This window comes from Algoriphagus machipongonensis (assembly GCF_000166275.1).
Lineage (GTDB): Bacteria > Bacteroidota > Bacteroidia > Cytophagales > Cyclobacteriaceae > Algoriphagus > Algoriphagus machipongonensis.
Map to the genome: position 1 here is coordinate 4,380,172 of NZ_CM001023.1, position 115,343 is coordinate 4,495,514.

106 protein-coding genes and 4 tRNA genes (2 of these 110 only partly in view) are annotated in these 115,343 nt (G+C 39.6%); 35 read left to right on the forward strand and 75 right to left on the reverse strand.

The window, feature by feature from the left end; all coding sequences use genetic code 11:
- Window positions 1-947 carry the 3' portion of a mechanosensitive ion channel family protein gene (locus ALPR1_RS18495; protein WP_040303903.1) on the forward strand. It extends 715 nt beyond the left edge of the window, so only the last 947 of its 1,662 coding nucleotides appear in the window; its start codon lies beyond the left edge, outside the window; it ends in the stop codon at window positions 945-947.
- Between the two features lie 13 nt (window positions 948-960).
- Here ALPR1_RS18495 and ALPR1_RS18500 read toward each other — a convergent pair whose 3' ends face one another.
- The 4 genes from ALPR1_RS18500 to ALPR1_RS18515 are packed head-to-tail and all read right to left on the reverse strand — an operon-like array spanning window position 961 to window position 7,190.
- The gene (locus ALPR1_RS18500; protein ID WP_008202977.1) at window positions 961-2,574 is read right to left on the reverse strand and encodes a hypothetical protein; all 1,614 of its coding nucleotides are present in this window, start codon (window positions 2,572-2,574) and stop codon (window positions 961-963) included.
- 1 nt (window position 2,575) lies between these two features.
- On the reverse strand, window positions 2,576-3,733 hold the full coding sequence (locus ALPR1_RS18505; protein WP_008202979.1) for a DUF4249 domain-containing protein: 1,158 nt from the start codon (window positions 3,731-3,733) through the stop codon (window positions 2,576-2,578).
- On the reverse strand, window positions 3,733-6,471 hold the full coding sequence (locus ALPR1_RS18510; RefSeq protein ID WP_008202980.1) for a TonB-dependent receptor: 2,739 nt from the start codon (window positions 6,469-6,471) through the stop codon (window positions 3,733-3,735). The genes ALPR1_RS18505 and ALPR1_RS18510 overlap by 1 nt, the downstream gene beginning before the upstream one ends.
- Window positions 6,468-7,190, reverse strand: coding sequence for a hypothetical protein (locus ALPR1_RS18515; protein ID WP_008202981.1), 723 nt, complete (start codon window positions 7,188-7,190; stop codon window positions 6,468-6,470). Before ALPR1_RS18515 ends, ALPR1_RS18510 begins: the two co-directional genes overlap by 4 nt.
- 108 nt (window positions 7,191-7,298) lie before the next feature.
- Here ALPR1_RS18515 and ALPR1_RS18520 point away from each other — a divergent pair, with 108 nt between their 5' ends.
- Entirely contained in the window at window positions 7,299-8,210 is a 912-nt protein-coding gene (locus tag ALPR1_RS18520; protein ID WP_008202982.1) for a sugar phosphate isomerase/epimerase family protein, read from the forward strand.
- On the opposite strand, the gene cysM is transcribed toward ALPR1_RS18520, so the two are convergent.
- From cysM to ALPR1_RS18785, 54 genes are all read right to left on the reverse strand, one after another.
- Complete coding sequence (gene cysM / locus ALPR1_RS18525) at window positions 8,207-9,085, reverse strand: cysteine synthase CysM (RefSeq protein ID WP_008202983.1); 879 nt, start codon at window positions 9,083-9,085, stop codon at window positions 8,207-8,209. The genes ALPR1_RS18520 and cysM overlap by 4 nt on opposite strands.
- The gene (gene epsC, locus ALPR1_RS18530; RefSeq protein ID WP_008202984.1) at window positions 9,072-9,917 is read right to left on the reverse strand and encodes a serine O-acetyltransferase EpsC; all 846 of its coding nucleotides are present in this window, start codon (window positions 9,915-9,917) and stop codon (window positions 9,072-9,074) included. Before epsC ends, cysM begins: the two co-directional genes overlap by 14 nt.
- Before the next feature lie 21 nt (window positions 9,918-9,938).
- Entirely contained in the window at window positions 9,939-10,484 is a 546-nt protein-coding gene (locus ALPR1_RS18535; protein ID WP_008202986.1) for a hypothetical protein, read from the reverse strand.
- On the reverse strand, window positions 10,465-10,752 hold the full coding sequence (locus ALPR1_RS18540; RefSeq protein ID WP_008202987.1) for a septum formation initiator family protein: 288 nt from the start codon (window positions 10,750-10,752) through the stop codon (window positions 10,465-10,467). Before ALPR1_RS18540 ends, ALPR1_RS18535 begins: the two co-directional genes overlap by 20 nt.
- Before the next feature lie 95 nt (window positions 10,753-10,847).
- Window positions 10,848-12,125 (reverse strand): phosphopyruvate hydratase, encoded by a 1,278-nt coding sequence (eno, locus tag ALPR1_RS18545; RefSeq protein WP_008202988.1) that lies wholly within the window; start codon window positions 12,123-12,125, stop codon window positions 10,848-10,850.
- A gap of 20 nt (window positions 12,126-12,145) precedes the next feature.
- A complete protein-coding gene (gene carA, locus ALPR1_RS18550; protein WP_008202990.1) occupies window positions 12,146-13,243 on the reverse strand; it encodes a glutamine-hydrolyzing carbamoyl-phosphate synthase small subunit in 1,098 nt (365 codons plus the stop codon).
- A gap of 117 nt (window positions 13,244-13,360) precedes the next feature.
- Entirely contained in the window at window positions 13,361-13,906 is a 546-nt protein-coding gene (gene rplQ, locus ALPR1_RS18555) for a 50S ribosomal protein L17 (protein WP_008202992.1), read from the reverse strand.
- A gap of 6 nt (window positions 13,907-13,912) precedes the next feature.
- Window positions 13,913-14,902, reverse strand: a complete 990-nt coding sequence (locus ALPR1_RS18560; protein WP_008202994.1) for a DNA-directed RNA polymerase subunit alpha — start codon at window positions 14,900-14,902, stop codon at window positions 13,913-13,915.
- Window positions 14,903-14,940: 38 nt separating this feature from the next.
- Window positions 14,941-15,546, reverse strand: coding sequence for a 30S ribosomal protein S4 (rpsD, locus tag ALPR1_RS18565; protein ID WP_008202995.1), 606 nt, complete (start codon window positions 15,544-15,546; stop codon window positions 14,941-14,943).
- Window positions 15,547-15,564: 18 nt separating this feature from the next.
- The gene (gene rpsK / locus ALPR1_RS18570; RefSeq protein WP_008202996.1) at window positions 15,565-15,963 is read right to left on the reverse strand and encodes a 30S ribosomal protein S11; all 399 of its coding nucleotides are present in this window, start codon (window positions 15,961-15,963) and stop codon (window positions 15,565-15,567) included.
- A 15-nt stretch (window positions 15,964-15,978) separates the two neighbouring features.
- Window positions 15,979-16,356, reverse strand: a complete 378-nt coding sequence (gene rpsM / locus ALPR1_RS18575; RefSeq protein WP_008202997.1) for a 30S ribosomal protein S13 — start codon at window positions 16,354-16,356, stop codon at window positions 15,979-15,981.
- A gap of 4 nt (window positions 16,357-16,360) precedes the next feature.
- Window positions 16,361-16,477 carry a 50S ribosomal protein L36 gene (gene rpmJ / locus ALPR1_RS20600; protein WP_008202998.1) on the reverse strand — a complete coding sequence of 39 codons (117 nt, stop codon included), beginning with the start codon at window positions 16,475-16,477 and terminating at the stop codon, window positions 16,361-16,363.
- 6 nt (window positions 16,478-16,483) lie between these two features.
- A complete protein-coding gene (infA, locus tag ALPR1_RS18580; RefSeq protein WP_008202999.1) occupies window positions 16,484-16,702 on the reverse strand; it encodes a translation initiation factor IF-1 in 219 nt (72 codons plus the stop codon).
- 1 nt (window position 16,703) lies between these two features.
- Window positions 16,704-17,477, reverse strand: a complete 774-nt coding sequence (gene map, locus ALPR1_RS18585; protein WP_008203000.1) for a type I methionyl aminopeptidase — start codon at window positions 17,475-17,477, stop codon at window positions 16,704-16,706.
- Window position 17,478: 1 nt separating this feature from the next.
- Entirely contained in the window at window positions 17,479-18,801 is a 1,323-nt protein-coding gene (gene secY / locus ALPR1_RS18590; RefSeq protein ID WP_008203002.1) for a preprotein translocase subunit SecY, read from the reverse strand.
- Between the two features lie 4 nt (window positions 18,802-18,805).
- Window positions 18,806-19,252 carry a 50S ribosomal protein L15 gene (gene rplO / locus ALPR1_RS18595; protein ID WP_008203004.1) on the reverse strand — a complete coding sequence of 149 codons (447 nt, stop codon included), beginning with the start codon at window positions 19,250-19,252 and terminating at the stop codon, window positions 18,806-18,808.
- Window positions 19,253-19,254: 2 nt separating this feature from the next.
- Window positions 19,255-19,434 carry a 50S ribosomal protein L30 gene (gene rpmD, locus ALPR1_RS18600; RefSeq protein WP_008203006.1) on the reverse strand — a complete coding sequence of 60 codons (180 nt, stop codon included), beginning with the start codon at window positions 19,432-19,434 and terminating at the stop codon, window positions 19,255-19,257.
- Window positions 19,435-19,439: 5 nt separating this feature from the next.
- On the reverse strand, window positions 19,440-19,958 hold the full coding sequence (gene rpsE, locus ALPR1_RS18605) for a 30S ribosomal protein S5 (RefSeq protein WP_008203008.1): 519 nt from the start codon (window positions 19,956-19,958) through the stop codon (window positions 19,440-19,442).
- 6 nt (window positions 19,959-19,964) lie between these two features.
- On the reverse strand, window positions 19,965-20,315 hold the full coding sequence (gene rplR / locus ALPR1_RS18610; protein WP_008203009.1) for a 50S ribosomal protein L18: 351 nt from the start codon (window positions 20,313-20,315) through the stop codon (window positions 19,965-19,967).
- A 6-nt stretch (window positions 20,316-20,321) separates the two neighbouring features.
- A complete protein-coding gene (rplF, locus tag ALPR1_RS18615) occupies window positions 20,322-20,879 on the reverse strand; it encodes a 50S ribosomal protein L6 (RefSeq protein WP_008203010.1) in 558 nt (185 codons plus the stop codon).
- A gap of 9 nt (window positions 20,880-20,888) precedes the next feature.
- On the reverse strand, window positions 20,889-21,284 hold the full coding sequence (gene rpsH, locus ALPR1_RS18620) for a 30S ribosomal protein S8 (RefSeq protein WP_008203011.1): 396 nt from the start codon (window positions 21,282-21,284) through the stop codon (window positions 20,889-20,891).
- Between the two features lie 82 nt (window positions 21,285-21,366).
- Entirely contained in the window at window positions 21,367-21,636 is a 270-nt protein-coding gene (gene rpsN, locus ALPR1_RS18625) for a 30S ribosomal protein S14 (RefSeq protein ID WP_008203013.1), read from the reverse strand.
- A gap of 2 nt (window positions 21,637-21,638) precedes the next feature.
- Entirely contained in the window at window positions 21,639-22,199 is a 561-nt protein-coding gene (gene rplE / locus ALPR1_RS18630; RefSeq protein WP_008203014.1) for a 50S ribosomal protein L5, read from the reverse strand.
- Window positions 22,192-22,536, reverse strand: a complete 345-nt coding sequence (rplX, locus tag ALPR1_RS18635) for a 50S ribosomal protein L24 (RefSeq protein ID WP_008203016.1) — start codon at window positions 22,534-22,536, stop codon at window positions 22,192-22,194. Before rplX ends, rplE begins: the two co-directional genes overlap by 8 nt.
- Window positions 22,537-22,538: 2 nt before the next feature.
- Entirely contained in the window at window positions 22,539-22,907 is a 369-nt protein-coding gene (gene rplN, locus ALPR1_RS18640; protein ID WP_008203017.1) for a 50S ribosomal protein L14, read from the reverse strand.
- 2 nt (window positions 22,908-22,909) lie between these two features.
- On the reverse strand, window positions 22,910-23,173 hold the full coding sequence (rpsQ, locus tag ALPR1_RS18645; protein ID WP_008203019.1) for a 30S ribosomal protein S17: 264 nt from the start codon (window positions 23,171-23,173) through the stop codon (window positions 22,910-22,912).
- A 19-nt stretch (window positions 23,174-23,192) separates the two neighbouring features.
- Window positions 23,193-23,375, reverse strand: a complete 183-nt coding sequence (rpmC, locus tag ALPR1_RS18650; protein ID WP_008203020.1) for a 50S ribosomal protein L29 — start codon at window positions 23,373-23,375, stop codon at window positions 23,193-23,195.
- A gap of 8 nt (window positions 23,376-23,383) precedes the next feature.
- Complete coding sequence (gene rplP, locus ALPR1_RS18655; RefSeq protein ID WP_008203023.1) at window positions 23,384-23,803, reverse strand: 50S ribosomal protein L16; 420 nt, start codon at window positions 23,801-23,803, stop codon at window positions 23,384-23,386.
- A 24-nt stretch (window positions 23,804-23,827) separates the two neighbouring features.
- Entirely contained in the window at window positions 23,828-24,559 is a 732-nt protein-coding gene (gene rpsC, locus ALPR1_RS18660; RefSeq protein WP_008203024.1) for a 30S ribosomal protein S3, read from the reverse strand.
- Window positions 24,560-24,568: 9 nt separating this feature from the next.
- Window positions 24,569-24,961 (reverse strand): 50S ribosomal protein L22, encoded by a 393-nt coding sequence (rplV, locus tag ALPR1_RS18665; protein ID WP_008203026.1) that lies wholly within the window; start codon window positions 24,959-24,961, stop codon window positions 24,569-24,571.
- Window positions 24,962-24,963: 2 nt separating this feature from the next.
- On the reverse strand, window positions 24,964-25,242 hold the full coding sequence (gene rpsS, locus ALPR1_RS18670) for a 30S ribosomal protein S19 (RefSeq protein ID WP_008203028.1): 279 nt from the start codon (window positions 25,240-25,242) through the stop codon (window positions 24,964-24,966).
- 2 nt (window positions 25,243-25,244) lie between these two features.
- A complete protein-coding gene (gene rplB, locus ALPR1_RS18675; RefSeq protein ID WP_008203029.1) occupies window positions 25,245-26,069 on the reverse strand; it encodes a 50S ribosomal protein L2 in 825 nt (274 codons plus the stop codon).
- Window positions 26,070-26,082: 13 nt separating this feature from the next.
- Window positions 26,083-26,370: a 50S ribosomal protein L23 gene (rplW, locus tag ALPR1_RS18680; protein WP_008203030.1), complete on the reverse strand. Its 288-nt coding sequence runs from the start codon at window positions 26,368-26,370 to the stop codon at window positions 26,083-26,085.
- A 4-nt stretch (window positions 26,371-26,374) separates the two neighbouring features.
- Window positions 26,375-27,004, reverse strand: a complete 630-nt coding sequence (rplD, locus tag ALPR1_RS18685; protein ID WP_008203032.1) for a 50S ribosomal protein L4 — start codon at window positions 27,002-27,004, stop codon at window positions 26,375-26,377.
- A gap of 4 nt (window positions 27,005-27,008) precedes the next feature.
- Entirely contained in the window at window positions 27,009-27,641 is a 633-nt protein-coding gene (gene rplC, locus ALPR1_RS18690) for a 50S ribosomal protein L3 (protein ID WP_008203033.1), read from the reverse strand.
- Window positions 27,642-27,878: 237 nt separating this feature from the next.
- On the reverse strand, window positions 27,879-28,184 hold the full coding sequence (gene rpsJ, locus ALPR1_RS18695) for a 30S ribosomal protein S10 (protein ID WP_008203035.1): 306 nt from the start codon (window positions 28,182-28,184) through the stop codon (window positions 27,879-27,881).
- Window positions 28,185-28,195: 11 nt separating this feature from the next.
- Window positions 28,196-30,316, reverse strand: coding sequence for an elongation factor G (gene fusA / locus ALPR1_RS18700; RefSeq protein WP_008203036.1), 2,121 nt, complete (start codon window positions 30,314-30,316; stop codon window positions 28,196-28,198).
- A 5-nt stretch (window positions 30,317-30,321) separates the two neighbouring features.
- Window positions 30,322-30,789, reverse strand: coding sequence for a 30S ribosomal protein S7 (gene rpsG, locus ALPR1_RS18705; protein ID WP_008203037.1), 468 nt, complete (start codon window positions 30,787-30,789; stop codon window positions 30,322-30,324).
- Between the two features lie 22 nt (window positions 30,790-30,811).
- Window positions 30,812-31,195, reverse strand: coding sequence for a 30S ribosomal protein S12 (gene rpsL / locus ALPR1_RS18710; protein ID WP_008203038.1), 384 nt, complete (start codon window positions 31,193-31,195; stop codon window positions 30,812-30,814).
- Between the two features lie 98 nt (window positions 31,196-31,293).
- Complete coding sequence (locus ALPR1_RS18715) at window positions 31,294-31,614, reverse strand: DUF3467 domain-containing protein (protein ID WP_008203039.1); 321 nt, start codon at window positions 31,612-31,614, stop codon at window positions 31,294-31,296.
- A gap of 63 nt (window positions 31,615-31,677) precedes the next feature.
- A complete protein-coding gene (gene rpoC, locus ALPR1_RS18720; protein ID WP_008203040.1) occupies window positions 31,678-35,991 on the reverse strand; it encodes a DNA-directed RNA polymerase subunit beta' in 4,314 nt (1,437 codons plus the stop codon).
- Window positions 35,992-36,041: 50 nt separating this feature from the next.
- On the reverse strand, window positions 36,042-39,917 hold the full coding sequence (gene rpoB / locus ALPR1_RS18725) for a DNA-directed RNA polymerase subunit beta (protein ID WP_040303015.1): 3,876 nt from the start codon (window positions 39,915-39,917) through the stop codon (window positions 36,042-36,044).
- 156 nt (window positions 39,918-40,073) lie between these two features.
- Complete coding sequence (gene rplL / locus ALPR1_RS18730; protein ID WP_008203042.1) at window positions 40,074-40,457, reverse strand: 50S ribosomal protein L7/L12; 384 nt, start codon at window positions 40,455-40,457, stop codon at window positions 40,074-40,076.
- Window positions 40,458-40,503: 46 nt separating this feature from the next.
- Window positions 40,504-41,046: a 50S ribosomal protein L10 gene (rplJ, locus tag ALPR1_RS18735; RefSeq protein WP_008203043.1), complete on the reverse strand. Its 543-nt coding sequence runs from the start codon at window positions 41,044-41,046 to the stop codon at window positions 40,504-40,506.
- Between the two features lie 2 nt (window positions 41,047-41,048).
- Window positions 41,049-41,747 carry a 50S ribosomal protein L1 gene (rplA, locus tag ALPR1_RS18740; RefSeq protein ID WP_008203045.1) on the reverse strand — a complete coding sequence of 233 codons (699 nt, stop codon included), beginning with the start codon at window positions 41,745-41,747 and terminating at the stop codon, window positions 41,049-41,051.
- A gap of 10 nt (window positions 41,748-41,757) precedes the next feature.
- Window positions 41,758-42,201, reverse strand: coding sequence for a 50S ribosomal protein L11 (gene rplK / locus ALPR1_RS18745; RefSeq protein ID WP_008203047.1), 444 nt, complete (start codon window positions 42,199-42,201; stop codon window positions 41,758-41,760).
- A gap of 3 nt (window positions 42,202-42,204) precedes the next feature.
- Complete coding sequence (gene nusG / locus ALPR1_RS18750) at window positions 42,205-42,762, reverse strand: transcription termination/antitermination protein NusG (protein ID WP_008203050.1); 558 nt, start codon at window positions 42,760-42,762, stop codon at window positions 42,205-42,207.
- A gap of 18 nt (window positions 42,763-42,780) precedes the next feature.
- Window positions 42,781-42,969 carry a preprotein translocase subunit SecE gene (secE, locus tag ALPR1_RS18755; RefSeq protein WP_008203051.1) on the reverse strand — a complete coding sequence of 63 codons (189 nt, stop codon included), beginning with the start codon at window positions 42,967-42,969 and terminating at the stop codon, window positions 42,781-42,783.
- A gap of 14 nt (window positions 42,970-42,983) precedes the next feature.
- A tRNA-Trp gene (locus ALPR1_RS18760) sits at window positions 42,984-43,057 on the reverse strand.
- 112 nt (window positions 43,058-43,169) lie between these two features.
- Window positions 43,170-44,357, reverse strand: a complete 1,188-nt coding sequence (tuf, locus tag ALPR1_RS18765) for an elongation factor Tu (protein WP_008203052.1) — start codon at window positions 44,355-44,357, stop codon at window positions 43,170-43,172.
- 59 nt (window positions 44,358-44,416) lie between these two features.
- A tRNA-Thr gene (locus ALPR1_RS18770) sits at window positions 44,417-44,488 on the reverse strand.
- A gap of 36 nt (window positions 44,489-44,524) precedes the next feature.
- Window positions 44,525-44,597 (reverse strand) — tRNA-Gly (locus ALPR1_RS18775).
- Window positions 44,598-44,665: 68 nt separating this feature from the next.
- Window positions 44,666-44,748 (reverse strand) — tRNA-Tyr (locus ALPR1_RS18780).
- A 152-nt stretch (window positions 44,749-44,900) separates the two neighbouring features.
- Window positions 44,901-47,546, reverse strand: coding sequence for a M1 family metallopeptidase (locus ALPR1_RS18785; RefSeq protein WP_153231839.1), 2,646 nt, complete (start codon window positions 47,544-47,546; stop codon window positions 44,901-44,903).
- A gap of 67 nt (window positions 47,547-47,613) precedes the next feature.
- On the opposite strand from ALPR1_RS18785, the gene ALPR1_RS18790 reads away from it, so the two are divergent.
- From ALPR1_RS18790 to frr, 3 genes are all read left to right on the forward strand, one after another.
- Window positions 47,614-48,108 (forward strand): acetyl-CoA carboxylase biotin carboxyl carrier protein subunit, encoded by a 495-nt coding sequence (locus tag ALPR1_RS18790; protein WP_008203054.1) that lies wholly within the window; start codon window positions 47,614-47,616, stop codon window positions 48,106-48,108.
- 132 nt (window positions 48,109-48,240) lie between these two features.
- Complete coding sequence (pyrH, locus tag ALPR1_RS18795) at window positions 48,241-48,951, forward strand: UMP kinase (RefSeq protein ID WP_008203055.1); 711 nt, start codon at window positions 48,241-48,243, stop codon at window positions 48,949-48,951.
- Window positions 48,952-48,961: 10 nt separating this feature from the next.
- The gene (gene frr, locus ALPR1_RS18800; protein WP_008203056.1) at window positions 48,962-49,522 is read left to right on the forward strand and encodes a ribosome recycling factor; all 561 of its coding nucleotides are present in this window, start codon (window positions 48,962-48,964) and stop codon (window positions 49,520-49,522) included.
- Between the two features lie 96 nt (window positions 49,523-49,618).
- On the opposite strand, the gene ALPR1_RS18805 is transcribed toward frr, so the two are convergent.
- The 5 genes from ALPR1_RS18805 to ALPR1_RS18825 all read right to left on the reverse strand — a co-directional run bounded on the left by ALPR1_RS18805 (window position 49,619) and on the right by ALPR1_RS18825 (window position 61,473).
- Window positions 49,619-52,270: a DUF5686 and carboxypeptidase regulatory-like domain-containing protein gene (locus tag ALPR1_RS18805; RefSeq protein ID WP_008203057.1), complete on the reverse strand. Its 2,652-nt coding sequence runs from the start codon at window positions 52,268-52,270 to the stop codon at window positions 49,619-49,621.
- Between the two features lie 376 nt (window positions 52,271-52,646).
- Window positions 52,647-55,967, reverse strand: a complete 3,321-nt coding sequence (locus tag ALPR1_RS18810) for an FG-GAP-like repeat-containing protein (RefSeq protein WP_008203058.1) — start codon at window positions 55,965-55,967, stop codon at window positions 52,647-52,649.
- Window positions 55,968-56,069: 102 nt separating this feature from the next.
- Window positions 56,070-56,687 carry a hypothetical protein gene (locus tag ALPR1_RS18815; protein ID WP_202795640.1) on the reverse strand — a complete coding sequence of 206 codons (618 nt, stop codon included), beginning with the start codon at window positions 56,685-56,687 and terminating at the stop codon, window positions 56,070-56,072.
- Between the two features lie 166 nt (window positions 56,688-56,853).
- Window positions 56,854-58,488, reverse strand: a complete 1,635-nt coding sequence (locus tag ALPR1_RS18820) for a RagB/SusD family nutrient uptake outer membrane protein (RefSeq protein ID WP_008203061.1) — start codon at window positions 58,486-58,488, stop codon at window positions 56,854-56,856.
- An 18-nt stretch (window positions 58,489-58,506) separates the two neighbouring features.
- Window positions 58,507-61,473 (reverse strand): SusC/RagA family TonB-linked outer membrane protein, encoded by a 2,967-nt coding sequence (locus ALPR1_RS18825; protein ID WP_008203062.1) that lies wholly within the window; start codon window positions 61,471-61,473, stop codon window positions 58,507-58,509.
- A 920-nt stretch (window positions 61,474-62,393) separates the two neighbouring features.
- Here ALPR1_RS18825 and ALPR1_RS18830 point away from each other — a divergent pair.
- The 5 genes from ALPR1_RS18830 to ALPR1_RS18850 all read left to right on the forward strand — a co-directional run bounded on the left by ALPR1_RS18830 (window position 62,394) and on the right by ALPR1_RS18850 (window position 73,585).
- Entirely contained in the window at window positions 62,394-65,684 is a 3,291-nt protein-coding gene (locus ALPR1_RS18830) for a VCBS repeat-containing protein (RefSeq protein ID WP_008203063.1), read from the forward strand.
- A gap of 151 nt (window positions 65,685-65,835) precedes the next feature.
- Complete coding sequence (locus ALPR1_RS18835; RefSeq protein ID WP_153231840.1) at window positions 65,836-66,222, forward strand: hypothetical protein; 387 nt, start codon at window positions 65,836-65,838, stop codon at window positions 66,220-66,222.
- Between the two features lie 9 nt (window positions 66,223-66,231).
- Window positions 66,232-69,534 carry a VCBS repeat-containing protein gene (locus ALPR1_RS18840; protein ID WP_008203067.1) on the forward strand — a complete coding sequence of 1,101 codons (3,303 nt, stop codon included), beginning with the start codon at window positions 66,232-66,234 and terminating at the stop codon, window positions 69,532-69,534.
- 333 nt (window positions 69,535-69,867) lie between these two features.
- Window positions 69,868-71,211: a vanadium-dependent haloperoxidase gene (locus ALPR1_RS18845; protein WP_040303906.1), complete on the forward strand. Its 1,344-nt coding sequence runs from the start codon at window positions 69,868-69,870 to the stop codon at window positions 71,209-71,211.
- A 199-nt stretch (window positions 71,212-71,410) separates the two neighbouring features.
- The gene (locus ALPR1_RS18850; RefSeq protein WP_040303907.1) at window positions 71,411-73,585 is read left to right on the forward strand and encodes a bifunctional alpha,alpha-trehalose-phosphate synthase (UDP-forming)/trehalose-phosphatase; all 2,175 of its coding nucleotides are present in this window, start codon (window positions 71,411-71,413) and stop codon (window positions 73,583-73,585) included.
- 40 nt (window positions 73,586-73,625) lie between these two features.
- On the opposite strand, the gene ALPR1_RS18855 is transcribed toward ALPR1_RS18850, so the two are convergent.
- The 7 genes from ALPR1_RS18855 to ALPR1_RS18885 all read right to left on the reverse strand — a co-directional run bounded on the left by ALPR1_RS18855 (window position 73,626) and on the right by ALPR1_RS18885 (window position 80,170).
- Window positions 73,626-74,525, reverse strand: a complete 900-nt coding sequence (locus tag ALPR1_RS18855) for an N-acetylmuramoyl-L-alanine amidase (RefSeq protein WP_008203072.1) — start codon at window positions 74,523-74,525, stop codon at window positions 73,626-73,628.
- 183 nt (window positions 74,526-74,708) lie between these two features.
- Window positions 74,709-76,490 carry a glycoside hydrolase family 15 protein gene (locus tag ALPR1_RS18860; RefSeq protein ID WP_008203074.1) on the reverse strand — a complete coding sequence of 594 codons (1,782 nt, stop codon included), beginning with the start codon at window positions 76,488-76,490 and terminating at the stop codon, window positions 74,709-74,711.
- 305 nt (window positions 76,491-76,795) lie between these two features.
- Window positions 76,796-77,932, reverse strand: a complete 1,137-nt coding sequence (locus ALPR1_RS18865) for a 6-bladed beta-propeller (protein ID WP_008203076.1) — start codon at window positions 77,930-77,932, stop codon at window positions 76,796-76,798.
- A gap of 210 nt (window positions 77,933-78,142) precedes the next feature.
- Window positions 78,143-78,709 (reverse strand): nicotinate (nicotinamide) nucleotide adenylyltransferase, encoded by a 567-nt coding sequence (gene nadD / locus ALPR1_RS18870; protein WP_008203078.1) that lies wholly within the window; start codon window positions 78,707-78,709, stop codon window positions 78,143-78,145.
- Window positions 78,706-79,284, reverse strand: coding sequence for a guanylate kinase (gene gmk, locus ALPR1_RS18875; RefSeq protein WP_008203080.1), 579 nt, complete (start codon window positions 79,282-79,284; stop codon window positions 78,706-78,708). Before gmk ends, nadD begins: the two co-directional genes overlap by 4 nt.
- Before the next feature lie 3 nt (window positions 79,285-79,287).
- Window positions 79,288-79,557 (reverse strand): hypothetical protein, encoded by a 270-nt coding sequence (locus ALPR1_RS18880; protein WP_008203082.1) that lies wholly within the window; start codon window positions 79,555-79,557, stop codon window positions 79,288-79,290.
- A gap of 13 nt (window positions 79,558-79,570) precedes the next feature.
- Window positions 79,571-80,170: a sigma-70 family RNA polymerase sigma factor gene (locus ALPR1_RS18885; RefSeq protein ID WP_008203083.1), complete on the reverse strand. Its 600-nt coding sequence runs from the start codon at window positions 80,168-80,170 to the stop codon at window positions 79,571-79,573.
- A 117-nt stretch (window positions 80,171-80,287) separates the two neighbouring features.
- Between ALPR1_RS18885 and ALPR1_RS18890 the strand changes: the two genes are divergently transcribed.
- From ALPR1_RS18890 to ALPR1_RS18955, 14 genes are all read left to right on the forward strand, one after another.
- A complete protein-coding gene (locus ALPR1_RS18890; protein WP_040303021.1) occupies window positions 80,288-81,124 on the forward strand; it encodes a lysophospholipid acyltransferase family protein in 837 nt (278 codons plus the stop codon).
- Window positions 81,125-81,351: 227 nt separating this feature from the next.
- Window positions 81,352-83,610 (forward strand): ATP-dependent helicase, encoded by a 2,259-nt coding sequence (locus tag ALPR1_RS18895; RefSeq protein ID WP_008203087.1) that lies wholly within the window; start codon window positions 81,352-81,354, stop codon window positions 83,608-83,610.
- Window positions 83,611-83,676: 66 nt separating this feature from the next.
- Window positions 83,677-84,333 carry a DUF4290 domain-containing protein gene (locus ALPR1_RS18900; protein ID WP_040303909.1) on the forward strand — a complete coding sequence of 219 codons (657 nt, stop codon included), beginning with the start codon at window positions 83,677-83,679 and terminating at the stop codon, window positions 84,331-84,333.
- The gene (gene murA / locus ALPR1_RS18905) at window positions 84,333-85,640 is read left to right on the forward strand and encodes a UDP-N-acetylglucosamine 1-carboxyvinyltransferase (protein WP_008203092.1); all 1,308 of its coding nucleotides are present in this window, start codon (window positions 84,333-84,335) and stop codon (window positions 85,638-85,640) included. Before ALPR1_RS18900 ends, murA begins: the two co-directional genes overlap by 1 nt.
- Before the next feature lie 49 nt (window positions 85,641-85,689).
- Window positions 85,690-86,664 (forward strand): glycosyltransferase family 61 protein, encoded by a 975-nt coding sequence (locus ALPR1_RS18910; RefSeq protein WP_008203095.1) that lies wholly within the window; start codon window positions 85,690-85,692, stop codon window positions 86,662-86,664.
- A gap of 77 nt (window positions 86,665-86,741) precedes the next feature.
- Complete coding sequence (locus ALPR1_RS18915; protein WP_008203096.1) at window positions 86,742-88,460, forward strand: IlvD/Edd family dehydratase; 1,719 nt, start codon at window positions 86,742-86,744, stop codon at window positions 88,458-88,460.
- A 25-nt stretch (window positions 88,461-88,485) separates the two neighbouring features.
- Window positions 88,486-89,247 (forward strand): SDR family NAD(P)-dependent oxidoreductase, encoded by a 762-nt coding sequence (locus ALPR1_RS18920; protein WP_008203097.1) that lies wholly within the window; start codon window positions 88,486-88,488, stop codon window positions 89,245-89,247.
- 764 nt (window positions 89,248-90,011) lie between these two features.
- Window positions 90,012-90,653, forward strand: coding sequence for a hypothetical protein (locus ALPR1_RS18925; protein ID WP_008203098.1), 642 nt, complete (start codon window positions 90,012-90,014; stop codon window positions 90,651-90,653).
- 452 nt (window positions 90,654-91,105) lie between these two features.
- Window positions 91,106-93,001 carry an ATP-dependent nuclease gene (locus tag ALPR1_RS18930; RefSeq protein ID WP_008203099.1) on the forward strand — a complete coding sequence of 632 codons (1,896 nt, stop codon included), beginning with the start codon at window positions 91,106-91,108 and terminating at the stop codon, window positions 92,999-93,001.
- Between the two features lie 2 nt (window positions 93,002-93,003).
- On the forward strand, window positions 93,004-94,134 hold the full coding sequence (locus ALPR1_RS18935; RefSeq protein ID WP_050776414.1) for an ATP-dependent helicase: 1,131 nt from the start codon (window positions 93,004-93,006) through the stop codon (window positions 94,132-94,134).
- Window positions 94,101-94,724: a P-loop NTPase family protein gene (locus ALPR1_RS18940; RefSeq protein WP_040303023.1), complete on the forward strand. Its 624-nt coding sequence runs from the start codon at window positions 94,101-94,103 to the stop codon at window positions 94,722-94,724. Before ALPR1_RS18935 ends, ALPR1_RS18940 begins: the two co-directional genes overlap by 34 nt.
- A gap of 172 nt (window positions 94,725-94,896) precedes the next feature.
- The gene (locus ALPR1_RS18945) at window positions 94,897-95,508 is read left to right on the forward strand and encodes a hypothetical protein (RefSeq protein WP_008203100.1); all 612 of its coding nucleotides are present in this window, start codon (window positions 94,897-94,899) and stop codon (window positions 95,506-95,508) included.
- Window positions 95,509-96,241: 733 nt separating this feature from the next.
- Window positions 96,242-96,655 carry a MoaF-related domain-containing protein gene (locus tag ALPR1_RS18950; protein ID WP_008203101.1) on the forward strand — a complete coding sequence of 138 codons (414 nt, stop codon included), beginning with the start codon at window positions 96,242-96,244 and terminating at the stop codon, window positions 96,653-96,655.
- A 240-nt stretch (window positions 96,656-96,895) separates the two neighbouring features.
- Window positions 96,896-97,789, forward strand: coding sequence for a Nif3-like dinuclear metal center hexameric protein (locus ALPR1_RS18955; RefSeq protein WP_040303026.1), 894 nt, complete (start codon window positions 96,896-96,898; stop codon window positions 97,787-97,789).
- Between the two features lie 1,470 nt (window positions 97,790-99,259).
- Here the strand turns inward: ALPR1_RS18955 and ALPR1_RS18960 are convergent.
- Together ALPR1_RS18960 and ALPR1_RS18965 are read right to left on the reverse strand one after the other, a co-directional pair.
- Window positions 99,260-99,853: a gluconate 2-dehydrogenase subunit 3 family protein gene (locus ALPR1_RS18960; protein WP_008203103.1), complete on the reverse strand. Its 594-nt coding sequence runs from the start codon at window positions 99,851-99,853 to the stop codon at window positions 99,260-99,262.
- 3 nt (window positions 99,854-99,856) lie between these two features.
- Window positions 99,857-101,563, reverse strand: coding sequence for a GMC oxidoreductase (locus tag ALPR1_RS18965; protein ID WP_008203105.1), 1,707 nt, complete (start codon window positions 101,561-101,563; stop codon window positions 99,857-99,859).
- Between the two features lie 146 nt (window positions 101,564-101,709).
- Here ALPR1_RS18965 and ALPR1_RS18970 point away from each other — a divergent pair, with 146 nt between their 5' ends.
- The 4 genes from ALPR1_RS18970 to ALPR1_RS18985 all read left to right on the forward strand — a co-directional run bounded on the left by ALPR1_RS18970 (window position 101,710) and on the right by ALPR1_RS18985 (window position 105,908).
- Complete coding sequence (locus tag ALPR1_RS18970) at window positions 101,710-102,165, forward strand: DinB family protein (RefSeq protein ID WP_008203106.1); 456 nt, start codon at window positions 101,710-101,712, stop codon at window positions 102,163-102,165.
- 72 nt (window positions 102,166-102,237) lie between these two features.
- Window positions 102,238-103,524 (forward strand): M20/M25/M40 family metallo-hydrolase, encoded by a 1,287-nt coding sequence (locus tag ALPR1_RS18975; protein ID WP_008203107.1) that lies wholly within the window; start codon window positions 102,238-102,240, stop codon window positions 103,522-103,524.
- 15 nt (window positions 103,525-103,539) lie between these two features.
- Window positions 103,540-104,334: a glycoside hydrolase family 25 protein gene (locus ALPR1_RS18980; RefSeq protein WP_008203108.1), complete on the forward strand. Its 795-nt coding sequence runs from the start codon at window positions 103,540-103,542 to the stop codon at window positions 104,332-104,334.
- A gap of 71 nt (window positions 104,335-104,405) precedes the next feature.
- Window positions 104,406-105,908: a sulfatase family protein gene (locus ALPR1_RS18985; RefSeq protein WP_008203109.1), complete on the forward strand. Its 1,503-nt coding sequence runs from the start codon at window positions 104,406-104,408 to the stop codon at window positions 105,906-105,908.
- Window position 105,909: 1 nt separating this feature from the next.
- Here the strand turns inward: ALPR1_RS18985 and ALPR1_RS18990 are convergent, their stop codons facing one another.
- Window positions 105,910-107,556 (reverse strand): sulfatase family protein, encoded by a 1,647-nt coding sequence (locus tag ALPR1_RS18990; RefSeq protein WP_008203110.1) that lies wholly within the window; start codon window positions 107,554-107,556, stop codon window positions 105,910-105,912.
- 110 nt (window positions 107,557-107,666) lie between these two features.
- On the opposite strand from ALPR1_RS18990, the gene ALPR1_RS18995 reads away from it, so the two are divergent.
- The 5 genes from ALPR1_RS18995 to ALPR1_RS19015 all read left to right on the forward strand — a co-directional run bounded on the left by ALPR1_RS18995 (window position 107,667) and on the right by ALPR1_RS19015 (window position 112,511).
- Window positions 107,667-108,626 carry a Na/Pi cotransporter family protein gene (locus ALPR1_RS18995; protein ID WP_008203111.1) on the forward strand — a complete coding sequence of 320 codons (960 nt, stop codon included), beginning with the start codon at window positions 107,667-107,669 and terminating at the stop codon, window positions 108,624-108,626.
- 136 nt (window positions 108,627-108,762) lie between these two features.
- Entirely contained in the window at window positions 108,763-110,277 is a 1,515-nt protein-coding gene (locus ALPR1_RS19000; protein WP_008203114.1) for a Gfo/Idh/MocA family protein, read from the forward strand.
- Window positions 110,278-110,320: 43 nt separating this feature from the next.
- Entirely contained in the window at window positions 110,321-111,268 is a 948-nt protein-coding gene (locus ALPR1_RS19005) for a sugar phosphate isomerase/epimerase family protein (RefSeq protein WP_008203117.1), read from the forward strand.
- A 59-nt stretch (window positions 111,269-111,327) separates the two neighbouring features.
- A complete protein-coding gene (locus ALPR1_RS19010) occupies window positions 111,328-111,690 on the forward strand; it encodes a VOC family protein (protein ID WP_008203118.1) in 363 nt (120 codons plus the stop codon).
- Window positions 111,691-111,866: 176 nt separating this feature from the next.
- Window positions 111,867-112,511 carry an NAD(P)-dependent oxidoreductase gene (locus tag ALPR1_RS19015; protein WP_008203119.1) on the forward strand — a complete coding sequence of 215 codons (645 nt, stop codon included), beginning with the start codon at window positions 111,867-111,869 and terminating at the stop codon, window positions 112,509-112,511.
- A 41-nt stretch (window positions 112,512-112,552) separates the two neighbouring features.
- On the opposite strand, the gene ALPR1_RS19020 is transcribed toward ALPR1_RS19015, so the two are convergent.
- Complete coding sequence (locus tag ALPR1_RS19020; protein WP_008203120.1) at window positions 112,553-113,707, reverse strand: DUF4221 domain-containing protein; 1,155 nt, start codon at window positions 113,705-113,707, stop codon at window positions 112,553-112,555.
- A gap of 56 nt (window positions 113,708-113,763) precedes the next feature.
- Here ALPR1_RS19020 and ALPR1_RS19025 point away from each other — a divergent pair, with 56 nt between their 5' ends.
- Together ALPR1_RS19025 and ALPR1_RS19030 are read left to right on the forward strand one after the other, a co-directional pair.
- Entirely contained in the window at window positions 113,764-114,153 is a 390-nt protein-coding gene (locus ALPR1_RS19025; protein WP_008203122.1) for a VOC family protein, read from the forward strand.
- A gap of 72 nt (window positions 114,154-114,225) precedes the next feature.
- The gene (locus ALPR1_RS19030) at window positions 114,226-114,465 is read left to right on the forward strand and encodes a VF530 family protein (protein WP_008203124.1); all 240 of its coding nucleotides are present in this window, start codon (window positions 114,226-114,228) and stop codon (window positions 114,463-114,465) included.
- A gap of 64 nt (window positions 114,466-114,529) precedes the next feature.
- Here the strand turns inward: ALPR1_RS19030 and dnaN are convergent, their stop codons facing one another.
- Window positions 114,530-115,343 carry the 3' portion of a DNA polymerase III subunit beta gene (dnaN, locus tag ALPR1_RS19035; protein WP_008203126.1) on the reverse strand. It continues 311 nt past the right edge of the window, so only the last 814 of its 1,125 coding nucleotides appear in the window; its start codon lies beyond the right edge, outside the window; the stop codon is at window positions 114,530-114,532.

Sequence of the window (115,343 nt, forward strand, 5' to 3'; positions counted from 1 at the left end):
TATTGGCACTTTTCCTTCCGGTATTACAGCTTCCAACCGAAATTTGGGCTTGGATTATTGTGATCATTAATACGCTTAAACCATTCTTGATCACGGTTATCTTTTATAAGATCGTAGATATCATTACTGCCTATTTCTCATCACTAGCGGAGCGTACAGAGTCTACTTTGGATGACCAACTTGTCCCTTTAGTACGCAAAACGCTCAAAGCTTTTGTGGTGGTCATTGGTACACTATTTATCCTAAAGGAAGGCTTAGATCTCGATATCATACCCTTCCTAACAGGTCTTTCTATCGGTGGTGTGGCTGTGGCTTTGGCTGCTCAGGATACGATCAAAAACTTCTTTGGCTCTATCATGATTTTCTTGGATAGACCATTTCAAGTGGGTGACTGGATTACTTCTGGCGATTTGGATGGAACAGTAGAAGAAGTGGGTTTCAGATCTACAAGGGTAAGGACTTTTCGGAATTCTGTCATGTATATCCCTAATGGCAAAGTCGCAGACGCAACCATTGACAATCATGGTTTAAGGTATTACAGAAGGTTTTACTCTACTCTTACCATTACTTATGATACACCACCAGACTTGGTGGATGAATTTGTAAATGGGTTACGTGAAATTGTACTTTCGCATCCAAAAACAAGAAAGGACGTCTTTCACGTGTACTTCAACAACCTTTCTTCTTACAGTTTGGATATCATGTTTTACATCTTTTTTGAAGTTCCAACTTGGCCAGAAGAGTTAAAATGTAGACATGAAATCTTAATTCAGATCATGAAACTTGCGGATTCTCTTGAAGTGAGATTTGCCTTTCCTACACAGACCGTTCACATGGAGACTTTTCCAGAAAAAAAGAGCCTTTCTCCTGAGTATGACCCTGACATGAAAATTTATCAGGCAAAACTGAGTGAATACTTAAAAACTGAACTCAAGAAAAAGGATTAGCCATGTTGAGCAATTAATTGACTTCAACGATGCTTTGGTAAATCTGACCATTGGACTTGATGGAAACTTGATAAAAGCCGGCTAAATCAGGAATCTTCAAAGAGATTTTGGAAGGAATTTCTTGATCTTTTTGAGTTACAGACCAATACAGAACTGTTCTCCAGTCCATGATTTTATCTGTTGATTTCGGGCCATCAAACAATTCCTCTGAAGATTCAATTGTAGGCAGGATGCCCTGATAATCCAAGTAAATTCCATTAGAGGGAATAGGGTAGCCTCCAAAATCGTTATTGTAGGAAGAGAAGCTAATCACTCCCGAAAGTTCTTCTTCATTGAGGTAAAATTGCCTTGTTAGTATTTCCAGGGATTTAAACTCTTTTGGGTCAAATTTCGCCAGTTGATCTGAGTCAAAAACAGGCATAGCATCAACCAACATCAATGGGTTCTCATCAAAGGCATATGTTCTAAGAGAATTGATTACTCTAAATTCTTTTTTCTTCTGAATAGTTTTGACAGAAACCTCAGGCACATACTCTTTGATCACAGTCTCCACATTTTCAAATCTTGTATAATCATCCAACTGGTAAGCAATATCCTCCACAAATCCAGTTACAACGGGGAGATTATTTGCTTCAAATGATTGGACAAAGTACCCCTCCACTTGTCCTCCTTTAAGTAATTCTTGCAAGAAAGGCTGATCTTCAGGACTGATTTTTAATTCAGGAATAATGAAATCAGATTGAAATTGGGTTACAGGTGCTGGGGAGACAATATAAAAATCCAAAAGACTTTTATTTCCATCTGATTGTGCCACCATATAATTCCAATTGCGGATACCACCCGCATCTATAAATATCCTTCCATTGGCATCTGGTCTATCTGTGAATAGAGCAGATTTTTCTCCATGAACTGACAAATAGTAAAGTTGGGTCGTGTCTATTTCCGAATTTTCAATTTCGGCTTCAATAATATGCCCAAAAAGCTCAGGCACCACATCTCTACTTTCTAAGGACTCATAAATTTCAGAGGAGTGGATAATGTCTTGATCCTCAAGGAAAGGATTCCAAAAACCAACTTTCACCTCTTCCACAGATCCTTGATCAGAAAGATCGATTGTCAAATTTTCACCCTTGGCTAATTGTCTGCTGGATAAAGTAAATACCGAAGAACTTGGTGTCTCACCTTTATCAATCACTTGCCTTTCCGGAACTACTTCCGGTGGAACCTGCCTGTTAAAAACTGTCACAAATTGCTGAACAAGGCCAGTTTCCAAATTTTGATAAGGACTGATCCTGGTAAAAACCCTCAATAAATAATTATCAGAAGGTAAGTTGTCCGGAATCAAAAGGTAGTTAAATGCCTCTCCTACTTGTAATGGCATCTTTGCTAAAGCAACAGATTCATTATCCCGATTGAGCAATTCAGCATATAGAACCTTGGATTGAACTGGGATTTCATTTTGTACAACCGTAGCCTTTATCCAAATTTTTTCACCTCCAAAAAAAATGGATTTGGGTATAGAGAAATTTATTTCTTCTGATTCCTCCAAGTTTATCTGAGAAAAGCCTCTTCCAGAAACAACAGTAATCAGAAGTAATAGCAGCAGGATATTTTTTTGAATTCTCATCTTAATCTTCCCAATAATCAGGTGCTACATTTGATCCTCTCAACGTACAATCTGTACAGCGTACCTCGGCTTTTTGAAAACCAATAGGGTCAAAGCAGGTATCACAAAAAATCGGTACTGCTGGAGTGTAAAAGCCCGAATTAAAAGCTGACTCATAGTCTTCAATAAATACGGTATCAGGTTCTACTAAACAGCCAAAATAATCATCAACAGGAGCCTTTGGCCAAGGAATTACATCTCGGACTTCTATAAAAAGCCTTTGCTGCCTAACAGTACCCAAGCTTAAATATCCTACAACAGGTGCACTTGGGTCTTGATCATTTTTGAAATTCCCCCCGATATTAGAAGGTAGAGGGCTAAAAATAGAGCCTAAATCATCTGTGTTTTTTCTCATCACTTCCCAAAATTCCGAAGCCCTTTGGTCCAATGCTTTTTGAGAAATCAGGATGCTATATTTTACAGTTATTCTTTCATCCCCTGTAGGTATCTGTTTAATGGACTGCCTAAAAACAAATTGATCTTCAAACCTCGAGGAGGTTTCCAATATCAAGTCTGAACTCAACTCCTCTCTATAACATAAATCCGTTCTATTCTCATCATTTGCCAAAACAACTGTCCTCAGGTCTGGGTCATACCGATAAGCTGTGGGGATTCTGGGTCTAAATGCATAGGTCTCTTCATAGGTCCATAAAAAATCATCCGCATTTTCATCTCCCTTTGTAGTTAAATAAACCTCAACTCCTTGTTCATTTCGCTCATAACCTACATCAATGATTTCTGGAGTTATAATTGGTTTAATGGGATCTGAAGTATAGCTTACCCCATCATCCATTAAGATCCTGAGTCGATAAAGTTCATTCTCTGGGATATCATAAGCAAACTCGAAATTACCTTGCCCCAAAGCCGTCAGGGGATATTGTTGTCCCCCTTCAGATTCTAAAAAGACATTTGCCGAAGGATAGATGGGTGTAAATCCATCCTCCTGAGTTATGTTTCTAGTATAACTTAAACTCATGATACTCGGTATTCCCTCTGTATCCAAATATCCTTCCACCACTAAAACCTTTAAATCCGAAGGTTCAATTTCCGCATTATAAGGCTCCCTACAAGAGCCCAAGACTATAAGTAAAACAGAAAAATATAGAGCTATTTTTCTCATTAGAATCGGAAATTATAGGTTATAAATGGGATGGGTTTTGCAAAGATAGAAAGCTGATATCCCCTCAACTTTCCATCCTCCGGAACATAGTACACAGAATAGGGATTGCTTCGCCCTAAAATGTTATACACACCAAAAGACCATGAAGCATGTGCCGGTTTATCAACTTTATGGCTTCCCTCTAAGTTGACGGAAAAGTCCATTCTAAAATAATCCGGTATCCTATAGGCATTTCTATCAGAGAAATAAACCCTTTCGGAGCCAGCATAATCAAACTTTGAAATAGGTAATGTAATCGGCCTACCTGTACTGTAGTTCAAATTAAATGAGGTGTTTACTCTTTTGCTCAACTCATAATTGGCAACCACCACCAAGTGATGTGGTTGGTCAAAATTGCTGGAATAAAACTCCCCGTCGTTAATTTTTTCTATACTCGGTTCATCAGAGGTTTTCATAAATGATCTCGAGTAAGTGTAGGCAATAGAGCCTTTTAAGGCTCCTGTGTTTTTCTTTAGCAATAATTCAACACCATAGGCCTTACCCACTGAATTCAAAACATCTTGTTCAATATTTTCATTTAAAACTATCTGGGCTCCAGATCGGTAATCCAGTAAGTTGTTCATATACTTATAATAAACCTCTGTTGAGAATTCTAGCTGATTTTTAGCCATATTTCTATAATATCCAAGGGAAGCTTGCCCGCCAGTTTGCGGTTTGATATAGGTATCACTGAGTTTCCACGAATCTGTTGGAGCAATTGAGGAGGAATTAGATAACAAATGGATGTTTTGCCTCATGGTATTAAAGCCAAATTTCAGAGACGATTGATTGTTTAGCGTATACCTTCCAGAAACTCTAAATTCCGGGCCATGGTAGGTCTGTACAGATTCTCCCTTCCCATAACTCCTTTCACCAGTTACATTGCTTTCAGTAATGGGTTCCCCAGGCACATACTCCTTAACGTTTAATGGCCCCAACAATCGATAAAACATGTACCTTCCTCCATAGCTAAAAGAGAGGTTTTCATTGACAGTGAATTCATCTCCGATAAAAATAGATATCTCTTGAGCATTTTCTTCTTGGAGCTCCTGATCAATCACTATAGATTCTGGACCATAGGGACGATTAGTACCTGGATTTAAGGAATACTGGATCCCGTGTACTCCAAACTTAAGGATGTGATTTTCACTTTTTCTATACTCGAAATCAGCCCTAATAAAAAGTTGATTGACGTCAAAACCAAAATCAAAGGAGTTTAGTGGGTTGTCCTGCCCAATAATCCCAAATTCGTAACTATCCTGTCCAACTGTCAGCTTTCCCTCCAGTGCATCATTAAAATAATGTTGCCAAGCCAGAGAAAGGTTTAAGTTTTGGTAGGAATAAGAAGTATCAGGGTCAAATCGAAATTTGTCCCTACTGAAATAACTCGTTAATTCGATGGTATTATTATCATTGATCTCATGTTGAATGTTTGCATTGATATCATAAAATGATATTGCACTTCCATTCAAATCTGCCTCATCATCCAATAGCTTTAAAGCCCAATCCGAGTAGGTTGACCTACCTCCTATAGCAAAAGTGGTTTTTTCGCCAATAGGTCCTTCAAAACCTAACCTACTGGTTAATATCCCTATTCCCCCACTACCTCCAAACTTTTCTTTTGAACCAAACTTGGGATCTACTTTTAATACGGAAGAGAGTCTTCCTCCATAGTTAACCGGAACAGAGCCTTTATACAATTCAACTCCGGAAATGATGTCAGCATTGAAAGCAGAGAAAAAGCCAAAGGCATGTGTGGGGTTAAACACGGTTGAATTTCCGTAAAGTATCAAGTTTTGATCAGCAGCTCCCCCTCTTACATTAAAGCCCGTTGTAGCTTCCCCTACGGTGTTGACGCCTGGCATGGTGAGAATACCGCGAAGTACATCCACCTCTCCCATTACAGCTGGTAGCCTCTTCACATCAGCTACACTGATAGATTGAACTCCCATGTCCAATTTATTAATATGAGATAATGCCCCAGAACTAACGACTACCTCATCTAGAGAAAGTACGTTTTCTTCAATACTCATATTAAGTACCCCGTCCCCTTTAAGGTCAATTTGCCTTTGCTCTTGGAACCCTCCGATATTTTGAATCCAAATGGTATGTCTACCTTTTGGTAGTGTCAATCGATATTTTCCTTCCTTATTTGTAACTACCTGTGTATAGTTAACTTTTTCTAAAACCACAGCTCCATTCATCGGATTCCCCGATTCAACACTAGTCACTACGCCACTTAAAACCGCCGTTGGTGATTCTGGATTTTCATTTGCCTTACCAATGATAAACCTCTTATTCTTATCAAATGCTCCTAGTGTATCATTAGCATTTGATTGAACTTCCTGCCTTTCTTGGACCATAAAATAGTCGGCAGGAAAATCCACATATATTTTACTACCCTTTGAAATCCAAATTCTCTTCGAATTATCAATAGAGTAAGTAAGCCCAGTATTAGACAATATTTCTCTTAGAAGAGCCCCAATATCAGAATCATTGGCTTGAAGATTCACTTGGATTTCCTCTACATCAGAGTTTTTATAGTAAAGTTTAAAAGGAGTTTCTGACTCTATTTTCTCGGCAAACCTTTCAAAGGACATACCTAAAAAAGTACCTGAAATTTTTTGGGAATTGGTGTTTTGAGCTTGAGCAAAAGAAAAACAGCAAATAAAACTGACAAGAAGTAAAACCTTTCTCATTCAAAAAATCCTTTAAATTCCTCTTGTTTATTTTCTCTAAACCTAGCTAATTCTAAAATGTATTTTTCTTTCTCTAAGGCAAAATATAAGCCCTTATCCTTTAGGTGTTTTTTTATTTCCTTTTTATTCAACCCTAAACTCTTAATGGCCTGCTTCTTCTTTCTTATCACCTCAAAATCTCCATCAAACCAATAAAAGTATTCTTTATCCTCATTAAAGACATGGGTGTATTTCCCAACTTCTTTGACAGGATCAAGCGTTTTATAATGTTTTATCAGCACTTTTATCTCCCCATCTTTGATTACTTGATAGAAACCATTTTCATGATGGACATAAGAATCTTCTCTCTCGAATCTCCTAAAAATATAGCCTCCTTCTAATTGAAACTCTTCTACCTTTTCAGGCTTAATCAAGATTTTTTGTCGGTAAACTGGATGAAATGTTACCAGTTCATCTAAATGCTCATCGTACAATAGCTGTACTCCAGTATATTGGATTTCATTAATGGAAAGTTTACCCTCGTCAAAAGTCCTGACTTGAAAATACGGGTTGCCTTCATAGTTTACAGGAGCCTCCCCATATTGTCCTCCGGTAATCAGTTCCTGAAAGTAGGGTAATTGATCTTTATATAAAGAAAGAAATGATTGATTCTGAGCTGAAATTTGGGCAGCCCACATAAAAATCAAGACAAATGGAATAAAAAACTTTACTTTTAACATAAGATCAATACGATATTATCGCAATTGTATTGGATTTGGCAAACAATGTAATAAACGGTAATTTATTTATTTAGACGGACTAATTTTAAATTTATTCATAATCCCAAAATGAAAAGACGAAATATATTAAAATCTCTTGCACTTGCACCTGCAGCATTAGCTGTATCACCCACATTCGCAAAAGCCTCAGAACTAAAGAATGTAAAATATAAGTATAGTTTAAACACTAGCACAATTCGTGGACAAAAATTAAGTCTTAGCGAAATAATTGAAACTTCCTCTAAAGCAGGGTATGATGGTCTTGAAATATGGATTTCAGAAATAGAAACTTACCTAGGGTCTGGAAAAAGCCTATCCTCCCTAAAGACTGTCTTAAGTGACGCTAAACAAACACCGTTCAATGCGATAGGCTTTGCCCCGTGGATGGCTCAAGACCCACAGAAATCAAAACAAGGCTTTGCTCAGATGGAGAAAGAAATGGGAATGCTGGCAGATATTGGCTGTACAAGGATTGCTGCTCCTGCAATAGGTGCTGAGGGTGAAATCAATGTTCAGGAATCCGCAGAGAAATATTCTCAGTTGATTGATTTGGGAAAAAAAATAGGAGTTATGCCTCAGCTGGAATTTTGGGGAGCTTTTGGACCTTTCCATAATTTAAGTCAATGCCTTTCGGTAGCTGTAGCTGCCAATAATCCAGACACTAAAATTTTACCAGATGTATATCACTTATTTAGAGGGGGATCGGGTTTTAATGCGCTAAAACTTTTAAGCAGTGATGCATTTGATATTATCCATGTCAATGATGTTCCTTCAGGAATTGCTGTTGAAGATCTTCAAGACAAAGATAGAGTCTATCCTGGGGACGGAATTGCACCTTACGATGTGATAACTGAGACTTTGGGTGGTATGTCTGGAACTAAAATTCTATCCTTAGAACTTTTCAACCCAACGTATTACCAACAAGACGCTTTAGAAGTTGCCAAAACAGGACTGAAGAAGACAAAAGAAATGTTTCTCTAGGCAAAGAGATCGGAACTCAAATAGCGGTCTCCCCTATCACAAGTAATGCAAACAATTACCCCTTCTTCTAGGGTTTGGGAAAGTTTGATGGCTGCATGAAGTGCTCCACCACTGCTCATACCAGCAAGTATTCCTTCTTCTTTAGCCATCCTCCTGGTCATCTCTGTCGCCTCTTCCTGGCTGACATCAATTACCTGATCTACTCTGGAAGCATCGAAGATTGCAGGTAAAAATTCAGGCGACCATCTCCTAATACCTGGAATGCTAGATCCATCTGTCGGTTGTGTTCCTACAATTTGAATAGATGGATTTTGCTCTTTGAGATACATGGAAACTCCCATGATCGTTCCAGTGGTACCCATGGCTGAGACAAAATGAGTTACTTCACCTTGGGTGTCATTCCAGATTTCTGGACCTGTCGTTTTATAGTGTGCTAGAAAGTTGTCGTCATTACCAAATTGATTAAGCATGAAGTAACCTTCTTCTTTTTGCATTTTTTCAGCAAGTGTCCTAGAATATTCAATCGTTTTGGAAGCAGGGGTCAAAATCACGTTGGCTCCATAAGCTTCCATTGACAAAACTCGCTCTTTGGTAGAATTATCAGGCATAATCAGTGTCATATCCAGTCCCATCACTTTAGCAATCATAGCTAATGCAATCCCGGTATTGCCACTGGTGGCTTCAACAAGCTTATCTCCTTTTTTGATATCTCCCCTTTCCAAAGCCGATTTGATCATATTATATGCCGCACGATCCTTAACGCTGCCACCAGGGTTTTGACCTTCCAGCTTACAATAGATTTTTACTTTCGGATTGACCGGGATGTTCTCAAGTTCGATTAATGGAGTATTTCCTACTAATTCAAATAGCTTCATCATTGTCATTTTTGAAGACATACATATCTGTGACTTCGCTGCCAGAATGGTACATCTGAGTCTGATAATAGACCTTACTTCCGGAAGGAACACTTTTAGTTAGCCAAACATTCCCACCTACAGTGCTGTTTTCCCCAATCACTGTTTTTCCACCCAGAATTGTTGCTCCTGAGTAAATCACCACATGATCTTCAATGGTAGGATGTCGTTTGATATCAGCATCTTCTTTATTGACACTTAATGCCCCTAAAGTAACCCCCTGATAAATTTTTACATGGTTTCCGATCACTGTGGTCTCTCCAATCACTACACCTGTCCCATGATCTATGCAGAAATGCTGCCCTATTTTTGCACCGGGATGGATCTCAATTCCAGTTTTACTGTGTGCCAACTCTGAAATCATTCTTGGAATTAATGAAATTCCCAAACTATGAAGTGAGTGTGCTATACGATAGGCTGAAATCGCATAGAATCCCGGATAACTTCGAAGTATTTCATTTCTGGATTTTGCTGCTGGATCTCCCTCGTATATAGCATCTACATCCTGTTGTATCCATGTATAGACTTTCTCTAAACCCTCAAAAAAAGATTTAGCCAGCGCCTCTCCGTCTCCTTTATGCAAGTGGACATTTCTTTTCAACACATCTGAAAGGGTATGCTGAAGTTTATTGATTTTATCCTCAATTTCTGATTTCTCCTTGATTTTACTCAAAGCATGTTCAGGAAAAAGCAGACCTAAAAGCTCCTCAAAAAACCCATGGATAACTTTGGGTGAAGGGCAATCCGAACAATCTAAATGTGCCTGATGGATTTTATTAATAAAAGAATTCATGAATTGGGATTTAGTGCACTATTAAAGTACAAAACCAACCCTGATCACATAAGGTTCAGCGTAGGGTGACCTTAAATTATCATGCAGGACATTATATAGAAATGTGAAGTTAGCTCCTCCTCTAGGACCAAAAGGAGCAAAATAACCTCCTCCTAGAAATAGTGAGTTAGCCCATATTCTTTCAAATTCATCAGTGAGGAGATTATAATTGTCAAAATTGAGTCGCTCGTACTCACCATGAACAAAGATATTTGGAAGTACATTGTATCGGGTAAAGATCCTCCCCCCATAAGATGAGCTCTCTCCTCCATAGTATCGCTTATCATTGAAATACTGATAGGTTATTCCCAGTCCTGAAGAAAGCTTTGGAGTGATCATAACCCCTACCAAAGGGGAAATATCTAATAAAGTCACTGTACCAAACTGCATCCCAAAGTTTCCTCCGAAATACAATCTATCTTTAAAGGGTATAGAATCAGAGTAAATCTCTCGCTGTGCATTTGCAGCGAAATGCATTGAAAAAACCAATAAGAATACGAGTAGAATTTTATTTTTTAACGATAACATAGAGATCTTCAGTCTTCTTCTTCATGAGATACTTTTCACGTGCAAACTTCTCTAAAAGTTCAGGATTACTCATTAACTCCTCTCTTTCTTCCTTAATTTCCTCTTTTCTCTCCTGATAAAATTCCTTTTGATCTGAAAGCTCACTTAGCTTGCTACTTAACCTAAACTGGTTCACTACATTATTAGAATCTATAAAAACCATCCAAAAGACAAAGAATAAGGTCCCGAGTACATAAAAATTTTTGGTGTATTTAAGATATTTGCTCATGGGAGATTGGATGAAAATTCTATTGACAAGGTACAAAAATGATGCAAAAAAAAAGCAGCCTTAAAAGGCTGCTTTCAAAATAAGGTGAGATCGTCTTATTTCTGAGGGAAATAAGCTGTCTCAGCAAGTAGTTCTTCAATTCTAAGTAATTGATTGTACTTCGCCATTCTATCTGATCTGGAAGCTGAACCGGTCTTGATTTGACCGCAATTACAAGCTACTGCAAGATCTGCAATAGTGGAATCTTCAGTTTCTCCTGATCTATGAGACATAACAGCAGTAAAACCTGCCTTATGTGCCAAATCAATTGCATCTAAAGTTTCAGTCAATGTACCTATCTGGTTCACTTTGATCAAGATTGAGTTTGCAGACTTCTCTTCGATACCACGCTTCAAGAATTTCACGTTGGTCACAAAAAGATCATCTCCTACTAATTGTACTTTGTCTCCTATTTTAGCAGTCAACATCGCCCAACCTTCCCAATCTTCTTCACCACAACCATCTTCGATAGAGTCGATAGGATATTTTTCTGTCAGCTCAGCCAAGTAATCAACTTGCTCTGCTCTAGATCTAGCTTTTCCAGTTTCACCTTCAAACTTAGCATAGTTGTAAACGCCATCTTCGAAGAACTCAGAAGAAGCACAGTCTAATGCGATGGTAATATCCTTACCCGCAGTATAACCAGCTTTCTTGATTGCATCTAAAATACACTCCAATGCTTCTTCAGTTCCGCCAGAGAAGTTAGGTGCAAATCCACCCTCATCACCTACTGCAGTACTAAGGCCTTTGTCGTGAAGAATTTTCTTAAGGTTATGGAAAATTTCTGCGCCCATTCTCATCGCTTCAGAGAATGTTGGAGCACCAACTGGACGGATCATAAACTCTTGGAATGCAATTGGAGCATCTGAGTGAGATCCACCGTTGATGATATTCATCATTGGAACAGGAAGTGTTTTTGCGTTTACTCCACCTACGTATCTGAAAAGTGGAATACCCAAATCATCTGCAGCAGCTTTGGCTACAGCAAGAGATACACCAAGGATAGCATTCGCTCCTAGTTTAGATTTAGTTTCAGTTCCATCAAGATTGATCATCAAGTTATCAATCCCTCTTTGATCAAATACTGATTCACCGATCAATTCTGATTGAATTACTTCATTTACATTCTCTACTGCTTTCAAAACACCCTTTCCAAGGTATTTGCTTTTGTCTCCATCTCTCAATTCTACTGCCTCGTTAACACCTGTAGAAGCACCGCTTGGTACTGCTGCACGGCCAAAAGCACCAGAATCAGTAAGTACATCTACTTCAATAGTAGGGTTACCTCTGGAATCTAAAATTTGTCTTGCATGAACTGCTTGTATCAATGTCATAGTATAAAAGGTTATTGAGATTAATTTTTATTGATTAAAGAAATGAAATCGTCAAAAAGGTAACGAGAATCATGAGGCCCTGGTGAGGACTCTGGGTGATACTGAACTGAAAACGCAGGCTTATTTTTCAATTTAATACCTGCTACGGTATTATCATTCAAATGAACGTGAGTGATCTCCACATTTTCATTGCTTTCCGAATCTTCTCTGGAAATATTAAAACCATGATTTTGGGAAGTGATCTCACTTTTCCCTGTTTTCAAGTTTTTAATAGGATGGTTCAATCCTCTGTGTCCGTGGTGCATTTTATAAGTAGAGATGCCACAAGACTCAGCTAAGATCTGATGACCAAGACAGATTCCGAAAACAGGCTTTCCTGTTTCTAGAATTTCTTTGGTAGTCTCTACAGCATATTCCATTACAGCAGGATCACCAGGACCATTAGACAGGAAATAAGCTTGTGGTGCCCATGCTTCCATTTCAGCAAGTTTGGTCTTGGCTGGAAAAACTTTACAGTAAACGCCTCTGCTTGCTAGATTTCTCAAGATGTTTTTCTTGATACCGAAATCAAGACAAGCTACTTTAATACTAGAGTTTTCATCTCCTTCGAAGTAAGGCTCTTGAGTACAAACTTTCGATGAGAGCTCTAGGCCATCCATGTTAGGCACTTTATCCAATTCAGCTTTTAAGCCATCTAGATTCTCCTCGTATTCAGAACTAATGATAGCATTCATTGCTCCCTTAGACCTCAGGTGTCTCACGAGTTTTCGTGTATCTACATCTGCGATACCGGTAATTTTGTGAGATACCAGATAATCTTGCAAGGAACCAGATGCATCAATTCTGGAATAAATATCGGAGAAATTATTTACCACTATTCCTGCTACTGTAGGAGCATCTGATTCCACTTCGGAATCAATCACACCATAATTTCCAATATGTGGTGTAGTGGTTACAACAATTTGTCCCGTGTAGGATGGGTCGGTATAAATTTCCTGATATCCGGTCATACCGGTATTAAAGCAAATTTCACCACCGTTAGTACCGGGATTTCCAATAAGTGTGCCATGGAACTTTGTTCCATCGGCTAAGAGTAAAGTCGCTTTTTGTCTAATCATTTTCTAGAAAGTTGCCCAAAGTTAAAGATTTATTGGGAAGGAAGATAAATGGAATGGGTATAAAAAAAGGATTGAACAAAAGTCCAATCCTTTTTAATATCTAAGTCAACAATCAACTTATTTTTTTTCTTCAGTTTCACCTTCAGATGAATCAGCAGAAGCTTCTGGAGCTTTTGGCTCTTCAGTTTTAGCTTCAGGCGTGCTTTCTGCTTTTGTTTCAGCAGCAGCTTCATCTTTTTTGCCAGAACTTCTTCTAGATCTTCTAGTAGTTTTCTTAGTTGGCTTCGCATCTTTCAACATCAATTCGTTGAAATCTACTAACTCAATGATACACATCTCGGCATTATCACCTAGACGGAATCCAGTTTTGATGATACGAGTGTATCCTCCTGGACGTGTACCTACTTTTGCAATAACTTCTCCGAAAAGAGCGATGATAGCTTCTTTATTTTTCAGGTAAGAGAATGCAATTCTTCTGTTATGAGTAGTATCTTCTTTTGCTCTGGAAACCAATGGCTCCACATATTTCTTCAATTCTTTAGCCTTGGCAAGCGTAGTTGTAATACGCTTGTGAAGAATCAGGGAAGTGGCCATGTTGGAAAGCATAGCCTTCCTATGAGCGGCTTTCCTACCAAGGTGGTTAAATTTCTTACCGTGTCTCATCGTTATTTATTCTTCATCAAGTTTATACTTAGAAATATCCATCCCGAAGGTCAGACCTTTCTCTTGGATAAGCTGCTCCAGCTCGGCAAGGGATTTCTTACCAAAGTTTCTGAATTTCATCATGTCAGAAATTTCAAGTTTGGCAAGGTCACCAAGAGTTTTTACATCAGCAGCTTTAAGACAGTTGAATGCACGAACAGAAAGATCTAGATCGCTCAAAGATGTCTTAAGAAGCTTTCTCATATGCAAGAACTCCTCATCGATTGGTTCTGGCTCAGCGATTCCAGTGGAATCAAGGACCATTGTTTGATCAGAGAACAACATGAAGTGTTGGATCAGGATTTTAGCAGACTCCTGAAGTGCTTTCTCCGGGTGGATTGAGCCATCAGTAGATACTTCCAAGATCAACTTTTCAAAGTCAGTCTTCTGTTCAACACGGGTATTCTCAACGCTATACTTTACATTTTTGATTGGTGTAAAGATGGCATCGATGGCGATTTGCCCGAACACCTGTTCTTTTGGTTTGGATTCTTCAGCTGGTAAATAGCCTCTTCCTTTTTCGACAGTAATCTCAATCTCAAAGTTTTTAGACTCGTCGATATGACAAATCACCAAATCTGGGTTTAAGATTTCGAATGAAGAAGTGAACTTAGCAATGTCTCCAGCAGTGAACACAGACTGATTTTTGATCTCTACAGTGATTTTTCCGTCAAATGCTTCATGCACTTTCTTGAATCTCACTTGCTTCAGATTCAAAATAATATCGGTCACATCTTCAACAACACCTTCGATGGTAGAAAACTCATGCAACACTCCAGGTATCTTAATGGATGTGATGGCATAACCTTCCAACGAAGAAAGCAAAATTCTCCTTAAGGCGTTACCGATAGTAACTCCATAGCCTTTTTCTAGTGGTTTGAAAGTAAACAAGCCATGGAAGTCATCGGCTTTTTCCATTACCACTTTTTCGGGCATTTGAAATGCTAGTATGGACATATATCTTGTTCTTTTTTTAAAAGCTGAAAATAGTAAAATTACTTAGAGTAAAGTTCGACAATGAGTTGTTCCTTGACATTCTCTGGAATATCATCTCTGGAAGGTACACTGACGAATTTGCCGGACAAAGAAGCGCCATCCCACTCTAACCAGGAATATTTATTAGCACCTCTACCAGCCAAACTATTGGTAATCGCTTCTAAAGATTTAGATCTCTCTCTAACAGAAACAATATCACCAGGCTTCAAAGAATAGGAAGGAATATTTACCAATTCACCATTTACAAGGATATGCTTGTGCGAAACTAGTTGTCTAGCACCTCTTCTTGTAGGAGAAATTCCCATTCTGTATACGGTATTATCCAATCTAGCTTCAAGAAGCTGAAGAAGGTTTTCACCGGTAATTCCAGATTTTCTGGAAGCAATATCAAACATCTTTGCAAATTGTCTTTCCAAGATACCGTAGATGTATTTTGCTTTTTGCTTTTCAGCAAGCTGAATAGCATATTCAGACTGCTTCTTTCTTCTACCTCTTCCGTGTTGTCCTGGAGGGTAGTTTTTCTTTTGAAGCGCCTTGCTATGCCCTTCGATAGGCTCGCCAAACTTTCTGGCGATCTTTGCTTTAGGACCTGTATATCTAGCCATTCTTTTACTAATTTAAAATTAAACTCTTCTACGCTTAGGAGGACGACAACCGTTGTGTGGCATTGGAGTTACGTCTGTAATAGTCGTAACATCTAATCCTACGTTTTGCAACGTTCTGATCGCTGATTCACGACCAGACCCTGGACCTTTTACAAATACTTCGATTTTTCTCAAACCTAAGTCGTATGCTACTTGTCCGCAGTTTTGCGCCGCCATTTGTGCAGCGTAAGGAGTATTTTTCTTTGAACCTCTGAAACCCATTTTACCGGCAGAAGCCCAAGATATAACTTGACCTGCATTATTGGTAATAGAGATGATGATATTGTTGAAGGATGCTCTAATGTGAGCTTGACCTACAGCTTCTACCTTAACAACTCTTTTCTTACCTTTTGCTTTATCGTTTCTTTTCTGAGCCATAATCTAAATCAGGTTTTATTTAGTTGCTTTTTTCTTGTTAGCAACTGTCTTTCTCTTACCCTTCCTTGTTCTGGCGTTGTTCTTGGTATGCTGACCACGAACTGGAAGTCCTTTTCTGTGTCTCAAACCTCTATAGCAACCAATGTCCATTAGTCGCTTAATGTTCAATTGGATCTCTGATTTCAAAACACCTTCTGTTCTGAATTCTTCGGCAATAATGTTACGGATAGCAGTTGACTCATCGTCATCCCACTCACCTGCTTTTTTGTCGAAGGAGATACCGGCCTTGCTCAGGATCGCCTTGGCGGAGCTTCTTCCAATTCCGAAGATATAGGTAAGCCCGATCTCGCCTCGCTTATTGTCTGGTATGTCTACACCTGCAATTCTAGCCATAATCTTAACCTTGTCTTTGTTTAAACTTAGGATTCTTCTTGTTGATGATATAAAGCTTTCCTTTTCTACGGATTAGCTTACAATCAACACTTCTTTTCTTAATAGATGCCTTTACTTTCATATCAGTTTATTTATAACGATATACAATTCTACCTTTTGATAAATCATAGGGTGACAACTCTAACTTCACACGATCTCCAGGAAGAATCTTGATGTAATTCATTCTCATCTTTCCTGATATATGCGCGATCAACTGATGTCCATTTTCTAGTTCCACTTTAAACATCGCATTAGATAATGCTTCGATGATGGTACCGTCTTGTTCGATAGATGTCTGTTTAGCCATATTAGAATTTAAAATTCTCTTCTATGTATTTATGGGTCGTCAAAACCTCTGTTTTATCTTCAAATATTGCCACTGTATGCTCATAATGGGCAGATGGTTTCCGATCTGCAGTGCGGATCGTCCAGCCATCTCTCTCTTGTACAATATTTCGTGTACCTAGATTTACCATCGGCTCAATTGCAATCACCATTCCAGATTTCAACTGGGGGCCACTACCTTTTTTACCGTAATTAGGAACTTCTGGAGCTTCGTGAAGATTTCGTCCTAAACCGTGTCCTACTAATTCGCGGACAACTGTATAGCCTTTCGCTTCAACAAATTTTTGAATGGTGTTACCCACATCTCCAATTCTATTCCCAAAAACAGCCTTTTCAATTCCCAGATAAAGTGAATCTTTAGTGGCTTTAAGTAAATCTATGACAGAAGGGGAAACCTCACCAATGGGGTATGTATAAGCGGAATCGCTATGAAAACCTTGGTGAAAGACTCCACAATCTATTGAGATTATATCGCCATCTTTCAATTCATATTCGCTGGGAAAACCATGAACAACTACTTCGTTCACAGATATGCAGAGTGAAGCAGGGAATCCGTTGTATCCTTTAAAGGAAGGAACGCCGTCATGATCCCTAATAAACTCTTCAGCAATTTTATCTAAGAAAGAGGTCTTTACCCCTTCCTTGACATACTTCGCTACTTCCCCGTGGGCTCTACCAAGTATATCGGCACTTTCTTTTATTATTTGAACTTCTTCTGAAGTCTTATAATGAATCATATTAAGCTACTTGGTAATTAGAAGGGTTATTCTTCATATTACCACTTTTCATCATGCCTTCATAATGACGCATTAACAAGTAACTTTCAATTTGTCTCAAGGTATCCAAGATAACTCCTACCATAATCAATAGTGAAGTTCCTCCATAGAATTGAGCAAATTCTCCACCCACTCCTGCAATGATTGCAAAAGCCGGCATAACCGCTACTAATGCTAGAAGGATAGACCCAGGCAAGGTGATTTTAGAGATGATACCATCAATAAATTCAGATGTTGGGGCTCCAGGTTTAATGCCAGGAACGAATCCTCCATTTCTCTTCATGTCTTCAGCTATCTGCTCAGGGTTAACTGTAATAGCAGTGTAGAAGAACGTGAAAATGATAATTAAGACTGCGAACAGCAAATTATACTGCCATGAAGTAAAATCACTGAACGTGCTACCAATGTAGTTTGCTATATCACTTTCCTGAGCCCAGATCTGTGCGATCATGGCTGGCAAGAACATCAATGATTGTGCAAAGATAATAGGCATTACTCCAGAGGCATTCACTTTAATAGGAATATATTGTCTCTGGCCACCATATACTTTGCCACCTACTACTTGTTTGGCATACTGAACAGGGATTCTTCTTGTAGCTTCTGTCAGAGCAATAACTCCAACAACCACAAAGAACAATACAACTGCTTCAATAATCAAAAGCAACATTCCGGAGGTTCCTTTCTCCAATCCTTCAGCAATAATTGCCCCTGGAAATCTGGAGATGATACCGATCATGATCAACATAGAGATACCGTTACCGATTCCCTTCTCAGTGATCTTCTCACCCAACCACATACAAAACATGGTTCCGGCAGAAAGTAACACCAATGAACTAAACATGAAAAGGGTGGTATCAATCATCACAGCGCCTGTTGGTAAAATAGTAGCACTTACGTAGCCAATACCTTGAGCGATGGTAATAAGGATAGTTAATACTCTAGTGATCTGGTTGATTCTCTTTCTTCCAGACTCACCCTCCTTCTGCATTTTTTGAAAATATGGTACTCCGACAGTCAATAACTGCAACACAATGGAAGCAGAAATATATGGCATGATGCCTAATCCAAAAATGGAAGCATTACTAAATGCTCCACCTAGGAATGTATCTATCAATCCAAAGATGCCCTCAGCAGCTCCCTCACCTAACAAAGATGGGTCAACACCTGGAAGAACAACGTAAGAACCTAATCTGAAGATAATTAGGAACCCGATGGTATTCAGGATCCTAACTCTCAGATCTTCGATAGAGAAAATATTCTTAACCGTCGAAATAAACTTTTTCATTTAATTAAATCTTGTTTACAGACCCACCGTTCTTCTCGATTGCCTCTGTAGCAGAAGCTGAGAATTGATGTGCGGTAACGTCCAATTTGGCTTTCAATTCACCCCCACCAAGGATTTTAATTTTATCATTCTTAGAAGCTACTCCGTGAGACACCAAAGTGTCCAAGTTTACAGCCTCTAAGTTATAAGACTCGGCAAGAGCTTGCAAGGTATCCAAATTTACTGGTTTGAACTCAACTCTATTCAAGCTTTTGAAGCCAAATTTAGGAACTCTTCTCTGAAGTGGCATCTGACCACCTTCAAATCCAAGCTTAGTTTTATAACCAGATCTAGATTTAGCACCTTTATGACCTCTTGTAGAAGTTCCACCTCGTCCAGAACCTTGTCCACGACCGATTCTTTTACGATTTTTGGTAGAACCTTCTGCTGGTTTTAATGTATGCAGTTTCATAATTAAGCTTCCTCCACTTTTACAAGGTGACTAACTTTATTAACCATTCCAGCTACTGATGGAGTATTTTCCAATTCCACAGACTTGCTGATTTTTCCTAGTCCTAAAGCAATTATTGTAGCCTTTTGATCCTTAGGGCGTTTGATAATGCTTCTAGTTTGTGTGATTTTGATCTTTCCCATGATAATTATCCGTTAAAGACTTTAGACATTTTCACACCTCTTTGCTGAGAAACGGCAATCGCATCTCTTAAGTGAGTCAAAGCATCAATTGTCGCTTTAACCACATTGTGAGGGTTAGATGATCCTTTGGACTTTGCCAATACGTCAGTAACGCCGGCACTTTCCAAAACAGCACGCATAGCACCACCGGCGATAACACCTGTACCTGCAGCAGCTGGCTTGATCAATACAAAACCACCACCATATTTACCTATTTGCTCATGAGGGATGGTACCTTTCAAAACTGGTACTTTTACCAAGTTTTTCTTAGCATCTTCGATGCCTTTGGTGATAGCATCAGTTACTTCGTTGGCTTTACCCAAACCGTAACCAACTACACCAGCTCCATCACCCACAACAACAATTGCTGAAAAAGAGAATCTTCTACCACCTTTTACCACTTTGGCAACACGGTTTATAGAAACTACTTTTTCCTTAAGTTCTGTATCTGTAGCCCTGATAGGCTTTTTTCTAGTTTGAGACATAGTTGATTAAAATTTAAGGCCTCCTTCTCTAGCACCATCTGCTAAAGCTTTCACTTTACCATGGTACAAGTAACCGTTTCTATCGAATACTACTTCGCTAACACCGTTTGCGACAGCTTTTTCAGCAAGTTTTTTACCTACTTCTGCAGCTATTGAAACGTTTGTGTTTTTCTTAGCTCCCAATTCTTTGGAAGAAGCATATGCCAATGTCTGACCTTTAAGGTCATCCACAAGTTGAGCATACATACCAGTATTACTTTTGAATACTGACAAACGTGGTCTGGAATCCGTACCAGAAATCTTTTTTCTGATACCCTGCTTGATTCTAAGTCTTCTGGAATTCTTGTTAAATGCCATAACCTATTATTTTTTACCGGCAGTTTTACCAGCCTTACGTCTAATTTGTTCACCCACGAAGCGTACACCTTTACCTTTGTAAGGTTCAACCTTACGAAGACCTTTGATTTTGGCAGCTACTTGTCCGATCAATTCTTTATCAATAGACTCCAAAGTAATGATCGGGTTTTTACCTTTAGGAGTTTCTGTCTTCACAGCCACATCTGCTGGCAAAGCGAAGAAGATATTGTGAGAATAACCAAGAGAAAGTTCTAACACTTGACCTTGATTTGCAGCCTTATAACCTACACCCACAAGCTCAAGTTCTTTTTTGTACCCTTCAGATACTCCGATCACCATATTGTTGATCAAAGATCTGTAAAGTCCGTGCATAGACTTGTGTCTTTTGGAATCCGTAGGTCTGGAAACAACTACATCATTGTCTTCCACTTTTACCTCAATATCAGGATTCACATCCTGAGTGAGCGTACCTTTTGGACCTTTAACAGTGACCAGCCCGTGAGCTGACACGTCTACAGTAACACCGCCAGGTAGATTTATTGGTTTTTTACCTATTCTAGACATGATAGTAAATTAATATACGTAGCAAAGTACTTCGCCTCCAACGCCTTCGACGCGGGCTTCTTTGTCTGTCATTACACCTTTAGAGGTAGAAATTACGGCGATACCTAAGCCGTTGATAACACGTGGAAGAGAATCATGCTTTACATACTTTCTCAAACCTGGTGTACTTACTCTCTTTAGGTTTACAATTGCGTTTTGCTTAGTAGAAGGGTTATACTTCAAGGCAATCTTGATAGTTCCCTGTGGACCATTCTCCTCGAATTTATAATTCTGGATATATCCTTTGTCAAACAAAACTTTAGTAATCTCCTTCTTAATATTAGAAGCAGGTATCTCTACGATTCGGTGAGACGCTTTAATCGCGTTTCTCAACCTAGTCAGATAATCAGCTATTGGATCAGTCATGATATTTTATAAGTCTAGCTCACCCTATTTGGGCGTGCAAAGTTACGAATTGATTTTTAGAATAAAAACTACTGTCGTTTTTTTACCAGCTGGACTTAGTCACTCCAGGAATTTTGCCTGAAGAGGCCATTTCCCTGAAGGTTACCCTGTTGATACCGAATTTTCTCATGTAGCCTTTTGGACGACCAGTTAGCTTACATCTATTATGAAGTCTTACTGGTGAAGCGTTCTTTGGCAATTTGTCAAGTGCTTCGTAATCGCCAGCCGCTTTTAGCTCAGCTCTTTTCTTAGCATACTTGGCTACCAGACGTTCTCTTTTTCTCTCACGAGCTTTGATGGACTCTTTTGCCATGACTATTCTTCTTTATTTTTGTTAACGAACGGCATTCCGAAAGCCTTCAATAACGCGAAGCTTTCCTCATCTGTATTAGCGGAAGTTACGAAGGTAATATCCATACCAGAGATTCTGTTCACCTTTTCGATGCTGATCTCAGGGAAGATAATTTGCTCCTCTACACCTAAAGTGTAGTTACCTCTTCCGTCAAATCCTTTGTCAGAGATTCCTTTGAAGTCACGTACACGAGGTAGTGCTACAGTCATCAATCTGTCTAGGAATTCATACATTTTCTGACCTCTCAAAGTAACTTTAGCTCCGATAGGCATGCCTTCTCTTAGCTTAAAGTTAGATACAGAAGTCTTAGCTTTAGTAGATACTGCTCTCTGACCAGTGATCAAAGATAGTTCTTCTACTCCTTGATCTACCAATTTCTTATCTGCTACAGCAGCACCGATTCCTTTGTTAAGAACAATCTTAGAAAGTTTTGGCACTTGCATTACAGAAGAATATTGGAACTTCTCCTTCAACGCAGGAACGATATCGTCTACGTATTTTTGTTTGATTCTTGGATTAGCCATTGATCACCTCCCCAGTTTTCTTAGAGTATCTCACTAGTTTTCCATTTTCACCTGCCTTGCGACCAATTCTGGTGGCTTCACCAGTCTTAGGATCTACAAGCATCAAGTTACTGATGTGCAAAGCAGCTTCTTTCTTTTCGATTCCACCTTGTGGTTTAGCTGCAGTAGGCTTAACGTGCTTGGTAATCATATTGATTCCTTCTACGAAAGCTCTTCTTTTAGCTATATCTACTGAAAGCACTTTGCCTGTTTTGCCTTTGTCATCACCAGAGATTACCTTGACAGTATCACCAGTTTTGATATGCAGCTTAGGCTGCTTATTGAATTTTCTCTCCATGATTACAATACTTCAGGGGCTAAAGAAACGATTTTCATAAACTGCTTCTCTCTCAACTCTCTGGCAACAGGGCCGAAGATACGAGTGCCTCTTGGCTCATCGTTGTTGTTTAACAATACAGCAGCGTTGTCCTCAAATCGGATATAAGAACCGTCTTTTCTTCTCACTTCTTTTCTGGTACGCACGATTACCGCTCTGGAAACGGTACCTTTTTTCATGTTGCTGGAAGATAGGGCTGACTTTACAGTCACGACTACTTTGTCACCAATAGAAGCATAACGCTTCTTGGTTCCTCCCAATACACGGATCACCAATACTTCTTTAGCACCGGAGTTGTCCGCCACGCTTAGTCTGGATTCTTGTTGTATCATGATTATTTAGCCCTTTCGATAATTTCAACTACTCTCCAACGTTTGTTCTTACTCAGCGGACGAGTTTCACTGATTTTCACGAGGTCACCTGGGTTACACTCGTTTTTCTCGTCATGAGCCATAAATTTGGTTGTTTTGGCAACAAATTTACCGTACATGGCATGCTTCATGCGACGCTCAACTGCAACGGTAACGGATTTCTCCATTTTGTTACTTACCACTTTACCAATTCTTTCTTTACGAAGATTTCTCTCAATCGTAGCCATTTTCTTTTCTGTTAGCTAGTTATTTGGCAGCCAATGCAGTCTTCAATCTTGCGATCAGACGCTTGGTCTCGCGGATTCTATTTGGATTCTCTATAGGAGAAATCGTGTGAGCAAACTTAAGTTTGGTCAGATTCTCCTTTTCAGCGATAATTCGCTCAGCGATTTCACTTGATGAAAGTGATTGGATCTCAGTATTTTTCATAGTTCTTCCTATTCTACGTAATCTCTACGTACTACAAACTTAGTGCTTACTGGAAGCTTCTGCTGCGCTAATCTTAGCGCCTCTTGAGCTAATTCCTTGCTCACACCTGTTGCTTCAAAAAGGATCGTTCCTGGCTTGATAACAGCTACCCAGTATTCTGGTGCACCTTTACCTTTACCCATACGAACCTCAGCTGGCTTCTTAGTGATAGGTTTGTCTGGGAAAATTCTAATCCAAACCTGTCCTTCTCTTTTCATCGCTCTCGTCATTGCAATACGAGCTGCCTCGATTTGGCGAGAGGTGATCCATCCTGCTTCCAGGGACTTGATGCCAAAGTTTCCGAAAGAAAGCGTATGCCCTCTTTGCGCGATGCCTTTGACACGGCCCTTTTGCATTTTCCTATATTTAGTTCTTTTTGGCTGTAACATGAGTTCTCACTTAGTCGGTGAAAATTAGTTATTTCTTTTTCTACGTCTTGGACCGTCGTTTCTCTTAGGACCTGAATGACGACCACCTTTGGTATCGTTTCCAGCTCCTTGATTCGGCGAAAGGTCTCTTTTACCGTACACTTCTCCTTTGAAGATCCATACTTTGATTCCGATAATTCCGTACACAGTGCGTGCTTCAGAAAGTGCGTAATCAATGTCAGCTCTCATAGTATGAAGAGGAATTCTTCCTTCTTTGTACATTTCGGATCTTGCCATTTCGGCTCCACCCAGACGTCCAGAAAGTTTGATTTTAATTCCTTCCGCTCCCACTCTCATGGATGCAGCAATGGCTTGTTTCATTGCTCTTCTGAAAGAAATTCTAGCTTGTAGCTGCTGAGCGATAGATTCACCTACCAACTTGGCGTCCAATTCAGGTCGCTTGATCTCAAAGATATTAATCTGAATATCTTTGCTGGTTAGTTTCTTAAGTTCTTCTTTCAGCTTGTCTACTTCGGCTCCACCTTTACCAATTACAACACCCGGTCTGGCAGTATGAATGGTAAGAGTGATTCTCTTAAGCGTACGCTCAATGATCACCTTAGCAATCCCACCTTTAGGAATTCTGGCAAGGACGTACTTACGGATTTTTTGATCTTCGTATAGTTTTTCAGCGAAGTCTTTCCCACCATACCAGTTGGAATCCCAGCCTTTGACTACACCAAGTCTAAATCCTATTGGGTTGATCTTTTGTCCCATAGTCTGTTCTTAATTTGCCTTTTCGTTAACTTCTACTTCATCAGCGGTAACTTCTTCAGTAAGGAATGTATCCACTACTAGAGTTACATGATTTGATCTTTTACGGATTCTGTGGCCTCTACCCTGAGGTGCTGGTCTCAATCTTTTAAGAGATCTTCCTTCGTCAACCATGATGGTTTTGATATAAAGATCCGCCTCTTCAAGTTTAGCGTCAGGATTTTTAGCCTGCCAGTTGGCAACAGCAGAAAGCAGTAATTTCTCTAATCTTAGAGCTCCGTGATTCGGAGTATACTTTAAAATGCTAAGTGCATTCCCTACTCTCTTGCCTCTGACAAGGTCAGCCACAAGGCGCATCTTACGCGGAGAAGTAGGAACGTTATTTAATCTTGCGATAGCTTCCATGATTATCTCTTTCCTTTATCTTTTTTGGCAATGTGGCCTCTGAAATTTCTGGTTGGAGCAAACTCACCCAATTTATGACCGACCATATTGTCTGTTACAAACACAGGGATAAATTTGTTACCGTTATGCACAGCGAATGTATGTCCTACAAAATCTGGAGAAATCATAGATCTTCTTGACCAAGTCTTGATGACAGATTTCTTTCCGGATTCGTTCATCACATCTACTTTCTTCAGTAAGTGATGCTCGATATAAGGACCTTTTTTTAATGAACGTGCCATAATTATTTAGATCTTTTGGTAATGATGAACTTGTTTGAATACTTTTTGGAAGATCTAGTCTTCTTACCTTTAGCCAATAGACCTTTTCTAGATCTAGGGTGACCACCGGAAGAACGACCTTCACCACCACCCATTGGGTGATCCACTGGGTTCATCGCAACACCTCTTGTACGAGGTCTTACACCTAACCATCTTTTACGACCAGCTTTTCCTAATACTACGTTCATGTGATCTCCATTGGAAACAGTTCCAACAGTAGCCATACAAACTCCTAGTACAAGTCTCATTTCACCTGAAGGAAGTTTCACTGTCACGTATTTTCCCTCACGGGCTACGATCTGTGCATATCCTCCAGCACTTCTGGCCATTACTCCACCTTTACCTGGCTTCAATTCAACATTGTGTACAATGGTACCCAATGGAATGTTTGCCAATGGCATAGCGTTACCTAATTCTGGAGCAACTTGCTCACCGGAAATCACTGTTTGACCCACTTCCAAACCTTCCGGGGCGATAATGTAGGCTTTAGCTCCGTCTGCGTAGTAAAGTAGGGCAAGACGTGCCGTTCTGTTTGGATCGTATTCGATAGCCTTAACGGTTGCCGGTACACCAAACTTTGTTCTTTTGAAGTCTACTATTCTTAGTCTTCTCTTATGACCACCACCGATATATCGAGCGGTCATTTTGCCTTCATTATTTCTTCCGCCTGATTTCTTCAAAGGAGCAAGAAGAGACTTTTCTGGTTTTGACTTTGTAATCTCGTCAAAAGCAGGAGCCACTCTGAATCTTGTCCCTGGAGTAACAGGCTTCAATTTTTTAATTGCCATGATATTGATTCAATTAAATTTCTCCGTAAAAATCAATTACCTGTCCGTCAGCTACTTCTACAATTGCTTTCTTGAAAGCGTTTGTGAAACCTGACACCACTTTGGTTTTGGTGTATCGAGTCTTATGCTTTGCTGCATATCTCATGGTTCTAACTGAAACCACATCTACACCGTATGTCTTCTCTACTGCTTGTTTGATTTCTGGTTTTTTCGCAGTTTTCTCCACGATAAATCCATAAACTCCTTTTTCGTTCATGGCAGAAACCTTCTCAGTAATTAAAGGCTGCTTTAGAATATCCATTGTCTTATTTCGCTAAAATGGTTTCCAACATACTTACAGAACCTTCACAAATCACTAAGTGATCAGCATTAAGAACTTGGTAAGTATTTACATCATTTACAGTCACTACTTTTGACTTTGGTAGGTTTCTGCTAGACAAGTAAACATTCTTGTTCTCCTCAGGGATCACTACTAATGTCTTTTTGTCAGCTAATGACAACCCGTTCAATAAAGCCAAGTAGCTTTTGGTTTTTGGAGCCTCAAAAGAAAGGTTTTCCAATACCGATAGGCTATTATCTTTCACTTTGTAAGAAAGTGCAGACTTTCTAGCCAACTGCTTCAACTTTTTATTCAACTTGAAAGAATAGTTTCTTGGGCTTGGACCGAATACACGACCACCACCTCTGAAAATTGGAGACTTGATAGATCCAGCTCGGGCACTACCAGTACCTTTTTGCTTTTTGATCTTCTTAGTCGATCCAGCTATTTCGTTTCTTTCTTTTGACTTATGAGTACCTTGTCTTTGATTCGCCAAGTACTGCTTAACATCCAAATAGATCGCGTGATCATTTGGTTCGATTCCGAAGATTTCTTCAGAAAGGCTTACCTTTCTTCCAGTATCTTCTCCTTTATGATTAATTACTGCTAATTCCATGGACTTATTTCTCTAGAATTACGAAAGAATTTTTAGGACCTGGCACTGAACCAGAAACCAACAGCAGGTTTTGCTCAGGATAGATCTTCAACACTTTTAGGTTGATCACCTTCACTCTGTCACCGCCAGTTCTCCCCGCCATACGCATTCCTTTGAATACTCTTGATGGCCAAGAACAAGCACCAATGGAACCTGGGTGTCTTTGTCTGTTATGCTGACCGTGAGTGGAACCACCCACACCTGCAAATCCATGACGCTTTACCACACCTTGGAAACCTTTACCTTTTGAAGTTCCGATCGCATCGACGAAGTCACCTTCGACAAATACTTCAGAAGACTTCACAGTAGCCCCTAGATCTACCTGGCCTTCAAACTCGACCCGGAATTCTCTGAACTCAACAACTTTCTGCTTTGGCGTAGTACCGGCCTTTTTAAAGTGACCGATCAATGGCTTGGGCGTATTTTTCTCTTTACGCTCGCCATATGCCAATTGCACTGCGTTGTACCCGTCTGTTTCAACGTTTTTTACTTGCGTCACTACGCAAGGACCAGCTTCTATTAGCGTGCATGCGACATTACGTCCATCGGCACTAAAAATGCTAGTCATTCCTACTTTTTTACCTATAATACCAGACATCTATAATAAGATAATTTGATAATTCACAAGCGCTTATGCGCGAGAGCCCTTTTAAAGGACTGCAAAGTTACTGAAATAAAATTCCGTAACAAATGCCAACTCGTATATTTTCAAACATTTAGCAAGATTTTAAAATCTTCAAATGGATGAAAGCACTCTTGAAATATGAAAATGTGGAGATAGAAAAAGACCTGCACCGAAAGTGCAGGTCTTTTTATTTAAATATAGTATAGCAGATCAAACTTTGATTTCTACATCAACTCCGCTAGGAAGCTCGATTTTCATCAAGGCATCCACAGTCTTTGAGCTGTTGGAGTAGATATCAACCAATCTTTTGTATGTACAAAGTTGGTATTGATCTCTTGCTTTTTTACTTACGTGTGGAGATTTCAATACTGTGAATTTCTCCTTCTTAGTAGGCAATGGGATTGGTCCCACTACTACTGCACCAGTGGCTTTTACGGCCTTTACGATTTTCTCTGATGACTTATCCACCAGGCTGTGATCGTATGATTTTAGTTTTATTCTGATTTTCTGATTCATCGCAATATTGATTAGTCTTTCTGACCTTTTACTTCAGCAATTACGCCTTCCGCTATGTTATTTGGTACAGCCTCGTAATGAGAGAATGTCAATGAAGCTGTTGCTCTACCAGATGAAATAGTTCTAAGGTCAGTAATATAACCGAACAACTCTGATAATGGTACAGACGCTTTGATTACGGAGGAAGTACCTTTAGTATCCATTCCTTTCATCAAACCTCTTCTTCTGTTCAAGTCTCCAGTAATTGGTCCTGTATACTCGTCAGGTGCAACTACATCTACAGACATGATTGGCTCAAGTAATTGTGGCTTACACTTCTTAGCCGCTTCTTTGAAACCAAGTCTAGCTGCCAATTCAAATGATAATGCATCAGAATCGACATCGTGGAAGGAACCGTGGAACAATCTTACTTTCATCGCTTCGATTGGGTATCCTGCCAATGGACCATTTTTCATTGCCTCAGCAAATCCCTTCTGGATAGATGGAATAAATTCTTTTGGAATCACACCACCTACAATACCGTTGACAAAATCAAGTCCTGGCTTCACTTCACCAGTCTCTTCATCTGCATCTTTCGGTCCGATTTCGAATACGATATCTGCAAATTTACCTTTACCACCAGTTTGCTTCTTATAAACTTCTTTGTGTTCAACAGAACCAAATAATGCTTCTTTATATGCAACCTGAGGAGCACCTTGAGTGATCTCTACTTTGAACTCTCTTTTCAAACGGTCGATGATGATATCTAAGTGAAGCTCACCCATACCTCTCAAGATAGTCTGACCAGTTTCGTGATCAGTGTTAACTTGTAGTGTAGGATCTTCTTCTACTAGTTTAGCGATCGCCATTCCTAGCTTATCAACATCTGCTTGAGTTTTAGGCTCAATAGCATAACCAATTACAGGCTCAGGGAAGATCATGGACTCAAGAACTACCTTGCGATTTTCAGCACAAAGTGTATCTCCTGTCTTAATATCTTTGAAACCAACCACAGCACCGATATCACCAGCTCTTAAAGCTTCGATTTGATTCTGCTTATTGGCGTGCATTTGGAAAACACGTGAAATACGCTCCTTATTTCCAGATCGGCTATTGTATACATAAGAACCAGAGTTTAGAACTCCAGAATATGCTCTTACGAAACACAATCTACCAACAAATGGGTCAGTTGCGATTTTAAATGCAAGACCAGCAAATGGCTCGTCCTCATTTGGAGAGATTCTTACTTCAGCATCTTCATCTTCCAACTCGTGGGCAATGATATCATCCTTATCCAATGGAGAAGGAAGTAATTCCATCACCAAGTCAAGCATGGTCTGAACACCTTTGTTTTTGAAAGAAGATCCACAAACCATAGGAACAATTTTCATGTCAATGGTTGCTTTTCTTAAAGCTGAAAGAATTTCTTCTTCAGTAATTGAATCTGGATCATCAAAGAATTTCTCCATCAATGACTCATCATAGTCAGCTACTGCTTCAAGTAAATGCTCTCTCCACTGAGCTACTTCCTCTTCCATATCTTCAGGAATTGGAACCTCAGAGAAAGTCATTCCGAAATCTTCCTCATTCCATACGATTGCTCTGTTATTGATCAGATCAACAACCCCACGGAATCTGTCTTCAGCTCCGATAGGAAGTTGCAATGGTACCGCATAGCTACCAAGCATTTCCTTCACCTGCTTACAAACCTCAAGGAAGTTAGCTCCAGCACGGTCCATTTTGTTAACGAATCCGATACGAGCTACTTTATAATTATCAGCTAATCGCCAGTTAGTCTCAGACTGTGGTTCAACACCATCCACAGCACTGAATAGGAAAACTAAACCATCTAATACCCTTAGAGAACGGTTTACCTCAACGGTAAAGTCCACGTGTCCCGGAGTATCGATGATGTTAATTTGATATTTTTGATCTCTGTAGTTCCAGAATACCGTAGTAGCAGCAGAAGTAATAGTAATACCTCTCTCCTGCTCCTGCGCCATCCAGTCCATGGTAGCAGCACCATCATGTACCTCACCAATTTTATGGGAAACTCCAGAATAAAAAAGAATTCGCTCAGTTGTTGTTGTTTTACCAGCATCGATGTGAGCAGCAATACCGATGTTTCTGGTATATTTTAAGTCTCTTGCCATCCTAATTAAAATCTAAAGTGTGAGAATGCTTTGTTGGCTTCTGCCATTCTGTGCGTATCATCTTTCTTCTTCACAGCAGCACCTTCACCTTTGGCACCTGCGATGATTTCACCAGCAAGTCTATCCATCATGGTCTTCTCACCTCTTCTACGAGCATAGGTGATCATCCACTTGATACCAAGGGACATCTTTCGTTCAGGTCTAACTTCCATTGGAACCTGGAAAGTAGCACCACCAACTCTACGACTCTTCACCTCTACGGATGGAGCAATATTGTTAAGCGCTTTTTTCCAAACTTCAAGACCATTCTCACCTACTTTTTCTTCAACTTTTTCTACCGCATCGTAGAAAATTCTGTAAGCAATACTCTTCTTCCCGTCAACCATCAAACAGTTCACAAACTTGGTAACCAAGGTGTCATTGAACTTTGGATCAGGAAGAATATATCTCTTCTTTGGTTTCGCTTTTCTCATTTTTTCTAAATGTTATAAAGTATTATTTCTTTGCCGCTTTCGGCTTTTTAGCACCATACTTAGAGCGACCTTGTTTACGGTCTTTTACTCCTGCTGTATCTAGTGCACCACGGATGATGTGATATCTTACACCTGGCAAGTCTTTTACACGACCACCTCTGATCAATACGATCGAGTGCTCTTGCAAATTGTGACCCTCTCCTGGAATGTAAGCATTCACTTCTTTTCCATTTGTCAATCTAACCCTAGCTACCTTTCTCATTGCAGAGTTAGGTTTCTTAGGTGTCGTAGTGTACACTCTGGTACAAACCCCTCTACGCTGAGGACATGCGTCCAATGCTCTAGACTTTGATTTGGATTCCAGTGTGGTTCTACCTTTTCGTACTAACTGTTGAATAGTAGGCATTAACTGATAAAATTTAGTTTTCCTGTAAACTGTTAAATTTTGGACTGCAAAGGTAAACAAAGTAATAAGATGAACAAAATTAAGCAGTTATATTTTTATTAGGCTTCTCCCGGGGTTCCGAAACTTATCGGAAATTGTGGGGCTTCATTTGCCTGATCAATTTTCCCAAAAGCTGCTTCGTATTTTTCAATATTGTCTTTCAAAGCACTCAAAAGTCTCCTTGCATGTTCTGGAGTTACGATGATTCTCGATTTAACTTTTGCCTTCGGTACTCCAGGCATCAATCGGATAAAATCAATCACAAATTCAGAATTGGAGTGAGCTATCATCGCCAAATTGGCGTAAGTACCTTCTGCTACTTCCTCCGACAATTCTACATTGATCTGCTGATCTGGCTTGTTTCCTTTTTCGTCTTGCATTTTATTATGATTAAAAAAGGCCTGTACGAATACAGGCCTTTAGTTATTTAATTCTCTATTCGATTAAAGAATAGCTTCGCTTGATTTCTTAGAGCTAGATCGTTCCATGTTATCTGAAAGCTGATCGTACTCTTCCTGAGATCCTACGATAAGGTTTTGGATTCTTCTTTGTCCTGTTCCTGCTGGAATCAAGTGACCTACCAAAACGTTTTCCTTCAAGCCTAACAATTCGTCACGCTTACCTCGGATCGCTGCTTCTGAAAGCACCTTCGTTGTCTCCTGGAAGGAAGCTGCAGACAAGAAACTTTCTGTACCCAAAGAGGCTGCAGTAATACCTTGTAGAGTTGGCTTAGAAACCGCAGTTTCAGCATCTCTAACTTGTACTAGTTTCAAATCTTTACGCTTCAAGCTCGAATTCTCATCTCTCAGCCTTCTAGCTGTGATGATCATTCCTGGTTTTAGAGTAGAGGAATCCCCTGCATCCATCACCACTTTCTTATCAAGGATAATATCATTCTCCTCTCTAAACGCCCACTTATCAACCACTTGGTTTTGAAGGAATCCAGTATCACCAGCATCAAGGATTTCAACCTTCTGCATCATCTGGCTAACAATTACCTCGATGTGCTTATCATTGATTTTTACACCTTGAAGTCTATATACTTCCTGGATTTCATTTACCAAATATTCTTGAACAGCAGTTGGTCCTTTGATAGACAGGATATCATTTGGAGTAATTGCTCCATCAGACAATGGCTCACCCGCACGGATGAAGTCATTTTCCTGCACAAGGATGTGCTTAGAAAGAGAAACCATGTATTTCTTGATCACACCATCTTTAGATTCGATGATAATCTCTCTGTTACCTCTCTTGATACCACCGTAAGTTACTACACCATCGATTTCAGAAACCACAGCTGGATTAGATGGGTTACGTGCCTCGAACAATTCCGTTACTCTTGGAAGACCACCGGTAATATCTCTTGTTTTACCTACAGACCTTGGGATTTTCACCAACACCTGACCAGCTTTTACTTTTTCACCAATTTCAACAGCCAAGTGAGCACCCACTGGGATGTTATAAGACTTAGACTCATCGCCATAGTTTACAACAATCGCTGGGTTCTTGGTTCTATCTTTCGTGTCAATAATTACTTTCTCACGGAAACCAGTTTGATCATCGGCAACCTCCTTATAAGTGACTCCTTCTACAATAGATTCGAAGTCAATAGAACCGTCGAATTCAGAAAGGATAACCGCGTTATATGGATCCCACTTACAAAGTGCACCGTTTTTCTCAATTTTCTGACCATCCTTCACTGCCAATAAAGCACCATAAGGAACGTGGTTAGAAACTAGTGTTTTACCAGTTTTAGGGTCGTTGATTTTGATCTCTCCAGATCTACCCATCACAACTGTCACAGCTTCTCCATCCTTGTTGGTCGTCTCAAGCATTCTCAACTCTTCGTCAAACTCAACAACACCCTCAAACTTAGCAGTGATGCTGGCTTCAACGGCCATGTTAGATGCAGTACCACCCACGTGGAATGTTCTCAATGTCAACTGTGTACCTGGCTCACCGATAGACTGTGCAGCAATAACACCCACAGACTCACCAGCTTGTACCATATGTCCTGTAGCCAAGTTTCTTCCGTAACACTTAGAGCAAACTCCTCTACGGGTTTCACAAGTCAATACGGATCTGATCTCTACTTCCTCAATAGCCGATTCATCAACACGTGCTGCAATCTCATCGGTAATTTCGATTCCTGCTGGTACGATCAACTCATCAGTTAAAGGATCATATACATCATGTACAGAAACTCTACCTAGTATTCTTTCAGAAAGTGGCTCCACGATTTCATCGTTGTCTTTCAATGGAAGGACATTCAAACCTCTCAAGGTTCCACAATCTTCCTCAGTGACGATCATATCCTGGGCAACATCTACCAAACGACGAGTCAAATAACCCGCATCGGCAGTTTTCAATGCTGTATCCGCAAGACCTTTACGTGCACCGTGTGTAGAGATAAAGTATTCCAATACATCTAGACCTTCTTTAAAGTTAGAAAGGATTGGGTTTTCAATGATTTCACCTACAGAACCTTGAAGGTTTTTCTGCGGCTTGGCCATCAAACCTCTCATACCACCCAACTGACGAATCTGCTCACGAGAACCACGGGCTCCAGAGTGCATCATCATGTAGATCGCATTAAATCCTTGCTTATCCTCTTCCATCTGCTTCATAAGATTATTCGTCAAATGAGAGTTGGTACGAGTCCAGATATCAATTACCTGATTATATCTTTCATTGTCAGTGATTAGACCCATTAGGTAGTTATTCCATACCTGGTCTACTTCTTCCTGAGCTTTTGCAATCATTGGCTCTTTTTGCTCAGGAATAATCACATCATTTAATCCCATAGATAGTCCACCACGGTAGGCCATCTGGAATCCTAAGTGCTTAATATCATCCAAGAATTTCGCAGTTCGTGCAATACCACAAACCTTGACAACCTTAGCGATAATCTGCTGAAGCTTTTTCTTAGTCAACAATTCGTTTACGAAACCAACTTCCTCTGGAACAAACTGATTGAAGATCAATCTACCTGCAACAGTTTCGATGATTTTCTCAACGATTTGACCATCTGCTTCTCTTACTTTCACTTTACACTTGATATTCGCATGCTGTGAAATAACACCTTCATTCAAAGCGATAACCACTTCTTCAGTGCTATAGAAAGTCATTCCTTCTCCAGGTACAATTTCCTCAGGAGTAGATTTCTTTCCTTTAGTAACATAATACAGACCCAAAACCATATCCTGAGAAGGTACCGTGATCGGAGCTCCGTTGGCAGGGTTAAGGATGTTATGAGCAGAAAGCATCAAAGTAGAAGCTTCCAAAATTGCTTCATGTCCAAGAGGTACGTGAACCGCCATCTGGTCACCGTCAAAATCGGCGTTGAATGCAGTACATACCAATGGGTGAAGCTGGATTGCTTTTCCTTCAATTAATTTTGGCTGGAATGCTTGAATACCTAATCTGTGAAGTGTAGGAGCACGGTTAAGTAGCACAGGGTGCCCTTTCAAAACGTTTTCCAAGATATCCCAAACCACTGGATCTTTACGATCCACAATTTTCTTAGCAGACTTAACAGTCTTCACAATACCTCTTTCGATCAGTTTTCTGATGATAAAAGGTTTGAAAAGCTCAGCCGCCATATTTTTAGGTAGACCACACTCGTGAAGCTTCAACTCAGGACCTACTACGATCACAGAACGACCAGAGTAATCCACACGCTTACCAAGTAGGTTTTGACGGAATCGACCTTGCTTACCTTTCAACATATCAGAAAGGGATTTCAAGGCACGGTTTCCATCAGATCTTACCGCATTTACTTTTCTTGAGTTATCGAATAAAGAATCCACAGCTTCCTGAAGCATTCTCTTCTCGTTTCTCAAAATCACCTCAGGAGCTTTGATATCTATCAATCGCTTCAATCGGTTATTTCTAATAATTACTCTTCTGTACAGGTCATTAAGATCCGAAGTTGCGAAACGACCTCCGTCCAAAGGAACCAAAGGACGCAATTCCGGTGGAATCACTGGAACCATACGAACAACCATCCATTCTGGGCGGTTTTCAATTCTGGTTCTAGCATCACGGAATGCTTCTACTACTTTCAATCTCTTAAGTGCCTCAGCTTTTCTTTGCTGAGAAGTATCTGTCGCTGCCTGGTGACGAAGTGCATAAGACAAATCATCAAGATCCAATCTTGCCAAAAGCATTTCAATACCTTCAGCACCCATCTTAGCGATGAATTTATTTGGATCATCATCGTCGAGCATGTGGTTCTCCTTAGGGAGTTTATCCATAATATCCAAGTACTCATCTTCCGTTAAGAAGTCTAAGTATTGAATTCCATCCTCGGCTTTAATACCTGGCTGTACTACCGCGTAACGCTCGTAGTAAACGATTTGGTCAAGCTTTTTAGTCGGAAGACCAAGAAGATAACCGATTTTATTAGGAAGAGATTTGAAATACCAAATGTGAGCAACTGGTACTACCAGCTCGATGTGCCCCATTCTCTCTCTTCTCACTTTTTTCTCTGTAACCTCTACACCGCAGCGATCACAGATGATACCTTTATACCTGATGCGCTTGTACTTGCCACAATGACATTCCCAGTCTTTTACCGGACCAAAGATTCTCTCACAGAACAAACCACCCATTTCAGGCTTGTAAGTTCTATAATTGATCGTCTCTGGCTGGGTCACTTCACCGTTTGAACTATCCAGAATAGATTCTGGGGAAGCCAAACTGATGGTGACTCTGGAAAAATCGATGTTAAGTTTTTTATTTTTTCTGAACGCCATAGTTTTTTGAAAGATATGTAAAGGGCTCTTGCGAGCCCTAATGAGCTAAATTAATCCAGGGTAATTTCAAGAGCTAAACCTCTTAATTCATGAACCAATACATTGAATGATTCTGGAATATTAGGTTTAGGAAGGTTTTCACCTTTCACTATCGCTTCGTAAGCTTTAGCTCTACCGATTACGTCATCAGACTTCACTGTCAGGATTTCCTGAAGTACGTGTGATGCACCGAATGCTTCAAGTGCCCAAACTTCCATCTCTCCAAAACGCTGACCACCAAACTGAGCTTTACCACCCAATGGCTGTTGTGTAATTAAAGAGTATGGTCCGATAGAACGGGCGTGCATCTTATCATCTACCAAGTGACCCAGCTTCAACATGTAAGCAATACCTACTGTTACCGGCTGATCAAACTTGGACCCTGAAAGACCATCGTATAGATAAGTACGTCCATAAGCAGGAACTCCTGCAAGTTCCAATTCAGTAGCAACTTCTTCCATAGAAGCTCCATCGAAAATTGGAGTAGCGTACTTCTTACCCAATACCTGACCTGCCCAAGCAAGTACGGTTTCGAATATCTGTCCGATGTTCATTCGAGAAGGTACCCCTAGTGGGTTCAATACGATGTCCATTGGAGTTCCGTCCTCTAGGAATGGCATATCCTCATCTCTTACGATACGAGCGACAATACCTTTGTTTCCGTGACGACCTGCCATCTTATCACCTACTTTAAGCTTACGTTTCTTAGCAACATAAACTTTAGCAAGCTGAACAATACCTGCAGGTAGTTCATCTCCAACTTCTAATGTAAATCTATCTCTCTTGAATAATCCTGAAATCTCGTTTCTGGAATTTGTATAATTCTTAACCAATTTCACGATCAAATCGTTGATGTGGGCATCATCTGTCCAATCATCCAAAATGATATCGGAAATCAAGTTTGCTTCCTCAGGAACATTATAGTTACTCTCGTCTCTATAAGGGTTCTTAGCAGGGAACAAGTTGTTCTCAATGTTATTGGCATTGAATTTCACTCCTTTGCTGATGATCTCATCACCAAATTTGTGCTTCACTCCTAGAGATGTTTTACCATCCAATATCGTTACCAATTTGTTGATCATTCTCGCTCTGATGCCTAGAAGATCTTTGGAGTATTTTGCTTTCAGTTTTTCAACCTCTGCTTTCGCTTTCGCTCTTACATCCTTATCCTTCTTAGGTCTAGAGAATAATTTTGTCTCGATAACAACACCATTCAATGATGGAGAAGCTTTCAAGGAAGCATCTTTTACATCACCTGCTTTATCACCGAAGATGGCACGTAGAAGTTTCTCTTCTGGAGTTGGATCAGTCTCACCCTTAGGTGTGATTTTACCAATAATGATATCTCCTTCTTTTACTTCTGCACCTACTCTGATTACACCATTTTCATCCAAATGCTTCACAGCTTCTTCGGATACGTTAGGGATCTCAGAAGTTAATTCCTCTTCTCCTCTTTTGGTATCTCTAACTTCAAGTTGGAATTCCTCAACGTGGATGGAAGTGAAGACGTCTTCACGAACAACCCTTTCAGAAATTACGATGGCATCCTCAAAGTTATACCCTTGCCATGGCATGTAAGCCACTTTCAAGTTTTTACCTAGAGCAAGCTCACCTTCATTGGTAGAGTAACCTTCTACTAACACTTGGCCTTTAACCACTTTTTGTCCTTGTAATACTAAAGGAGTCAAGTTGATCGTCGTGTCCTGGTTAGTTCTTCTGAATTTAATCAGATCATATGATTTATATTCATCCGTAAAGTTGACCAATAACTCATCATCGGTTAGGTCATACTTAATGGTGATTTTCTTAGCGTCTACATAATCAACTACACCATTTGCCTCGGCAATGATCAGTGATCTAGAGTCTACAGCTGCCTTTGCTTCAAGTCCAGTACCTACGATTGGAGACTCTGCTTTCAACAATGGAACTGCTTGACGCTGCATGTTGGATCCCATCAAAGCACGGTTGGCATCATCATGCTCCAAGAATGGAATCAATGAAGCTGCAACAGAAACAATTTGATTAGGCGCCACATCCATGAAGTTAATTTCAGATGGCTCTAATACAGGGAAGTCACCTTCGAAACGAGCTTTTACTTTCTCATTTACGAAATTACCTTTTGGATCCAATGGAGCATTTGCCTGGGCAATGTTATTGTCATCCTCTTCCTCAGCGGTCAAGAATACAATGTCACCTTTATCCATGGCAACTTTTCCATCCTTCACTTTTCTATACGGAGTCTCAAGGAATCCCATAGAGTTCACTTTAGCGTGAACACAAAGAGAAGAAATCAAACCAATGTTTGGTCCTTCAGGAGTTTCAATAGTACAAAGTCTACCATAGTGTGTATAGTGAACATCTCGTACCTCGAAACCTGCTCTTTCTCTGGATAAACCACCTGGACCTAAAGCCGAAAGTCTTCTCTTGTGAGTCAACTCCGCCAATGGGTTCGTTTGATCCATGAACTGAGAAAGCTGGTTGGTACCAAAGAATGAGTTGATCACTGAAGATAGCGTACGCGCGTTGATCAAATCAACCGGTTTGAAATCCTCATTATCACGAACATTCATTCTCTCACGGATTGTTCTTGCCATTCTAGCAAGACCTACTCCGAACTGGCTATAAAGCTGCTCTCCTACTGTTCTTACTCTCCTGTTACTTAAGTGGTCAATATCATCGACAACAGCCTTAGAGTTGATCAACCCAATCAGATATTTCACGATGGAGATAATATCCTGCTTGGTCAATACAATTTTTTCGGCTTCGATTTCCAAGCCTAGCTTTTTGTTGATTCTATAACGACCTACTTCACCAAGATCGTAACGCTTGTCAGAGAAGAATAAACTGTGGATCACCTCTCTAGCCGTAGCCTCATCAGGTGCCTCAGTATTTCTCAACTGACGATAGATAACTTCTACTGCCTCTTTTTCAGAGTTAGAGTTATCTTTTTGTAATGTATTATAGACGATTGAGAAATCGGCAATATTCACATCTTCTCTATGGAGAATGATGCTCTTAGAGCCAGAGTCCAAAATCATTTCAATATCTTCTTCTGTAAGTACGGAATCGCGTTCTAGCAATACCTCATTTCTGTCGATGGATACTACTTCACCAGTATCTTCATCTACGAAATCTTCTACCCATGTTCTTAGAACTCTTGCTGCCAATTTTCTTCCAGCTACTTTCTTCAAAGCAGTCTTAGTAGCAGAAACTTCTTCAGATAATCCGAATAAGTCCAAGATATCTTTATCAGAACCATACCCAATAGCACGAAGCAATGTCGTTACCGGGAATTTTTTCTTACGGTCGATATAAGCATACATGACATTGTTAATGTCAGTTGCAAATTCGATCCATGAACCTTTGAAAGGAATAATTCTAGCAGAATAAAGCTTAGTTCCGTTGGTATGCTTGCTTTGCGCAAAGAATACTCCAGGAGACCTGTGAAGTTGAGAAACGATCACTCTTTCTGCGCCATTGATTACAAAGGAACCCTTCTCCGTCATGTACGGAAGGTTGCCCAAGAATACTTCTTGTTCAATGGTTTCGAAATCTTCATTATCCTCATCATGGCAAAGGAGTCTTAGTTTTGCCTTTAAAGGGACAGAATATGTCAAACCTCTGTCAATACATTCCCCTACACTATACTTAGGAGGATCTACTGCATAATCAATAAACTCCAAAGTAAAATTCTCTCTGGAATCACTGATTGGGAAGTTTTCGGCAAATACTTTAAATAACCCATCTGCCCGGCGTTTTTCTGCAGGAGTATCCAACTGAAAAAAGTCTTTGAAAGACTGGAGTTGAATATCTAGAAAATCCGGATAGTCTTTGACCACCTTAATGGAGGAGAAACTTTTCCTTTCGGTTTGATTCTTGATAGCCAAGGTAGTATATGTTTATAGTGAAATTAAATAACGAAATACGACAATTTTCGCTTAAAATAATGCAATTTTATACCTGTGCATAAACAGGAAAAGACCTGACTATTTTAGTCAGGTCTTATGGGCTAAACCATAACCTAATGGTGCTGGCTTAGCAAATTACTTGATCTCTACTTCAGCACCAGCTTCTTCCAAAGACTTCTTCAAGCCTTCAGCTTCGTCTTTTGCGATGCCTTCTTTCAAGGCCTTAGGAGCAGAATCAACCAATTCTTTAGCATCTTTCAAGCCAAGACCTGTCAATTCTTTTACCAATTTAACAACTGCTAACTTAGATGCACCAGCAGCTTTCAAGATAACGTCGAATGAAGTTTTCTCTTCTTCTGCAGCGCCACCGTCAGCACCACCAGCAGCAGGACCTGCAACCGCTACTGCAGCAGCAGCTGGCTCAATTCCGTACTGATCCTTAAGGATATCTGTCAATTCTTTAACTTCTTTTACAGTCAAGTTAACCAACTGGTCTGCAAGTTGTGTAAGATCTGCCATCGTATTATTAATTTAAATTTTTTCGTGTTTTTTTTAGAATATAGTATTATTGTTCATCTCTGCTTTCAAGAGCCTTAAGCACACCTGAGATGTTGCTTTGGCCACTCTGCAATGCAGAAATAAGGTTCATCGCTGGAGATTGTAGCAAACCGATAAGGTCTCCCAAAAGCTCTGGCTTTGATTTGAGTTTAGACAACATCTCCAAGTTCTCCTCGCCAACGAAAATATCCGCCTCGATGGAAGCCCCTTTGAATCCAGGTCTTGTCTCTTTTTTACCTAATTTTTTTCTGAAATCCAGCAAAACTTTCGCTGGTAGATTACTAGTCTCTTTGGAGAAAATAATTCCAGAGAATCCTTTTAATGCTTCATCAGAAAGCGTACTGAAGTCTCCGTCAAGATTCTCCAATGCTTTTTTGATCAAGGTGTTTTTATACACTCTGTATTCTACACCTTTTTCAAAACAAGTTCTTCTGAATGCATTTACTTCTGCAACAGAGAATCCTGCCGCATTTGTAATATAGAAGAAAGGGTTTTCTCTAAACTTCTCGGTAAGACCGTCGATTATTACTTTCTTTTCGTCTCTAGTCATAATTATATACCTTGAATGCTACCCTTGTCCACTGCGATACCAGGAGACATTGTGCTTGATAAATGTATACTCTTAAAGTATGTTCCTTTAGAAGAGCTAGGCTTCAATTTAGAGATGGTTTGGATAAGCTCCTTAGCATTTTCCTCGATTTGCTCTGCGGAAAATGATGCTTTACCAACTGCTGCATGAATAATTCCAAACTTATCAACCTTGAAATCAATCTTACCTGCTTTAACCTCTTTTACAGCCTTCGCTACATCTAGTGTAACTGTTCCTGATTTAGGGTTTGGCATAAGACCTCTTGGTCCTAATACTCTACCTAGTCTACCTACCTTCGCCATTACGTTAGGCATAGTGATGATGACATCTATGTCAGTCCATCCGCCTTCGATTTTAGCGATGTAGTCATCCAAGCCCACATAGTCTGCACCCGCTTCTGTAGCTTCCTCTACTTTATCCGGAGAACAAAGAACCAATACTTTGATATCTTTACCCGTTCCGTGAGGAAGTGCCACAACGCCTCTTACCATTTGATCTGCTTTTCGTGGATCAACACCCAAACGGATGTCTAAATCTACTGAAGAGTCAAACTTAGTTGTTGTGATTTCCTTTACGATAGAAGAAGCTGCCTCAAGGGAGTACACTTGGCTTGCGTCGTACTTAGAAAGAGCTTCTTTTTGCTTTTTTGTTAACTTAGCCATTGTTTTTTATTTATTCTTCCCAAGGGGCTTTTCCAGATACTGTGATACCCATGCTTCTAGCTGTACCAGCTACCATTTTCATAGCTGATTCTACTTTGAAAGCATTTAGGTCAGGCATTTTAACCTCTGCTATCTCTCTTACCTGATCCCAGGATACAGATCCAACCTTCTTACGGTTAGGTTCTGCAGAACCGCTTTTTACTTTAGCTGCTTCCAATAGCATGTTAGATGCTGGAGGAGTTTTTACAACAAAGTCAAAAGACTTGTCAGAGTAGATTGTAACCACTACAGGTAGCACTTGACCCATTCTGTCTTGGGTACGTGCGTTGTATTGCTTACAGAACTCCATTATGTTCAGACCCTTGGAACCAAGAGCTGGACCTACTGGAGGCGACGGGTTAGCCTGGCCACCTTTCACTTGTAGTTTTAAATAACCAGTGATTTCCTTAGCCATTGCTTAGTCTTGTTTTTCTACTTGTATAAAGTTTAACTCTACGGGAGTATTTCGTCCAAAGATCTTGACCATAACGTTCAATTTCTTCTTGTCATCAAATACTTCCTCTATTGTCCCGGTAAATCCACTGAATGGGCCGTCCATTACTTTTACGGCTTCTCCTACTATAAATGGGGTATCCAGTTTCTCTGCAAACTCATCAATCTCTTCAACCTTACCTAAAATACGGTTGACTTCTGACTGGCGTAATGGTTCAGGGGTTTTGGAAGCTCCCCCCTGGCTTGATCCTAAGAAACCGATAACACCCGGGATACTTGTAATTACATGATTGGCTTCACCATTCGAAAGATCCGCATTAACTAATACGTACCCAGGAAAGAAGTTTCTTTCACGAACACGCTTTTTGCCGTTACGCATCTCATATACCTTCTCGGAAGGTATTAGTACTTCAGGAATAAACTCATCAATTTCCTGCCTTGAAATTTCATTGTCCAAGTAGGTTTTTGTCTTTTTTTCCTGCCCAGCTACTACCCTGAGTACGTACCACTTATGTTCAGCCATTCTGTAATGTCAATTCAATTAAAATAAATCATAAAACCATGTCATGATGTTTTCGAAACCAAGATCCACTACCCCGATAAACAAGGCAAAGATCAAAGAAGCGACCAGCACCAACACTGCGCTATTTTGAAGAAATGAATACTTAGGCCATGTGACCTTGTTTTTCATTTCATCATAGGACTCCAGAACAAAGTTTTTTAGATTCATAATGTAATACTTACTGGCACGGGCAGAGAGATTCGAACTCCCATCAACGGTTTTGGAGACCGCTATTCTGCCGTTGAACTATGCCCGTGTGAATGAACGTTCCGCTAATGGGAACGCAAAATTAGGTATTGTTCGTTTAAGAAACAAATGCGATCCCAAAAATATTCAGGATCGCATCGTTTAATCTTATCAGAAATAGATTAGTCTAGGATTTCTGTTACCTGACCAGCACCTACTGTTCTACCACCCTCACGGATCGCAAAACGAAGTCCTTTCTCAAGTGCAACTGCATTAAGCAAGTTAACCTCGATAGTCACGTTATCACCTGGCATAACCATTTCAACGTTTTCTGGAAGTTTGATCTCACCAGTTACGTCTGTTGTTCTTAAGTAGAACTGAGGTCTGTACTTGTTGAAGAATGGAGTGTGACGTCCACCTTCTTCTTTAGAAAGTACATAAACTTCAGCTTTGAAGTGTGCGTGAGGAGTTACAGAACCTGGCTTACAGATAATCATACCTCTCTTGATTTGAGCTTTTTCAATACCTCTCAACAAAAGACCTACGTTATCACCTGCTTCACCTCTGTCTAGGATCTTACGGAACATCTCAACACCAGTAACTGTAGACTTAAGTCCTTCAGCACCCATACCGATGATGTCAACTGGATCACCAGAGTTGATAACACCTCTTTCGATTCTACCAGTAGCAACAGTACCACGACCAGTGATCGAGAATACGTCCTCTACAGGCATCAAAAATTCTTTATCTACAGCACGCTCTGGAAGTGGAATGAAATCATCCACAGCATTCATTAATTCCATTACAGTGTCTACCCACTTTTCTTCACCGTTCAATGCACCAAGTGCAGAACCAGCGATTACTGGGATGTTGTCACCGTCGAATTCATAGAAAGAAAGTAGCTCTCTAACTTCCATCTCCACAAGCTCAAGAAGCTCAGGATCGTCCACCATGTCTACTTTGTTCATGAATACTACAAGAGCTGGTACACCTACCTGACGTGCCAAAAGGATGTGCTCTCTAGTTTGAGGCATTGGTCCGTCTGTAGCTGCTACCACAAGGATAGCACCGTCCATCTGGGCAGCACCTGTTACCATGTTCTTAACGTAATCCGCGTGACCTGGACAATCTACGTGTGCATAGTGTCTTTTGTCAGTTTGGTATTCTACGTGAGAGGTGTTAATGGTAATACCTCTTTCTTTTTCTTCTGGAGCGTTGTCGATAGAAGAGAAATCTCTTAGTTCAGATAGACCTTTGTTTGCCAATACAGTAGTAATGGCGGCAGTCAAAGTAGTTTTGCCATGGTCTACGTGTCCAATCGTACCGATGTTAACGTGCGGCTTGGAACGGTCGAATGTTGCTTTTGCCATGCGTGAAAATCCTCAGTTTAAGTTTAAAGATATGTTTAGATAATTATTTAAGCCGTATGAGCCAACGACGGGATTTGAACCCGTGACCTCTTCCTTACCAAGGAAGCACTCTACCCCTGAGCTACGTCGGCTTGAGCTCGATACTTTTTCTTTTGGAAAAAGTATTGAGCGGGAGACGAGGCTCGAACCCGCGACCTGCAGCTTGGAAGGCTGCCGCTCTACCAACTGAGCTACTCCCGCTTTTTTCCGGCTAAGCCGAATTAATTTAGCCCTGCAAAACTAAGAAAAAAATTTTGCATTCGGCAATGTGGGGGAAACAGGATTCGAACCTGTGAAGACATAAGTCAACGGATTTACAGTCCGTCCCAGTTGGCCGCTTTGGTATTCCCCCAACTATTCGTCACTTTTTCCTGGTCTTTTTCTTCGACCTATCTATCGTAACGGATGGCAAAATTATAGCCTTTTTTGAAAGTTTCAAAGCATGCATTTCAAATTTGAAAAGAAAAATTTCACATTGACTGCAAACATCTCTAAATCAATCAATTAATTTTCATCTTTTAATGCCTCCATAAAGTAGTTGTAGTAATTTTTTAGATCAAGGTCCGTTTCTTCCGCCGCAACCTTGGAAATTTCTTCCACTACAGCCGCCTCGTCAGAAAATCCTAAAAGCGCCTGAAATGCCCCCAAGCGTAGGTAGCTTTGTCCTTCATTCTTCATCATATTTAACAAAAACTTTACAGCTTCTTCTTTTCCCTCTTCAGGAAAACGACTGAAATATTCTCCATAATAGCCCAAAAAGTAATAAAGCCCCTCGCCAGATAGCCTCTTAACCTTCTCATGAAACCACTCTCCCTTACCTGAAATAGGCTTGGTGATAAAATATTCCGCCATCGGCACTACATACCTGAAATTATTTTCCTCAGAGAAAGTTTTAACTATCTCAGGGTCTAAAGTCTTCCCCTCCATTCCAGTCAAGCCCATCAATGCAGAACTGGAAACTAATACTGAAGGCTCTTTTACCAATTCCATAAATAAATCTTCATAAGCTAAAGCATCATAAGCTGCCAAAGCATCCAAAGCTCCAGCCCTAACAGAGTTTCTCTCTCCTGTTCGAGCGATCTCCATGACCATGACCTCTAGTTCCGGATTCTCTTCCAGCCACTCTGGATGCCCCTGAAGAATCCCTAGGGACTGCTCCCGAATTGACCAAAAATCATCTCGAATAGCATTTGGCATCAATAATCTTAACTCATCGTATGCCTGACCAGCTGACAAACTATCCAAGGCCTCATACCTCGCAATACCTTTTTCAGAGATTTCATATTGCTTTACCCACTGCTCAGGACTTACATTTTGGTTCTTTATCGCTAACAAATCTTTTCCCTCGTCAAAAAAGACCAAATCCAGCGGGGTATCATTTTCCAATGCAAATTGCTGAAAGGCTTCTTTTAACATAAACTGCTTCGTTTTTCTCTCCCCCTCTTCATACCAGCTAATTTCAAAAGGCATCTTGTAAAGTGGGTTTTCATTTAAATCTTGTATCTGAGTGATGGATATCAAAATATTTTCAGGAATAGAATAATCCACCTCCACATAAAGCTCAGGATGACCCTTATCCAAAAACCATTGATTGAAAAACCAATTTAAATCCTCCCCAGAGACAGATTCAAAAGCCATTCTTAAATCATGAACCTCCACATTGGAAAAGGCAAAATCATTTAAATATTTGTTCAGAGAGGCGAAAAAAACCTCATCTCCCAAATACCGTCGAAGCATATGCAAAATGACACCTGCTTTGGAGTAACTATGGGCGTCAAACATATCTTCCGAGTCCTGATAATAGTACCGGATTAGATCTACCTGTTTGCTCTCAGCTTCCTGAAAATAGGTTTCCATTTCTGCAACCAACTTAAGGGCAGCCTGATCTGGGCCATACTTGTATTCATTCCATAGGAACTCGCTATAATTGGCAAATCCTTCATTTAAAGGTAAATTTCCCCAAGATTCTGTGGTCACATAGTCCCCAAACCAATGATGGAAAAGTTCATGAGCAATGATATAATCCCACTCGGCATCGATGGCTTCCCTTTCATTCAATTGAAGCTCTTCCATGAAGATCGAAACGGTGGTATTTTCCATAGCTCCGGAAACAAAATCTTTTACAACTACCTGGTCATATTTGGGCCATGGGTAATCAACTCCCAATAATTCTGAGAAATACCCAACCATCTCTGGTGTGTTTTTAAATACGATCTTTGCGCCTTCCTCATATCCTTTTTCCACATAGTAGCCTAAGGGAATACCTTCGTATTCATCCTCTACTCTGACAAAGTTCCCAATAGCAAAGGCCGTCAAGTAAGGAGAGTGAGGTAATTTCATTTCCCAGAAATCTTTATGAAAACCATTCCCTAAATCCACCTGTTTTACCAATTCTCCATTTCCCACAGAGACCATAGAATCTGGCACTGTCAACTTCAAAAGTTGAGTCATTTTTTCATTAGGATGGTCGAATGTCGGAAACCACTTTGAGTTATGCTCAGTTTCTCCCTGTGTCCAAATCATGGTAGGTTTTAATGGATCCTCCCCCAGAGGATCTATAAAATATAAGCCTTTGGTATCTGTGATAGCCTGACTACCATTTCCCGAATTCATGTTTGGGAATGCGGTGTATTTTATACTCAGTTGAAAAGTGTCTTGACTTGTTACCTCCTTTGGAAATGAAATTGTCAGGATTTGCCCATCATAAGCGTACCCAACACTGGAAGAATCACCCTCATTAATGAAATAAACTTTTCCAACCTCAAAGTCTTGCGCATTTAAATCCACCTTTTTTTGCGGCTTATTTAATGGGCTCATCTCTAAAACAGCCTGCCCTAAAACGCTCTGATTTTGATAATCGAAATCAAGATCAAGCTCGGTATGAAGTAAATCAAAAGTTCTGGTAAAAGCCCCTCGATAGGTATTTACTAGCCTCTCTTTTTCCTGAACCAATTCCAATAATTTCAGGGTGTCAAACTGATCCGTATTCACTTCAGTTAGCTCAGTACTCTGAACCCCAGTAGAATCAGTGGGTGAGTCAATAGTAGCTTTCCCTGATTTACAAGATCCTATCAAGAAAATTAGTGTTCCTATCCAGACCCAAGTGGACTTTTGTAAAATATCCTTTGCCTTGGTTTGCAATTGTTTCATATTTGAGAAATAAAGAAAAGGCCGACATTGTCGGTTTTTAAGTAAATTCAGCTTCAAATTAACAGGAATGTTTTCAGTAAGTATCCAAAATGAGACCTATTCGGTAGAAATTTCCGAAAACACGGTAGAAGTAAACGGAAAAACTTTGGATTGGGATCTCCAGCGGATCTCAAACAGAAAAATCCATTTAATCCGTAATAACAAATCACTGGAAGCAGAATTAGTTTCTTTGGACCAGGAAACCAAAACCTTGATCATAAAGCTAAACGGAAAAACTGCGGAGCTTCAACTCAAAGATCGTTTCGATTTATTGTTGGAAAAATTGGGTATGAATAACCTAAGCGCCGGAGTAATCCAAGACATTAAAGCTCCTATGCCCGGGTTAATTTTAGATTTGAAAGTCAAGCCGGGTGATGAGGTAAAAAAAGGAGATGTGGTATTGATTTTGGAAGCGATGAAAATGGAAAACATCATCAAATCTCCAGGTGATGGGATTGTTAAATCGATCAAAGTAAAGTTGAAAGAGAGTGTGGAGAAAAATCAAGTTTTAATTCAATTCTAAATAAACTATTCCTTGTAAACGAGTTCAAAATTGAGATTTGCCCTAGCATAATGAGAGGAAGAGATTATATTTGTCGGATTATTTTATGCTAACCAACAAGAACAGGCAACTCCTTTGCAAATAAATCCATCTATGAAATACAAAAGAATACTGCTCAAACTCAGTGGAGAAGCGCTTATGGGCGATAAGAGTTACGGAATCGACTCAAAAAGGCTTCAGCAATACACCCAAGAAATCCAGAAAGTGAAAGATATGGGTGTTGAAATTGCAATCGTGATTGGAGGAGGCAATATTTTCAGAGGGGTTCAAGCAGCAGAATCTGGAATTGACAGAGTTCAAGGTGATTACATGGGCATGCTCGCAACATTGATTAATGCAATGGCTTTGCAGAGTGCTTTAGAACAAGCGGGACTTTATACACGACTCATGTCAGGTATCAAAATTGAAAGTGTTTGCGAACCTTTCATTAGAAGAAGAGCCATTCGCCACCTTGAGAAAGGCAGAATTGTCATTTTTGGAGCAGGAATCGGAAATCCTTATTTTACTACGGATTCTACTGCAAGTCTTAGAGCTATTGAGGTGGAAGCCGATGTGGTTCTAAAAGGCACCAGAGTAGACGGAGTTTACACCGCAGACCCAGAAAAAGACGCTACGGCTACCAAATACAAAACAATTTCTTTCCACGAAGTGTATGAGAAAAACCTCAATGTCATGGATATGACAGCATTTACACTTTGTCAGGAAAATAACTTGCCTATTATTGTGTTTGACATGAACAAGGCAGGAAATTTGAGTGACTTGGTAGAAGGGGAAGAAGTTGGAACTTTGATCACCACACTTTAAGCTTAAGATTATGGAAGAAATCGAATTATTCTTAGACGAGGCAAAAGAATTAATGCAAAAAGCAGTAGATCATACTGCAGCAGAATTATTGAAAATCAGAGCTGGTAAAGCGATGCCTAACTTATTGGATGGAATTATGGTCCAGTACTATGGCGCTCCTACCCCATTAAATCAGGTAGCTTCTGTAAGTACACCTGATGCCAGAACTTTATCCATCAAACCTTGGGAAAAAGGTCTAATTCCTGATATCGAAAAAGCAATTATTAATTCGGACCTAGGTCTTGCCCCTCAAAACAATGGTGAGCTAGTGATCCTAACAATCCCTGCACTTACTGAAGAGAGAAGGATCAATTTAGTGAAGCAAGCCAAGCATGAGTGTGAGAATGGAAAAATTTCTGTTCGAACTGTCAGAAAGGACACCAATGACTCCCTGAAAAAACTTCAAAAAGACGGTGCATCCGAAGATGAAGTAAAAAGAGCTGAAGACGTGGTCCAAAAGCTAACTGACCAATATTCTTCTAAATTAGACGATCTTCTAGAGAAAAAAGAAGCAGATATTATGAAGGTTTAATTTATCCTTCAAGAAATGAAGCCCGGTTTACGAACCGGGCTTTTTTTGTGCAAAACTTTTTAAAAACATGTCTCAGCTTCACCAAACCTAAGCTTTTTAGTTGATTTGGATAAATGTAGCCACTCCCATTCTTACTCCTCCCCTTAGGAATTCTCTGTCTTCAAATCCAGCTCCAATTTCCAATCGGAAAATTCTAAATAGGTTATCCAACGAATAGCCCACTTCCCAGTAATTCTTCGAGTTTTCTGTTTTTAGATAATTGAAAAAGAGGTTTTCTCTAACTCCTGAAAAACGGAGCATCGGCAATTGCGTCAGCAGGAATTTCCTGAATTGATAGTGGAAAATCCCCGATACATAGGAAGTATTGGTGCTGTATTTATAGTAATCCATAAATCGATAATTAGACGCCGGCCCAAAATTGGAGAAGATCGTCCTGTTACCACCAAAGTGTTGGTAATCTTGGAAATACACATTTTTGTTACTCAAGAAAGTACCTGCAGACACGTTGAAATCAAACTTACCGCTGACACCAAATTCAAAATAATGTTCTATTCCAACTTCAATTTGATCAAAATCAGCGGAAGACTCAGAATTTGATATTCCTCCAAATGCTTTGTTATAGCTCAGTTTTATCAAAGGGGAATTGCTGGTAATCGGATATTTTCGCCCATTTCTAATTCCATACTTGACCCCAGGCCTCCACTCAATGGAAGCATTCAATTTAAGAATATCATGATCAGCAAATGCTTGGTCATCAGTTTCTACATTCTCTGGCTGATTGGGAGTATACTCTCTTCCCTCTTTATTATACCAGCTGTAATTGATATTATTAAAAAGCTGATGTCTATTGGCATAGGTTAAATTCCCTCGATAGGTAAATCCATAATTAACTCGGTGTGCCCAGTAGATTTTAGCAAATTCCTGCTCATAGAGCTTCATGTAATTCTGCCTGAATAAGAGGGAGTAAAAAGCATTCACCTGTTCGTTGATTGGGTCTCCACCATTAAATTGATAGATGTATTTCCCCCCTTCAATTCCAAAAGTATGTCCAGAAATTGGCTTAGTAGTAGACCAGCGAAAATCAACTTTCCCATAAAACTTATTACTCGAAAAGCCATAACGAAGCTCCGGTTCAATGTTGAAACTCTTTCGGATTCTATTGACACTATCAGCTAATTTCTCTTCTTGGTATTTTCTATAAAATAAGCCCATTCCAAGCTTAAAGCCCTCTACAGTGTTAAATGAAATCTTCGTCCAATTTTGCTTAAAACCAAATGACTTGCCAGCTCCAAAATTGTAAGTTGCCCCATTCATAAAATCCAATGGCCTAAACTTACTTCTTGCTTTTTTTGCTACCGAATCTACCTCACTTACTTTAGCTGCTTCCACCACTGCCAAGCTATCATCTCGGTTATAGCCCTCTATTTCTTTTTCTGTCAATGGCACAGGGCGAATACTATCCCAATAAGATAACTCACGCTTCTTAGCTAAGGAATCTATACTGTAGTAGCTTTCACGAATGACTTCCGGTTCCTCTCTTTCCTTCATCGCCTCCTTTTCGTACTCATTGATCATCTTCCTATACTCTTTTCGAGTCGTCGGCTGTTCCTTGGCCAACTGCTCCAAAGCAGATTCTGATTTATCAAATTCCGCTACTTCATCCGGAACTTCCTGAACTTTTTCATCAATGATTTCCGGCACATAGGCTAAATCAGGATTCATTGTCACTTCATAATCACGAGTAGAAGCCAGGTATTTAAACTCCCCTTCAAAGCCAAAAAACTTACCTCCAAAACGGTAAGTATGTGTCAAAGGCATCCAGACATTTTCGGCTACGGGCGCGTATTGCTGAGTTGCTTGAATCTGAAAACCCAAAAGAGAGGTTTTTAGATTTAAAGAATGAATGGCCCAAAGGTCTTCTATGATATAAATATATCCTTCAAAAACGCGTTCTCCTCTGGATCTGGGGGTTACTTTAATTTTATTGACCAAAACATCCTGATCAAAGAAAGTCCCTTCATACGTGAAGCGATAGTAAGCAAATGCTGACCTGGATAAGGGGGATATGATTTCGTTAATTTTTTCCTGATAAAAGCTCGTTTGAATGTATGGAGCTGGAGAAGTGGACTGGTTATCTCCATTGGTACGGATAGAGATAACTTTCTCCTCGACCTTATTTGGTTGAGTAAATGTGATCCTGGATACGGATTCACTGGTATAGGCTTCGTTAAGATTTAAACCTTCTTTTTCCAGCGTTTTCCTTAGAAAAAATGGAGCATCTGTTAATTGACCAGTACCTTTCAGGTACACCGTCATCGAATATTTTTGGAGCTGTAACCTATGGAATTTTGCTTTAGAGATCGCTTTTCTCATAATCGTAAGTGCAGGATCCTCTTGACCTGCTTTCACTTCCACTGTACCTAAAGTATAGGTCTGTGGCTCAAGCTCAAAATCCATCTCTACCCAAGCATCCCCTACCTCAATGGTTTTTAATTGAGACTTATATCCTAAATATTGAACCAGTACATCATATACCCCGGGCTTCAGCTTGTATTCATAGTTACCTTCTTGGTTGGTGGGAACTCCGTCTCCCAAATTCCTGATATAAACGGAGGAATAAGGTAAAATTTCACCTTCTGTAGTCAGCACTTTGCCTCGAATCCCCTGTGCCAAAGCAGAGCTTCCAATTACCACCGAAATCAGTAACAATAAAAAAGATCGAATAAAAATCTTGTTATCAGTAAGCATAAATAATATTATAGCTTTAAATATACCTGAATCACTTTCTTAACAACAACCTCTTAATATGATTTAAGAATTAAAAAACACTAAACAGAGTTGCCATATACATCGCCTGCTCACTTATTCACAACCTAATACGATCCAGGCTTTTCAAACATTCAATCGTAAAAGAAAGATTAAGGCTTATGGGATCTCTACGATTAAATTAAAAAACAGTTTATCACTTTAATTCTACCACTTCTGGATCGAAAGAAAACCCTTTTCAGGACCATGATTAATTTAAAATTCTTTATCCGCCTATGTATACCTATAAACGCGTCTCCATTTAAAATTTTTAGCCTTAGAGACTACTAATTTTCATTTGAAAGCCACTTAAGTGGTTTTATTCAATTATTTGAACTACCTCAAGGAAATCGTCATTTTTCGCATAAATCAACCACGTCTTCTTATTGACAGTTACCGTTCTAATCTCTCGCACATCACCACGGATTTTAAGCCTATCAAGCATATCCAATCTGAAATTCCCTAAGGAATCTCCCAAAAGAATCTGCCCCCAACTTCCCTGATACGCACCAAAATAGGGAGAAGAACTAGTCTTGTTTCCCCCTAATACCAAGTCTAGATTTCCGTCTTGGTCTACATCTACCAGTTCAATCGCCTCAATGGGAGCAAATTGAGCTTCTACAGGCAGTTTCTTTGAACGAAACCCCTTGCCGTCTTGATTTATCAACACCACAGACTCAAACTGATGGGCTTCCAGATATTCTGCCTCTTCAGTATTTAAATAGGATAACAATTCATCCACACTCTTTCCAGCAAAATCCTCATTATGTAAAAATTTCTTTTTTAGGATTGGCATTTGTTTTACAAGTTCGTCTTTTGAAGCTATGGTATAATATTTCCCTTCCACTGAATAAGAAATAAGCTGTTCTGAAGTCCCATTTTGGTCAAAATCATTTACAATCATTTTTACGGGATGTTCTTTGGAAGCTTTCAACCGACTATTTAAACCCAAATTGCCAACTACCAAGTCAGGATAACCATCTCCGTTCAGGTCTTCTGCAACAATTGAGTTCCACCAACCTTTTGATTTTTCCAACCCAAATAGGCTGGTCTCATTTATCAACTCCCCGTCTCGATGCATGAAAATATTGATTGGAATCCACTCTCCCACCACGATCAAATCCAGGTTACCATCTAGGTCTAAATCTTTCCAGACGGCATCCTTTACCATGCCTATCAATTCCAATTCTGGAGCAATTTCCTTCGTTAGGTTCAGATATTGATTCTCCCCTTGATTTTGAAATAAATAACTTTTTGGCCTATATCCATATTCCCCTACAACGTTCCTACCTCCAATCATTAGATCCATCTTCCCATCCTCATTTATATCCACCGCATTTACCACCGAAACTTGAGTGTTTGGTTCCAATGGTAACTTTACTTTTTGATAAAACTCCCCTTTTCCATCATTCAGATATATGTTGGTCGATTCACCCTGATCATTTGGGATTTGGATATTCCCTCCTCTTCCTACCAATAAATCCAAAAAACCATCCCCATTACTGTCAAATAAAACCGCACTAACGTCCTCCAAATCAGCATCTTCTTCCAGTAAAGGCTGATTCACTTGATAAAATCGACCTTCTTTACTTTGAAAAAAAACTACTCCAGACTGCCCTGATGCTCCTCCAACAAAAACATCATCCAGCCCATCTCCATTTAGATCTCCTGTGGCCAACGCAGGACCTTCACGTGACAATTTATGAGGCAGTAATGGCTCCGTATTAAAATCATTATATTCATTTTCACGGTGTTGAAAATCTAGTCCAGATAAATCTTTATCCAAAACTTTCAACGAGGGTTCATTTGAATTTTCTACTGGTTGCTCAGAAAAAATTGCATTTGATTCATCTAATACAAGAGTCGTATTGACCTTGATATTTTTCAGGGTTTCTGATTTTCCACTTGGCCAGGTAACCTTTAGAGAATCTAAGCTATTGAAATCACCTAATCCAAAATGGACTTCCGGTGCAATGGAGGACTGGAATCCTCTGCTGATAAAGTTTTCCTGAATTTGAATCTGATCCTTGTGATACAACGCTACTCTTGCCCCAATTCCAAACTGGTTTAAACCAAGGCCTTTGAATCTCAATTTTAGATGATTTACGATTTGGCTACTGTCAGAAATCTGCTTCAACTTATTTTCGTAAATACCCGCTGGTTGATTGATGTTATTAACCACCAAATCCAAATCACCGTCATTATCCAAGTCCGCATATACAGCTCCATTAGAAATACCTTTTCCGAAAACACCCCATTCTTGGGAAACATCCGAAAAAGTAAGGTCGCGATTGTTTTTAAAAATGAAATTACTGACATCTCCTGGGGGCATTTCATCTGCTAGCCTCAGATCACTGATATCCGGTTTATTTTGTAAGCCATCTTCTATTTCAGGATTAGTAACAAAATTGATATAATCTAGGTCATTGGGTCTTCTAACTATCCCATTGGTAACAAACAAATCTTTCCATCCATCATTATCAAAATCTCCAAACAAAGCTGCCCAACTCCAATCTGTTGCGTAGACGCCGGAGAATTGTCCGATTTCCGAAAAGGTGCCATTCGTATTGTTCAGCTGTAAACTGTTTCTAGACACTTGTCTTTCAAACCCAAACCCCAATTTGAGCTGGTATACTTCTTCGCTGTCTTCTCCTGCTGACATTTTTTGAATGATTTCATCCCTAGGCAACATGTCCATGGTGATAAAGTCAATCCACCCGTCATTATTAAAATCTGAAAAATCGCTCCCCATTGAGAACCTACTGCTGTAATTGACACCAGAAGAAATTTGCTCCTTAAATGTACCGTTCCGCTGGTTGATATATAGGTAATCATTCTCATTAAAATCATTTGAAACATAGATATCTGGCCAACCGTCGTTGTTGATATCGGAAATTCCAATACCCAAGCCATATCCAATTTTGCTCGAAAAAATTCCTGCTTCTCTTGTAATCCCGGTAAACTTCTTTTCTCCGCTTTCTAAGTTGTTTCGATAGAGTCTGTCACCAGCAAACCCATCATCAAAATACCTAGATTCGGCCCCGCCATAACTTCTCTCAGTGTGCACGGCATGATTGAGCAAGTACATATCCAAATCACCATCTTTATCAAAATCAAAAAATGCTGCTTGGGTGCTGAAGCCTTGAAAATCCAAACCATATTCTTCCGCACTTTCTGTAAAAGACAAGTCTCCGTTATTGATATACAATTCATTTCTCCCTCGTACTGATTTCCAGTTTCCCAGTCTACAAACGTAGATATCCAGTAGTCCATCTCCGTTGATATCCGCCATAGTCACTCCTGTTTTCCAGGGTTGATCAGATTCCAGTCCTGCTTGGATGGTGATATCTTCAAATACCATCCTCCCCTTATTCAAATAAAGTTTATTGGAACCCTGATTAGAAGAAAAATAGAGATCAATCAGCCCGTCATTATTGATGTCACCAGCTGCTACCCCTCCGCCATTATAAAAATACAGGTATTCAACAATGTTAAACTCTTCTGTTTCTATCAAGGTATTAGTAAAGTCAACACCGGTTTTTTGAGGAGGCAGACTTTCAAAAAGTGAATCCTGCTTTTGTAAACATGAAGTCAGAATAATCAGAGGTATAATCAAAAAATGAAAACGGACGTTTTTCATGCAATCTAATTTGTTTCATCAACCAATTTGAATAACCGAGCTAGACCTTGGTATTAAAGACAATTCTATCGATTAATATTTCCCAACTTAAGCCACTTTTGATCAATTTGATGGCACTTGTTCTTGAGACTGGCTTTTTTCAAATTCTTCCTTTAGCCTCTTCTCTACTTTTAAATCAGTGAAAACAGCTTGGACAAACTGTTCATCTTTGACAAATAAGTTAATCCTTCTTTTACCATCAATTTTATAATAGACTTTTCCTTGGGTGGGATGATTCAGTAATTCAAAATCATCACCGTAGGTCAATTTGTATTTTTCAAGAACTTTCGGAAGGAGGCTTTCAGCCCAATACTGTCTGTTCCAAGGTGCCCAGGCCACATAAGAATAGATAATAGGCATTTCATATATTTTTTCGTCAATAAAAGTTGGGAAAAACCGCATGCTGACCTCACTATCATATTCATCGACGATTCTATATTCTACATTGGTGGAGCCCCCTGGACCCTGAGTGATTTTTTGCTGTTTATTAAGCTCAGTACAATGATCAAAAAAATCTTTTTGGGGCATTCCTAAATAAAAGCCCAAAAATAAGCTATCTGATTCTGAAAAATTATCTTCTGAAGAATTAAGGAAGGAAGATTCACAACTCTGAAAAACTAAACTTAGAACCAGGGTTGAAAATAATATGGTAAAATATCTACGCATTGATAAATTGATCATAAGAAACTAAGAAAATTTTCTCCTAGTAGTTGAGTGTAGGGAAGAGGAATTAAATGAATTTGAAACTATAATTCAATCTTTTTTTAAGCAAACTTGATATAAAATGCTTTTAAAAAAAAAGCAAGCTGAAAACTCAGCCTGCTTTTTAGTCTTGATCGAATACTGATTAATTGTACCCAGGGTTTTGTTGTAATTTTGGATTCGCAAGTAGTTGTGGCTGAGGAATTGGAAACAATTCCAAATAGCTTCCCGGTGAGTGTACTAGCTTTGGTCTGTTCATACCTTCAAATGGCCACCAGGCTTCTCCATACTTTTTAAATCGAATTAAATCCTGTCTTCTGGTCATCTCGACAAACATTTCTCTACCTCTTTCCGCAAATAGATTCTCTTCAGTTATAGAAGTAAATGGCTCTAGATTACCCGCTCTGGCACGAATTTGATTAACCAAAGCCAATGCTTCAGTGGTTTCTCCCATTCTAAATTTGGCTTCAGCAAGTGAAAGAATAGCGTCAGATAGCCTAAATATCACAAAATCATTGCTCATGTTATCGGTCCCTCCAACTTCAAATTCGTATTTCGCAATTCGAGCTCCTGCTTGACGCAACCCTCCTGGAGAAATCTCATTAAGGTAGGGCATGAATGTAAGTGGAGGTCCATTTGGATCACCGTTTCTTCCAGTTGGATCTGTAGGTTCAACTCCCGGATCAACCAAAGTTGTTCCATCGGATCTAAATTGAGGGCCAACCAAGAAATTACTTAATCTTCCATCTATGGTTCCAGTGGATTGCTCCAAAGCCAATCCCTTCCAAACAGGTCCTTGAGTACCTGGATTTTTTGCCGGATCAACATAGGAATTGTAAAACTCTTCAACTGTCTGATAGCCATTCCAAGGCTGTTGGGTAAGATTAAATGTAGATTGACTCACAATATGCAGTGTCATCATTACCCAGTTAAAGCCGCCTGCAAACACCTTGTCATAAGGATAGACAAAGATATTTTCGGTTGATTGGCTGTTGTTTATTAGAAAATTACTTTGGTAAGATGGCATCAAGCTGTAAATACCACTATCGATGATTTCTGAGGCATCTGCCGCAGCTAAAGCCCATTGAGGAGAACCAGTATAAACTTCTGCATTAAGATAGAGTTTCATTCTTATCATTAATGCACTCCATTTGGTCATCCTACCATAAGTAGTACCGTCTTTTGCTGTCGGTAGTAAGGGGATAATTTCATTGAGTTCACCTAATACAAAATCATAAACTTCCTGCCTTGATTTGGTATCAGGTGCCTCCGTATCACTGAAATCTGTAACAATCGGCACATTACCAAAAGCGTCCAATGCCCAGTAATAATAAAGAGCCCGTAGCGCCCGTAACTCAGCTATAAAAGCCTCAGAACTAGGATTATCCAATGTTTCAAAAGAAAAGATCAATCTGTTGCAAGTATTGATTCCTCCGAAAAGGAAATTCCAGGAATTCTGAAAGAAAGGATTATCGCTTTTGAATTCATGCTGGTGCAATTGCAGTAGCACACCTCCATCAAACCAGTCTCCACCTTTGTGAGAAACTACAATTTCATCCGAGGCGATTTCATTGATTGACCAAAGTCCAGAGTGATTACCTAGTCCACCTAGGGATGTATATGCTTGTCCAAGAGCAGAAATAAATTCTTCATCGGTATTGAAAAAGTTATCAGCTGTTACAGCACTATAAACTTCTTCGTCTAAGTCGACACATGATGAAGCGAAGTAACTCAATCCCAGGCCAATCAAGAAGTATCTTATATTTAATATTTTTTTCATGATATCTTATGTTTTAGCTTAGAAACTTAGATTAAGGCCAAAAGTAGTAATCGTCGTAGTGAAATAAGTAGCTCTCCGCTCAATTCCAGGAGCAAGAGGATCATTATTCGACTCTGAATCCCCATATCTTACTTCAGGATCCACACCTGTGTATCCAGTAAACATGAACGGATTCTGAACTGAAACATAAGCCCTTACTCTACTGACTGCTTTACCCGGTTGTATTTTAAAATTATAACCAAGTGTCGCATTGTCCAAAACCACAAAATCAGCCTTTTCAACGTGGGTACTATTATACTCCGCTTTTGTAATATTTGGATCGAAGTATTTAGTATTTACAATATTCCAGTTTTGTACAGTTGTACTTTCTGTATTCTCATAGAAGCCTCTATAGCTATTTATCAAATAATGACCAAATGATCCTCTAAAGAAGAAATTCAAATCCCAATTTTTGTATCTCAAGGAGTTATTAAACCCAAAGTTTAAAGTAGGATAAGCTGTTCCCAATTGTGTTCTGTCATCATTACAGTTACAATAAACAGGGTTACCATTTTCATCCTCGGCTGTACCATCAATGACCTTCATGATAGGGCTTCCATCATCACTGACACCGACTTGAATCGGTCCCCAGATTTGTCCCAAAGGACCATTTTCCTGAATACGGATCAATTGAGTTAGGTTTTGACCAGGAGATCCAAAATTTGAGCGATAATTAACTTCTCCGAAACTCAAATCTCCAGCAGACAAGCTTCTAAGATTTGTCTTCAAAGTAGAAAAATTGACACCCGTAGACCATGTGAAATTAGCATTTTGTATGGCTTTATAATTTAACATGACTTCCAGACCTGAATTGGACATTTCACCGATGTTCAACTGGGTAGTAGGGAAAAGATTAGGTGGCACAGGAACATTGATAGGCAAGATCATTCCAGTTGTCACCCTGTTATAATAATCTATTGAACCATCTAGTTTGTTATTTAAAATCACAAAATCCAAACCTATATCAAATTCATCCTTAGTCTCCCATGACAAATCCGGATTGGCGTTTGAAACTGGCCCATAAGATGGCACAAATTGATTATTATAGAAGAAGTTTCCTTGACGTCCAAATCTTAACAAAGACAGATAAGATTCTCCAGGCTGTGTACCTGTTCTACCATAACTTGCCCTGAACTTCATCTGACTTACTCCAGAAATGTCAACCAAGTTAGCGATGTTCACACCGGCACTGATTGCTGGAAACAAACCCCACTTGTTATTAGCTCCAAATCTAGTTGAACCTTCATATCGAGCACTTAAAGAAAGTAGGTAGGTATCATCTAAATTAAAATTAGCCCTTCCAAAGAATGCCACCAATTTGTTTGAGTTAGCATAACTGGAAACTGTTGCCAATCCATTAGCAAAATCAAGAGCTGCGCCGATGTTATCATACGTAAAAGCGTCAGTTAGGAAATTACCAGCTTGAGTATAATCCCCTTGGTTAAAAAACTCCTGATAAGAATACCCTGCCAAGAAAGCAAAATTTGTCTTTCCAAAAGTTTCATAATAATTCAAGGTAGCTTCGAATAAGTCATTTAGCCTTTCATTATTTTGAATTGTAGCCAAACCATTTCTTCCAAATCCCCCTCCGAATTTAGCAGTCTTAGGAGAATAAGATCCTCTCCATTCAGTTTCTCTTTGTTTGGAGTAAAATAAAGCGCCACTAAACTTACTCGAGAAATTGTATTCTCCACGGATACTGGCTATAAGGCTATTATCTCGCCCATCTGCAATATTTTGTTCAGCAATAGATACAGGATTGAACCAATCAAAAATATCTCGCTCTGAATATCCACCAAAATCAGGGCTTTGAGGATTTGGATCTAAAACTGGTAAGGTCGGATTACTTATAATGGCATATCTAAAAGAGTTCTCGTTACCAAATTGCCTGTCAACTGATGTATTTGAAATATTTACGGTAAATGTTGCTTTGTCATTTAAAGCTCTTTGAGTCAAACTCAAACGGGCATTTAACTGATCAAAACCAGAATTAATACCTACTCCGTCTACATTTCTGGAGTTGATCGAAACCCTATAACTGGTCGTTTCATTTCCACCTCCCAGCGATAAGTTATTGATAAAACTAAGACCTGTATCCGTTACCTCATCCATCCAGTCTGTGCTTCCACCAAGGTCTCTTGAGTTAGGTATTGCCTTGTACTCTTCAGCATTCATCACACTTATTGTTCTGGCTACATTCTGTATTGCCACACTGCTGTTAAAATCAACAACTGATCGACCCTTTTTACCTTTTTTGGTAGTGACCAAAATCACCCCTGCTGATCCTCTGGTACCATAAATCGCTGCAGCGGACCCATCTTTCAAGACATCCATAGACTCGATATCATTAGGATCCACTGTACTCAATGAGGCACCAATTACACCATCAATAACAACAAGCGGGGAGGCATTTTCTCCAATCGAAGAAATCCCTCTTAAACGTACATTAAATCCGGAGTTAGGATTTCCACCTGGCCGAGCGATGTTCAGACCGGCAACTTTACCCTGAAGTAATTGGGTAGGGTCATTAACAGTGCCTTGATTAAAATCTTCTGATTTGACGCTAGTTACCGCACTGGTAATCTCTTTCTTTTCCTGGGTTCCGTAGCCTACTACAACTACTTCATTTAAAGCTTGTACATTTTCGCTTAAAGCGACATCAATAACTGTCCGGTTACCAACTTCTTCTTCCACGGTAGTAAAACCGATAAATGAAATTCGCAAAACATCACTTGGACTTGCCTCGATAGAATAGGTTCCATCCAAATCTGTCACCACTCCGGTTGTGGTACCGCTGATAAGAATACTTACCCCAGGAATTCCCTCCCCAGTTTCTGCATCCGTAATTTTTCCAGTTATTCTAGCTTGCTGTGCAAATGCCAACTGGCATGTGCTAAATGAAATGAACAAGAATAACATGAAAACCATTTTTAAATGTTTTTTCATGTGATTTTGGGTTATGGTTAATTGTTTGATATACTCTTTTGAAAATCTTAAACGCTGTCCTACACATTTTTTACAGAAGCTTATTCCCAATAATAAATGGCAAAACGAATACTCTAACTATTCAGGCATTCTAACTTCAGAGCCTAAGCCATTTGAAAACCCACGACTGTATTCCAGACCTAAGAATATCCAAAATCAAATACCAACAGCAATCAAATCAAAATTGAAATTATTTTTATCAATATAATTTTGATTAAAAAAGCCTCTGAACAATTTTAAAAAATAATTCGGCATATCTAAAACAAAACAAAAGATAATTGCAAAATTATTTAAATAACAAAATGACTAGCTATTATAATCTTTTATAAAAAAATTTATAATGTTTATTTCATTAGCAAATAAGTTTATTATAGTTAGCCATATTGGAAAAATAATTAGTTCTAGTAAAATAATACAAAGCATCATTAAAATATAAAATTAATTCTTCAAATGTTTATAACTGTCCAAAGTTAAATATTTTGACGCCTGATTTAACTTCAAATAACAAAATCACTACAGTCAGAAAAACCCTACTAGCCAATGTGAAAAGAAATATTTCTGATTTTGATTATAAAAATTGAGGACTTAAAAAGCCTTTTTCTTTTGTTTTTGAAGAGGAGATGTTTTTGTGATTCAGAGCATCATCTTTTACTCAGTTCCATATCTAGTAAAAAATCCTTTCGCTTTGGACAAAACAAACAAACTGGTAGATTCAGGAAAAAATGACCAAGAAATTTTGCCAATGATCGCAAATAGCCCCCATATCTTGTGAATCAGTGAAGGAATCTTTATTCTGACTCATAATCCAGGTTAGCAATAGAATTTAAAATGTATTAAATAGGATTTAAACTTTTGGTTTTTTCCTGTTTTAAAACATGTCAATGAAACAAAAAACCCTCCTTATTCTTCTTATTGTTTGCAGCTTTTCTTGTCAGAAAGAAGAGAAAAGTCATGATGCACTCTTTCAATTACTTTCGGAAGAGGAATCAGGCATAACCTTCAGAAATGACCTTACTTACACGGAAAAAGTAAACCCCTACACTTTTCGTAATTTCTATAACGGTTCAGGAGTAGCACTGGGAGATATTAATAATGATGGTTTAACTGATGTTTTCCTAGCCGGAAATCAAACTTCAAACAGACTTTACCTGAACCTTGGAAATCTGAAATTTAAAGATATTACAGACCAAGCTGGGCTAAACTCGACCGGCTATTGGACCACTGGAGTAAGTATGGCCGATGTGAACGGTGACGGTTTGCTAGATATTTATGTTTGCAAATCAGGCCCTCCAGGAGGTGAGAAACGGCATAATGAACTTTTTATCAATAACGACAATCTTACTTTTTCAGATAAATCTAAAGAATACGGAATCGCAGAAAAAGGGCTGAGTCAGCATGCTGTGTTCTTTGATTTTGACAAAGATGGAGATCTGGACATGTACCTACTCAGTAATTCAGCAAGATCCGTAGGGATTTACGACCTGAGGGTTGGGCAGCGTGAAATTCGAGATCCTGAAGGAGGAAATAAATTATTCAGAAATGATGGAGAAATCTTTACGGATGTGTCTGAAGAAGCAGGGATTTTCGGAAGTAACATCGGCTATGGTCTTGGAGTCACAGTGGCTGACCTAAATGACGATAATTGGCCAGACTTATACGTTTCCAATGACTATTTTGAAAGGGATTACCTCTACCTGAACAATCAGGATGGGACATTTTCTGAAATACTACCTGATCTTCTTCCAGAAATCAGTCTGGGAAGTATGGGGGCTGATATTGCTGATCTGGACAATGACTCCAAACCAGATATTTTTGTCACCGAAATGCTTCCAAAAGAGCTTTCACGCGTCAAAACGAAAACCCCTTTTGAAGAATGGGATAAATTTCAATCAAATATAAAAGCAGGGTACCATCAACAATTTACCCGAAACACACTTCAAAGAAACCTGGGGTTCAGACCAGGAACTCAAACTCCTATTTTTGCCGAAGTCAGTAGGATGACAGGTGTAGAAGCAACAGACTGGAGTTGGGGAGCCTTGATTTTCGACGTGGACAATGACGGACTGAAGGATATTTTTGTCACCAATGGAATTGTGAAGGATTTAACTGATTTTGACTTTGTAGATTTCTATGTCAACAACCAGGAAAAATTAAATGGGTTCCAGGAAGATTCCATTCTTTTGACCAAAATGATTGATGCGTTTCCTTCAAACCCTCAGCAAAACTTTCTTTTTAAAAACCAGGGCAACTGGTCCTTTGAAAATCTTTCTTCAAATATGGGCTTGGATCAGCTAACTTTCAGCACTGGTTCAGCCTACGGGGATTTGGATAATGACGGAGATTTAGATTTGGTGATTAATAATTTGAATGGACGGGCTTTTGTTTACAAAAACACCAGTTCGGACCAAAAAATAGGTAACTATCTGAGCATAGAACTAGGTAAGGAATTTGGTACAAAAGTCATCGCTTACGCTGCAGATAAAAAATACTACCAAGAGTATCAACCTGTCAAAGGTTACATGTCCTCCGTGGATCCTAGGATGCATTTTGGCTTGGGGAAAATTGAAAAACTCGATTCGCTTGAGATTTTATGGCAAGACGGTAAAACCCAAATCATCAGAGACGTTCATGTGAATCAATCTTTGAAACTGTTTCCAGAGAAGGTAACCAAAACCTTACCGGAATTGGAGGAATTTCCAGTTCGGATTTTCACTCAAAAAGAATCAAAAATCCCCTTTCAACATCAGGAAAGCAACTTTGTAGATTTTGACCGGGATCGATTGCGATTCTGGATGATCAGTAATGAAGGACCAAAGGCTGCAAAAGCAGATGTAAACAGTGATGGATTAGATGATCTTTTTATCCCTGGGGCGAAAGGACAAAGCTCTGTTTTGCTGATTCAAAATTCAGAAGGCAAATTTATCCCCAAACAAGAAGAGCTGTTTGGTTCGGATGCCATATCTGAAGATGTTACAGCACTTTTTTTTGATGCTAATAAAGATGGTTATCCAGATTTACTCGTCGGAAGTGGAGGAATAGAGTTTGGCGATAATTCCCCTGCTTATTCAGACCGACTTTACCTTAATGATGGCTCTGGAAACTTCCACAAATCCCCTCAGTTCTTTTCTTCAAGTCCCACAGCTTTCCAACTTCCGATGGATTTTGACGAAGACGGAGATATGGATTTGGTCGTCGGCAGCCGGGCCATTCCATTTGCTTATGGAATTCCGACAGGTCTTCAAGTTTGGGAAAATGACGGGTTAGGAGGTTTTAAGCAAATTTCTCAGAGTCTCAACCCTGAACTTTCGACAATCGGGATGCTGACTTCCGCAGGTTTGGAGGATTTGGATGGAGATGGGAAACTTGAACTTATCGTCACAGGTGAATGGATGCCAATTCGGATATTTCGTTTTGAGAACAATAAATTAATTGAAAAAACAGTTGATTTTGGTTTCGAAAATACCACTGGCCTATGGAATTGCCTGTTGGTGGAGGATGTCAACATGGATGGCTTCCCCGATATTCTTGCTGGGAATCACGGTTTAAATTCCCGACTTCGAAGCCAAAGCAATTCTCAGCTTAGAATGGTGTTAAACGATTTTGACCAAAATGGAACCTTGGATCAGATTCTTTCACAATACGAAAATGAAAGAACAATTCCATGGGTTCTTAAACCTGCCTTGCTTCGCCAAATCCCCTCTTTACGAAAGCAATTGCTAACCTATGAATCCTACCAAGACAAACCTTTGGAAGACCTTTTCCCTGAAACAATTTGGGCAAATTCCTTAACTTTAACAGCTGGTAATCTTGAAACTAGCCTTTGGTTAAATGACGGAAAAGGCAATTTCCTTTACACCGATTTACCCCCAGAAATACAATCCGCTCCAGTTTATTCTATTACTTCTCTCAAAGGAGAATCAGGAGGCCCTGTGTTGGTTTTTGGTGGAAATCAAAGTCGGATCAAGCCCGAATTGGGAAGTCAAATGGGAAGTTATGGATGGGTCTTGAAACCAAACGGAAAAAATCAATGGCAAACCTTAACCCCGGGAGAAAGTGGTCTATTTGTACCTGGTGAAATCAGGGACTTTCTCCAAATCAATATTGAAAACAAACCAAATTTAGTAGTATTACGAAACAATGATGAGCCACTGGTTTTTGAATTTCGCTATTAGTTTCACCGGGCATGCTCCTATTTTCCCCCTCTCATTTGGCTTTGAGATGTTGGAGAGAAAAGAATACTATTTTTGGAATCAAACCAAAAACCATGCTTTTGGATTAGGGCAAAGAATGTTTAAAAAAACATGTTTTGAGTCCTATCAAAAAATGAACAATAAAGTAAAGTCAACCATTGAACCCATAAATCCATCGATTGATAATAAACCCCAAATACCGTCTTGTAATTCAACCCACACAAGCTCTTATCTCAAATTCGAACAGTTCAATTTCATCCATAAACTCCTTAAGTTGAAGGATGATTTATGTATTTCTTGGAAAAATGGCATGACTCCAGAATTACTACAGTACGAAAGAATCAATCTCTTGGAAGAATGGTACGAAACTAGATTTATTGAATTAAAAAATGAAAACGGAACCCCGTGTATCTTTAAAAGGATGGACGAAAGCCAACAAATCCGAACCTTCAAAAAACACCTGCCAAACGTGAATATTGAAAAGTCGGCTTTGTCTTCAGAGGAAAAAAATAAAGGATAATAGCATTTCATGAGGAACCAAATAGCAAGGCTTATCATAGTGGTTTTACTTATTTCCTGCAAGGAAGAAACGGAAAAACAAATGACGCTTTTTCAGGAAATTGAGCAGGCGAATTCAGGAGTAGATTTTCGAAACGACTTAAGTTTTAGTAAAGATTTCAACATTTTCACCTACCGAAACTATTATAACGGTGGAGGTGTGGCCATTGGAGATATCAACAACGATGGGCTTGTGGATCTTTATCTTACCGCCAACTTGGGACCGAATAAACTTTATCTCAACAAAGGGGATTTCAAATTTGAGGACATTACCGAAAAAGCTGGAGTAGCTGGAACCCGAGCCTGGAGCACAGGTGTCTCTATGGCTGATGTTGATGGGGATGGATTTCTGGATATTTATGTATGCAATTCAGGTGACATTTCTGGAGACAACAAACAAAACGAACTTTTTATCAATCAGGGAGATGGGACCTTTATAGAAATGGCTGAGACTTTCGGATTGGCGGATCATGGCTACTCTACACATGCGGTATTTTTTGATTTTGACAAAGATGGCGATCTGGACGTCTATTTACTGAATAATTCCTATCAGGCAATTGGCTCATTCAACAAGATGCAGAATGAGAGAATCAAGCGAGACATGGTAGGGGGTGATAAACTCTTTCGAAATGACGATGGGAAATTCAAAGACGTCTCCGAAGAAGCCGGGATTTATGGCTCAGTAATAGGCTTTGGTCTGGGAATAACCATTGGAGATGTCAATCAGGATACTTGGCCTGACATTTTCATATCCAATGATTTCTTTGAAAAAGACTACCTCTACATCAATAATCAGGATGGAACCTTCACTGAATCATTGGAAAAGTCCATGCGCTCTATCAGTGCAGCATCAATGGGTGCAGACATAGCTGATATCAATGGCGACGGACTATTGGATATCTTTGTGACTGACATGCTTCCGGAATCGCAAGCCAAACTAAAGCAAGTCACCACTTTTGAAAATTGGGACAAGTTCCAGTTCAACAAGAACTACGGATATCACTATCAGTTTTCACGAAATATGCTCCACCTTAACAATGGAGATGGCACCTTCAGCGAAATAGGCAGGCTCAGTAATGTTGAGGCTACGGATTGGAGTTGGGGAGCTCTGATGTTTGATATGGACAATGACGGGTTAAGGGATATTTTTGTAGCGAATGGTATTTATCAGGACATCACAGACCTGGATTATTTAAATTTCATTGACGACGAGAACACCAAAAGTCAAATCATCTCTCAGGAAGGGGTTGATTTTAAAGCCTTAGTCGATCCGATTCCTATTAACCCAATTCCCAATTATGCCTTCCAAAATTTGGGCGAATTGAAATTTGAAAATAAAGTTGAAGATTGGGGGCTTAGCCAAGCAATCCATTCCAATGGCGCTGCATATGGAGACTTAAACAATGATGGGACACTTGATCTGGTCGTGAATAATGTCAATGAACCCGCCCAGATCTTCAAAAATCAGGGGAATTATATCCATCCAACACATCACTTCATCCAAATTCAGTTGAAGGGAAAAGGAAAAAACACCTTTGCCATAGGAACCCAAATCCGTCTGAAATCGGAAGATGAAATATTCTATGCTGAGCAAATGCCTAATCGAGGATTCCAATCTTCCGTAGACCCTAAAATCACGATAGGATTAGGGGATTTGGCAAAGCTGGAATCAATAGAAATTTTATGGCCTGACGGTAAATACACTGAGCTAAAAAATCAAGTTGCAGATCAGTTGCTGGTTTTAAATTGGGAAGATGCAATAGAAATGCCCTCTGGAAAATCTTTTTTTGAAAAACCTACTAGCCAACAATTTAGCAAAATTGAAAACCCAGGATTGAGTTTCTTGCATGAGGAAAATCCCTTCGTAGATTTTGATCGTGACCGATTGACCTATTTAATGTATTCTACGGAGGGACCGGCATTTGCCAAAGCAGATGTAAACGGTGATGGGTTGGAAGATCTTTTTTTTGGGGGAGCCAAAACATTCTCTGCAAAACTCTATCTCGCTTCCCCTTTAGGAGAATATTACGAAAGTCCCCAAGATGCATTCCTTAAAGACGCATCATCTGAGGATACAGATGCTGTTTTTTTCGATGCAGATGCGGATGGCGACTTGGACTTGTTTGTGACGTCTGGAGGCAATGAATCAGGTTTTGGTTCGATCGATTTGGCAGACCGCTTATATCTTAATGATGGAAATGGAAATTTCACCAAAAATTCATCGGCAGGATTCACAACGGTTTTTGGTAGCAGTAGTACAGTCAATTTGATCGACGTCGATCAAGACGGAGCATTAGATTTATTTGTTGGAGGTAGGCTGGTTCCGTTTACTTATGGAGCTCCTGCGAGCAGTCAATTGTGGATCAATGACGGAAAGGGTAATTTTACAGAGAAGTCAGCCACACTTGCTCCAAGCCTGAAAAATCTTGGAATGATTACCGATGCCACAGTGCTCGATTGGGATAAGGACGGAAACGAGGATTTGGTTTTAGTAGGTGATTGGACCGCTCCAATCTTTTTGAAAAACACCAATGGCAATCTCGAAAAAATTGAAATGCCAGAACTTGAAACATTGAAAGGATGGTACCGGGCGGTGGAAGTAGCGGATTTTAATAATGATGGACTTCCTGATTTGATTTTGGGGAACAATGGATTGAATTCACGATTCAAAATCACTCCTGATTCTCCTGTGAAAATGTTCCTGAATGATTTTGATCAAAATGGGTCAGTCGAACATATTTTCGCCCAGGAAGTCGAGGGAGTCCAAGTACCATATACCTTAAAACATGAACTGGAGCGCCAAATCCCTTCTGTCAAAAAGAAATATTTGCGGTATAGTAATTACAATAATGAAAGTTTAACAGATATTTTTCCTCCTGAAATTGTCAATCAATCCATCATCAACGAAGTGAACAATCTAGAATCTGGAGTGCTCATGAATGAAGGAAATGGAAATTTCACATGGAAACCATTCCCCGTCCTGGCTCAACGTTCCTACGTTTTCGCAATTGCAGTGTTAGATTTGAATGAGGATGGAAATTTGGATTTGATTCTGGGAGGAAACCTAGCTCAGGCAAAACCGGAAGCAGGAAAATACGATGCCAGCTATGGAGAGGTTTTATTGGGAAAAGGTGATGGAACATTTGATTATTGGACAAATGCAGCCCATGGTCTCAAAATAGACGGGGATATCCGGGCTTTTGAACTACTGGAAAACAAAAAACTTCTCGTAGTAAAAAATAGTGCTGAAGCTGAGATTTGGGATTACAAATGAGACATTAGGAAATACTCAAGGATTTCATGAGAATCGTGACCCATTATCAATGAATTGAACATACTTTAAAAATTTGCTTTTTTTGTGGTTCCTACCTTAAAGAAAAAAGGAAAATAGCATCTCATCCTGTTGCTGGCAAAAGAATTTTACTAGTATCTTCTAATCATGGATTGGCAAATGAAATGAAAAGGTGAGAAAAATCATTTGCATAATCCTATTAAACCAATAGCTTTGGAGCTCCAAAAAAAAGGTGATCAAAAGTTAAAAAACTTGAGCTTGGCCTCTGATTATCTTAATTTTACCACCCAATTTACCAATCACCGTTACTTAGGTATGCGAATTATTAAAACCATATTTGGATTAGGACTGCTCCTTTCAGTGCTTTCCTGCCAAGAACAAGTAGATTACTCAGATGCAATTACTGATGGGTCATACTTGAACAATGCCCAAAATAGAATTACAGAAGTAATCATACACGACATCTTTTCCCCGCCAGTAGCCGCGAGGATTTATTCTTACTCAAGCTTAGCTGCTTATGAAGTTGCTGCTAGTGTGGACCCGAATTATGTATCCCTTTTGGGTCAGCTCAATGGCTCTGAGAAAGTTACTTTCACTCCTTCTGAAAAGGTTTACCCTCCTTTGGCTTCACTTGCCGCTTATTACTACGTTGGTACAGGGCTAATCTTCTCTGAAGATATGATGAATGAGCACAGAGATGCCGTTTATCAGGAGTTGAAAGAAAAAGGAATTCCAGAGGATGTTTTCGAAGCTTCCATCGCTTATGGCAAAGAAGTGGGAGATGTAATCAAAGCTTATTCCTCCAAGGATAATTACCATCAAAGTCGTTCCTTCCCAAAATTCACAGTTACAGGTGAAATAGGAACATGGGAACCTACCCCACCTGCTTACATGGAGGCAATAGAACCTCATTGGAACAAAATCAGAACATTTGTTTTGGACTCTGCAGCGCAGTTTAAGCCTTTAGCACCCCCTCCATTTTCTGATCAGCCCGGCTCTGAATTTTATAAAGTCGCGAAGGAAGTTTATGACGCGGCAGTCAATGCAGGAGAAGAGGAGCAGAATATTGCCCTTTTCTGGGATTGCAACCCATATAAAATGAATGTCAAAGGGCATGTGATGTTTGCTGAGAAAAAAATCACTCCAGGAGGCCACTGGATGAGTATCGCTGGAATCGCTAGTAAAGCTGCCGGAAAAGACTGGAAAGGAACAGCAGAAACATTCTCTTTAACAGGAATTGCTTTGAATGAAGCTTTTATTTCCTGCTGGGATGAAAAATATAGAAGTAATTTGATCAGGCCAGAAACCTACATCAACCAATACATAGATGAAGAGTGGGTACCCATTTTGCAAACCCCTCCATTTCCTGAACACACTTCAGGGCATAGTGTAGCTTCTTCTGCAGCCGGATATACCTTAGGAAAATTATTCGGAGATGAGTTCCACTTAGTTGACAGCTCAGAAGTTGCTTATGGTCTACCCGTTAGAGAATACGATTCATTCAGCCAAGCCTATCAAGAGGCGGCCATCAGCAGATTTTATGGAGGAATTCATTACATGCCGGCAATCGACTATGGGGTAAGTCAGGGACTTGCTATAGGAGAGTTTATTTGGGATAGGATTCACACAAAACCTGATCAAGTGGCACAAGCAAATTAATAGAAAGCAGTCTTTTACAGACTGCTTTTTTTATACTTTTCTGGTTTCAAAATATTAAGAAATCACAAAGAAAACGTGAAGAATGGGGCTTTTAGCCCTATTTTAGTTTTAAATCACGTCTATATTCCCTATCTTCTCGAATATGCCTTTTTGGATGGAAAACGAATTCCATCCTTGTTTTTCAACTACTAAATCACCAATGGCAAAAACCATAATTGTATCAAACCGACTGCCGATCAGTTTACGGCACCGCAATGGAAAATTTGAATTTAAACCTAGTGCAGGAGGCCTTGCTACCGGTCTAGACTCTATCTACAAATCAGGAGAAAATATTTGGATAGGTTGGCCTGGCAATACCGTGGATGACGCGGAACAAAGAGCTGAGATCATCATCGAGTTGCATGCCTTGAAAATGGCACCTGTTTTTCTCTCGAAAGAAGATGTAGAACAATTTTATGAAGGCTTTAGCAATGAAACGCTATGGCCTGCCTTTCACTACTTTACCCAATACATGATTTACAATCCCGATCACTGGGATGCCTATGTGCGGGTCAACCAAAAGTTCTGTGAGGCAATAGTCAAAAAAGCAGATCCGGATGACACCATCTGGATACATGACTATCAACTCATGTTGCTTCCGCAAATGCTTAGGGAAATACTCCCTGAGGCAACTATCGCTTTCTTCCAACATATCCCATTCCCATCCTACGAGATCATCCGTATGATCCCTTGGAGAAAGGAAATTCTGGAAGGTGTTTGTGGAGCTGATTTGATAGGTTTTCACACCTATGATGACATGCGCCACTTCTTAAGTGCCGTGGGTAGGATCACAGGGATGTCTGGCCAAAGTGGCTACATACAAGCAGAAAACCGAATCATCAACGTGGATTCTTTCCCAATGGGAATAGACTACCATAAATTTGCCAAGCAAGCAAAAAGCCGTAAAACGCAAAATATCGTCAAGGACTTTAGGCAAAAAGTCGGAGATCAAAAACTTCTTCTCACCATTGATAGGCTGGATTACTCTAAAGGTATCCCCCAAAGAATCCATGTCTTTGACCAATTACTTCAGCAGCATAAAGAACTTCGAGGAAAGGTCTCCATGATCATGGTCGTAGTTCCTTCCCGAGACAGAGTACAATCCTATAAAGAACTCAAAGAAGAAATTGACTTACTGGTCGGAAGAATAAACAGTGAATACTCCACGCTGGATTGGGTTCCTGTACATTATTTCTATAGAAGTTTCCCATTTGAAGAACTGAGTGCTTTCTACAGCATGTCTGACGTGGCATTGGTTACGCCTCTTCGAGATGGTATGAACCTCGTTTGTAAGGAATTTGTAGCGAGTAAAACCAACCAGACGGGAGTCCTGATTTTATCAGAGATGGCAGGAGCCTCCAAGGAACTTCAGGATGCAATTCTTGTCAACCCTAATGACCGACAAGGAGTAGTAGATGCTATCTACGAGGGCCTTTCCATGAAGGAGAGTGAGCAAAAACTGCGGATCAAGGCCATGCAGGAAAGCCTCAAAAAATACGATGTTTTCCAGTGGGTAAAAGTGTTTATGGATCGCGTGGAGCATGTCAAGGAAAAGCAGGCGGAACTTACCTCTAAGGATGTTGACGCAAAAGTTCTCAATGAAATCCAAAGCAGTTTCAAGAAAGCGACCAATCCTATTTTCTTCCTTGATTACGATGGTACCCTGACCGGTTTTACTGCAAACCCACAAGATGCCGTACCAGATGCTGAATTGAAGAAACTCGTTAAAGATCTAAGCTCAAAAGCTCAGGTAGTGATTATCTCGGGAAGAGATAAAGACACTCTTGGCAAATGGTTTAAAGGGCAAAATATTGACATGATAGCCGAACATGGAGTTTGGGTTCATCGAAAAGGTCAAAAAACTGACTGGGAATTATATGCAGAAATAGATGACACCTGGAAAGATGATATCCGAAATGTCATGGAATATTATGTTTTAAGAACTCCAGGAGCCTTTATCGAAGAAAAGCACCATTCTCTAGTATGGCACTATCGAAAAGTGGAAAGCGGATTGGGTGATTTGAGGATGCGAGAGCTTTTCAGTCACCTGAAATACATGGCCAGAGGTCATAATCTCCAAGTATTGGAAGGAAATATGGTATTGGAAATCAAGAGACCTGATATCAATAAAGGTAGAGCTGCTACCTCCCTAATGAAAGGCCATGAGTTTGATTTTGTATTAGCAATCGGTGATGACTGGACGGATGAAGATACCTTTAAAGCCATGCCTAAGAATGCTTATTCCATTCGAGTTGGCTATGCTTACACACAGGCTAATTACAATATCAAGTCATTCAAACAAGTCAGACAGCTATTACATAAGCTGACTCAATAATTTCTAGGAGCTTCAAAATAAATACCTGTAGGAGTAAATCTTACAGGTATTTTTTATATAGATTTTTCAAAATCCTCAGATCTAACTCCGTCAATTCTGTACTAAACTCCTCCCCTTGCACAAAGTGAAGTTTAAAAGATTGAATGGCATTGCTAGGAACACTTACGTCATATCCTATGATTCTCAAAGCCATGATAGGATCAAAACTATCTTTTAATAGAGTGTCTGTATTTTCTAATGGAATGGAAGTTTGATCATCCTTTGGGTTGATCACAGGAAATACTTCATCGACATCATACCAAAAACCATATCCTTCCATGGCAAGTTGATCCCAAGGGAAAAACCGGTTGGGATCTACCTTTCGTGAAGGAGCAATATCGGAGTGCCCAATAAAATTAGCTGTAGGAATGCCATACTTCCATTTTAATCTTTTACAGAGAATAAGTAGGCTTTCGATCTGTGCTTCAGGGAAGGGTTCAAATCCATTATTATCTAGCTCAATACCTATAGAAACTGAATTCAAATCAGTTACACTTCCCCATTTCCCTCTTCCGGCATGCCAGGACCTAAGATAATCATTGAGCATTTGTACGATCGTACCATCTTTTGCTATTACATAATGAGAACTCACTTGAGTTCGTGGCAGGGTAAAAGTCCTGATGGTTTGCTCCAGTGAATCCTGGGCTGTATGGTGGATGATCACAAAATTCGGTCTTCTGATACTGAAATTGGTGGTTCCTACCCACTCATCCGTGATGCTAAGCGTGTCATAATTAAGTTCCTCTTTGGTTTTAGGAATCTCCAAATAAGCTGCAGAAACATCTTTGACATTTTTCTCATACTCTTTATTGATCTTCTTGTATGGATTTGATGCGCAGGAAACAATAAGCAGAGACACGCAGATCAAGAAGAAGGCAGATGTAATTCTATCGTAATTCATGGGGTGTACAAATTAATCAGAATTGGAAGCTACAAGTATTGTACTAAGTCTGAAAACCAGCTATAAAAAATGAGAAAGAACAGCATAAACAAAAAAGTCCTGCTTCAGGAGAAGCAGGACGATATGAAATATGTCATGGAGTTATTTAGCAGTTTACCCGCAGAAAATATGCAATCACACTGCTTAAAGGAAGTTAGGCTGATCCAGCTTTTTCCCAATTCGGAAAGCAGCATTCATCAAACCTACGTGGGAATAAGCTTGTGGAAAATTCCCCCATTGGCTTCCTGTTTTTTGATCAACATCTTCTGAGAACAAATGAAGGTGATTGCAATACTTCGTCAAAGTTTCAAATCCTTCTACAGCCTCATTTAATCTTCCTACGCAAGCCAAAGCCTCAATATACCAAAATGCACAAATCAGGAAGGTAGTCTCTGGAACGCCAAAATCATCCATGTGCTTGTATCTGTAGAATAAGAAATCCTTTGCCAACAAATCTTCTTCCAAAGCTTTTAAGTGATTATTTGCACGCTCAAGATCATCTCCAAAATACCCCATAGTAATCAGTTGTAATGTGGAGGCATCCATGTATTTAGAGTTTACAGCCTGACCATAGGCTTTACGGTCTGGCAGATAACAGGACTCAATTTTCTTAGCAGCTTCATCTCGCAAATAAATCGCCTTTTGGTACATTTTATCACTTTTCAGGCGAATCCCAATTTTTGCGGCAGCACAAGCACCAGCCCAGTGAAAGAGGAATGTATAACAATGCTCCTGAGCCAAGTTTCTAAATTCCCAAAGCCCCGCGTCCTTTTCATTCATCGTCGCTTCGATTTTATCTAGCAAATTCAAAATCATGGGTCGGGAGCTACTTCTTTCTTCCTCGGTAAATCGTTGATCAGAATAAAGAGGCAATAAGGAAACCAAAACCTGCCCATACAGGTCATTTTGAATATGAGTATAAGCCTGATTTCCAAAGCGAACAGGTTTATTCCCAAGATATCCATCTAACTCTGATATTTCCTCAGTCAAAAGAGAATTCCCAGTAATCGAGTACAAGGGCTGGTAACGCCCATCCTCACCGAGTATTAAGTTGTGGATAAATTCAAAGTATTTCTCTAATTCCTCAAAGTGACCCAAGCTATTAAAGCAGGTCAATGTATAATAGGTATCACGAATCCAGCAATAGCGATAATCCCAATTTCGGGTAGATCCTGGAGATTCTGGCAAACTGGTAGTAGAAGCGGCGATAATTGCTCCGGTATCCTCGTATTGGTGTATCTTCAATATGAGAGCTGACCTTAAAACCAATTTCTGATGGAAATTGGAAATACTGGTAGACTTCACCCATTCCTGCCAGTAAGCGGTAGTAGCATGGAGAAAACGCTCAGAAGTAGTCTCAATAGGAGCTTCTAAAGGTCTGCCATAGGTAAAGACCAGATAAATAGGGCGATGCAGTGCAAAAGCCTTCTCATCCATGATATAGCTCATGGGAGCATTCGTTGTCAGTCGCAATTCCTGTTCAATCCCCATGTACCGAATATGGTTACTCCCGAGGCTAGGAGTTAATTTCATCCTTCCATAATCCGATACAGGTTCGCATTTGATCTTGACATGTGGTCCACCCTTAACTGACTCAATTTTACGGATTAGCATCAATGGCCTATAATACCTGTCAAAATTCTTAAACCGCGGAGCAAAATCAGTTACTTTATAGCTGTTTTCCCCATAAGTTACCGTCGTCTCTAAAATATTGGTATTCTCCCGGTATACTTGTGTAGATTCAAATTTGCCTTTCTCAGGTAAGATGGTAAACTGTCCACCTTTTTCTCGATCCAACATGCCCCCAAAAATAAAGTCTGAGTCGAATCTAGGGAGACAAAGCCATGAGATATTAGTATCTTCTTCTACGTGGGCGATATAAGCACAATTGCCAATCAGTCCACTTCCGTAGGTATGTTTTTTCATCTGTTTTTAAATGTTTTTAATGGTCAGATGGAATCTTGCATAGCGTATAATAAGCCTAGGGATATCGTTTACGAAATGCTCGATTTCATTAAGGTCAGGTTTGAATTTGAAAAGTCAGGCTTTTTGGGTCAATCTTCAAGAAAGTAAAAAAGGGAATAGTATGCAAAAATCCTGTCCTCCTATTCGCCATATATTCCAATAAATCCATCTAGGAAGCATAATAAACCTCAAGCTTGGAACAGGAGCTAAACCAGATACTAAAAATCAAATTCAACCAAAAAAAGTGTCCTTTGGACTTAGTTAAGCTATAATTTAGTGTTAGTCTTCAAACGAAATTCCATGAGAAAAACTTCAACTTCTGGATTACTAAGTATTGCTTTTTGCAATTTGGACCCTTCAAATTCGGGATCCTCTTGATTGACATGCTCTTTGTGGATGGTAGTTAAAAATTTTGATTCAGAGGCACCCATCGCAATTGGCATCCCTATGTTATAATCAAAAGTTAAATCATTTATCAAGTTCTTTGATGGATATGAAATATGCTGATCACCCCAAAATAAAGCAAAGTTGGTTTCATTTTTAAGGGAATACAATAAGATGGATTGGTCTGCAGAACTTTCAAAAACCATGAACAGAGAAGGTTGATCTTTTAAAGTTCCACGGTATTGTTCAAACCCTTCCAAATCCATAACAAAATCAGTTTTTTCAGGAACTTTAATTGCTTCACCTTTATATCTTAAAGTGTCATAAGTGGCCAAAAACCCTTCTCCCACATCATAAAAAACAGGATCAAAATTGGAATGAAAAACAATTTGAAATCCATCGGCCTTTGGGATTTTTTGGAATGGATTTAACGGAAGCATTAAATAGGAAATTGAATGGGGAAAATGCGTTGAGATCAATTTTCCATTTTGATCAAAGAATGCTAATTCATTTTCCTGTCCGCCTCCCGTCAAGCCAACAAATCCATCTTTTGTCTTGGCAAATCTTCTGACAGGAATTTCTAATTGAATAGGTGTTTTGAGAATAAGTTCAAGATTTGAATAAGATATGGGAAGAATTTTTCTTCCTATTCCATCCAAAACATAAATTAAGTCACCGTCTACCCAAAAGTCATCTACTTCTCTTACTTCCATTGGTCCTTCACCCTTTTGAATAGGTACCGTAATAGCTTTTCCATTCGCTCTATTAAATGCAAAAAGTGATTGGGAAAAGTTGAAATCACCAAGTAGGATAAGCTCTTCAGTTAAAACTATTTTTTCAACTCCATAAGGAACCTGCCCTAGTTCACCGAAAAGAGGATAAAAAGAGACTTCCTCCACCAAATTTGAAACATTTTTTTCTTTTGCACTTTCAGTGGGGATGGTGATAATTCCCTCTTGTTTTGGTTTTTGACAAGAGCTAATAAAAATTACTAAAATAAAAAATTGTAATTTTTTCATTTGCCTAATGCTGAATTTTAAAAAAAAATCCCGGCCGGAATCAAAGCCTCACTTAAGACTTCGTTGTAAGGATATTTAATTTTTTTTAATCGCAAGAATTAGTTTAAAAATAACTAAAAAATTATTTCAAGAGAAAATTATGACGTATAACCTACTATTTCATGAATAACAAAACACTGCGACTGCCTATTGAAACCTGAGACTGAATGCCTACTGATACAACTTCTTATCCCGGATATAATCTGCTACTCCATCAGGAAGGAGGTATTTGACGGACTTCCCAGCAAGAATTGATTTTCGGATAAAAGTTGCTGAGATATCCAATAAAGGGGCATCGATCAGCTGGATTTTTGGGTGCTCAAATGTTTTGGATTCTCCGGGGCGTGGATAAACAAAAATCTCATAATTGTCCAAAATCATCTGGTAATTTTTCCAGCGCTTAAGCTGCGTCAGGTTATCCGAACCTAAAAACAAGCAAAACTGATGCTGCGGGTATTGATCTGTTAGATAAGCCAGCGTGTCAATAGTATAGCTTGGTTTTGGCATAGAAAACTCCACATCCGAAGCTCTGAAATGGAAATTATCCTCTATCGCTAATTCCACCATCCGCAACCTGTCAAATTCGTGAATGAGGGACTGACGTTTTTTTAAAGGATTTTGGGGACTGACCACAAACCAAACCTGGTCTAAATCGGTCCGATCATGCAGCGTATCAGCAATGATCAAATGCCCAATGTGAATGGGATTAAAGGAACCGAAATAGAGTCCGATTTTCACTTTTTTTTGGCTAAAAAATCTTCGACCAATTTTTCAGCTTCGGCAGAGGATACAGCGAAGTCGTCATTGACGATGGTCACATCAAACTGCGGTTCGAATTTTGATTCAAATTCCGCTTTATATATTCTTCTGGATAGGGATTCCTCAGTCTCTGTACCCCGGTCACTCAACCTAGTTTTCAAAACCTCTAAGGAGGGCACTTTCACAAAAATCGCCAAAGCCTGGTCTCCAAAGTATTTTTTCAAAGCCAAACCGCCTTTGACATCCACATCAAAAATTACGGCTTTACCAGAATCCCAAATACGCTGAATTTCTTCTTTCAGGGTTCCATAAAAATTCCCTGCATAAACTTCCTCCCATTCGATGAAGTCGTCTTGATCAATATGCTTTTTAAATTGCTCTTGGCTTAAAAAATAATAGTCTTTGCCATGTACTTCATGCCTTCCTCTTTTATCTCGGGTACAGGCAGAAATAGAAAATCCCAAATTTGGGATTTTTTGAATCAGATGTCTGACTAATGAGGTTTTTCCCGAACCCGAGGGTGCGGAAAAAATAATGGCTTTGCCGTGGGTCATAAACTATTTGATATCCTGAATCTTCTGACGAATACAATCAGCTAATTCAGTGGGCACTTCATGTTTGGTGCATTTGGTTTTCAATACATCCCGAATTGCTTGTTCTAAATGATAATGCTCAAAACAAGGTTGACATTTTGCCAATTTATCTTTCAGGACTTCCTTGGAGTTATCCATTTCCCCGTCCAGAATACTTTCCAGCAATTCAAAACACTTGCTGGTATCGTCGCACCTCAATTTACGCGCACCGGATGTTTCTTCATTCATATCCATGAGTAATTCTACTTTATATTGCCTCCTCTTCGTCCGTATCGTAGCCCATATTTTGGGCATATCCTTTTAGCTTCTCTTTTAGTAAATTCCTTGCTCTGTGAAGCCTCGAACGAACGGTTCCAATCGGAATATCCAAAATCTTTGCCATTTCTTCGTATGTGAATCCCTCTAAGTCACAAAGGATAATCACAGTACGAAAATCAACTGCCAGGCTATTCAATGCATTGGAGATCTCATCGCCCAGCATATCTTTAACAGATTCCGCTCTGAGATCAGAAGTACTTTGATACTGAACATCATCTGAGTTGTAATAAGTTTCAACTTCCTGATAATCTACCTTAGCAGGCTGTTTACTTTTCTTCCTATATTCATTGATGAAGCTGTTTTTCAGGATCCTAAACAGCCATGCCTTGGCATTTGTTCCCTGCTCAAAAGAGTTCACAAATCTATAGGCCTTGAGATATGTATCCTGCACCAAATCTTTCGCATCGTCCTCATCAAATGTGAGTCGATAGGCAAAATTATACATGGAGTCTATGTGTGGCATAAACTCTCCATCGAAGATGGTGTTTTTCTCTTCCTGAGAATATTTCCTTCGCTGTACTTCCGACATAAGTTCCAAAAGTAATAATTGAGTCAATTTATAACTAGGAATCGGGAAGTTTTCCCTGCTTTTCCTTTATTTTGTTTGTTGAAAATGGCTTTCAGGCCAAATCCCCCTTTACATTGTATGTTTTTCTTCAAGCTGCTTTCCAGACTTCCCCTTTTTGTTCTTTATTGGATTACAGATCTGCTGTACTTAGTTGCGAGATATGTGATTCGATATAGAAAGAAAGTGATTGATGAAAACCTTTATTATGCATTTCCCGAACTTTCTGAGGTAGAGCGAAAAAAGATCCGAAACCGATTTTATAGGAACTTTACTGACACATTTGCCGAAACCATCAAAATCCTGACAATTTCGGAAGAGGAATTTCGCCGCAGGTTCATTATTGTCAATCAGGAAGGGCTAGATGCTCCGGTAAAACAAGGGGTCAGCTCATTGATGGTTACCGGACATATTTTCAATTGGGAAATGGGTGTAGTCGGAACTAATCTATACTCTGAAGTTCCAATAGAAACTGTCTACTTAAAAGTGAACAATCCTTTCTTTAATAACCTTATTAAAGAAATTCGGACACGGTTTGGCGGATATGTGACAGAAAAGAAAGAGTTTAGAAGAGCCATGCTTACCTTAGGCAGAGATCCTAGAATTGTTCTCCTGGGATCTGATCAGCGACCTCCAGCTTCTGAAAATCGATACAAAAGAAATTTCTTGAATCGACCAGCAGTATTCTTTGAAGGTGCTGAGGTGCTTTCTAAGAAAATGAACTTGCATGTTCATTACGGGAAATTAAAAAAGGTGAAAAGAGGTTATTATCACTATGAGTTTATACCTCTGGCACAGCCTCCTTACGATTCCCATGAACCTCACAGTATCACAGATACTTTTTGCAAAATGCTAGAGGATAATATTAGAGAACAGCCAGACATGTACCTCTGGAGCCATAAGAGATGGAAAATTTAACCTAAGGAGTTAAAAAATTGGAAAATTGAAAAATTTAAAGATTCCCATTGTTGGAAATTGCCCAATGGCTTCTTCGATTTTCTAAATAAATTCCCAGATTATGAACCATATATCTAATAGCTCAATTCTTGGTTCTTAATACTTGGATCTTGATACTTGATACTTAACACTAGAAATTAATACTTGAATCTTGATCCTTTGACCATGTTTCTTGAATCTCAACAAAAATGGATTACCTAGAAAGTTTAAACCCACCCCAGCGCGAAGCTGTAGAACACACGGATGGACCTGTTATGATCATTGCAGGTGCTGGCTCCGGTAAAACCAGAGTATTAACGTATAGAATTGCTCATTTGATCTACGCCAAAGGGGTGGATGCATTCAATATACTCTCTCTGACATTTACCAATAAAGCCGCCAGTGAGATGAAGCATAGGATTGAGTCTTTGGCTGGGCTGGAAGCTAGAAATACCTGGATGGGAACTTTTCACTCGGTTTTTGCAAAAATCTTACGAGTAGAATCTGAGAAAATAGGTTACCCTTCTAATTTCACCATCTATGATGCAGATGACTCTAAATCCCTGATTCGCTCGATCGTCAAGGGAATGCACTTGGATGATAAAGTATATAAAGCCAATACGGTTCTATCCAGAATTTCTGGAGCTAAAAACCGACTGATTTCCTGGCAAGCTTACCAGGATGATCCATTCGTCAAAGCAGACGATGAAGCGGCTATGAAACCTAAAATGGGTGAAATTTATCAACGATACCAAGAGCGTCTTTTCAAGGCCGGCGCGATGGATTTTGATGATTTACTCTTCAATACCAACATTCTTTTCAGAGATCATCTCGATGTTCTGAATAAGTACCAACAACGATTTAAATACATCATGGTGGATGAGTTTCAGGATACAAACGTATCCCAGTACCTCATCACCAAAAAACTTGCTGCAGTACATCAAAACATTTGTGTGGTTGGGGATGATGCGCAAAGTATCTATGCCTTCCGTGGGGCAGATATCCAAAATATCTTAAACTTCGAAAAAGACTACCCAGATCTTTTTGTAGTGAAGCTGGAGCAAAATTACCGTTCGACCAAGACCATCGTGGAAGCAGCAAACTCCATTATTGATAAAAATAAAGCCCAACTCAAAAAGATTGTTTGGACTTCCAATCCGGATGGTGATCAAATTGAACTGATCAAGGCCAGCTCGGATAATGAAGAAGGCAGGATCGTTGCCAACACCATTTTTGAAGAGAAAAACAACAAGCAACTCAGCAATAACGATTTCGCGATTCTCTATCGTACCAACTCCCAGTCCCGATCCATGGAGGAGGCGCTGAGAAAAATGAACCTGACCTACAAAATCGTAGGAGGCCTATCATTCTACCAAAGAAAGGAAATCAAAGATCTCATGGCCTACATGAGGTTTACAGTAAACACCGCAGATGAGGAGGCATTCAAAAGAGTCATTAATTACCCCAAAAGAGGCGTGGGAGATACTTCTGTCGAAAAAATGCTCGTGGCAGCCTATGAACACGATATTCCGCTTTGGGAAGTAGTCACCAATGCTCACAGCTTTCTTCCGGGAAGAGCTTCCAATTCCGTTTCTGATTTTGCTACCATGATCAAAGCTTTTCAGATCGACGTGGAGCGAAAAGATGCTTACGAGGCGGCCAACACAATCGCCAAGCAAAGTGGTTTATTGAGAGAGCTATACGAGGACAAGACCATCGAGGGACTCAACCGATACGAAAACGTACAAGAGTTGTTGAATGCGATCAAAGAGTATGTGGACAATGAAGAGAATGAGGATAAAAGCCTGGGAGCTTTTCTTCAGGAAATTGCCTTGCTCACCGATAATGATCAGGATAAGGACAAAACAGAAGCTATTACGCTGATGACCATCCACTCTTCCAAAGGCCTGGAGTTTAAGCAGGTGTTTGTGGTAGGCTTGGAAGAAGACCTATTCCCATCCCAAATGATGATGCAGAGCAGAGAAGACCTTGAAGAAGAACGGCGGTTATTTTACGTGGCCACAACAAGAGCCATGGATAAATTATACTTTACCTATGCATTGACTCGTTATCGTTTTGGTAGATTGTTAAATTGTGAGCCCAGCAGGTTTTTAGAGGAAGTGGATCCAGCTTGCATCAAAGTGAATAAGAGAGTAGCAAGTAAGGAAATGTCTGGAGCCTTCAGAAAAGAGGGACCTCCGGGAGGCTCAGGCTTTATCGGCATTAAAAAGAAACAGGAAAGACGTGCCCCTACGCAAATGAAGGTGCACACGCCAAGTCCGGATTTCAAACCATCCAATACGAATAATCTGAAAGCAGAACAATTGGTGGAACATCCGAAATTTGGCTTTGGAAAAGTACAAAAAATTGAAACAGAAGGACTTAACAGAAAAGCAACGATTCAATTTGAACATTTTGGGGAGAAAACATTATTACTTAGCTTTGCAAAGCTCAGAATTATAGACTAATCACCAGCCTTCCGACCTTTTTGGGATTTTTTTGCTACCTTTTACTATGCAAAAATGGGAGGACACATGGAGCAACAAGAACCAGACAAACAAAGACTCATTTTGAAAGAATACGGCAAAAACGTTCAAAGCTTGGTAGATTATATCACCAGTCTTGAAAACCGGGATAAGCGCACGGCGGGTGCCTATACTGCAATTGAAATCATCAAACAACTGAATCCTTCCCTTAAACAGGAAAATGATCAGAAACTCTGGGATGATTTATACATCATGTCTGATTTTAAATTGGATGTAGACAGCCCTTTTCCAATGCCTGAAAAGGAACTCTTAGGCAAAAAGCCAAGCCCGATAGGCTACCCAAAAGGTGAGATCAAATTCAAGCATTACGGTAGGAATATCGAGAAGCTGATCGAAAATGCCATCACCATCGAAAACGATGAGGAGCAAGAGGAAGCAATTATTTTTATCGGCCAGTTGATGCGAAGCTTTCACACCACTTGGAACAGGGATAATTTTGATGATCAGATCATCCTAGATGATATCAAGACCCTTTCAAAAGGGAAACTTCATATCGACTTGGAGAAGGTGAAAGAAAATGGACTTTTTGAATCCAATACCCGAAGGGATTTTAAAATTCCACAAGCACAAGACGATCGCAACCATAAAAACAAGCGTTCGCATAACAACAAGAGAAGAAACAACCATAAAAAACGTAGAAATTAATGGCATCATTTCGGGTCAAGGGTGGAAACCGTCTGAAAGGTGAAATCATCCCCCAAGGAGCAAAAAACGAAGCCCTACAAATCCTTTGTGCTGTATTACTTACTCCAGAGGAAGTAACAATTCATAAAATTCCCAATATCCGCGATGTCAACAAGCTAATAGAGTTGTTGAGTGATATGGGAGTGAAAGTGACCAAACTAGGTCCAGAGTCTTACTCTTTTAAAGCTGACGAAGTTAATCTTGACTATTTGGAGAAAGAAGATTTCTTAAAGAAAGCTTCTTCCCTACGAGGATCTGTGATGATTTTAGGTCCACTTTTAGCCAGATTTGGTACAGGTAAACTTTCCAAGCCCGGAGGAGACAAAATCGGTCGTCGCAGGATGGACACGCATTTCTTCGGTTTCCAAAAACTCGGAGCTAAATTTCATTACGATTCCAAAAACGAGATTTTCCACATTGATGGAAAAGACCTGAAAGGATGCTACATGCTTCTAGATGAAGCATCTGTGACAGGTACAGCCAATATTGTCATGGCTGCAGTCATGGCAGAAGGAAAAACTACGCTCTACAATGCTGCCTGCGAACCTTACCTTCAACAGCTTTGTGACATGCTCAACCGCATGGGAGCAAAGATCACGGGTGTAGGTTCCAACTTACTTCACATCGAAGGAGTGGATAAATTGGGCGGTACAGAACATAAGATGCTTCCTGATATGATCGAAATTGGATCGTTCATTGGCCTTGCTGCCATGACCCAATCCGAGATCACGATCAAAGACGCGCAAGTAGACCGATTGGGAATTATCCCTGACACGTTCCGTCGAATGGGCATCAAGCTTGAGATTAAGGGAGACGACATCCATATCCCTGCTCAAAAACACTATGAGATAGAAACATTTATTGATGGATCTATCCTTACCGTGGCCGATGCTATTTGGCCTGGCTTTACTCCTGACTTACTTAGTATTGTCTTAGTTACCGCCACGCAAGCAAAAGGTACAGTCCTAGTACACCAAAAGATGTTCGAAAGTCGTTTATTCTTTGTAGATAAATTAATCGACATGGGAGCGCAGATTATTTTATGCGATCCACATAGAGCTACTGTGATTGGTTTGGACAGAAAATATCCTTTGAAAGGGATTCGAATGACCTCTCCTGATATCAGAGCCGGGGTTTCCTTATTGATTGCCGCTTTATCAGCTACAGGCACTTCTGTGATAGATAATATTGAGCAAATCGACCGGGGATATCAAAATATCGATGAACGACTCAATGCCTTGGGAGCAGAAATCGAGAGGTTACCTTAAACTTCTAAGCTTCAAAGCAGCGCATTTTTAAAGAATATATTTTTGTTAAATGGAGGAAATTTACGTCAAAAGAAATCCACCAGTTAATCTTCGTCCAGAGGACGAAAAATTATTTCTGGATGCTTATCAAGTAAGTTTCCGGGTTCGCCCTATCCATCATTTGGAGAATGTGGCGATCCTGCAGGACACTGTTTTCTCTCCATCCCACATGAGTTTTTATGCCACGCATACGCATGTGAATTCTCTTGGCCCGCTCCCACTTGGTAAAAGGGTGGTGTATTGTGCCTTGAAAAAATGGAGAACCATCCCACATGGGATTTGGGTAAAAGACGAATGGAGTGCTAATTACTTCCATTGGATGACCGATTGCCTTCCAAGGCTTTGGCTAGGGCTTAATACTGGCTTATCCGATCGAGTCATTCTCCATGACTCCTATAGACACCTTCCCTATGTGAGCCAAAGTTTGGAATTGCTGGGCATACAGCCCACCTATTACCAATCTCAGGAAAACATCTGGGTAAAAAATTTAGTCCTTACTCCCAGAACCTCCAGCTTCCCCAATTTTCATGAAGACTTGACCAAAATGACTCGTGAAAGGCTTAGTGTCAGTCCGAAATCTACTCCTTCCCGACTCATTTATATCAGTAGGAAGTATGCTAACAAAAGGAAAACCCACAACGAAATCGATGTGGAGCTCCTGATGATCAGACATGGATTTGAGGTGATTTATACTGAAAAGATGAGTCTAAAAGAACAGATTGACTTGATGTCGGAGACAAAAATATTGGTTTCACTGCATGGAGCTGCTCTTACCAATATGCTTTTCCTTCCTGAAGGGAGCAAAGTAGTTGAACTCAGAAATAATGGAGACTCGGACACGCAATGCTATTTTAATCTGGCAAATGCACTTAACCTCCCCTACTACTACACTCTAAATCAAGGGGATAGCCAAGACACCATCATGACAGATTTCACCATCAATCTTGAGTCTTTGGAAGAAACCTTAAACCAATTGAAAAATTAATTTAACTTCCTTTCTTCACTCTTCTTTCCTTCACAATTTTTTTGGTAAATTCTCAGCTGAAAAGCCTAAAATAACCTATGAAAAAGAAGAAACTAAGAAGTCAGGATTGGTACGGTAGAACCGGTAAAGATGGATTTATCTATAGATCCTGGATGAAAAACCAGGGTTTCCCTCATCATTTATTTGAAGGGGACAAACCAGTAATCGGAATCTGTAATACCTGGTCTGAACTGACCCCTTGCAACGCACATTTTAGAGATCTTGCCGAAGCCTTAAAAAGAGGCATTTGGGAAGCAGGAGGATTCCCCTTAGAATTCCCTGTCATGTCACTGGGAGAATGCTCTATCAAACCCACCGCCATGCTATTTAGAAATTTAGCAAGTATGGATGTGGAAGAAAGTATTAGAGCCAATCCAATGGATGGTGTGGTATTGATGTGCGGATGTGATAAGACGACTCCTTCTTTAGTAATGGGTGCAGCATCTGTAGACCTTCCTACCATGGTTCTTTCTGGAGGCCCTATGCTGGTGGGAAGATTCAAAGGTAAAAAAATAGGCACCTCAGATGTTTGGCGATTTGCCGAAGAATTTAAAACCGGGAAACTTTCTCAGGAAGATTTTATAGAAGCGGAAGCTGCAATGTCCCGCTCGGTCGGCCACTGTGCCCCGATGGGTACTGCATCCACCATGGCCGGTATGGTAGAATCCCTTGGTTTATCCCTTCCTGATAATGCCACCATTCCTGCTGCGGACTCCAGAAGAAAAGTCTTGGCGCATATGACAGGAATGCGAATTGTCGAGATGGTCAATGAGGATCTCAAAATGAGTAAGATTCTTACCCGTAAAGCCTTTGAAAATTCCATTATGGTAAATGCAGCTTTGGGTGGCTCTACGAACTTTATCTTGCACCTTACGGCCATAGCCAGGAGAATAGGTGTTGAGTTGGATCTGAAAGATTTTGACCATTTTTCATCAAAAATCCCTCTAATCGCCAATGTTCAACCTTCAGGAGAGCATTGGGTAGAAGATCTCTTTTATGCTGGTGGACTTCCGGCAGTGATGAAGGAACTGCAAAAGGAATTGCACACCGACCTTATTACGGTCAATGGAAGAACCATAGGAGAGAATATTGAAAAGGCTGAATGCTATGATAGGAACCTCATCGGTAGCATGGAAAAGCCCATCAAGCCCGACTCTGGGATTGCTGTTTTAAAAGGAAATTTATGTCCCAGCGGTGCCGTAATCAAACCTTCTGCAGCAACTCCACACTTGCTTACACACACAGGCAGAGCAGTAGTTTTTGAAAACATCGATGAATACAAAGCCAAAATCGATGACCCTGCCTTGGACATTGATGAGAACTGCATCATGGTCATGAAAAATGTAGGCCCAAAAGGATACCCCGGAATGCCGGAAGTAGGCAATATGACGCTACCTAAGAAAATCCTGGATAAGGGAATCAAAGACATGGTCAGAATTTCTGACGGCAGAATGAGTGGAACGGGCTATGGCACCGTCATCCTTCATGTTTCCCCAGAATCAGCCATTGGAGGCCCATTGGCTTTGGTGAAAAATGGAGATTTGATAGAATTGAATGTTCCTGCCAGAACCTTAAACCTCTTGATATCTGAGGAGGAAATGGAGAAACGTAAAGCTGAATTTGAACCTTTGAAACTGCCTTATGAAAGAGGGTATGTGAATTTATTCTTGGACAAAGTAAACCAAGCGCATGATGGAGTCGACTTTGATTTCCTTCAGGGGAGTTCTGGTTCAGAGGTAAAAAGAGATTCCCACTAAGAGGAAAAACCATATCTGAGTAATTATGACTGCTAGAAAGACTGCGATTATCACGGGCGCTGGACAAGGAATTGGCCTGGCCATAGCAGAAAAATTAGCCGCTCAAAGTATCAACTTAGTACTAAATGATCTGGAGGAAAATCTTGTCACGGAAGCCTGTGATAAAATTTCCCTCCAGCATGGTGTGCCCGCAATCCCCGTAGGTGGAGATGCCAGTGATGAGAAAATCATCGATAGACTCATCCAAACCGCCGTTTCAAATTTTGGCTCAGTAGACATACTCATTGCAAATGCAGGAATTACTTTGTTTGGGGATTTTCTCTCGTACAAAAGGGAAGATTTTTTGGAAGTGACGCGAGTCAATCAAGTTGGGAATTTCTTCCTCACACAGGCTGCAGCAATACAAATGAAGTCTCAGGGCAAGGGAGGGGCGATTCTGCTTACCTCCTCCGTCACGGCACACCAAAGCCATGAAAATCTTGCCGCTTATGCGATGAGTAAAGCAGCTCTTGAGATGCTTGCAAAAAACTTGGTTTTGGAATTAGCTCCTTTTGGTATCCGAGTGAATACCATTGCTCCTGGAGCCACCATGACGAATAGAACAGCCTTGGATCCAAATTATGAAAAAACCTGGTCGAAACTGACTCCTCTTGGAAGTCCTGCTTCACCTGAGGACATCGCCTCGGCAGCAGCTTTTTTGGTTTCCGATGCATCCAAACATATCACGGGTCAAACTTTGGTAGTGGATGGGGGCTGGACGAGTATCAGTCCTTCTCCTTATGAGTAATTTTCTATTCCCTTAAAGCCTCGGGCTGTGTCTTCACAGCCTGAAATAACAGTGGCCCGTGGAGACACGGGCCACGGGCAATATAGACACGGGCCAGGGCGATAATAAAACAGGTCATGGCAATAAATAAACAGACCACGGCGATAATGAAACAGGCCACTGGTAATAAATAAACAGGCCATGTCCAATCGATAGTTTAAGAGAGTTCCTCCAAAATTCATTTCACCTAAAAACGACATTTTGACCCGTCATTGCGATCCGCCGCGGCGGAGTGGCAATCCAGTTGAATTATTTCTCAGCCTAGGGCTGTGTCTTCACAGCCCGAAATAATAGTGGCCCGTGGAGACACGGGCCACGGGCAATATAGACACGGGCCAGGGCGATAATAAAACAGGTCACGGGCAATAATTAAACAGGCCATATACAATCGATAGTTTAAGGGAGTTCCTCCAAAATTCATTCACCTACAAAACGACATTTTAACCCGTCATTGCGATCCGCCGCGGCGGAGTGGCAATCCAGTTGAATTATTTCTCAGCCTCGGGCTGTGTCTTCACAGCCCGTAACAAATGTGTCCTATTGCTGACCTTAGCCTCAGGCTGTGTCTTAACAGCCTGAATTAACAGTGGCCCGTGGAGACACGGGCCAGAGCGATAATGAAACAGACCACGTCAATAAAAAAGGCAATACCTCAAATTATTTCGCTAATAATTAAAAACAAATCGATTTCATTGTAACTTATATACTTTGAAAAACAACACACCATGAAAAACCTAAGCTTTGTAATCCTTTTAATCTGGGCATTGAGCTCCTGCCAACCCAAGGAAACCACTCCCGACACCCTCCCTATGAAAGTAGCGATGGCATACGGTTTTGATAAAATGGATCAGGTAAATACCATAGGCTTTACATGGAATGTTCAGCGGGATTCTGTGAATTCTATTGCCCGAACATATCTCTGGAACCTGAAAGATAAAACAGTTGATTACACTGACGCGGATACAACCTATTCTTACAGCTTGATGGCAGATTCTTTGCCTCCGGCAGACAAAGCCTTTATCAATGATAAATACTGGGCGATGATGCCTTTCCAATTGGGTTGGGATTCCGGTTATACCTTCGAGACCGAAGAAGGAGTAAGCTCTCCTTTAAAAGGAACCAACTCAACCAAATTGACTATAATCTATAACTCAGGTGACGGTTATACTCCAGGAGATGCTTACGATCTATACCTAGACGAAAACAACAAGATTCTTGAGTGGACATTCCGAAGAGGAAATGGAGAACAAGGTGCCACTTGGACTTGGGAAAATGAGAAACAAGTAGGGCCGCTGACCTTCGCCCAAGACCATATGGGAGCGAATGGAAAGCGCTTTATCTGGATTTCCGGTCTCTCAGTAAATTAATCCTCATTCGAAAGAATTCAAGCCGTTTGCTATTTAGCAAACGGCTTTTTTTATGCAATTAACAAAATCAACATTGGGATGAATTGATTCATTCTAATGATATTCAGCACTTTTATTGATATCAAAGTAGAATTAATTAAAAATAACTATTGCTCATATCGACGAAATCCTTAATTTAGGAATCGAAAAACAAATACCTCTGGAGCCAAAGATATAAACTCAATAGGCTAGACTTTTTTGAGTTTTATCCAGAAATTTTTGGGGTATCAATTCATAAAAAATAAGGAAAGGAATTCTTCAAAAGCGCTGAAGTCTTTTTGAAGATCTAATAAAAATAAACCGAAAAAAGGTGCATATATCTGTGCAAATCGGCTGAATAGAGCACAAAAAGGTAAAGCTATAAACAAGTAAGGTGCAAGGCTTTTCTAGCACTCTACTAATAAACTAAAACTATGTATCTTTCAAAGGTCCACATTCAAAATTTTAAAGGGATTAAAAGTCAAGAGTTTTCGTTTGACTCTAAACTTAATATTATTATTGGTGAGAACGGTAGTCACAAGACTGCTTTGATAGATGCCATTAGATTACTGTATAACATGGGAAATCCTAAAAAGGATTACTATATTTCTAATGATGACTTTCATTTCGATAAAACTACCAGTGCTCAAGCTACCAAGATAGAAATACGATATATTTTTGATGGACTATCAAGCTCGGAAAAAGGAGCTTTGTATGAATACCTCGTAATCGAACCAACTATTGAATATGCTCAAATTACTTTGATATATGAATTAAGAGCTAACAATTATCCAAAATTTTCATATTTCACTGGTGCAAGCGCTGAACAAAAAGCCGATTCAGGAACATTCGAAATCTTTCAACACTACTATTTGGGCGCCTTAAGAGATAGTACAAATGATTTATTGAATACTAAAACAAATATGCTTGGTTCAGTTATTAAGAGAATTGTAGAAAGAGCCAAAACAGAGGATGAATTTAAAAAAATAATACAAACAGCAAATACTGAACTTTTAAAAAGGGACGAGGTATTAAATACACGAACTGGTGTGAATGAACATTTAGATGATATTTTTAAAATATCAAAAGACAATCAAATTGGAATGAGGATTGAAGAATCCTCAAAAATTGAAAGTATTCTCAATGTAATCAAGCCATATTTACCACACGACAAAACAAAGCTTGACAATGACGGATTCAATTTATGGCAAAACAGTTTAGGTTTTAATAACTTAATTTACATTGCGATAATTTTAGGAGATATTAAGCAAAGAACCGTTGACAATCCTAACCAACATTTCGTTTTATTGATAGAAGAACCAGAGGCACATCTTCACCCTCAACTTCAATTGAACTTATATGACTTCTTAAAAACAGCTGGGAGCCCCAATAATTGCCAGTTATTCATTACTTCTCATTCACCTACCTTAACCTCTAAGGCGAATCTTGACAACTTAATTCTTGTAAGCCAAAATGCAATTAACATTGGCGGATGTTATGAGGACAGGGAGAGCGAAAATATCATAGAAATATCAACAAAAAAAATAACGCTAACTGATGAAGATTTCTCATCTAGAAAGAAGCAACTTGAAAGGTATTTAGACGTCACCAAAAGTCAACTCTTTTTTGCAAGAGGCATCTTATTTGTCGAAGGTATATCAGAAAAACTACTTCTTAAAACATTCTCAAGAATATTAAAATCAAACCTTGAAGACTACCGTTGTGAGATTGTGAATATCGAGGGAGTATCATTTTATCCTTTTATTCATTTATTTAATTCAAAAGATTCAAGTAAAAGAATTTCTCAAAAGGCATCAATTATTACAGATGATGACAGGTATTCGAAAGCAAAAAACAGCTTCAAAAACTTAACTTCAAAAACATTTAGTAGACTTGATGCTTTTCATAAAGGATTATACTCAGCAAAAATTAATAATCGAATTTCAAACCTTAAATCAACTATAGCTTCCAGAAAACATAAGGTTGAGCTTTTTACCGCTTTTAAAACATTGGAATTTGAAATAGCTTATTCAAACATAGCTAACAATAAAACAGACTTCAAAAAAAACTTTCTAATAACCTATTTAAATAAAATTGACAACTCGAAATATTTACTTATACAAAAATATGTCGACAATCTTCCCAATGAAGTATTCACAAATGATGAGATGCAAAAAATAGCAGTTCTCGTTTGGAAAGCATTACCATCAAAAGCAGAATTTGCTCAAGACTTTTCCTATGAAATTGAACTGGAGTTAAAAAAAGGAACACCTGTAGCATTCGTAGTTCCTGAGTATATCGAAAAGGCTATAAACCATGTAACGGCCTAATTATGATATTTGAGATAACCCCGGAAAATGACAATTACATAAAAGCTAGAGGAAAAATTGTATTGAATGCTTGCCCGGGTAGTGGGAAAACTTCAGCCATTGCATATAAATTAACTTTATTATCAAATGAATGCAATAAACATTACGGGAAGTATTCAGGTATCGCATGTCTATCCTTCACAAATGTTGCGAAGGATGAAATTTCAACAAAATTTGAAAGACTTTCTGCTCAAACCCTTTTATATCCAAATATTGTTTCAACCCTCGACAGTTTTATTAATAAATATATAACGCTACCCTTCTATTATTTATTAAAGCATAAATCTGAAAGACCAGCAATTTTGAATTCTGTGGATTTTTTGGACAGCATGTATTTAGGATGGTTTCCAAATAAAAGAAATCAACCTCTTAGTGTTTCATATAGACCGTCATTATTAAAATTTGAAATTGATGGAACAATTACTTGGGATGGAAATAAGCCAAATCCTACAATTGTAGACCCAGCTATTTTTGAAAAGTTTGCAAAAAAATTCAAAACTTGGCAATTACAAAATGGCTTTTTAAATAATGATGACTCTGCATTTATTGCTTTGCAATTACTAAAAACCTTCCCTCAAATTGGAAAAGACTTAGTAGCAAGATTTCCATACATGGTTATTGATGAGGCCCAGGATACTTCAGAGCTGCAATACAAAATATTTGATGAATTAATAAAAAATGGATTATCAAACATCGAATTTATCGGTGACCCATATCAGAGCCTATATGAATTTAGAGAGGCAAGACCAGATTTATATATTCAACGATATGAAGACAAAGTAAATTGGAACACTTATGAATTGTCTTCCTGTCGCCGCTCATCTCAGAAAATTATTGATTTTTATCAGATCTTTAGAAGAGCGGGTGAAAAATCAATCAACTCAATTTGCAAGCTCGGCACAAACACACCAGTCAAGCTAATTAAGTATGACGAAGACAAATTAGATTCGCTAATATCCAAATACACTTCATATATAGACACAACTTTACCCTATCAAATATTAGTAAGAGGAAGCTCCCATCTGGAAATGTTTGGAGTCAAACAAACGCATGATAACCCATGGAAAACGAAATTGCAAAAGCTATTGTTCTAGCTGTCTATAACTACGAAATTGGAAAAATCAAAGATTGCATAAACAGTCTCAGAAAGATATATGTTGAATTAATTTTCCCTACAAAAGATCACAATGAGAAATTAGGGGAAGAAAATAAACTAAAAGAAGATATCACTTTAAATATTAAACTTCATGATTTCGTCAAAAACATTCCTTCTACTGATGATACTTTACTCAACTGGACTTTAAAAACGACTGGATATATTAAAACTTGTTTTGGTGTTGAAATCGATTTGCAATTAAAAAAGAAAGGGGTTGTGTATACTTCACAAAATTTAAAAACGTTGATGTATCCTCAGACAGTATTGAAATATCCTGTGTCGACTATTCATAAAGTGAAAGGAATGACTTTTAACTCCATTTTATTAGTTCTTAGCGATAACAGCTCTGGAGAAAAAATATCAATATCCGATTTTACATCACCTGTAGGATTGCCAAATGAAAAACAAAGAATGCTATATGTAGCTTTGTCCAGACCCGAATCTTTCGCTTGTATAGCTGTACCGAGTAAAGTCAATGACGCCGACATTAATGCTAAGTTTGGTAAAATTGAAATAATTAAAGCTTAGAAATATTATAGCCCTGCAGCTAACATCACCGATTCGCAAGCAGGGGTTTCGTGCTTCTTATAGCAGGTAAGTAGTAAATTTTAAGTTCAGTTCTTTGTATGAAGTTTAGTGGTTAAAATCCTTGCCTTGGTATAGCTGAGAAACGTTCAATGACATTAAAAAAACAACCATTATGATCACTAATTCTCCAAGGATTGGGATTCTTGCTTTTGGATCTTTAATTGATGACCCGGGTAAAGAATTACAAAATATTATTAAAGACAGAAAAGAGGGAATAATTACTCCATTTAATGTTGAATACGGAAGAAAAAGTAATAAACGAGGAAATGCCCCAACTTTAATTCCTGTTTCAAATGGAGGTCAAAAAGTTGCAGCAACCTTATTAATCCTTAAAGAGGATTTACTTTTAGATCAAGTAAAAAACATGCTATACAGAAGGGAAATAAATAAGGTGGGTACAAATGTGACATATACTGAAAGAGAACACCCAACTCCGAATCAATTAGTAATTCAGGAGCATAGGGATATAAGTGATGTAAATATTTATTTAACTGCAAATTACGGCTGTAATCTGGCAGAAATCACTTCGGACATTCTAGCTGATTTAGCCATAGAAAGTTTTAAATCAACAGGAGTTGAAAAAGGAAGAGATGGAATATCTTATCTAAAGAATAATATTGACAATAAGATTATTACTCCTTTAACAGAAGACTATAGAAAAGCTATTCTTAAAAAGATGAAGGCAAAAAGCTTAGAAGAAATAATTGAAAGAAAAACACAATAGAACAACGCATATAGCTAAGGGCGAGCGAATGGCAACCAGTAAGATTTCCACTCCTTTGTCTCTCAAAGCTAAGAAAACCTCTACGCTTTATTATTGAAAGAATCTGAACCTCTTGACTTCTTCAATACCTTTTTTAAAATCTCTACACCAAGAATTAGACTTCTAGATAAGAAGTTCTTTAAAATTTGGGGCAATAAGTGGTTGGTCCATGCTTGCTTCGTGTTTGCTTCGTGTTTCCTACCACTTTTCTTCGATGATAATCGTAGAAACCTTGTAGAAGAGCCGTAGAAAATACGTACACATAAAGATTAAAGGTATCTAGGTATAAAATAGCCTATGCAAGGTTAGTTTTATGTCCTTTCAGTGCCTTCTCGGACCATTTTCCCAAAACAAGGCAACAAATCAATTTTAAAGCCTGCACTTTTTTTATTACAAAATGATATTGGGATAGTGATTTTAACAACCAGATTCTTAATTTACACAGACTAAAAACCAATTCCTCTGGAGCCAAAGCTGATGAAGGCTCAATAGTCTAGACTTTTTTGAGTTTAATCCAGAGATTTTTGGGGTATCAATTCAGAAAAATTAAGGAAAGAAATTCTTCAAAAGGGCCGAAGTTTTTTTGAAGATCTTTTAAAAATAAATCTACCAAATGTGCATAAATCTGTCCAAATCGGCTAAATAGAGCGCCAAAAGATAAAGCAATTAACTGGTTGCACATAATAAAACTAAAATGAAAAAACTAGTACTAGGTATATCCCTATTTATGATTCTTTTTAGTTGTTCAAATAAAGAGAACCATACTGCTATAGAAGAGAAAACAACACAAAATATCGAATACTCTAATGTTCTCAAAGACACTGTTTTGTTAGACTTTGATATAATGAAAGTTAAAGTAATTTTCGAATCTGATTCTATTTTGAAATGGAATGTTATTGATGATGATTTGGTGGATTTCCAAACTGAAAAAAGTCAAACATTGCATTTAAACAAACATTCAGTTATAACAACTTGGGTTGAAACAGAAACTGACGGAGACCATATCACTCAATTTGCTGATTTTGAGAATAATGTTGTTGCATCAGTAATAAGAAAAAAAGATGGTACTATTTTTACAGTCTCAGGTACTATTTCGAAGAATGAATAAAGAACCTATGAACAACCACACCTATGCGCAATATCCTACGGGTTATAGCGCATAGCCTTAAAGTTAAAATCACCATTCAAACCCCTCTAAGCGTAGAAAACCTCTACGCTTTTTTATTGAAAAGAATCTGGATCTATTGACTTCTCCAAAACCTTTTTAAAATCTCCATTCCCCTTATTCTTTATAATCCCTCTCCCAAAATAAAAACCCTTCCTTATCTTTAGGTAAATCGATCTAAATATGAAGAAGCCCCAATCCGACCGACGTGATTTCCTTTTAAAAACCTCTGCCATTTTGGGAACAGGTATTTTTCTAAATCCATTGGATCTTTTTGCTGCTTCCAGAAAAGCTGAATACACCGTTGGAGAAATCATGGATCTCTTTATTTCCCAAGTTCCCAATTCGCCTTTCAGCCCTACGGTTGATACGCTGAAATCTGGGAATCGCGATCAAAAAGTCACTGGGATAGTTACTACCATGTTTGCGACTTTGACAGTAATCCGTAAAGCCATTGAGCTCAAGGCGAACTTTATCATCGTACACGAACCCACTTTCTACAATCATTTAGATGAAACAGCCTGGCTGGATGGAGATCCGGTTTACGAATTCAAGAAAAACCTTCTGGAGGAACATGGGATTGCTGTTTGGCGAAATCACGATTATGTCCATAGACTCCAAATCGATGGGGTACAAAAAGGTGTGGTCGATGAACTGGGTTGGAATGCGTATTACAAACAAAATGCGGTATTTAACCTTCCAGAAACAACCCTGGGAAATCTTATCAGCCACATCAAAGAAAAGATGGGAGTTCCGGCTTTGAGATATGTAGGTAACTTGGATCAAAAAGCTTCCAAAATCCTACTTCTTCCCGGTGCCATTGGAGGCAGAAGACAGATTGAATTGATCATGCAGGAAAAACCTGATGTGTTGATTTGCGGAGAAAGCCCGGAATGGGAAACTCCGGAATATGTCAGAAATGCGAATGAAATGGGCGAGAAATTAGGTTTGATTGTGATTGGGCATTCTGCCAGTGAAGAAGGCGGTTCGGAGTTTATGAAAACTTGGATTGAAGAGAATGTTCCGGGAATGCCGGTTACTCATTTTGCTTCAGGAAATTCTTTACAGGTTTTGTAAAGAGATCTTTTTTCATCAGCAGAAACTCAAAAAGTCTTAGGACATTTTTTTGATTTCGACACTTTTGCCTGAATTAGCTAACTAAGAAATGTAGTTGTGTCAGTCCGAGCACTGGAGCGATGAAAGTCGCGCATATCGAGGACCTTTGGATTAACTCTCTAAAATTGCCCACACATGGCCTTCGACTCCGCTCAGGCAGACAAAAACCCGCTGTTCGAGATTTGAAATCTCGAACCTATATCATAGGATTTGCAATCCGTTTTGTAGAAAATCTTACTGGCAAAACGATCCTGTCTTCGAAAGAAAATCTCGGGCCAGCGCTGGGGAAATCTAATCTATTTTCACCCAGGGTTGACCCCGATAGCTATCGGGGCCTGGCTTGCCCGCCGTGGCGGGGCTAATGATATTTGACCCCAACGGGGTCTTAATATATTCTAATAATTCACTTTAAACACAAATCCCCGCTGTTCGAGATTTGAAATCTCGAACCTTTATCATAGGATTTGCAATCCGTTTTGTAGAAAATCTTGCTGGCAAAACGATCCTGCCTCCGAAAGAAAATCTCGGGCCAGCGCTGGGCTACAATACTTAATCTTATAACCTAGGGGCCCGATAGCAATCGCGGCAAACCCTAGGCCCTGCCTGCCGGCAGGCAGGTAATAATATTCGACCCCACTGGGGTCTGGAATTAATTAATTGATTTTATTATATCCGCTTTATACCAGAAATATCCAAAAGCATCATAAGGTTTGGAAAGTCGAGGACCTTTGGATTAACTCTCTAAATTTGCCTATATATGGCCTTCGACTCCCTGCCTACCGGAAGGCAGGCGCTCGGACTGACAAAGTAACTACCTGTAATTAGTATATCTAGATTGATTATCCCGCTGTTCGAGATTTGTAATCTCGAACCTTTATCACAGGATTTGCAATCCGTTTTGTAGAAAATCTTGCTGGCAAAATGATCCTGTCTTCGAAAGAAAATCTCGGGCCAGCGCTGGGGAAATCTAATCTATTTTCACCCAGGGTTGAAACCCTGGGCTATATAACTTTGACCCCAACGGGGTCTTAATATATTCTAATAATTCACCAGCGCTCGGGTCTTAATTTATTCTAATAATTCACTTTAAACAAAAATCCCCGCTGTTCGAGATTTGAAATCTCGAACCTTTATCATAGGATTTGCAATCCGTTTTGTAGAAAATCTTGCTGGCAAAACGATCCTGTCTTCGAAAGAAATTCCCGGGCCAGCGCTGGGGAAATCTAATCTATTTTACTATATAGCTTTGACCCCGATGGGGTCTTAATTTATTCTTATAACTAAGAAATAAAGTTATTTAAGTCCGATTGGGATATAAAGGCCTTCGACTCCCTGCCTACTGCCTACTTCCCACTGCTAACTGCCACCTACCTTCTGTAGGCAAGCTGCCAACTGCTCCCTGTGACCTACCTTCGGTAGGCAAGCTCCTCATCACAAACTCCAAGTATTCCCTACATCCGAAAGCGGAATACATCCCAAGTATGCTCCCGGAATCGGATCATAGCTCAAAATATTCTTCCCCACTTCCTCAGAAGAGAAATAAGCCCAAAGCGCCATGGATTTCAACTGTCTATAAAAACCTACCGGTTTTTGCTCCCCTACTGCTGTTCCCCAGACTCCTGGATTGAATTTGGCAGTTTCTGCCTCTGCTTTTTTCAGAACGGCGGTTTTATCCTCTGTGCTCAAGTTCGCGAAGACATCTCCATATTCATCCTTACAGTTCGCATTGAATTTATCGATTTCCTCCACCACGTATTTCTGTCCATTTTCATCATAGGTTTTGGCATACATCAAATCCATGAAAATATCCACTTTCACATCCAAGGCTCCGGGTGTTTCTGTTTTCGGTAAGATGGTGTCTACAAAAGAGGAGACAAAAACAGCCTGCTCCTGATTCAAGAATTGGGGTACCCAATCCACTCGCTTTTGCTCTTTGCATGACTGAAGCAAAGACAACAAAGTCGGTGCTGCTACGGCCGATCCGGCCAATAAAGCGGTTCTTCTAAGTGCGTTTCTTCTGTTCATGGCTTATAGGTTATTTTTCTTCAATTCGGATACTGCAAAATTGGCTGCTCTGGCGGTCAAAGCCATATAAGTCAAAGATGGGTTGACACAAGAGGAAGAGGTCATACAAGCACCATCTGTGACAAACACATTGTTGGCACCATGCACCTGATTATTCCCATTCAAAACAGAGGTTTTCGGATCACGTCCCATTCTTGCTGTGCCCATTTCATGGATTCCGTAGCCCATCTCATGTTCATTGTCAAAGTCCGTGATATCCTGAAGCCCTGCTCTCTCGAGCATTTCCTTCGCATCTTTTCTAATCTGCTTGTTCATCGCCAGCTCATTCTCTCCCCATTCCGCATCGATTGACAAGGTCGGCTGTCCCCACTTATCCAAGACCTCTTTGTTGAGATAAACTTTGTTTTCATGATTGGGAAGACATTCTGCAAATCCCGTGATAAAGAATTCCCATGGTCCCGGCTTCATCAATCCATCTTTGAAATCCGCTCCAAAGTTCTCCTGATTGGATCCAGCTCCCCAACCTGCTCTTCCTCCACTCCCTTGGAAACCAAATCCTCGGACAAAGTTGTCTGTCTTGGTTTGCTCATCGAGGTTGTAATATCTCGGAATATAAATCCCGTTAGGTCTTCTTCCCTTGTAATATTGATCTTCGAAGCCAGGCACTTTGCCCATGGCTCCCACTCGGTAGGTATGATCCATTAGGTTATGACCTAATTCACCGCTTGCATTTCCCAAACCATTTGGGTGTCGATCTGAGGTAGAATTCATCAAGATCTGCGTAGAGCTCAATGTGGAAGCATTACAGAAAATAATTTTAGCATGGTACTCCATGAATTCGCCAGTTTCAGAATCAATGATTCTTACCCCGGTAGCTTTGCCACTCTCATCGTCATAAATAATAGACTGCGCGATAGAAAATGGTCGAATGGTCAAATTCCCTGTTGCATTTGCTGCTGGGAGTGTCACGGCATTACTGCTAAAATAAGCCCCATAAGGACAGCCTCGGTCACATCGGTTTCTGAACTGACACTTACCTCTACCATTGATCGGCTCGGTCAAATGCGCCACCCTTCCGATGATCATATTTCTGCCATTGTACTCCTTTTCGATGCGCTCTTTCACATGCTTTTCCACACAGTTGAGCTCCATCGGAGGAAGAAAATGGCTATCTGGCAATTGAGGCAAGCCCAAAGCTTCCCCACTGATGCCGGCAAATTTCTCCACGTGCGTATACCATGGAGCCAAATCATTATATCTAATTGGCCAATCAACTCCATGGCCATCTTTTAAATTTGCTTCAAAATCAAGGTCAGACCAGCGATAGCATTGTTTCCCCCAAAGCAAGGACCTTCCTCCCATTTGATGGGCTCTCACCCAAAGAAAAGGCTTTACCTCCGTATAGGGATTTTCAACATCATTGGCATGAAAATGCTCATTATTGGCACCAATAAATCCTGATCGGATGCCTTTAGGGTGTTTTGCTTTTTGTTCTGGAGTCAAACTTCCCCGAAGCTCGGTATCCCAAGGATCCAAAGTCATCGTGGGATAATCAGTGACATGCTCTACAATTCTTCCTCTCTCCAGTACCAGGGTTTTCAACCCCTTTTCACAAAGTTCTTTCGCAGCCCAGCCACCACTTATTCCCGATCCGATCACGATCGCATCATAAGTCATGTCTTGTTTTGCGTCAATATTAAAATTGGCCATAGGTTTACATTAATTTCGGGTTTAAGTTAGCTATTTCTTCAAAATAGCAAGGGTATAAAATCGCAACAATTGGTATCACAAATGTTTCATGGACCCTGTCACTTTGTAAAAAGCCCTTAATTTTATCCTTTGAACAACAATTAATTATGGAAGCAACACTCAAATCTTGGAAAACCAGTCGTCAACTTCTCCTAAAATTTTTAGAAGAATATGATACTACCCAATTGAATAAAATCCCAGAAGGATTTAGCAATAACTTGATTTGGAATATAGGGCATATCATCGTGGCACAGCAAGGTCTTGTTTATAAATCCTCTGGCTTGGAAGGGTACATTTCTGATGAATTATTTGATTTGTATAAGCCCGGCACGAAACCCAGTGGAAATACGAGTCCCGAGGAAATCCAAACCTTAAAGAACTTATTGACTGAGCTGATTCCATTAACGCTAAAAGATCTGGAAGCGGGCGTTTTTGTCAACTACAAGGAGCGCAAAACTGCCACAGGTTTCCACTTAGCCAATGTTCAGGATGCCTTAGAATTCAATAATTTTCACGAAGGACTACATATGGGATACATGATGAGCATCAGAAAGTTTCTTTAATATTGAATCAAAATACCTGTTCAATTTTGATCTAGACTCCCATTTTCTCAACAATTGACTTAATTTTCAACTATGAAAAAATTCACCCTTCTTTTATCCCTTCTATGTTTATTCACCTCTCTCCAGGCCCAAAATCTTTCGGAGATAGAGGAAAAACTCCTAGCGGAAGTTGAAAAAAATTACGAGGAAACAGTTGCCTTGCTGGAAGAAGTGACCAATATCAATTCAGGGTCATTAAATCTCGAAGGTGTAGAAGCGGTCTCTAAGGTTTTTGAAAGAGAATTTCAAAAGATCGGATTTGAAACAGAGTGGTACAAATTGCCAGCTGAGGTGAAGCGATCAGGGCATTTTATTGCCACAAGAAAAGGGAATAAAGGAAAGAAGATATTTATCATAGGACACTTGGACACCGTCTTTGAAAAAGACATGCCCTTTTCACCTTTTACCTATATCAATGATTCCACCGCTACTGGGCAAGGAGTCAATGACATGAAGGGTGGGGATGTGATGGCCTTTGCCAGTTTAAAAGCATTACATGATTTGGGTTTACTGGAAGATCGTACGATTACTGTCTACTTCACAGGAGATGAGGAAAGCTCTGGGGACGAAGAGATTTCTAGACGTGATTTCATTGCCCGAGCAAAAGAACATGATGTCGCCCTAGCCTTTGAAACCACTCAAAGCTTTGGGATCACCACGGTGGCTCGAAGAGGAAGCAGTGGCTGGACTTTAAAAACTTCCGGAAAGCAATCTCACTCCAGTGGCGTTTTCCGTGAATCAGTAGGATATGGAGCGATCTACGAAGCCGCTAGAATTTTGACAGAATTCCGTGAAGAATTGGCTGGAGAGCAATATTTAACTTTCAATCCAGGCCAAATCATCGGAGGATCCGATATCAGCTATAACTCCGAATCTGGAAAGGGAGAAGCCATGGGAAAAACCAATATTGTGGCGAGAGAGGCTTTGGTCACTGGTGATTTAAGATTTTTAGGGGAAGAGCAAAAGGAGATTGCCAGAGAGAAAATGAAGAAAATCGTCGCCAAAAACCTAAACCAAACGGATGCAGAAATCATTTTTGAAGATGGTTTGCCATCGATGATTCCTACGGAAGGGAATTATGCTTTGGCAGAGCAATTGAACCAGCTGAGTCAAGACATGGGTTTGGGACCTGTAGAGCCTGGAGATCCTGGAAGCAGAGGTGCTGGAGACATTTCTTTTGTAGCCAATTACCTGGATTGTCTGGATGGCTTGGGAGCCTCAGGCAAAGGCGCACATGCCCCTGGAGAAACCATCAACATGAATGAATACCCTGCTTTGATCAAGAGAAGCACGTTATTCCTTTACCGCTTAACACGTTAATTCGGAAGACATTACATGCCACGGAAAAAGTCCCGTAAAATCCCTCTCGGATTGATCACCCTTTTGGTTTTAGTATCATTGGGATCCATTTATCTCGTTTATAACACCTGGAAAAAATTACACCATACTCCTTACTTCGCCAATAAACCAGCATCGGAGCAAGAAGCTTTAAAGTTTGATTACATCTTCAAAACCCAAGCGGAAGGCATTTTAGGGATTGACATTTCACATTACCAAGGTAAAATCAACTGGAACATTCTAGAGTTACAGATCAAAGACCGGCCGGTGGAATTTTTTGTTTTCCGGGCAACTATGGGTGATGACCAAGACAAACTTTTTAAAGAATATTGGAAGGCATTGGATACCGCCAAAATAGCTCGAGGTGCCTATCACTATTATCGCCCAAATGAAAATAGCACCAAACAGGCTGAGAATTTTATCAACACGGTAAAATTAAAACCCGGAGACCTCCGCCCTATTTTAGACATTGAGAGAAACTCGACGATTCAGTCCCAAGCCCGCCTGCGAGAGGGAATAAAAAACTGGCTCAACCTAGTAGAAAACCATTTCGGGGTCAAACCCATTCTTTATACCAGTGACACCTTCAACCAACATGTACTTTTAGGGAATGGCTTTGAAGATTATCCTCTTTGGGTAGCAAATTATAACCCCATCCAAGAACCGGAAAGTGACTATTGGGTGATATGGCAGTTTTCAGAAAAAGGCAAAATGAAAGGTATTTCTGAGGATGTAGATTTAAACATATTAAGAGGAGGAAAAACGACATTGGATGCTTTACTTCTAAAGTAATAGCGTTTAATAATTACAATCCATTGGATTAAAAATCGGAAGGACTTAAATTCCTGTTTAAACCCTTAATAATGAAAAAGTTTTTACTGATTTTTATTCTCCTACCCCTCTGCCATTTTTCAATATTTGCACAGCAGGATACTCCAAATATCCTGTTTTTGATAGCGGACGATTGGTCCTTTCCTCATGCCGGAGTCTATGGAGATCAAGTGGTACAAACACCGACCTTTGACCGATTGGCAAAAGAAGGTGCCTTATTTACGAATGCCTATACCGCCTCTCCATCTTGCTCTCCTTCGCGAGCGTCTATCCTATTAGGTAGATACCCTCATCAAAATGAGGATGGTGGTAATCTTTGGTCTGAATTCCCAGCCCAATACCCCAGTTATGTATCCATTCTTGAGGAAGCAGGATATTTTACGGGTTCCACTAGAAAAGGCTGGGGTCCCGGAGACTTCAAAGTAAGAGGTATGAATCACAATCCAGCTGGTAAAAACTTCGATGATTTCAAATCTTTTCTTGCTGCTAAGCCCAAAAATCAACCCTTTACCTTTTGGTTTGGGAGCACAGATCCACACCGGACTTATGAAACAAATACTGGGATTAGAACAGGTATGTATTTGGAAGACGTCAAAGTCCCAGGATTCTTCCCTGACAATGACTGCGTGAGAAACGACATTTTGGATTATTATTTTGAGGTAGAAAGATTTGACAGGGAAAGCGGACACCTGATCAAAATGCTGGAAGAAGCTGGCATGCTGGACAACACTATTATTGTCATGACCAGTGACAATGGAATGCCTTTCCCCAGGGCTAAAGCCAATTTATATGATTACGGTACGAGAATGCCATTAGTGATTCGTTGGCCTGAAAAAATAAAAGCGGGAACGGTTATAAATGATTTTGTCAACTTCGTTGATTTTGCTCCCAGTTTTGTAGAAGCAGCCGGACTCCATCAGGAAAGCATGAGTGGTCAATCACTGTGGCCGCTTTTGGCAGGTGAAAAGCAGGATAGAGATCAGGTATTCCTAGAGCGTGAAAGGCATGCAAATGTTAGAAAAGGCGACCTTTCTTATCCGATGAGAGCTATCCGAGACCATCGATACTTGTACATCAGAAATATGATGCCTGAGAGAAATCCTGCGGGAGATTCCACAGTCCATCAATCTGTGGGACAATATGGCGACGTGGATAATTCCATTACCAAGTATTTGATTATGAATATGGAAGGTAAAGCAGTAGCTGGCCAACCGGATTATTTCAAACTTGCCTTTGAAAAGCGGCCGGAAGAAGAGCTTTATGATATCATTAACGATCCCTACCAGTTGAATAATCTTGCGAATGATAAATCATTGTCAGAAGTAAAAAGCCAAATGAGAAGTAAACTTCAGAACTGGATGACAGAAACTGGTGATCTTCGAGCAAAGGAGCCCAGGAGTCTATATTGGGACAATGTCCGATATACTCCTGAGTATCAATTGACCAACTATGACTTCAAGAAAAGGCTTCTGGAGTATCTAATCATGCCTCCGTTTGGGAAAGATGCCAAAAATGGTATCCCCTGCCTGGAATAAGTTATTCAACAATCACTGCCTCAATGGATGGTTCGAATCCTATTCTATGGGCCAAAACATACAATGAATCTCCTTTATTTATTTCAAAGGGTTTCGTATAAACCGACCAAACATCTGAGGAAGATTTTCTATATCCAATGGACGCACTGGGTGTTGGAGACCTCAATGCCACCAGGCCGTCCTCGTAAAGAATAATTGCCGGCTCCGTCACTGGAGGAGTCGCTTGTCCACCCCACCATTCTCTGACCATTGCCACTTCATTTTTCGATCCCAAATCACCATAATAATTGACCCATTTTAGATGCGCTTCTCTCATCTCTTCAAGCTTTGCCTGATACTCTGGATTATCCGCAAGGTTATTGAATTCCCAAGGGTCCGTTTGGGTGTCGTACAATTCTTCCTTTGGTTTTGTTTCATCAAACCATCGCTCCTGATCCGGCGTCAACTTTCCTTCCTCATGCAATTCCAGAAGATGAACCATCAGGGGATTATTAAGCCTGTATTGAATGTTTTGGTAATTGGGCTTATTGATCATGTAATTCCGAATGTATTTATACCTACCATCACTGACGGCTCTTACGCGGTCATATTCTGAATCCATTCGATCTCTTGCGGCATAGACATAGTCTCTTTCCGCTGATTTTTGATCTCCCAAAAATGCTTGCCCTTGCATGGTCGGCGGAATTTTTATTCCAGCCAAGGATAAGACGGTTGGGCCAAAATCCACAAAACTAACCAATTCATTGGTTACCGAGCCTGCCTCTAAAAATGGTGCTTTTATCATTAATGGAATTTTCAGACCTCGGTCATAAAGCTCTCTCTTGTAATAGGGCATTCCATCCCCATGATCCGAATAGTAAAAGATAATCGTGTTTTCATATAGCCCTGCATCCTTTAATTCCTGTAGCAGCTCTCCAACTTGCGTATCCATTCTCATGACATTGGTAATAAATCTAGCCAAGGTTCTTCTCGAAATAGAATCATCAGGATAAACAGGCGGAACCACTACCGAATCCGGATCTACCAATAAGGGTTCATCTTCTCTAGCCCAAACCTGAGATTCATGAGAGATCGTCAAGTTGAAAATTGAAAAAAACGGTTGCTCAGGATCAGGTCTATTTTTCCAGTGAGCATTTTTACTGCTTTCATCCCACATGGTTTTGGGGGCTTCAAACTGGTAATCTTCCTTGGAATTATTAGTCGTATAATATCCAATCATTCTTAAATACTCAGGGAAGCCTCGCATACCATCGGGAAGTACTGTTGAATAGGCTTTAAATCCGGGAGGATAATATTCCAATGCACTTGCAGACATTCCTGTTGTCCTCATATGCATTGCCCCGATAGAAGTCTGATAGGCTCCTGTAATAATAGCAGCTCGACTCGGTGCACAAACACCTGCGGTGGAAAAGGCATTGGTATACCTCAAGCTTTCTTTTGCAAATTGATCCAGTACCGGCGTATCTCCCCCTGTTCCTCCATAAGCTCCCAAATGCTCAGGCGACATATCCTCATTGACTATCCAAACTATATTGGGTCTTTCAGGATAGATTTTGCTATTCACAGTATCTTCCGGGGAATCACAGGAAAACATTCCAAAGCAAATAATGGTCAGTGCCGAAATGAGATTACTAATCGAAATTTTCATAATTGAAATCAGAAGTTGGGGCTATAAGTTAAGATAGGATTTTTCGTAGGAAAGCCAATAAACCATAAGCCACAAAATAACTAGAACTTCTTATCTTTAATAGATACGCTATGAATGGAACAGTTCTCCCCCTTTTTCTTGGTGGGCTTACAATTTTTGTTTTTTCGATATCCCAATTATCGGGTGTTTTAGAAAGCTTTTTCTCAGAAAAAACGAGACATTATATCTACCGATATACACGAAATAGCTGGATGTCTGCCCTTGTGGGAATTCTAGTCACCATCTTAATGGGCTCTTCTTCAGCGGTGATTATTCTTACCATCATTTTAATCAATGCCAAAGCTTTAAATTTCAAACAATCTATTGGTATCATCCTCGGAGCTAATTTAGGCACTACTTTCACCAGTCAACTGATCGCATTAGATATTTCCAATTATGCATTTATCCCGCTTATTGTGGGTTTGATGATACAGCTTTTTCTCAAGAAAAAACCTTATTCCAGCTATGGGAAAATCCTGTTTTATTTCGGGATGCTATTTTTTGGGTTATTTATCATGGAAGAATCTGTGATGCCTTTAAGAGAAAGTGACCTATTCGAAACTTGGGTGGCAAAAATAGAAGGAAACCCATTTCAAGGGGCATGGGTAGGAGGATTGATCACCCTATTAATCCAATCCTCAAGTGCCACGGTAGGCATTGCTATTTTATTAGGGAAACAAGGCTTAATTAATGCTGCAGGAGGAGTTTCTCTGATGCTTGGGGCAGAACTCGGCACTTGCTCAGATACACTTTTAGCCACTATAAAAGGTTCCAGAGCAGCAATAAGAGCAGGCGTTTTTCATTTGATTTTTAATCTAATCAGTATCTCTCTCGGTTTGTTGCTTTTTGACCAATTTTTGGAGCTGGTGATCTATGTTTCAAGAAATTCAAATTTGGATCAAATCATTGCCAATGGACATATCCTTTTTAATAGTTTGGGAGTCTTGCTCTTTTTCCCATTCATTGGATTTTTTGAAAAACTGCTGGTAAAACTTATCCCAGACAAACAGTTGATCGAAAAGGCTCCATAAAAAATATTGTATCGGGTTATTATTTGATTTCCAAATAATAAACTTAAAATATAGAGATAATCAATCGCAACAAAATATTTTGTATTCGTCGCAAGCTTTGGTAAATTATATTTTTTAATGTAATAAACCCAGATCTATGTCTCCAAAAGACAATCTCAATCGACGAGAGTTTATAGGAACAGCAGCCACAATAGCAGCTTCATTTTCCATTGTACCTTCTAGTGTTATTGCCGGACTTGGCAAAGTTCCTCCATCAGATCAGATAACCGTAGCGAATATCGGTTGCGGAACCCAAGGCCTACGTGAAATGGGTGGACTCCTTCTCAACCCAAATGTGCGTGTAGTTTCTGTCTGTGATGTCAACAAATATTCAGAAGATTACATCGATTGGTCCCCTTATGGAATTCGGAATAATATCCGAAAAGTTTTAGCGGATGATACCTGGTGGGAAAATGCCAAAGGAATTCCTGGAGGAAGGGATGTTGGAAAAGCTTATGTAGAAAATTTTTATGCAAAAAACTCTCCCGGAGGCACCTATAATGGCTGTACCTCTTACGAGGATTATAGAGAGCTTTTAGTAAAAGAAAATGACGTCGATGTGGTCAAAATTATGACTCCTGACCATACGCATGCACCAATTGCCATGGCCGCAATGGATCAGGGAATCCACGTGGTTACCCACAAACCTATTTCCAATCGGCTGATTGAAGGTAGAAAAGTCATCGAAAAGGCTAATTCTACAGGAATGATCACCCATTTGCTAGCTTGGTCAGATAAACCTGAATACCGACAGATTAAAGCTTGGATGGAGGAAGGCTTAATTGGTGAGCTAAAAGAAATTCATAACTGGTCCTATAGACCCGTTTGGCAACAATGGACCAAAAGACCTACTGAAACTCCTGCTATTCCAAAGGACTTTAATTGGGAGCTTTGGCTGGCCTCGGTTCCAGACATGCCCTATCATCCCCATTATACTCATAACGTTTTCCGGGGTTGGTACGACTTCGGCGGCGGATCAGTAGCAGACATGGGCCATTATAGTTTGTTTCCATTATTTGAAACCTTGGGAATTACCAAATCACCTGTGGTGGCCAAAGCTTATGGAACTACCACGAGAGAAGAGGTAAACCATGTGTATCAATGGGTGGACAATAAAGTGGCATTCCCAGCGAGCTGCATGATCAAATGGAAATTCCCAGAACAGAATTCCCTTCCTCCTTTTGACCTATTTTGGTACGATGGAGGGATGAAGCCTTTTGCTCCTGAGGAATTGGAAATGGAAGGTAAAGACACGCCTGAAGAGGGTCTGCTTTTAGTGGGCACCAAAGGAAAAATTCTTGGTGGGTTTAGAGGGGAAAACCCCATCCTACTACCAGAAAGCAGAATGAGCCAAAGACCTTCTTCTGAAGTAATAAAATCAGACCATGTGGATAGAAATACCGATATGTGGGTTGATGCTATCAAAGAAAATAAACAAACTCCGGGAAGTTTTACCCGAGCTACTGCCATCACGGACACAGTCAATTTAGGAGCTGTAGCATTGAGAAGTGGTAAAAGAATTGAATTTGATCCTTCTAGTTTAAAAATAACCAATATTGAAGAAGCAAATACCTATTTAACGAGAGACTATAGAACTGGCTGGGAGATTTAGACCTAACCAACCAAACATCATACACTTTTAACCTTATATTCTTATGAAAAACAGAAGAGAGTTTTTAAAATCAGCCGGCCTTGCCTCAGCAGCAATTGGCCTGGGTTTACCCCAATTCAGTTTTACTTCTAAAAAGGCTGATCCATTGTTTAAAATTTCGCTGGCAGAATGGTCCTTAAACAAAGCCCTTTTTGCAGGAAAAATTGACCACCTTGATTTCCCGATCCTCGCCAAGGAACATGAAATTGACGCAGTGGAATATGTCAATCAGTTTTTTATGGATAAGGCAACAGACATGGCCTACCTAAAGGAAATGAAAACCCGAGCTGATGGAGAAGGGGTAACCTCTGTACTCATCATGTGCGATGGGGAAGGAATGCTGGGAGCGGCAACCTCAGAAGGTAGAAAACAGACCGTAGAAAATCATAAAAAATGGGTTGAAGCGGCTAAATTCCTTGGCTGCCACGCTATTCGTGTCAACGCATACTCTGCAGTGCCTTGGAGTACCAACCCTGCAGATGCAAAAACAGCCATGGACATTACCAGTTCGGGACTGAGGCAACTTTGCGAATTTGCAGATGATTTTGACATTGATGTAATCATAGAAAATCACGGTGGCTTTTCAAGCGATGCCAAGTGGCTAGCTGAAATGATCAAGGAGACAGGTCATTCCAGAGCAGGAACCTTACCAGACTTCGGTAATTTCAGAATCGCTGAAGTAGGTGGAAAAAACTTTTCCTATGACTCGTACAGAGGAGTGGATGAACTGATGCCCTACGCCAAAGGAGTCAGTCTAAAACCCAAAGTTTGGGACGACTCAGGTAGAGAGCATCCTCTGGACTTCACCAGGATGATGAAGATTGTTTTAGCCCATGACTTTCACGGATATGTGGGGATTGAGCATGGAGTAGAAGAAAGAGAATGGGAGAGTATTTTTGAGATCAGAAGAGATCTAGAAGATGTAAGAAGGACGCTTGAGGCGGAAGGATAAAACCTTTCACCTAGGGATTCAGTAAACTTATTGAATCCCTCTTTTTTTAAACCCAAAAGATGAAAACCGAATTTTTATCAACAGTCCCAGTTTTACCTTCCAATGACATAGAAAGAGATTTGATTTGGTATGAAGAGAAGCTGGGTTTTAAGAAAATTTTTGGAGACTCCATGTATGTTGGAATCCATTACAAAACTGTCTGGCTTCACCTTCAATGGCATGCAGACACCGAAGATGACCCCTTATTAGGAGGATCAGTCGTTCGAATTTTCGTAAAAAATATTGACAAATATTTCAATAAACTCGTGGCTAAAGGAGTAGTCCCTAAGGATAAACTACGAAAAAATACTCCTTGGGGCACACATGAATTCGGGCTTTATGATTTAAATAATAATGCCATCTTTTTTGTAGAGGATTTGTGATTAACCGGAATTCATCTCCTCTTTCGATGCATAAACCGAATTAATAACTAGATTTAAAGTATTAAAATCTCTTTATAAATATTTGAACCTCTAACTATTCAGCGAAACTGCTGGGTAAATACTGCTTTTTTCAAAAGCGAGAGGAAATATTTTTATCAAATTTTATAAAGAACATCATGAAGAAATTCAATAAAATTGCCGTTATCGGCGGAACAGGAAAATCAGGAAGCTACCTAGTTAAGGAGCTTTTAAACCAAGAATATCAAGTAAAGTTACTTCTTAGAAATCCGGAAAAATCTCCCCCGAAAAATAAAAATCTTGAGTTGGTTGTTGGTGATGTATCAAAGCCTTCTTCCATCAAAGAATTGATTACAGGTAGTGATGCCCTCATCAGTACATTGGGAATAGGCATTCCGGAAAGCCCAAGAAACATTTTCTCTAAAACGACACAGCTGATCATTCAGGAGCTTCGGAGAAGCAATTTGAAGCGATATATTTTGCTTTCTAGCCTTAATGTAGACACGGAACAGGATCAAAAAAGTGAGTTTGCGAAGGCCGCAACTGCCTTTATGTACAGCAAGTTCCCAGTATCTACAAAAGATAAGCAAGAGGAATTTAATTTATTAAATAACTCAGGGCTAGACTGGACCATGGTTAGATCCTCAATGATAGAGTTGACAGATTCAAAAAGCGATTATGCTGTTTCCACCATTGACTGTCTTGGCCAAAAAATCTCAGCAGCTAGTTTGGCAGCGTTTCTTGTAAAGCAACTGGAATCTGAAGAATTTATTCGAAAAGCTCCCTTCATTTGGGATAAATAATGGATTAAGGGCGGGGATTTACCCTCGCCATTAATTTAATTTCATTCATTAGATTGATTCAATTTGACCAACTCAAAAGTCATAATATCCTCCATGTTTGCTGGATTTTTGGGATGACTTGTGGATAAATACAAGCCATCTTTTGTCACAAAGAAATTATCTTGAAAATATTTCCCCTCTTCAAACCTTTTCTCCCTAAGCAAATTCAATTCCTTGTCAAAAACCATTAATACAAATGGCCCAGGAGAGGTATTTAAAGTTCTAATTTCCTGAATGTCGGAGACCTCAATAGTAGGATAAGCAAATCGGTAATAAAGTTTTTTGTAAGGATCAAAAATCAGCGAACCATAGCGCGATTTCGTCATATTATAGGTTGCAAACTCAAGAGAGGTCGACTGATTTGAAAAAGTAGGCAAAACTTCATCCAAAAACTGGCTTTTACCCGCAACAGCCTGAAGGGTTTCCGCATCAGAATGAGAAACATATAATCGATGATCACCAAAAAAGGAAATCACAGTTTGACCATTTGCTTGAATTACACTGGCCTCCAAACTCTTCAGTCCTGCCTTTAAATAATCAGATGGGAATCTATATGGAAGGGTTTTAACAGATCCATCTTTAATATTAATTCCTACTATTAATGGGACTTCATTTAGTTTTTCTTGAGTAATAGATTTTAGGTCTAAACTAGCCCTCGTTTTACCATAAACTATCCCTTCAGAAATTCGTGCAGGTGAGTTATAAAAAGTGTTACTTAAGAAAATATTGTAAAGTGGTTCGGGCAATTCAAAGCTTGTTTTATTAATTATCTGAGCACTCGTATCGGTCTGGGCAACCAACCTTTTACCTAAGGAAAATAAATATATGCTGTCCAAACTTTGAACCTTGAAACCAAATATATCCGAAATACCATTTGGCCCATCTTCTTCAAATTGAAGGCTCTTATTTAACTTTCCTGACCTTTTATCATACATATGAATTGTACTTGTCTTCATATCCAGACTAAATAGAAATGGATCAAAAAATTGAATTCCATTGCTTTGATTAGGACTTAAGCTATCCAATTCAAATTCTAACAACTCACCTGATGCCTCTAGAAAGTAAGTGATTTCCTTTTTATCCTTTTGACCTCCACAAGAAATAAGGAGAAAAATGTGTCCAAAAAGAAGAAGCAAAAAAGGATTTTTAAGTCGCATACTGTAATTTTCATTTATAAAATTGAAACGTAAACTACATAAATAATTTAAACTTAATGAAACAGCAGCTGGGGCAAATTTCACTTTTAGTGAATGATTATGATGAAGCTATAGAGCATTATACCAAGGTTCTGGATTTTGAACTTCTGGAAGACACCCAAATGAGTGAGACCAAACGATGGGTTAGAGTTTCGCCGCCGGGATCTTCTTGTCACCTTCTACTCGCTAAAGCTGCTAATGAAACCCAAAAGTCACAAGTGGGATTTCAAACTGGAGGAAGAGTTTTTCTATTTCTGTATACCGATGATTTTTGGAGAGATTATAAAAAATATACCGCTAGAGGTGTGGAATTTATTAGAGAGCCGGCTGAGGAAAAATTCGGTACCGTGTCTGTTTTCAAAGATCTCTATGGGAATTTATGGGATCTGATTGAACCCAAAAACTAGAAATACAAAGGCACTTCGCTCTTCATTCAGTTATACTTTGTAATTTTAAATTCACCCAGAAAGCAATTACCATTGGAACAGCAGCCAAACAACCCCCTTCACGGAATCAGACTTGACACCATGGTAGAACATCTCGTCAATTTTTATGGCTGGAAAGAACTGGGTGAAAGAATAACTATCCGCTGTTTCACCCACGACCCTTCCATCAAATCAAGTTTAAAATTCCTTAGAAAAACTCCTTGGGCTAGAGAGCGTGTGGAAGGTTTGTATTTGAAGTCTCTAAGAGACGCAAAGAAAAAGCTGGATTCATAATACCCCAAAAAACAAAAAAAGCCTGAAGTAATCTCCAAGCTTTTCGTTTTATGGTTTGTGGTTGTTATACGTAATTATTAAGCATTACAGGCATTACGAGCATTAAAATATCCTCGTTTTCATCCTGCTCTGCTGGAAGAATTAATCCAGCTCTGTTTGGAGCGGAGAATTTTAGAGTTACCTCTTTGCAAGAAAGGTTATTCAACATTTCTACCAAAAACTTGGCATTGAAACCAATCTCGATATCCTCTCCATCATGCTCACAGGATAATCTTTCATTTGCTTCATTGGAGAAATCAAGATCTTCTGCAGAAATCAATAACTCAGAGCCTGTCAATTTCAATCTCACCTGATGCGTAGTTTTATTCGCATAAATCGCGATACGCTTCAATGAACTCAATAACTCTTGACGATCAATTGTCATCAAATTTGGATTCTCTGCAGGGATTACATTTTCATAATCTGGGAATCTCTCATCAATCAATCGACAGATCATCTTGATGCTGTTGAACTTGAAGTAAGCATTGGATTGATTGAACTCTACCGATACAGGCACATTCTCAGAAGGTAAAGTAGACTTCAATAAGTTTAGCGCCTTTCGTGGAATGATCAAATTTGCTGCATCAGAAGAAGCCACATCTACTCTTCTATAGCGAACCAATCGATGACCGTCAGTAGCCACAAAAGTGGTGTTGGTTGGGCTAAGGTTAATATAAACCCCAGTCATTGCAGGTCTTAATTCATCTGAGCTTGTCGCAAAAATGGTGTTAGACACCGCACTCGCCAAGACCTCAGTAGACATATCTACTGTAGTCGCATTGCTTACAGTTGGGATTTTTGGAAAATCTGTTGCGTTTTCACCAGCCAAACGATATCGA

Bases quoted from the DNA above. Each gene is read 5' to 3' on its own strand.
- ALPR1_RS18830 (WP_008203063.1), top strand. From the start codon at position 62,394: ATGAAACAAAAAACCCTCCTTATTCTTCTTATTGTTTGCAGCTTTTCT.
- ALPR1_RS19015 (WP_008203119.1), top strand. From the start codon at position 111,867: ATGAAGAAATTCAATAAAATTGCCGTTATCGGCGGAACAGGAAAATCA.
- ALPR1_RS18855 (WP_008203072.1), bottom strand. From the start codon at position 74,525: ATGAATTACGATAGAATTACATCTGCCTTCTTCTTGATCTGCGTGTCT.
- ALPR1_RS18925 (WP_008203098.1), top strand. From the start codon at position 90,012: ATGAAAAACCTAAGCTTTGTAATCCTTTTAATCTGGGCATTGAGCTCC.
- rplO (WP_008203004.1), bottom strand. From the start codon at position 19,252: ATGAAACTGCATACATTAAAACCAGCAGAAGGTTCTACCAAAAATCGT.
- rpmJ (WP_008202998.1), bottom strand. From the start codon at position 16,477: ATGAAAGTAAAGGCATCTATTAAGAAAAGAAGTGTTGATTGTAAGCTA.
- rpsD (WP_008202995.1), bottom strand. From the start codon at position 15,546: ATGGCTAGATATACAGGTCCTAAAGCAAAGATCGCCAGAAAGTTTGGC.
- ALPR1_RS18960 (WP_008203103.1), bottom strand. From the start codon at position 99,853: ATGAACAGAAGAAACGCACTTAGAAGAACCGCTTTATTGGCCGGATCG.
- ALPR1_RS18515 (WP_008202981.1), bottom strand. From the start codon at position 7,190: ATGTTAAAAGTAAAGTTTTTTATTCCATTTGTCTTGATTTTTATGTGG.
- infA (WP_008202999.1), bottom strand. From the start codon at position 16,702: ATGGCTAAACAGACATCTATCGAACAAGACGGTACCATCATCGAAGCA.
- ALPR1_RS18985 (WP_008203109.1), top strand. From the start codon at position 104,406: ATGAAAAAGTTTTTACTGATTTTTATTCTCCTACCCCTCTGCCATTTT.
- rpsN (WP_008203013.1), bottom strand. From the start codon at position 21,636: ATGGCAAAAGAGTCCATCAAAGCTCGTGAGAGAAAAAGAGAACGTCTG.
- ALPR1_RS18940 (WP_040303023.1), top strand. From the start codon at position 94,101: ATGGAAAACGAAATTGCAAAAGCTATTGTTCTAGCTGTCTATAACTAC.
- ALPR1_RS18505 (WP_008202979.1), bottom strand. From the start codon at position 3,733: ATGAGAAAAATAGCTCTATATTTTTCTGTTTTACTTATAGTCTTGGGC.
- ALPR1_RS18785 (WP_153231839.1), bottom strand. From the start codon at position 47,546: ATGAAACAATTGCAAACCAAGGCAAAGGATATTTTACAAAAGTCCACT.
- ALPR1_RS18835 (WP_153231840.1), top strand. From the start codon at position 65,836: ATGAACAATAAAGTAAAGTCAACCATTGAACCCATAAATCCATCGATT.
- eno (WP_008202988.1), bottom strand. From the start codon at position 12,125: ATGACATTGATACAAGCAGTTCATGCAAGACAAATTTTAGATTCCAGA.
- ALPR1_RS19000 (WP_008203114.1), top strand. From the start codon at position 108,763: ATGTCTCCAAAAGACAATCTCAATCGACGAGAGTTTATAGGAACAGCA.
- ALPR1_RS18845 (WP_040303906.1), top strand. From the start codon at position 69,868: ATGCGAATTATTAAAACCATATTTGGATTAGGACTGCTCCTTTCAGTG.
- ALPR1_RS18540 (WP_008202987.1), bottom strand. From the start codon at position 10,752: ATGAGCAAATATCTTAAATACACCAAAAATTTTTATGTACTCGGGACC.
- ALPR1_RS18950 (WP_008203101.1), top strand. From the start codon at position 96,242: ATGAAAAAACTAGTACTAGGTATATCCCTATTTATGATTCTTTTTAGT.
- ALPR1_RS18965 (WP_008203105.1), bottom strand. From the start codon at position 101,563: ATGGCCAATTTTAATATTGACGCAAAACAAGACATGACTTATGATGCG.
- rplE (WP_008203014.1), bottom strand. From the start codon at position 22,199: ATGGCTAATCCAAGAATCAAACAAAAATACGTAGACGATATCGTTCCT.
- rplX (WP_008203016.1), bottom strand. From the start codon at position 22,536: ATGGAGAGAAAATTCAATAAGCAGCCTAAGCTGCATATCAAAACTGGT.
- rpsE (WP_008203008.1), bottom strand. From the start codon at position 19,958: ATGTCTCAAACTAGAAAAAAGCCTATCAGGGCTACAGATACAGAACTT.
- rplR (WP_008203009.1), bottom strand. From the start codon at position 20,315: ATGGCATTTAACAAGAATTCCAGAAGACTTAGAATCAAGCAGGGTATC.
- ALPR1_RS18860 (WP_008203074.1), bottom strand. From the start codon at position 76,490: ATGAAAAAACATACCTACGGAAGTGGACTGATTGGCAATTGTGCTTAT.
- rplC (WP_008203033.1), bottom strand. From the start codon at position 27,641: ATGTCTGGTATTATAGGTAAAAAAGTAGGAATGACTAGCATTTTTAGT.
- fusA (WP_008203036.1), bottom strand. From the start codon at position 30,316: ATGGCAAGAGACTTAAAATATACCAGAAACATCGGTATTGCTGCTCAC.
- rplD (WP_008203032.1), bottom strand. From the start codon at position 27,004: ATGGAATTAGCAGTAATTAATCATAAAGGAGAAGATACTGGAAGAAAG.
- ALPR1_RS18880 (WP_008203082.1), bottom strand. From the start codon at position 79,557: ATGGATATGAATGAAGAAACATCCGGTGCGCGTAAATTGAGGTGCGAC.
- nusG (WP_008203050.1), bottom strand. From the start codon at position 42,762: ATGGCTGAACATAAGTGGTACGTACTCAGGGTAGTAGCTGGGCAGGAA.
- ALPR1_RS18915 (WP_008203096.1), top strand. From the start codon at position 86,742: ATGAAAAAGAAGAAACTAAGAAGTCAGGATTGGTACGGTAGAACCGGT.
- epsC (WP_008202984.1), bottom strand. From the start codon at position 9,917: ATGAATTCTTTTATTAATAAAATCCATCAGGCACATTTAGATTGTTCG.
- ALPR1_RS18990 (WP_008203110.1), bottom strand. From the start codon at position 107,556: ATGAAAATTTCGATTAGTAATCTCATTTCGGCACTGACCATTATTTGC.
- ALPR1_RS18885 (WP_008203083.1), bottom strand. From the start codon at position 80,170: ATGTCGGAAGTACAGCGAAGGAAATATTCTCAGGAAGAGAAAAACACC.
- secY (WP_008203002.1), bottom strand. From the start codon at position 18,801: ATGAAAAAGTTTATTTCGACGGTTAAGAATATTTTCTCTATCGAAGAT.
- ALPR1_RS18975 (WP_008203107.1), top strand. From the start codon at position 102,238: ATGAAAAAATTCACCCTTCTTTTATCCCTTCTATGTTTATTCACCTCT.
- ALPR1_RS18980 (WP_008203108.1), top strand. From the start codon at position 103,540: ATGCCACGGAAAAAGTCCCGTAAAATCCCTCTCGGATTGATCACCCTT.
- pyrH (WP_008203055.1), top strand. From the start codon at position 48,241: ATGAAATACAAAAGAATACTGCTCAAACTCAGTGGAGAAGCGCTTATG.
- ALPR1_RS18970 (WP_008203106.1), top strand. From the start codon at position 101,710: ATGGAAGCAACACTCAAATCTTGGAAAACCAGTCGTCAACTTCTCCTA.
- ALPR1_RS18945 (WP_008203100.1), top strand. From the start codon at position 94,897: ATGATCACTAATTCTCCAAGGATTGGGATTCTTGCTTTTGGATCTTTA.
- rpsQ (WP_008203019.1), bottom strand. From the start codon at position 23,173: ATGGCTACGATTGAGAGAAATCTTCGTAAAGAAAGAATTGGTAAAGTG.
- rplA (WP_008203045.1), bottom strand. From the start codon at position 41,747: ATGGCTAAGTTAACAAAAAAGCAAAAAGAAGCTCTTTCTAAGTACGAC.
- ALPR1_RS18920 (WP_008203097.1), top strand. From the start codon at position 88,486: ATGACTGCTAGAAAGACTGCGATTATCACGGGCGCTGGACAAGGAATT.
- rpsH (WP_008203011.1), bottom strand. From the start codon at position 21,284: ATGACTGATCCAATAGCTGATTATCTGACTAGGTTGAGAAACGCGATT.
- ALPR1_RS18910 (WP_008203095.1), top strand. From the start codon at position 85,690: ATGGAGGAAATTTACGTCAAAAGAAATCCACCAGTTAATCTTCGTCCA.
- rpsL (WP_008203038.1), bottom strand. From the start codon at position 31,195: ATGCCTACTATTCAACAGTTAGTACGAAAAGGTAGAACCACACTGGAA.
- rpoC (WP_008203040.1), bottom strand. From the start codon at position 35,991: ATGGCGTTCAGAAAAAATAAAAAACTTAACATCGATTTTTCCAGAGTC.
- ALPR1_RS18815 (WP_202795640.1), bottom strand. From the start codon at position 56,687: ATGATCAATTTATCAATGCGTAGATATTTTACCATATTATTTTCAACC.
- ALPR1_RS18510 (WP_008202980.1), bottom strand. From the start codon at position 6,471: ATGAGAAAGGTTTTACTTCTTGTCAGTTTTATTTGCTGTTTTTCTTTT.
- secE (WP_008203051.1), bottom strand. From the start codon at position 42,969: ATGAATCTAAAAAACTTTGTTCTGGAGTCCTATGATGAAATGAAAAAC.
- rplQ (WP_008202992.1), bottom strand. From the start codon at position 13,906: ATGAGACACGGTAAGAAATTTAACCACCTTGGTAGGAAAGCCGCTCAT.
- cysM (WP_008202983.1), bottom strand. From the start codon at position 9,085: ATGAAGCTATTTGAATTAGTAGGAAATACTCCATTAATCGAACTTGAG.
- rplF (WP_008203010.1), bottom strand. From the start codon at position 20,879: ATGTCTAGAATAGGTAAAAAACCAATAAATCTACCTGGCGGTGTTACT.
- ALPR1_RS18890 (WP_040303021.1), top strand. From the start codon at position 80,288: ATGTTTTTCTTCAAGCTGCTTTCCAGACTTCCCCTTTTTGTTCTTTAT.
- ALPR1_RS19020 (WP_008203120.1), bottom strand. From the start codon at position 113,707: ATGCGACTTAAAAATCCTTTTTTGCTTCTTCTTTTTGGACACATTTTT.
- ALPR1_RS18810 (WP_008203058.1), bottom strand. From the start codon at position 55,967: ATGAAAAACGTCCGTTTTCATTTTTTGATTATACCTCTGATTATTCTG.
- gmk (WP_008203080.1), bottom strand. From the start codon at position 79,284: ATGACCCACGGCAAAGCCATTATTTTTTCCGCACCCTCGGGTTCGGGA.
- ALPR1_RS18930 (WP_008203099.1), top strand. From the start codon at position 91,106: ATGTATCTTTCAAAGGTCCACATTCAAAATTTTAAAGGGATTAAAAGT.
- rplK (WP_008203047.1), bottom strand. From the start codon at position 42,201: ATGGCTAAGGAAATCACTGGTTATTTAAAACTACAAGTGAAAGGTGGC.
- ALPR1_RS18995 (WP_008203111.1), top strand. From the start codon at position 107,667: ATGAATGGAACAGTTCTCCCCCTTTTTCTTGGTGGGCTTACAATTTTT.
- ALPR1_RS18790 (WP_008203054.1), top strand. From the start codon at position 47,614: ATGTTTTCAGTAAGTATCCAAAATGAGACCTATTCGGTAGAAATTTCC.
- rpsM (WP_008202997.1), bottom strand. From the start codon at position 16,356: ATGGCTAGAATTGCAGGTGTAGACATACCAGACAATAAGCGAGGCGAG.
- rpsG (WP_008203037.1), bottom strand. From the start codon at position 30,789: ATGAGAAAAGCGAAACCAAAGAAGAGATATATTCTTCCTGATCCAAAG.
- rplV (WP_008203026.1), bottom strand. From the start codon at position 24,961: ATGGAAGCTATCGCAAGATTAAATAACGTTCCTACTTCTCCGCGTAAG.
- rpsS (WP_008203028.1), bottom strand. From the start codon at position 25,242: ATGGCACGTTCATTAAAAAAAGGTCCTTATATCGAGCATCACTTACTG.
- ALPR1_RS18900 (WP_040303909.1), top strand. From the start codon at position 83,677: ATGGAGCAACAAGAACCAGACAAACAAAGACTCATTTTGAAAGAATAC.
- ALPR1_RS18560 (WP_008202994.1), bottom strand. From the start codon at position 14,902: ATGTCCATACTAGCATTTCAAATGCCCGAAAAAGTGGTAATGGAAAAA.
- rpsC (WP_008203024.1), bottom strand. From the start codon at position 24,559: ATGGGACAAAAGATCAACCCAATAGGATTTAGACTTGGTGTAGTCAAA.
- rplB (WP_008203029.1), bottom strand. From the start codon at position 26,069: ATGGCAATTAAAAAATTGAAGCCTGTTACTCCAGGGACAAGATTCAGA.
- ALPR1_RS18715 (WP_008203039.1), bottom strand. From the start codon at position 31,614: ATGCAAGACGAAAAAGGAAACAAGCCAGATCAGCAGATCAATGTAGAA.
- ALPR1_RS18535 (WP_008202986.1), bottom strand. From the start codon at position 10,484: ATGTTATCGTTAAAAAATAAAATTCTACTCGTATTCTTATTGGTTTTT.
- map (WP_008203000.1), bottom strand. From the start codon at position 17,477: ATGATTCATTATAAGACTTCAGAAGAAGTTCAAATAATAAAAGAAAGT.
- ALPR1_RS18955 (WP_040303026.1), top strand. From the start codon at position 96,896: ATGAAGAAGCCCCAATCCGACCGACGTGATTTCCTTTTAAAAACCTCT.
- rpsJ (WP_008203035.1), bottom strand. From the start codon at position 28,184: ATGAATCAGAAAATCAGAATAAAACTAAAATCATACGATCACAGCCTG.
- ALPR1_RS18850 (WP_040303907.1), top strand. From the start codon at position 71,411: ATGGCAAAAACCATAATTGTATCAAACCGACTGCCGATCAGTTTACGG.
- ALPR1_RS18895 (WP_008203087.1), top strand. From the start codon at position 81,352: ATGGATTACCTAGAAAGTTTAAACCCACCCCAGCGCGAAGCTGTAGAA.
- ALPR1_RS18840 (WP_008203067.1), top strand. From the start codon at position 66,232: ATGAGGAACCAAATAGCAAGGCTTATCATAGTGGTTTTACTTATTTCC.
- ALPR1_RS18820 (WP_008203061.1), bottom strand. From the start codon at position 58,488: ATGAAAAAAATATTAAATATAAGATACTTCTTGATTGGCCTGGGATTG.
- frr (WP_008203056.1), top strand. From the start codon at position 48,962: ATGGAAGAAATCGAATTATTCTTAGACGAGGCAAAAGAATTAATGCAA.
- ALPR1_RS19010 (WP_008203118.1), top strand. From the start codon at position 111,328: ATGAAAACCGAATTTTTATCAACAGTCCCAGTTTTACCTTCCAATGAC.
- murA (WP_008203092.1), top strand. From the start codon at position 84,333: ATGGCATCATTTCGGGTCAAGGGTGGAAACCGTCTGAAAGGTGAAATC.
- ALPR1_RS18520 (WP_008202982.1), top strand. From the start codon at position 7,299: ATGAAAAGACGAAATATATTAAAATCTCTTGCACTTGCACCTGCAGCA.
- carA (WP_008202990.1), bottom strand. From the start codon at position 13,243: ATGATTAGACAAAAAGCGACTTTACTCTTAGCCGATGGAACAAAGTTC.
- rplL (WP_008203042.1), bottom strand. From the start codon at position 40,457: ATGGCAGATCTTACACAACTTGCAGACCAGTTGGTTAACTTGACTGTA.
- rpsK (WP_008202996.1), bottom strand. From the start codon at position 15,963: ATGGCTCAGAAAAGAAACGATAAAGCAAAAGGTAAGAAAAGAGTTGTT.
- tuf (WP_008203052.1), bottom strand. From the start codon at position 44,357: ATGGCAAAAGCAACATTCGACCGTTCCAAGCCGCACGTTAACATCGGT.
- ALPR1_RS18825 (WP_008203062.1), bottom strand. From the start codon at position 61,473: ATGAAAAAACATTTAAAAATGGTTTTCATGTTATTCTTGTTCATTTCA.
- rplJ (WP_008203043.1), bottom strand. From the start codon at position 41,046: ATGACTAGAGACGAAAAGAAAGTAATAATCGACGGTCTTACCGAGAAG.
- rpmC (WP_008203020.1), bottom strand. From the start codon at position 23,375: ATGAAAAATACTGAGATCCAATCACTTTCATCAAGTGAAATCGCTGAG.
- rplW (WP_008203030.1), bottom strand. From the start codon at position 26,370: ATGGATATTCTAAAGCAGCCTTTAATTACTGAGAAGGTTTCTGCCATG.
- ALPR1_RS18935 (WP_050776414.1), top strand. From the start codon at position 93,004: ATGATATTTGAGATAACCCCGGAAAATGACAATTACATAAAAGCTAGA.
- ALPR1_RS19005 (WP_008203117.1), top strand. From the start codon at position 110,321: ATGAAAAACAGAAGAGAGTTTTTAAAATCAGCCGGCCTTGCCTCAGCA.
- rplN (WP_008203017.1), bottom strand. From the start codon at position 22,907: ATGATACAACAAGAATCCAGACTAAGCGTGGCGGACAACTCCGGTGCT.
- ALPR1_RS18805 (WP_008203057.1), bottom strand. From the start codon at position 52,270: ATGCTTACTGATAACAAGATTTTTATTCGATCTTTTTTATTGTTACTG.
- rplP (WP_008203023.1), bottom strand. From the start codon at position 23,803: ATGTTACAGCCAAAAAGAACTAAATATAGGAAAATGCAAAAGGGCCGT.
- rpmD (WP_008203006.1), bottom strand. From the start codon at position 19,434: ATGGGAAAGATCAAAATCACACAAACTAGAAGCATTATCAAACGCCCT.
- ALPR1_RS18865 (WP_008203076.1), bottom strand. From the start codon at position 77,932: ATGAAAAAATTACAATTTTTTATTTTAGTAATTTTTATTAGCTCTTGT.
- ALPR1_RS18500 (WP_008202977.1), bottom strand. From the start codon at position 2,574: ATGAGAATTCAAAAAAATATCCTGCTGCTATTACTTCTGATTACTGTT.
- ALPR1_RS19025 (WP_008203122.1), top strand. From the start codon at position 113,764: ATGAAACAGCAGCTGGGGCAAATTTCACTTTTAGTGAATGATTATGAT.